Genomic DNA, 113,483 nt, shown 5'->3' with positions numbered 1-113,483 from the left:
AACAAGAACTTGCCGGCACAGTCGTTCACCTTGTCACCGATGACAAAATCACTCCCCAAGGTGGCGCAGGCGCCACCGAGGCGGTTTTGCTGATCCTGATGAATAGGCACCTTGCGCCACTGCCAGGCGCTCACCTGCACATCGGCCAGATCGAAGCAGTGAGCCACCAGACCGGCCACCACCTCGGGGGAGCGGCTGGGGCTGGCCAGCATGCCCGCATAGGAGAGCATCTTGGCCCGGTTGACCGGCAGGCTCTGGCAGACCGCCTCGTTGCCAAGCCCCACTAGGGCGAACATCAGGCGGGAGAAGCCATCCTCGCCGTTGTCCTGAAACCGCACGTGGTAGCGATACTTGCGCCAGATCCGGTGCAGCAGGGTCAGCAGACGGTGGTGGAAGAAGTCCAGAAACAGGCCGAGCTTCTGCTCCCCCTGGGCGTACTCCCACGCCAGCGAATCGAGGTAATAGCCGGGCATCGGCGACTGACTGCCGTGCAGGCCGAGGAAGGCCACCTCCAGCTCGTGGCGGCCATGCTGGTCCCGGCCAATCTGCAGCACGTCGCTGGTGGGGAACCCCAAGGAAGCGGTCGCCTTGAAGCGGATGTTCTCGTCACCCGGCAGGTAGTCGAGCCCCCGCTCCTGATCGGCGCCATCGAGCCGGTTGAGCAGCTCAACCAGCTGGAAGAAGTTGAAACGGGGCGCCTCCCGGGCGGCGCTCACATCAGGGAGTGCTGACCGATCTGGACTGGCCATTGGTAGCGCTCCTTGTTGTCGAGATTGACCACCTCAAGCAGGTGGAAGGCGTTGACGCTGGCATAGAGCGAGAAGAAGTGGGCCAGCACGGTACTGAACAGATAGAGCTCCCCTTCGCTGCCAAAGGCGGACTGGCGGATGGAGAGCACCGACTTGAGCCCCCGCACCGGCATGCCGCGCACCAGCCGATCCACTGGCTTGGTCTCGATCTCCTCGATCCCCGCCAGCCGCTTGCGCGAGGCCTGCTCCGCCTGCTTGTCGTGCAGCGCCGGAAAATCGTAGGTGCGCAGCACCTGCACCAGTGCATCGCGGCGCAGCAGGGAGACATAGTTGAGCGACAGGTTGGAGATCAGCGTCCAGTGCAGACTGCCGTCCAGCGCCGGGCGCAGCGGCCGGGTCGGCCGGATCAGGTTGCGGAAGGTGGCAAACGAGGGCGAGCTGCCGGTCGGTACGCAGACGCTGCCCACCTTGAGGCGGGCGGCGCGGGAGCGGTTGGTGCAGGTGAGCGTCACCGAGATGGATTCGTCCAGTTCGACCGTGGTGGTTTCATCCCCGCGCACGAACGAGAGGCTGTGCTCGAAACCATCCCCGCTCACTGCCTCCTTGACCCGCACCCGATAGTAGAGCGCCAGCCGCTGTTTGGCCCGCTCAATTTGGTGCTGGAAGCTCTCGAATGGCTGATAGATTCGCGGCGTACCGCGGGAGCGGCCGAGGTTACCCTCGACCCAGCCTTCCACCTGGTCCACCGAGAAGATCTCGAAGCTGTCGGCATGGCGATAGCTCGCCTTGAGGGGATACTCCGCCTGACGGCCATTGAGGTTGACCGGCTCGCTGTCGTGCTGGAACAGGTTGATGGCCGGCACGCAGTTGAGCATGAAGGAGTCGGGACGGATCTTGAGCTCCGCCGGCAGCGGTCGGTCGAAGCAGAAGTGCACCTTGAATTCGCTCACCGGCAACGGCTGTTTGGGCCACTCGCCACCAGAGAGTTCGAAGAAGAGGAAGCTTTCCGGGAAGCAGAAGTACTCCTGCAGGATCCGGTAGCCAGAATAGACGTTGTTCGGATAGGGCAAGAGCGCGTCATCGCGCTCGAAGCCGACCGACTTGAGGGCCTTGGCCTCCTGGCGAAAGCGCTTGCCGTCGATCTCCAGCTCGATATGGGAGAGCTGGTTGGAGAGCCAGAAGTAGAGCTCATAGGCGGTGTAGCTGTCGCCACCGAGGAAGAAGCGCAGCTTGTCCAGCTGCAGCTCGCTGAGCGGCAGAGGGGCATGCAGGGCGATATCCAGCGAAATGGTGGAGAGATCGTTGCCGCTCTGGGCTGCAATATGACGGATATCGGCTGGATAGACCCAGGTATCGTGACAGGTCTGGAAATGACAGGTCACCTCGTCCAGGGGCAGACTGTCGAGCTGGCAGCCTTGCCTGACCAGCGCCGGCTGGGCGATGGCCCCCGGAATGACCGAAAACTGCATGATGGTCATGCTGGGCACGGGACGCAGGTAGTTGGGCCAGAGCATGTTGAGCAGACCGTGGGTCAGCTCGGGAAACTCATCCTCAATCTTGGCGCGCAGGTTGCCCGTGAGGAAGGCGAACCCCTCCAGCAGGCGCTCCACGTCCGGATCGGTATTCTGCTCCGACAGAAAGCGGGTGAGCTCGGGATAGGCGTCGGCAAATTCGCGCCCTTGCAGGCGCAAAAATGCCAGTTCATCCCTGAAGTAATGTTCCAGCGACATTGATCAGACCATGCGGTAGTGACGGTGACTGTCCATATGGACGTTGAACGAGGTAACTTGCTCGATATGCTCCAGCCGCACGTGGGCCGTCACCTGAAACGACATCTCAAGCGGACTCGCCTGATAGTCGGGTGAACGAACATCCACATGGATGATCCGTGGTTCATAACGACGGATGCATTGCCGGATCGCCTCCCGGATCCGCCCCTTGATATCCGCACTGCCCTGAGTGGCGTCATTGAGATCAATGACTCCCAGATCGGGTGCACTGCGGCAATTGCCGGGACGGGTGTTGAGGATCTGGTCGAGCTGCCGTTTGACAGAGTCGACCAGTTCATCCACTTCCGAACGAGGGGAAGAGCCAAGCCCCTCCCCCCGGATGCGATCAAACAGGCTGGCCGCATTTCCTCTATCCCAGGAAGAGAGATGCGGCATCGGGCCTTATTCCTTGTCCAGTCGACCTACCAGAGAGAGCTCGAAGCTCGCCCCCATGTACTTGAAGTGCGGGCGCACGGCCATGGCGACCTGGTACCAGCCCGGCTCCCCTTCCACATCCAGCACCTTGATCTGCGCAGCGCGCAGCGGACGACGGCTACGTACGTCTGCCGGCGGGTTCTCCTGATCGGCAACGTACTGCTTGATCCAGCCATTCAGCTCGCGTTCCAGATCCTGACGCTCCTTCCAGGAACCGATCTGCTCGCGCTGCAGCACTTTGATGTAGTGCGCCAGGCGGTTGATGATGAACATGTAGGGCAGCTGGGTACCCAGCTTGTAGTTGGTTTCCGCTTCTTTGCCTTCCTTGGTGTTCGGGAACACCTTGGGTTTTTGTACCGAGTTGGCGGAGAAGAAGGCGGCGTTGTCGCTGTCCTTGCGCATGGTCAGGGTGATGAAACCCTCTTCCGACAGCTCGTATTCGCGACGGTCGGTGATCAGCACCTCGGTCGGGATCTTCGCCTGCAGCTGACCCATGGCCTCGTAGACGTGCACCGGCAGATCGTGGATGGCGCCGCCGCTTTGCGGGCCTATGATGTTCGGGCACCAGCGATACTTGGCGAAACTGTCGGTCAGGGAAGTACCCATCAGGTAGGCGGTGTTGCCCCACAGATAGTGGTCATGATCCGAGCTGATGTCTTCCTGATAGTTGAAACCCTTGATGGGGTTTTCGGTCGGGTCGTAGGGCAGACGCGCCAGGAAGCGCGGTGCAGTCAGGCCCAGATAACGGGCATCTTCCGATTCACGCAGGGAACGCCACTTGGTGTAGGCCGGCCCTTCGAATACCGATTTCAGATCCTTGATGGAAGGCAGATCGGTAAAGCTGTCGACGCCGAAGAAGGCAGGGGCGACAGAGGAGATGAAGGGGGCGTGGGCCATGGCACCGACGGCACTGACATACTGCATCAGCTTGATGTCGGGTGAGCTGTGAGTAAAAGCGTAATCACCGATCACGGCGCCGACGGGCTGGCCACCGAACTGACCGTAGCCAGTCGAGTAGACATGCTTGTAAAGACCTGATTGGGTGATTTCGGGCGAGAACTCAAAATCTTCCAGCAGCTCTTCCTTGGTGGCATGCAGCACCTGGATCTTGATGTTCTCGCGAAAATCGGTGCGATCCACCAAGAGTTTGAGGGAGCGCCAGGAGGACTCCATCTCCTGCAGATCCTTGGCGTGCAGGATGACGTCCATCTGCTTGCTGAGCTTCTTGTCGAGCTCAACAATCATGCTGTCCACCAGCGCCTTGTTGACTGGCTCGCTGGTGGTACCGCTGTCCAGAATGTTGGCGATCAGGGCTGCAACGCCCTGCTTGGCAACGCTGTAACCTTCATCCACCGGGGTAATACGAGCCTGCGCCATGATTTCGTCCAGCAAGGACGAGGAGGCGGCACTCGCCCCCGCTTGAACCTGTTCTTCGACCAAAGACATGTTTATTCCTTTCTCGTTCAGTCAATCCAACCCGGCGATCACTCGGCAGGCTTAATCAAATCCAGCTCCTTGAGCAGCTGCTCACGAGCGTCATCACTGGACAGCAGATCTTGCAAACGATTGCGGAAGGCAGGGATATTGCCCAGTGGCCCCTTCAGGGCAACCAAAGCCTCACGCAGTTCCAGCAGCTTGCGCAGCTCGGGCACTTGCTGTGCCACGCTGTCAGGGGTGAAGTCTTCCAGAGACTGGATCTTGATCGAAACCGGCAGCTCATCTTGGCTGTTTTCTTCCAGACGATTGGGAACGGAAAACTTCAGTTCCAGCGCGGATTCTTTCATAACGGACGAGAAATTATTCTTGTCGATGGAGACGGTCTGACGCTCCTCGATCGGAGTGTCTTCAGTACGGCCCTTCATATTGCCGACCACCATCATGGTCAACGGAAGCTCTATTTCCGCTTGCTGACCACCGGTTGCCGGTACATATTTGATGTTGATACGTTCTTTGGGCGCAACAGTGCCGCCGTCAATTCCTTTTCCCATGCTCTAAATACCAAGTTAAGGGTCAACCAAGACCCTAAAGCTTATAGCCAACGCCCTTACCAACAACTGTCAAAAATGACAGTTGACTGAACCACCGATGGATTCAGTGAGAAGTTCATCAGCTGACGATGCGTCTCCGATATACCAAAGCAAAAGCTCTAATAACCAAAAACGCAGTATGCATCTTGTTATCTATACAATCCGATTTTGCCTCTACTCTTTGTTAGAGGTCATATTGGCCTAAGAGCCATTTGCGCCGCATGGTATATGTGTGTAGCACCGATAGTCAATTGATTATTTATCAAAGAAGAGACCTTAAAATACAAAAACAAAGCAAAAACAGACAGTTACAATCAAATTGAGACAGTTGCATTTGATTATTGAAAATAGGCCTCACTCTCATAAAAATAGATTCCAGAGTCAATAAATTTGAATGTTAGTGATTCATGCATCTCACCATGAGGCAGTGCGACAAAGACGGTCGCGACCAGACAAAAATATGTAACAAAAAATGACAATTCAAGAACAAAAAATCCCTTCACCATGCAAAACAATGAAGGGACTAAAGGACATAATATGCACGATGATGTCGCTAAGGTGAGCCTGCTTATATCAATCACTCTGAGTCATCGACAGTTCAGGTAGATTGTAAGCTCATCGCTGTTGACAAAAAAATTACTAACTGTTCAATTTCTTCCCTTGGGAAAGCGCTACAAACCAATGCTGAGCAAGTTTTTGCCCTGCGCTCTTCTCTTTTTCAGTCATACCTTTTTCAAGCTCATCACGTGCTTCAGAAGCCTCACTATTTCCATCCGTGGCAGCAAGCAGATACCACGCATAAGCATGCAGTCTATTGCGTGGAGCTCCCAACCCCTGCTCTCGCATCATGCCCATGCGGTATTGGGCTGATCGGTGCAGGGCATTGGCGGCCAGTCGATACTGTTTAAGCGCCTGCGGGTAGTCTTCCTTGCCGCCCAATCCCAGCCGTAGCATCTCGCCATAGGCATAATGAGCATCGACGTTGCCCTGTGCTGCTGCCAAAGCAAAATACTGGCGCGCTGTGACGAGATCCCCTTGCTCTTGCTGCCATTGCGCCAATGCCAGCTGAGCTTCGCTGAATCCCCCTTCTGCGGCACGTGTCAACCAATGTTCTCGCGCGGCGCTATCGCGCTGTTGCAGGCTCAATTGATATTCGGCCTCATGGGAACCACTGCCTGCTGCCAGCTCCAACCAATAACGGCCAAGCGCAAGATCCTGGGCAACCAGATCACCGACCAGATAGGCTTGTCCCAACCACAACTGGGCCGATACAGCCCCCGCATTGGCAGCTCGCTGATAGAGGCCGAATGCCTCTTCAGATGGCGCCTTGCGCGCCAGCACCAACAAGGCATCCGGCTGTTGCTGGGCAGCAGCTTTCTCATACCAGCGCAGGGCAAGATCGGGGCGCCTGCTCACCCCTTTCCCTTGTTCATAGCGAGTGCCAAGCTGGAATTGGGCATCACGATTACCTTGTTCGGCGGCTTTCTCCAACCATTTTACGGCATCTGCATCAGCCCCCGCCTGACCTGCATACCACTGCCCCAGAGCCAACTGGGCATTCGCATGATCGCGCTTGGCCGCCTGTTCGAGCCAGTCAAGGCACTCACTGGCCAGCTTGCCCTTGTGCCGTTGCCGGCAGTCCTGACTCAGTTGATAGCTGGCCTCCGAATTGCCCAACTTGGCGGAGCGCTGCCACCACTGCTTGGCCAGTACAGGATTTTTAGGTTCTCCCAACCCCGCCTGATACCAACTTCCCACCTGTAGTGCAGCCTTGCCCCTAATATCGGCATCTGCCGCCAGCGGACCGACTTGATCGGCGGCCTGCTTCATCCAGCGCATCGCCTCGGGATAATCCGGCTTGGTCGCCAGACGCTTGGCTAGCTCATATTGCGCATTGCCCTGGCCTTGCTGGGCGGCTTGCAACAACTGCTGCTCATTCTGAGTTGACATATTTACCGAGCATCCTGAAATTGTCCAGGACAATAACAGAATACCAGTCACTGACATTAATTTTAAAAACATATTCCCTGTCACTACCTTGTAATAAAAATCAACGAATAACAATGAGAAACATTGAATTAAAGGTGTATTTGTTTTTTGAAATTAAAACATATTTACACTGACCTCATGCTATTCACACATGGCAATGCGACACATTTTTTCAAAAACCATTGGTTTTTATTTCATAACTTAATGGAAGTGTATCGCCATTCCCATCATCAGTATCAAAAGGTTTGCAAAAATCAAACCCAGGATCTCTCAGTGCGCTTATCAGCAACTCCACAAGAAACTCTTTATGTGAAATTGATAACCCACTGGTACTAGGATCATGGAAAAACATTTTTTCAATAAGTTACAAACATCACCCCTATTGTTTGGAGCAGACTTATTAAAATACACGCCTAGCGTCTCTTCACGATCATAGATATCTAAATTACCGATGAAGTCAGATACTGAAGGTTTAAATTCAATTTTTGTGTTTTGGCAATACACCTCATATCTTCCTTTGTTCTTATATGAAACCGAACCCTCATCAAAGAAAAAACTCCAGCGTGGAATTTTTCAACATACAAGTGATGAATAAATACTCATATAAAAAGATGACTGGTCTTCACCAACAGAATAACTGTATTCATCTTTAGAAATAAAGATAACGTTCCCATCTTTATTTATCATAACAAAGTCATCAAGAAATCCATTTGATGTTACAGACTGTTTTATAATTCTCTCTAAAACTCCCCCGTCAGAGCTTAGCTGAACCTCAACATCTATATTCACATCTTTAGAGTTAAAGATAAGCAACCATGCGCCTCCCTCCCCTTTAGAAATATGGATGAAGTGGCGAATCAAGGCAGTTATTGCAGCATCAGAATCATGATACTCATTGATGACATTAGCTCGAGAAAAAACCTTCTTATAAAACTCTGAATCAGGGGATTGTTCAATAAAGCGATATTTACAGTTAAGCCCCTCAAAAAACATCGATGTATTTTTCTGCTTCATATAGAGCTTAAGTCTAGAGTTCATTTCTTTACCTTCCCTTTTCTGAAACCAAATTTTATTTCAGGAAAATGCCCTGGGTACTGTTTGTACTTGCCGGGAAGCATGGGAGAACCTTTACTATCATCAGCGCCATGAAAGTGAGGGCCTCGACCAAACTTGTCATCATCATGAAGCACGATATATTTTTTGCTTCCATGAACATCAAACTCATAGACAGTTCGATTCTCATATTCTTTATCATAAACATATTTATGTGTTTTATATTGAGCTGAACGTGGGATGCCTGCTGCTTCTTTTGCAGCACGGAAACTCTCACGCCTTGAAGGCAACGCATCAGGACACTGTCCCGGCACATTACTTAACCCCAGTGGATCCACCCAGCCAGTCGGGTTCGGAGCATACTGATAATTGTTAAGGCCACCGGCCAAGCCTATCGGGTCGGGGGTGATAAATCTACCCGTACCGGGCTGGTAGTAACGGTGGCGGTTGTAGTGAAGCCCCGTCTCGGCGTCAAAATACTGCCCCTGGAAACGCAAAGGTGTTGCCACCTCGGCAACCTCTTCGCGCCAGACATTGCCATAGGCTCGATAGCGCACCTGCCAGGCGGTGGCCCCACTTGTGCGGGTCAGTGTCAATGGTGTGCCAAGATGGTCAAGCTGGTAATGGAATATCTCGGCCTTCTGCCCTTCCCCTTCCAGTTGCGCCAGGGGTTTGAAACTGCCTGGTTCATAGATAAAACTGCGGTACTGCTCGTCAGTACGACGCTGATCATCACCGAGCTGATAACTGCTCTCGGCAATCAGGTTGTTGGCCTGCCACAAGAATTCGGTGACCTGCCCGCCTTTTGCTCCGCTCACCGTTTTGCGAATGCGACGACCAAAGGCATCGTAGTCATAACAGGCGTTGCTGCCATCGGGCAGCTCGGCCCTCACCATCTGATGCTGACAGTCGTAGTGATAGCGGGTCACCAGTTGCTGGCCCTTGCCGCGCCGCTCTACTGCCAATCGGCCAAATTCGTCGTACTCGAAGTGACGATCGCCACTCAACAGCAGACGGTTCCCCTGGGTACGGGCCCCATCGAACTGACCACCCGAGCTTTCACCCAGGAGGTTGCCGGCAGGGTCATGCAGGAAGCGCTCGGTCAGCTCGCCCCGCACTTCCAGCAAGCGGTCCAGCGGATCGTAGCGGTAGTGCACCTCTCCCTGCACGCTGTCATCAATGCGTAGCAGGTTGCCCGTTCTGTCATAACCGTAACGCCGCTCACGGGAGACCTGTTTGCCCCGCTGCAGACGCAATGCCGTCAGGCGCCCCTGCTCGTCATATTCGTACTGCTGGGTAAGCGCCCCTTGCTGCCTGCGCAGCTCAAGCCCACCCACCACTTGGTGGCGCGTGAGCTCGGCACCGTTGAGATCAATTCCGCCAAGCGCTCCGTGCTGATAGTGATAGCCAAGCTGGTTGCCGTCGGGCAGCTGCCAATGTGACAGCCGCCCCATGGCATCGTATTGGAAATGGCTTGAGGCCCACCCCTGATGCTCCGCCAGCAGATGGCCGGCGCTATCGTAGTTAAATGCCAGGGGCCAGGCACCATCATCGACCCGGATGAGCTGACCGTGAGCGTCGTACTCAAAGGCAATTTCGCGGCCATCTGGCAGGGATTTTGTCAACAAGCGCCCCATGGGGTCGCGCTCATAGCGAGTGACCAGTTCGGTCTCCTGCTTGCCGAACTCCACCTTTTCGCTCAGACGTCCGTTGAGGTCATAACGGTAGGCTGTGGTGCGCCCATCAAAACCGGTTTCCCGTGCCACCAGCCCGTTGGGATGGTAGTGGATGCGATGCTGTTCACCATGCTCGTTCTCAATCTCGCTGAGGAAGAGCTTGGCGTTGTCATAGCGGTATTTGAGCTCGCTGCCATCTGGGTTGATGCGCCGACTCACCAGATGCAGACCGGGATGATATTCAAAACGTGTCTCACGTCCCTGCTCGTCCCACTGCGCCGTTACCTTGCCATAGGCGTTGTACTCATAGCGGCGAATGCCGCCTCCGGGCAAATGAACGGTACTCAGACGATCGGCCGCATCCCATTCATAGCGTGTGATTGCGCCACGCGGGTCTTGCCGCACGATCTGGCGGCCCCGCTCGTCATAACGCCAGCGGTTTATCCCGCCATCGGCCCCTTTCTCTTCGATCAACTGTCCTAGGCGGTTCCACACCAGCTCGATGCGGCCCCCGTCTGGGTGAACCACAGCGCAGAGCTTGCCCTGGGGGGTATAGTCATAACGGGTTTCGCTCCCCAGAGGATCCCGCTTGGCAATCAGATCGCCTTGCAGGTTGTGATCGAAACGCCATTCGCGCTCCCCCTGCACTATCTTGCGAACCCGGCCATCCCAATATTGATAGGCAGTTTGAGTTCCATCGGGAGCAACTTCGAGGGCCAACAACCCTTCTTCGTCATAGTGATAGTGGGTCTCGGCCCCCAGCGGATCACGGACCAGTACTTTCTGGCCTTTGGCGTTGTAGGCAGACTCGGTAATCGCACCATCCAGATCCTGCTGGCGAACAAGACGTGCCTGACGGTCGTGCTGGTACACTTCCTGACTGCCATCGGCATTGATGACGGTTACCTCACCCTTGTCATCATCCCAGCTATAGGTGACATCAAAGCCCGCCACATCGCTCCAGTGGCGGATAGCGCGAGCAGCCTTGCCCTCCCCTTCCCACTCCCAGAAGAAGGCGGCACCACCAGCCAGACGGCGCTCCACAATGACCCCATCAGCACGATAGCGATAACGCTCACACTCCCCGGCCCCATTCTCGGCAGCCATCAGGTGACCATGGTCATCGTAGTGGTAGCGTTGCAACGTTGCCTGGGGCTGCCAGGCAATGCCGTCAAAACGCTGCAATTCGAGCGCCATGATGTGGTCGCCCTCGTAGGCGAGGCGAAGGGCCAGCCCCCCTTCGTTTTCCACCCAGGCGGGACGTCCTTGACGGTCCGCACGCACCGTCAGTCGATTGCCATAGGGATCAGAAAAACCGGTCAGCCGCCCGCTGTCGCCATGCCAAGTAAAATGCAGGAATGGTGAACCGGCCTTGGCCACAATGACCTCATCAGTCTCGTCACCGAGGTAGACCGCCGCCTCCGACAGCAGGTTGGTCACCATGGGTCTGGCTACCGATGGCAACGGCAGTTCAGTTGCCAGGGACTCCTCATCCCACCAGGTCAGGGTATCGCCGTGACGTTCAAGCCGGTGCGCAAGGGCATGAGTCCAGCCGATCCCCATGCCGCAGGATTGCGAGACGGCGGACGTGCGATAGAGGCGCCCGAAGACAAAGGACAGCAAACCTGGCAGTTCGCCATCTTGTAGGGCCAGCAGTTCTTCCCCCGTCACCATGGAGACTGGGCAGTTGTTTTTGCAGGTTTTGGCTTCAGGTTGATGGGGACGATTGGCCGGGGTAACTGCCTGTTTGGAGGCATCCGGAGTCTTGTTCACCTGCTTGATCTCGGTGTGTCCCTGGAACCGGCGTTTGGCAGCCGTTCCTTTTTCCACCAACGTTTTGGCATTGCCATCGACCAACTTGAGATCCGCTTTTTTGGCCGGGCTCAACGGCGCCGCCCCCGCGACCAGCACTTTCTTCGCCTTCTGGGCGTGCTGGGCCAGGTTGTGCTTCTTGGAGAGATTGACTAAGGAGGTGACTAGCCGCATTACCCGGTCACTGTTCTTGGCCATGGAAGCAGCCTTGGCACCATAGCGCGCCGCGAGGCCAGCCCCTCCAGTCAGCACCACACCGATGATCACATCAATCAGCACCGACGAAATCACCTGAGCACCAAACTCGGTTTGCTGGTCAGGGGGCAACATCTTGACCCAGCACACCAAGGCATAGGCATAAAGATAAAGCAGCGCTTCATCTTGCAGTACCAGCATGGCAGCTTCCATCTGGGAGGCCCCAGCCTTGGCCATGGCCGCTGCGTCCACTCCGAAGGCGGCCAGCTTTTTGGCGTTGCCTACCGGATCGGCCAGCAGGTTGTAGATGGTTTTAAGATCGTCCCACACCCCGACCAGCGCCTTGCCGATACCGCTTGCTGCCGCCAGAGCATGGCTGCCAAATCCACCGCCAGTTCCGCTGTAACGAGCCCAGGCAGCCTTGTGCTCACTGTTCCACTCCTTGGTAAGCCATGCCTCCAGATCTTTTTGAACAGGCACATAAGAGGTGAACAAGGTATCCAGATCGCTCTTCTTCACATTGGGGTAGAAGGTCACCCGATAGGACTTGCCCGGGGTTAGCTTACCGACCTCGGCAATGCCCTTGCCATCAAGGGTTCCCTCCTTGGCTACCGCTTCGCTGACAAATCGTCCGCGCACCAGTTTCCCCGCTTCCACCTTGTACGGGGTATTGCCGATGGGAATAAAACGGACGGATTCAAACAGATGAACCAGACGCAAGGTGCCGCTTAGCGGGCATTGCGTCACCACGGACTGCACCTTCTTGCTGCTGGACGATGCCGTGATGGTCTTGTCGCCCACCTTGATGGTCTGCTCCATGTCCATGCTGAGCATGTCGCCCAGAAAGAAACTCTCGGCATCCTTGCGATAGGCATTCAGAACGTTGCGATAATCGGCGATCACTTCGTTGAAGACGGCCTGACCGGCATTGCTCATGCTTGAACCTCATTGATCAGCGCCGCTTCCAGCGCCGGAAATAGATCGATATCAGGGGATGAATGACGGGAGACAAAGCGAGCGACCTTGCAGCGCAGGTTCGCCTCGGGGAATGACCAGTAGAGTTGACCGTTTTGATCCGCCAACTGCTGCATCAGGTTATTGACGAGGGGACCGGTATCCTGCCTCGCCAATGTCGCGGCAATGGCGGGGGGCAGCGCCCACCAGGGAAAAGGGCGCGCAGCACGCGGCTCCGTAAGATCCCATGAGAATGCACTCCCAAGACACCACAAGCTCCGCATCTCAGGCAGCAGTGCAGTCATACCATCACCAAGCTGATTGACAATGCTCGACAGGTACTTCCCATCCCAATAACGAAAGAAGACCGCTTCCCCCTGATGCCAAACCTGGGTCAGTCCCTGCAGATGAGCATAAAGGGAATCGATAGACTGATCGCTTGCAACAAGCCACCCCCAGTCATGCGCATCCGTCGTCTCTGCCCAATCAATAAAAGGGCTGTCTTTGTCGAGCGCCACCAGATAGGGCATCACAGACAACCAGTCATGGTAAGGGGTGCCCAGATACAGTCCTCGTGGTGTTTCTCGACCATCCAGCTGGTAATAATGCTGCAAAGGCGCCACGTCACTCGCCGCCCCCAGTAAGGCGTAAAGGGGAGCAGATTGCATCTGCACCCATTCCTTCAGCGTTGTGGTCTCAAATTTCACAACCACTCTCCTTGCATTTTTCGCACTCTTCACAGAAAGGGGCGGCACTCTTCATAGTGGCCAGTTGGGCAGGGCTAAGCGGTACCTTGGGTATAGGGGGTACACTGACTCCCAAGGGCCCTAGTGGCGATTTTCCAGCCCACCCAGTTCCCGAGCCGGCACTGCCACCCGAGTTCATCTTGATGGTGGGGCCGGCCAGGGTGACACCGCCGCCATCGACCTTGATAAAGCAGCCACCGACCTTGACGGTAATCTCAGAACCCGCCTCCAGCACCACCTTGGCACCGGCTTTTACGTGCACTTCCTGCCCCGCCTGAGTGAGCCAGCTCTGACCGAGTTTTTGATGCATGGAGGTATCGACACTCAGCGAGTAGTCGGCTTTTATCTGGTCGCGCTTCTCACCCTCTACAGTCAGGTGGTCGTTGGCCTTGATGCGAGTGACCCGCTCGTTGTCGATATCGGTGTGCTGGTCGTGCTTGATGTGCCAGGCGGCATCATTTTCGATAAGCACGTTCAGGTCTTTCTGACCGTGGATGTAAATCTCTTCCTGCCCCGCCTGGTCTTCAAAGCGCAGCTCGTTGAAGCCCTCACCCTGGTGGGTTTCGGTGCGCAGCACGGTGCGGGTCTTGTTGGCCGGCAACTCGTACGGCGGCCGGTTGGTGGCGTGATAGGTGCGACCGGTCACGATGGGCTGGTCCGGGTCCCCTTCCAGAAACGAGACGATGACCTCGTGGCCGATGCGCGGGATGGCCATCATGCCATACTGACCGCCCGCCCAGCCTTGCGAGACCCGCACCCAGCAGGAGCTCTGGTCGTTGCTCGAACCGTAACGGTCCCACGGGAACTGCAGCTTCACCCGGCCGTGCTCGTCGCAGTAAATCTCCTCACCGTCGGGGCCCACCACCATGGCGATTTGCGGACCATCCACCATCGGCTTGTGAGGTGCCTCCGGGCTGCCGATACGCGCCCGCCAGGTGGTACTCGCTTTCACCACGCCAAATTCGTTGTGGTAGACGGTGGGGCCGCCGCCCCCCTCCTCTTCCAGCGCCTGCGGCTGCAAGCCGGTGTGCTGGATGCGCACGATTTGCCAGTCGGTGTTGAGGCTGCCGTTGGGGTGTTCGGTAAGTGAAAAGCTCTGCCCTGGCAGCAAGGCGGCGCAGTTGGACTTAGCCTGGCCCGCCACCGCATCGTTGCGCAGTGCATCCAGCCGGTGCTGGGCAAACGCCTTGCCGCTACCATCCTGCTTGTAGCGACCCGGATAGTCGAAGTGCTGATAGGTATCGCGCTGGTGTTCGAGCCCACTGCCCTGCTTTTTGTGAGAGAGACCATAAGCGGGGGTCTTGAAGCTGTAGTCTTTGAGCTCCACATCCGAGGGGCGCACTGCCTCCCGGTAGTGGAACTGCCGTACATAGGGGCCTTGCTCGAGGGAACGGTTGCCGAGGTTGAAGAAGAGCTCGGGGCCGGCGGTCAAGGCGGCCGCGTCGTCGGCAAACACGATGCGGTGCTTGCCCGCTTCAAACTCGTGGAAGTAGAACATCCCCTCTTCGGCGGCGAAGCGGTTCACGAAGTCGAGGTCGGTTTCCCGGTACTGAACGCAGTACTCCCGCTTGGCATGCTCATTTTTCAGGGCAAAGGCGTAATCGGTGATGCCGTGCTCTTGCAACAGGATGGAGAGGATTTCATCGGGCTTCTGTGCCTGGAAGATGCGGGAGTTCTGGCGAAGTGACAGACGCCACAGCGCCGGCTGCACCAGCAGCTGATAGCGGGTGCGGCGAAAACCGCTGTCACCCTGCGCGAAGTCACTGACCACCCCGCACACCCGGCGCTGCAGCTCACCGTTGTACCACACCAGCAGCTCGCACGGCTGGTCCAGCACGGCACCAAAGTCGATGTCGGGCTGGGCACTCGCCAGCTCCAGGCGCAGGTTGAACGGCCGGTTCAGCGCTTCATCCAGCGCAAACTCGGCCACCACGAAGGTGCTCTCGGGCAGGGCCCCCACCTTGACGGTAAATTGTAATCCTGTGCTGTCTGCCATCGCTGAGCGCCTCTGAGATGTCGTGTAGCCCCATCAGGCGGGGCACTGCAAGCCGGGTGAGAGATCCGCCATCGCCCCGGTTTTTCTGACACCATGGCTACCGCACGCCCTTGACGGCGTGCGGCAAGACGTAAACCCGGATTTTTTCTTGTACCCGCTCACACCAGGCAAACGGACATAAGAAAAATGAGGGGGAAACTAGCTGACTCGGTTGAAAGCAACGGGCTAAGCGTTAAGAAAACAAGGGGCACCGCAAGCAGTGCCCCTGATGGGCAAGTTACGCCTCGATCGGCGCGCGCCAGTCGTCCGCACCGGAGGTGCCGGCAACGGTGTGCTCCCAATCGATTTTGCGGTAGGCCAGAGAGACCTGGATCAGCTGGGTGAAGTCAGACTTCGCCGGATCCTGGCAGTGTGGCATCTGGCAGTCGATGTCAACGATGGTGGCATCGGTCAGCACGGTAGAGAAGAAGTGCTCCTGCTTGCCCTCGACGGAGGTGCGGTACCACTTCAGGGTCACTTTCGGCAGCATCTCGCCGGAAGCCAGCGAGTTGTACATCAGCGGCACGGCTTTATTCAGCGCAACGGTGAACTTGAACGGCTTGTGGACACGCTGACCAGCAGGCTGACCGGATTGCGGGTCAGTCGGTACGGTCACGACGTGTTGGAACTCTTGTACCAGCATCTCGTCTTCGTGACCTTGCACAAAGATGTTGCCGACGGAGTCAGAGGTGAAGGCACCGGCGGTGATGTTGCCCTGGGTTTTACCTTCGATGCTGATATAACATGGAGTTGGCATGAGTATGCTCCTGATTGGTTGAACGGTAATGACACTCGACCGAATCCGTTAGCAGTGACCATGCCAAACTAATTATTTGTTAAAAAACAAATAATTAAAACGACCCCTCACTTGCACAGCCGCCATATGGCGCAACAAGTTGCGCAGTTGGCACATAAAACCACTCTTCCTTGCACAACCAGCACCAATCACTGAATAAATGGCAATCTATTGCGCAAAGCAGAGCTTATCTCTACCTCTCACCTGTTACCCGGCGATCACTTACTGAAGATAGGCACTTGGCCAATCCAAGCGTGGGCGACCAAAGACTCTCACCATTAGCAGAGAGAAACAGACAGAAGCGTGCCAAGATGTCTTCGAAAAACAGACCTCTTGACGCCAGCGTAATAAGGAAGAAGGGAGGCAACGTGGTGAGCGCGCTGCTCAATGAGATGGACAGCTTGGCAAGCGTCCTTGCATAACGCCCAGGCGGGCTACCCTGCCCACAGGTCGAGCCTGGGTCAGAACCCGGCCGCCGTCAGCGGATAAAGTAAAAGGGCCTATCTTGCGATAGGCCCTTTTACGTTGTTTGGTTATGAGGGAAGGATCATTCGCCACTGCGTGGCTCACCCCTTCGGGGCGGCCTGCGGCCGTTCATCGCAGTAAGCTGCTCTGTTCGAACCCGGCGAGAGTTCTCCCCCCCCCCTCTTCGACATGAGCGGATAATTCTTCCCCAAAGCAAAAAACCGACCATCAGGTCGGTTTTTCAATCTGTACGCTGGGTCGGGATTGACTCGCGCCATCCATGGCGCTCGCCCTGCGGGCGGCCTCTGGCCGTCCAGGCGGACTATCCTGCCCGCCTGTCGAACCAGGGCCCGAACCGCGCCGCCCGTCACCGGATAAAATAAAAGGGCCTGTCACAAGACAGGCCCTTTTATTTTATTTGGCGGTGAGGGAGGGATTCGAACCCTCGATACGTTGCCGTATACACACTTTCCAGGCGTGCTCCTTCAGCCACTCGGACACCTCACCAAATTTTGGTCTGCTGTTTAACGTGCTCAGCCAGCACTGTGTTCGCTGCGCCGTTGCGCTGGAACGGGGCGTAATTTAGGGGAAAGCCCCGCCGGCGTCAACGGCTTTTTGCATCAGGCGAACCGTTCGCACATTTAACGCACAAATCAGTGCACAGACTCCGGTGCAACCTGGATTTCCGGCAGATTCAAGAAGCCCAACCGCTCGCATTCGGAGACCACTTCATGGGTGGTGGCGATGGTGCTTTCAACGAACAGCAGGAACTGCTCGACCGAAAGACCGGCCTTGGTGAAGACGGTGTGGCCCACCACCAGACGCGGCAGGTTGTCATCGATGATGTCGAGGAACACCTTGAGCGACGGGTACTGCATGTTGAGACGACCCAGTTCGGCCACCAGCGGCAGCAAGGCGGAGGGACGCACCTCCAGCTCGGATGAAAACAGCAACCCTTCCTCTTCGACGAAGATCCGGCTCTCCTGAATGCCTTCGACGGACTGCAGAGAGACAATGTGGATACCGTGGCACTGATCACAGACGTAGTGCTCGATACGAGCCTGCTGCAACCAACGCATTATCATTTCGGAGCTGGGGATATTCATCATTTCCACGACACAATTGGGATCAAGGGGCGCAGTCTAAACCAATTTTCCGGCAACCAAAAGCACACTGGCCGGATAAGCACATGCCTCGCTTCTTTTTGGCAAGCAGCCTGCATATACTCAGCCCATTCCAGCGCCACACTCGCCCCACAGGGGGCTAAATGACCATCCAAGAAAAGTACCGCCTGCATCTGAAATCCCTCTCGGATGAACTCTTGATCCTGCAAAAGCCCATCCGCATTCTGGATGCCATCAAGTGGCCCCGTCACCTGCAGGCCGACTTTCTGGCCAGTGGCGGACGCACGCTGCCGGCCGTCGACAAGGTCTTCTATGATGGCCTGCCCCTCGGCTTCGATCCCCGCAACAAGTATCTGGAGCTCAAGGAGCTGCGGGACCGGATCCGCCGCCGGCTCGGCCCCCAGGACGAGCTTGGCCGCATCCTGCAAGAGACGGTGGATCAATACATGGTGGTCATCGAGATGCTGCGCCAACGCGGCCAACCGGATTTTCTGCGCTACAGCCAGCTGCTGTACGGTTCGGCCGGCGATCACCTGCGCGGCGATCGCAAGACCCTCAAGGAGCTGGGCGCGAGGCTGTGCGATATCTTCTCCCTGCCCGGCGCCCGCCACCTGGTTCGCCCCTACCCCAAGGAGTTTGAAGGTGAAGCGGCGGTGGCCAAGTTGCAGGGCAAGCTGTCGAGCTACTTCAGTGACGGCACCGTGCAGGTCAAGCTGAGCGATGGCATCGTCTCGGACGCGGCGGCCGGCGGCGATTACATCAAGCTCAACTCCCACGCCCGTTTCTCCGAGCTGGATCTGCAGGTGCTGGAGGTCCACGAGGGCTGGGTGCACGTGGGCACCACCCTCAATGGGCGCCAGCAACCCTATGCCACCTGGCTCAGTGCCGGCTCGCCGCGCATCACTGCCTGTCAGGAGGGGTTGGCGGTGCTGATAGAGACCCTCACCTTCAGCTCCTTCCCGGACCGGGCCAAGCGCATCTCGGATCGGGTGATGGCCATCGACATGGCGGAGCGCGGCGCCGACTTCATCGAGGTGTTCCAGCACTTCGTCGGCCAGGGCACCAGCGAACACGACGCCTACAAGATCACCCAGCGAGTGTTTCGCGGCGGCATGGTCGAGGGGGGCGCCTGCTTCACCAAGGATCTCTCCTATGTGAAGGGCTATGTGGAGACGGTCAACTTCATCCGCAGCGCCGTGCTGGAGGGGGTGCCCGAGATCCTGCCCATGCTGTTTGTCGGCAAGGTGACCCTGGACGACATCCCGGTGCTCTATCAGCACTATCTGGAGGGGCTGATCAGTGCGCCCCGTTATCTGCCCCCCATGTTTCGCGATCTCACCGGCCTCTACGTCTGGTTTGGCTTCGCCTCCGGCATGTCGCTGGTGGATATCGGCCGGGTGCAGCAGCACTTTCGCCAGCTGTTCCACCGCCTGCCGGTGGCCGATCCCATCATAGCCCCCGTCGACATCGAGATTGACTGAACCACCAGCAACAAAAAAGGCGCCAGATTGGCGCCTTTTTCTATCTACTCATCGCGATGAAGAGGGGGCTATTTGAAGGCCCGTCCTTCCAGATAGTGTTTGCGGCACAGGGAGACATAACGATCATTGCCGCCGATCTCCACCTGCTCACCATCGCGCATCACCTGGCCGGCTTCATTGACCCGGGAGTTCATGTGCGCCTTGTTGCCGCACCAGCAGATGCTTTTCAGCTCCTCGAACTTGTCGGCCAGGCAGAGCAGGTGGTAGGAGCCGGGAAACAGCTCGCCACGAAAATCGGTCTTGAGGCCGTAGGCGATCACCGGAATGTCCTGCTCGTCGACGATGCGGGCCAGCTGATAGACCTGCTCCTTGGTCAGGAACTGGGCTTCATCGACGATGAACACGTCGATGTGCCGCTCGGCATGGCGGGCTTTTACCATCTCGAACAGATCGCAGCTATCGCTGAACACCTCGACTCTCAGCTCCAACCCCACCCGGGCACTGATCACCCCGACCCCGAAACGGTCGTCGATGGCGGGTGTCATGGCCAAGGGATGCATGCCCCGCTCCAGATAATTGAAGTGCGCCTGAATGAGCTGGGTCGATTTGCCTGAATTCATGGTGGCAAACTTGTAGTGCAGTGAAGCCATGGTACTGTTCCGAAACTGAATTTATGGGGCGCATGCTAACCAAAGCCCCCAACAAAACCAAGGGGCCTGGCGGCCCCTTGTTCTTTTTATGCGATGGCCAGGTCCGCTTGGGACCTTGCCTTGCGCAAATGGTAGCTGGAGAAGATGACGAACCAGAGCGCACTGACGCTGAAGCCTGCCAGCACCGAATGCATCAACCCCATCACCAGATAACCGAGGGCGGCGCCGAAGGCGATGGCCAAGGCATAGGGCAGCTGGGTCATCACGTGGTCGATGTGATGGCAGCCGGCACCGGTGGCCGACAGGATACTGGTGCTGGAGATGGGCGAGCTGTGATCACCGAACACGGAACCGGCCAGCACGGCGGCCAGCATCGGCAGCATCAGCGTGATGTCACTGGCTGCCGCCATGTCGCCGGCCAGCGGCAGCATGATGCCGAAGGTGCCCCAGCTGGTGCCGGTGGCAAACGCCATGGCACAGGAGAGGATAAAGACCACGGCAGGCAGCACTTCGATGGGCAGGTTGCCGTTGGCAAGCGATGCCAGGTACTTGCCGGTCTCGACGTCACGCACCACGGCGCCAATGGTCCAGGCAAACAGCAGGATGTTGATGGCCGGCAACATGGCCATCACCCCTTGCGGTGCAGCCTTGATCCAGTTCTTGGCGCCGAGCTTGAGACGCATGGCCAGACCGATGGAGACCACCAGGCTGCACAGGGCGCCATACACCAGGGACGAGCCGACGTTGGTATTCTCGAACGAGCCGAGCACGCTGAACGGCTCGCCATTGGCAGCCAGCACGGCGGCGCCGGAGTCAATCATGAAGTAGACGGTGGCCGCAGTCAGGGTCAGGATCGGCAGCACCATGTCGATCATGCCGCCGTTGCTCTCCTCCGGGCTCTCCATGTCCAGGCCGATGGGGCGGCCCTTGGACTCATCCCACAGCTTGCCTTCCAGCGCCCACTGCTCGTGCTGACGCATTGGGCCGATGTCGAGCTGGAATGCGATCACTACCAGCACCATGATCAGGGTGAACACCGCATAGAGGTTCATCGGGATCATCTCGACAAAGGCGGAGATGGGGCTCTGCCCGGTGATGCCGTGAGCCGCCATGATGCCGCCGACCAGGGCGATGATATACGCCCCCCAGGAGGAGATGGGCATCAGCACGCAGACCGGGGCGGCGGTGGAGTCCAACAAGTAGGCCAGCTTGGCGCGGGAGATCTGGAAGCGGTCGGTCACCGGACGGCAGATGGCCCCCACCGACAGGCTGTGGAAGAAGTCATCGATGAAGAAGGCAAAGACCATCATGCCGGTCAGCGTCTTGGCCCCCTTGCGGGTCTTGGCGCGCTTGGCGGCCCACTCGGCGAAGGCCCGGGTCGCACCGGAAACGCTCATCAGGCTGATGAGGCCGCCCAGCAGCAGCATAAACAGCAACATGTTGATGTTGTCACGGTTGAGTGCCCCGTCGACCCAGAAGATCTTGAGCACGGTGTTCAACATGTAATGCAGGGAATCGAGGGGAGAAAACTGGTTCAGCAGCAGGCTGCCAGTGACTATGCCCACCCCCAGCGACAGCAGGACGCGGCGGGTCAGAATTGCCAAGGCAACGGCCAGCAGGGGTGGAATGATTGACCAACCGGAGTCGGCGTAGTGAATGATGTCCATGATCTCTTTGCACCTAAAGACAGCAGGTGGAGATCTACCGAGAGGATAAAGAAACAAAACCCATGGGGAGGTAATACTCCTCAGCCCCTTCAGGTAGCGCTCCATAGTGGATGACTATGGCAGTCCTGCACCTATTAGATGCAGAACCAGCAGCCCGGTATGATGGCCTGGCCACTTCGGCGCTGACTCCTTTCCTCGTGCATCACAGGCATCACCCTCCGCACAAGTAGTCATAGGCAGCGCGCCTCTACTTAAAGGTATTCGAGGCACATTTTATCGTGCCGGCACGTTATAGCAAGTTTTTTGATTAAATCACCAAACGGCATGGCTTAAAATGGCATAGTGGTAGTCAAATGGTGCAAACATTATGATTTTGTCGCTATTTTCATCTATCGAGAACTCAGTCGAGTATGTACATTGCCAATATTGCTGAATCGGGCCTGAATCCAAAATAGATCACTTAATTTCCACTATGAATTTATTAATTCAGCTGACTTGACTTGATCATAAATGGCCGTATAAATTAGCCAAAATTACTATATCTATTTAATTCACTCTTTTGCTCGCGTGGTGAACACTATGAACGAATTTTTGAAAGTCCTGCTGAATGTCCGTAGCCTGCGTGCCGCTTGCCGTGAGCTGACGCTGGAACAATTGGAAGAAGGTCTGGAAAAGCTCTCCGCTATTGTCAGCGAGCGCCAGCAGGATGAAGCCGCCGAGCGTCAGGCTCGCGAAGAACATCTGCGTAAAATTAACGAATATGCCGAAATGCTGAAAGCCGCCGGCATCGATCCGGCCGAATTGGTTGGCACCGTGGCCGTTGAACCCGCCAAGGCCAGCAAGGGCAAACGTGCTCCCCGCCCGGCCAAATACCGTTATATGGACAACGGCGTGGAAAAAACCTGGACCGGCCAAGGCCGCATGCCTTCCGTGATTGCCAAGGCCGTTGCCGAAGGTAAATCCGTCGAAGAATTTGCCATCTGATAAAGCCACACAGGCGCAATAAAAAACCTCGCATCGCGAGGTTTTTTATTGTCTGTAGCCTGGCTATCAGCCCCGCTCCGCCGCCTTGACCCAGAGCACTTCTGGGGTCGCCGTACAGGCCAGCAGGTAACGGGCAATAGTAAAGAACCAGTCACTCAGCCGGTTCATGTAGGGCAGAATGGCCGGATTGAGCTGCTCGCTGCGGCTCAGGGTCAGCAGCAGTCGCTCGCAGCGCCGGGTGAGGGTTCGCACCACATGGGCTTGTGCCGCCGCACGGGAACCACTGGGCAAAATAAAATTGCGCAGCACAGGTAAATTGGCGCTGTAGGCATCAATTTGTTGCTCCAGCCGCAAGGTCCACTCATTATTCACCTGCCAGATGGCAGCTTCCTGAGCGGCGCTGGAAAATGCCAGCTCCCCGCCCAGATCGAACAATTCCTGTTGCAATAATAACAAGTCAGCCAATAATCCGGTTTCGACCGCAGGCACCTCGGCAATAAGAAGACCTATATGAGAATTTAATTCATCGATATAACCATAGGTTTCTACCCGCATATCGTCTTTGGCCAGTTGCAGCCCATCGGCCAGGCGAGTCATGCCCTTGTCACCCTGCCTCGTATATATCCTCATACCGACATCCTGTTAATAATGGGAACAATCATGGATTCCAGCCCGTTGAGCTTGATTTCATAGGCCAGCGCCAGCGTTTGACCGAGTGAACCGGCGGGAAAACCGGTGCGGGCCAGCCACACCAGATAAGGCTCCGGAATATCGATGATGCGACGCCCCCGATATTTGCCGTAAGGCATCTTGTTGGCCAGGGACAACAATACCCGCTCGTCGGACAACCACTCCATCTCAATCAATATCCAGATATTTATGGGTCTGGATGGAGAGCCGCCAATTGCGGGCAATACAGGTTGCCATCGCCAGTTGAGTGGCCCTGGGTTTCTGGCTGATGGGTTGCAGCGCGATCACCACGTTTTCACGCAAGCTGGCGGTGGCCAGCAACGCATCGAGCTCCTCCACATGGCGCTCGGTGGCCACCGGATGCTTGATCTCGTTGGCTCGCTCGAGGGCAGAGACCAGCACCGGCAGCCCTCCCTTCATATTGATTTTGGGGGATACGGTGACCCAGGTCTGCTCATGGGTCTGGATCTCGCTGGTACCGCTGGTTTCGATCTGCACCTGATAACCCGCCTCAATCAAAGCGGCAGAGAGATCCTGCAGATCATAGAGGCAGGGTTCCCCACCCGTGATCACCACGTGGCGCGCCTGATAACCGAGCTGCTGGAAGCTGGCCAGGATCTGCTCCGTGCTCATCTTGCTCCAGCCATCGGATTCATTGGAACAGTCGAGTACCGCCTGTACCCCCACTTCACGAGCAGGATCGACCACCCAGGTATGACGGGTATCGCACCAGGGGCACCCCACCGGGCAGCCCTGCAGGCGAACGAAGATGGCGGGCAGGCCGGTGAAGACCCCCTCCCCCTGGATGGTCTGGAATATCTCGTTGATTGGGTAATGCATCTTGGTCACGGCTGGTTGCAAAAGTCGCGGATTATACCCCAAGCATGGCCGAGACGCAGGTTCAGCATCCGCTTTTCTCGCCCAGCCCGGTTTTTTGGTACAAGCGTGCCGCCACGCCCGCCTTGTCGGCCAGGTACTGCTGCAGGCCGCGGCTGCGCAGATCGCAGGCAGGACAGGCACCGCAACCGTCGCCGGCAATGCCGTTGTAGCAGGTGAGCGTCTGCTGGCGCACGGTGTCGAGGTGGCCGTAGTGATCCGCCAGTGCCCAGGTCTCGGCCTTGTCGAGCCACATCAGCGGGGTCTCGAAGCGGATGGCGCGATCCAGCCCCAAGGAGACGGCCTGATTGAGCGCCTTGACGAACTCGTCGCGGCAATCGGGATAACCGGAGAAATCGGTCTCACACACCCCGGTGATCACCGCTTCGGCGCCCACCTGATAGGCGTAGATGGCGGCCAGGGTGAGGAACAGGATGTTGCGGCCCGGTACGAAGGTATTGGGCAGGCCGTTGTCCTGCAGCTCGAAGCTCACCGGGATCTCGTCCCGGGTCAGAGCCGAGATGGCCAGCTCGCCCAGCATGGTCACGTCCATCACCTTGTGGGCGGCGATGCCGAGCCCACTGGCCAGACGGCGCGCCGTCTCGATCTCTTCCCGATGGCGCTGACCATAATCGAAGGTGATGGCGTGCACCTCGTCATAACGGAACAAGGCCTGGACCAGGCAGGTGGTGCTGTCTTGACCACCACTGAATACCACGACGGCTTTTTTCACGAATTACTCTCCTCTGGGCAGTTCAACTGCGCCGGCCCTGGGCAAAATCGTGCCACTGCCGGTTCAAATGGGTAAAAAGGGTCATCAGCGGGGCGAAGCGATCGGGCGCCCTCTCCCACTGCGACAACAGATGGTAGCCCGCTTCCAGGGTCGACAGCGCCTCTGGAAACGGCTTCTTGCGAATGGAATATTGCCCCGCGACGGCATCCAACTTTATCCGCGGCAGCTGCTGCAACTCAGGGTTGCTGTGCAGCATCCGGTAGGCCTTGCGCCAGGTTCCATCAAGCAGCAAAAAACAGACCCGGCGAGCCGGCTTGACCGCCTCCCTCTCCCGTATCCTGGCAAGCGAGATGGCCTCCTCATCCGGCCACAGCAGATAACACTGCAGCGCGGGATCGGCCAACAAGGCCGCCAGCTCGGGAACATCGGCCACCTGTTCGCCCACATGCAGGCGGGCCTGCGCCAGCGAGGCGGCCAGCAGGATGGCGGTTCCCTTGGGATGCCCGACTTCGCTCGGATGCTGCAAAATATGGAGAGGGGCGAGATGCGGCATCTGCCGAATATAATCACACAGACAGGCTTTGAGGGCTCTGGTGCAACGTGTACAGTAGCGGCTCTTGTTGTCGTCGGACTGTTTCATGTTGTCAGAAAAATCAGGATTGCTCTGGGTCATCACGCTTTCACTCGCCAGTTTGCTGCTCTTTTTCATCGTGCCGAATCACCAGATCTCCTTCGATCGCACCCTGATAGCCCAGGGTGAAGGGTGGCGCATCATAACAGGCAATCTGGCCCACACCAATCTGTGGCACCTGCTGCTCAATCTGAGCGGGTTGTGGGTACTTTACAGCCTGTTTCGCGAATACCTGACCGGTTGTCGGCTGCCGCTGCTGCTGTTGTTGCTCGGCTCCGCCGTCGGGCTCGGTATCTGGTGGTGGTGTCCGCAGACCCAGTGGTACATGGGATTGTCGGGCGCGCTGCATGGCCTGTTCGTCTGGGGCGCGCTGCAGGATATCCGCTATCGCCGCTACTCCGGCTGGTTGATGCTGGCAGGGGTGGCGATAAAGCTCGGGGTGGACTTCTACAGCGCGGGGGAAAGCCCGGTGTCCGCCCTCATTGGCGCCAGGGTACATATTGAATCACATCTGATTGGCTCGGGCGCCGGCCTGCTACTCGGCCTGCTCCCGATCACCCTGCGCGAACCCGCTCCCAAGGAGTGAGCCGCCTTTGATGCAATACCGGCCCCATCGGGCCGGCATCCTGTCCATTATCGATTTGCCAGCTCTGCATTGATGCCTGCCAGCATGGCGGCAGGATCGGCCGCCTGGGTGATGGGGCGGCCAATCACCAGATAGTCGGCCCCCGCCTCCACCGCCGCCAGCGGTGTCATGACCCGGCGTTGATCCCCGGCTGCCGAGCCAGCGGGACGGATCCCCGGCGTCACCAGCTTGAAGTCGGCGCCGAGCAGCGCCTTCAATTCACGCGCCTCTTCGGCGGAGCAAACCACCCCATCGAGCCCCGCCTCCTTGGTCAATTTGGCCAGCCGGATCACCTGCTCGGCCGGACCGACAGTCAGCCCCAGCGGCGCCATGTCGGCCTGTTCCATGCTGGTCAGCACGGTCACCCCGATAAGCAGCGGCGCCTTGTCGCCATAAGGCAGCAACGCCTCCTTGGCGGCTCGCATCATCCGCACGCCACCGCTGGCGTGCACGTTCACCATCCAGACACCGAGCTCAGCACTGGCGGCTACCGCCTTGGCGACGGTGTTGGGAATGTCGTGAAACTTCAGATCCAGAAAGACATCAAATCCCTTGGCAACCAGCTGACGCACGAACTGGGGGCCAAACAGGGTAAACATCTCTTTGCCTACCTTGAGACGGCACTGGGCCGGGGAGATACGTTCAATGAAGGCGAAGGCATCGGCCTCGTGCTGATAATCCAGCGCAACCAGTACTTTGGGATCTAGCATCTCACTTCCTATCGATGGTTATTCGCCGCCCGGAGCTTGGCCCCGGCTCGACCTGAAAACACCAGGCCGCAGCGGCCTGGCTCATGATCTTGTAGTGGCTCTTACTCCCCGTCCAGGCCGCGGATCGGCTTGATGGACCCCCACTGGCGGCAGGAGGGACACTGCCAGAACAGGGAGTGGGTGGCAAAACCGCACTGCCGGCACTTGTGGGTGGATTTGATCTTGATCTGCTCGCCAACCAGCTGCTGCAAGAGCTCAAGGCTCTCCTTGGCAGGGCCCTCCTCTGCGCTCGCCAGCTGGAAACCCACCAGCTGATAGAAGCCCTTCATGGAGGGATGACGGCGCAATTGACGCAGCACCAGCGCACGGGCCTGACTCAGGCCATCGCGCTCTTCGACCAGCTTGGCCAGTGCCAGGGTCACACTGACGCCGGCATGATCCTCCACCGCCTGCTCCAGCAGGGGAATGAGATCGTGTGCACGACCAAGGCGCTGATAGCACTCATTGAGGGAGGGAATGGCTTCGGAGGCAAAGTCGATATCCTGCTCGAACACCCGCAAGAGATCCTTGCTGGCCTGCTCGTACTCCCCTGCTGCCATGGCCAGTTCCGCCAGACGCAGGCTGGCACGGGCACAGGCGGGGTTGACGCTGAGCGCCCGCTTGAGCTTGGCAAGCCCGGCGGGTTTGTCCCCTTCACGCAAGGCGCTCTCTGCCTGCTCGCAATAAAAATGGGAAATGGGTTCGGCAAGCTTCTTGCCCTGAAACTTCTGCAGCCGTACCGCCACGTCGATGGCCTTGTCCCAATCCCGCAGTTGCTGATGAATGATCAACAGCTGGGCCAGCGCCGTCTCTTCATAGTCGCTGTCATCGCACAGCTCGTTCCACAGCGCTTCGGCCCTGTCCAGCAGGCCGGCAGCAAGAAAGTCGCGCGCCAGCTCCTGCAACGCCAGCTGGCGCTGTTCCCGGGTCAGCTGGCGGGTCACCAGGTTCTGGTGGATCTTGATGGCACGGTCCACCTCGCCACGCTGGCGAAACAGGTTGCCGAGGGAGAGGTGGGTTTCGATGGTTTCGCTGTCCACTTCCAGCAGCTGGATAAAGAGATCCACCGCCTTGTCTGACTCATCGGACAACAAATAATTGAGGCCCGCCACGTACTGGCGGGAAAACTGGTTACTCTGTTTCTGGGTGTCCTGGCGAACACTCCTGCGCCCCATGTACCAGCCGTAGCCGGCAGCAATGGGCAACAGCAGGAAAAGCAGTTCAAGCATCGAGGGACATTATTCCTTGGCAGCCGACCGAGCCAGCTCCAACTCGCGGGATTGACGGCGCATGGTGCGATTGAGGGTGCGATTCTGCATCTTCAGACGCAGGAACAAGAGACCGAATACCAGCCAACCCAGCAGGAAGCCACCACCAAAAAAGAATCCCAGCAACATGGAGAGTGAAAACTCGCCCTGGGCAATCAGATAGTTGAACTGCACCAGCTGGCCATTTTGCGAACCGACGGCCAGAGTTAGAATAAACACCAGCACCAGTGGAATGAGGGCCAAGATACGCTTCATAGGAGCTCCCTGTCAGTATCTAATGAAAGGCTGATTATCCTTAAAATCACCGGCAGACTCTAGAGCGAATGGGAAAAGACTTGGAGAAACCGGACAATTGCCACAAGGCAAACCATAAAAACAAAAAAGGCATACCCAAGTATGCCATTTTCTGCATTATTCAGCGATGTTCACTCGCTCGCGTAACTCTTTGCCAGGTTTGAAATGGGGAACATATTTCCCGGTCAATTCAACCTTGTCCCCGGTTTTGGGGTTGCGGCCCACGCGGGGGGCACGATAGTGCAGTGAAAAACTTCCAAATCCACGGATTTCAATCCGGTCGCCGTTTTGCAAAGTCGATGCCATCTGCTCCAGGATCTCCTTGATGGCAGCTTCGACATCCTTGGCCGGCATATGCATGCGGCTGGCAGCCAATTGTTCGATGAGATCTGATTTGGTCATAACGTTAAATCTCCTTCCCCGATCACATGCAATATTCATTACGCCAATGATAAAAAAGGGCGGCGTGACACGCCGCCCTTTTCTTGCATCAAGGATTATTCACCCTTGGCGGCTTTGAACGCTTCAGCCATGGCATTGCTGAACACAACTTCTTCTTGTTGGTTCAGGCTGTCGATAGCAACACGCTCATCAGCCTCGTCCTTAGCGCGGACAGACAGGCTTACAGTGCGGTTCTTGCGATCAACGCCCATGAACTTGGCTTCAACTTCGTCACCAACAGACAGCACCAGAGTGGCGTCTTCTACGCGGTCACGAGCAGCGTCGGAGGCACGCAGGTAGCCTTCTACGCCGTCAGCCAGTTCGATCACGGCACCCTTGGCATCAACCTCGGTAACCTTACCCTTCACAATAGCACCTTTCTTGTTGTCAGACAGGTACTTATTGAACGGGTCTTCTTCGATCTGCTTGACGCCCAGGGAGATGCGCTCGCGCTCCGGGTCCACTTGCAGAACAACGGCTTCGATCTCGTCGCCCTTCTTGAATTCACGCACGGCTTCTTCGCCCTGGTTGTTCCAGGAGATGTCAGACAGGTGAACCAGGCCGTCGATGCCGCCATCCAGACCGATGAAGATACCGAAGTCGGTGATGGACTTGATCTTGCCGGAAACACGGTCGCCCTTGGCGTGAGTTTCGGCAAACAGCTGCCACGGGTTGGATTTGCACTGCTTCAGACCCAGGGAGATACGACGACGCTCTTCGTCGATGTCCAGAACCATCACGTCAACCACGTCGCCAACGTTAACAACCTTGGACGGGTGGATGTTCTTGTTGGTCCAATCCATCTCGGATACGTGTACCAGGCCTTCCACGCCTTCTTCGATTTCAACGAAGCAGCCGTAGTCGGTCAGGTTGGTCACGCGGCCAGACAGACGGGTGGTCTCCGGGTAACGCTTGGCGATAGCAACCCAGGGATCTTCGCCCAGCTGCTTCAGACCCAGGGATACACGGGTACGCTCGCGGTCGAACTTCAGAACCTTGACTGCGATCTCGTCGCCAACGTTGACGATTTCGGAAGGATGCTTAACGCGCTTCCACGCCATGTCGGTGATGTGCAGCAGGCCGTCAACACCGCCCAGATCTACGAATGCACCGTAGTCGGTCAGGTTCTTGACGATACCCTTAACTTCTTGACCTTCTTGCAGGTTAGCCAGCAGGCTTTCGCGCTCGGAGGTGTTCTCGGTCTCGATCACGGCACGACGGGAAACAACAACGTTGTTGCGCTTCTGGTCCAGCTTGATGACTTTGAACTCGAGTTCTTTGTTTTCCAGGTGAGCGGTGTCACGGATCGGACGCACGTCAACCAGAGAACCCGGCAGGAAGGCACGGATGCCGTTCAGTTCAACGGTGAAACCACCCTTGACCTTGCCGTTGATGATACCGATAACGGTAGCTTGCTCTTCGTAAGCTTTTTCAAGCTGCAGCCAGGCTTCGTGGCGCTTGGCTTTTTCGCGGGACAGCTTGGTTTCGCCGAAACCATCTTCGATAGAGTCCAGAGCCACGTCAACGGAGTCGCCTACGTTGATTTCCAGCTCGCCCATGGCGTTCTTGAATTCTTCAGCCGGGATAGCGGACTCGGATTTCAGACCGGCGTCAACCAGTACGAAACCATTTTCGATAGCAACGACAGTACCCTTGACGATGGAACCTTGACGGGTTTCAACGGCGTTCAGGGACTCTTCAAAGAGTTGAGCAAAAGATTCGATCATTGTTTATGTCACAAATGAAACATCCACTTGCAATCCGGCACAAGCGGGGTTGTTTTAAATTATCTGCGCCATCCATGGTGCAGACGACTGACATCAGTTTGTACTGACATCACCAAGTTGTTGCTCTGCATAGGCAAGTACCGTTACCAGCACTTCGTCTATGGACATGGCGGTTGAATCCACCACGAGAGCATCTTCTGCCGGTTTAAGGGGGGCAACGGCGCGATTTCTGTCACGATCGTCACGTTCCCGAATCTCGGTTAAAAGACGCTCAAAGTTAACATCAAAGCCCTTATCTTGCAACTGCTTATAGCGGCGAGCAGCCCGTTCTTCGGCGCTGGCGTCGAGGAAAATCTTCACCTCGGCTTCCGGGAAAACCACGGTGCCCATGTCACGACCGTCGGCGATGAGGCCAGGGGCTTGGCGGAATGCACGCTGACGACGCAGCAGGGCTTCACGTACCCGCGGGAAGGCGGCGATTTTACTAGCGGCATTGCCCACTTCCTCGGTACGGATGGTACGGGAGACATCCTCCCCTTCCAGCACGACTTTAACCTGTTCGGCATCGACCTGGAACTGCACGTCCAGATTGGCGGCCAGGGGAACCAGCGCGGCTTCAGCATCGAGCTCTACATCGTGATGCAGGGCGGCCAGGGCCAGCACCCGATAGATGGCGCCGGAATCGAGCAGGTGCCAACCCAGTTTTTCAGCCAGCAACTGACACAGGGTGCCCTTGCCTGCACCACTCGGGCCATCAATTGTCATCACGGGGGCCATCTGCGGCATAACGTCTCTCCTGCACACTTGTTGCACACATCCCGGGAGGGATGGGGTAATGGGCGCCGATTATACCCAAATGTGCCGAGCCTGGCAGTCGTCGTGGCACACATTTGCGCAAAACCAGTCGCAACTGTCCTCTTTGTGTACCACCTGGCAAACCATTAAGTTGTGCAAGGTTTTGTTCTTATGGTTGTTCCGCACAAGGCGCGCTAAACTGGCCGCCCTTTTTTAAGCAGCTGTAGTAAGGAGCAACCTATGAGCAGCGTTACCCTCGTGGCCAAATCCAAGTTGCCGACCCCCTGGGGCACTTTCACGCTGGTAGGCTTTCAGGAAACCGGCACCGGCAAGGATCACGCCGCACTGGTGATGGGCGATATCACGGGTGATGAGCCGGTGCTGGGCCGCATTCACTCCGAGTGCCTGACCGGCGATGCCCTGTTCAGTCTGCGTTGCGACTGCGGCTTCCAGCTGCAGGCTGCATTGGAAAACATCGCCAAGGCCGGCCGTGGCGTCTTGCTGTACGTGCGTCAGGAAGGGCGCGGCATCGGCCTGCTCAACAAGATCCGGGCCTATCATCTGCAGGATCAGGGCGCCGACACCGTCGAGGCCAACGTGGCACTCGGCTTTGCCGCCGACATGCGTGACTACACCATCTGCGCCGACATGCTCAAGCAGCTGGAGGTGAAATCCCTCAAGTTGATGACCAACAACCCGCGCAAGATGAAGGCGATGGAATCCTTCGGCATTCCGGTGGCGGAGCGGGTCCCCCTGCAGGAAGGGCGCAATCCCCACAACGAGTTCTACCTCTCGACCAAGGCCGACAAGCTGGATCACATGTTCAAGAAGTGATCCCGCCTCGCCGCTCATCGCCATGAAAAACGCCTCCCATCGGGAGGCGTTTTTTGTTGCTCCAGATCGCCGCAGCGCTAGCGGATGGGCAGCTCGATATCGGCAAACATGGCATCCACGTCATCGCTGGAGCGCAGCGCGATGGCACGCTCCACCACGTCCCGGGTTAGATGCGGGGCAAAGCGGGTCATGAAGTCATACATGTAGGTACGCAGGAAGGAGCCCTTGCGAAAGCCGATCTTGGTGGTGCTGTGGGCAAACAGATGGCTCGCATCCAGCGCCACCAGATCGGTATCGACCTGGGGATCCAGCGCCATGGTCGCCATCACGCCGATCCCCACCCCCAACCGGACATAGGTCTTGATCACGTCCGCATCGGTGGCGGTGAAGACGATGTTGGGCTCAAAACCGGCCCGATTGAAGGCGGTGTCGAGTTCGGAGCGGCCGGTAAAGCCGAACACATAGGTCACCAGCGGGAAGCGGGCGATGTCGGCGATGGAGAGCTTGCCGACCTGGGTCAGCGGGTGGCCCTTGGGCACGATCACGCTGCGGTTCCAGTGGTAGCAGGGCAACATGATGAGATCTTCGTACAGGTGCAGCGCCTCGGTGGCGATGGCAAAATCGGCCTGGCCCTTGACCACGGCTTCGCTGATCTGGGTCGGCGTGCCCTGGTGCATGTGCAGGGAGACTTTGGGAAAGCGCTTGATGAAGCCCTTGATCACGTCAGGCAGCGCATAACGGGCCTGGGTGTGGGTGGTCGCAATGTGGAGCGTGCCCTGCTCGGGGTGAGTGTGCTGACTCGCCACCGACTTGATGCTCTCCACCTTGCCCAGGATCTCGTTGGCAATCTTGATCACGTCCCGTCCAGCCGGGGTGATCTGAGTCAGATGTTTGCCGCTGCGCTCGAAAATCTGGATCCCCAGCTCATCTTCCAGCATGCGCACCTGTTTGCTGATCCCTGGCTGAGAGGTGTAGAGGCTCTCTGCCGTTGCCGACACGTTCAGTCTGTGGTTGGCAACCTCAACGATATAACGCAATTGTTGGAGTTTCATGATGTTAGGCTCTAAAGGCGACTTGAACTAATACTAACAAACTTTTGCCTGATAGCCCTTCCTTCTTGGCCATTTATGGCTGTGCCTGCGCCAGCAAAAAATCCCGCAAGGCGCGGTTGGCCATGGAGAGCGGATCCCCCCGCCGCCACGCCACGCAGAGATCGAGAAAGATCGGGGGGGCAAATGGGATCCCGGTCAGGGCAGGCTCTTCGTCTAGCGCCATCCGCAAGAAGGTAGTCACCGCAAAACCCTGCTTCACCACCGCCTTGAGCAGCGGGATGAGGTTGCTCTCAAAGGCGATGTCAGGCTCGCAGCCCAGCCCCTGGGCCAGCGCTTCCATGTGTTCGCGGTGATAGAAGCCGCGGCGAAACATCGCCAGCTCCTGGCTGAAGAACTCGCTCAGCGACACGCTCCGGGCCTGGCGCAGCGGATGCTCCTCCCCCACCACCATCAACATCTCTTCACGCAGCAGCTGGGCCCCTTCCAGCGCCGGCGGCAAATCACTGGTGATGAGGATAGCGAGATCCAGCGAGCCGTCCACCATGCGGCTCAACAGCTCGCGAGTGCCCGCCTCCTCCACCCGGATCTTGAGGCCGGGGTAGCGATGCTTGAAGGCCATCAGGATCGGCGGAAAGTAATAGGAGCCCATCATGTAGGGGATGCCGATGCGCACCTCTCCGCGCTCCAGCCCCTTGAGCTCGGCCATCTCGGCCTCGGCCTGATGCATCTGGCGCAGCAGGCGCTCGGCATGGCGGCAGAGCACCTCCCCTTCCGGGGTGAGCCGCACGTTGCGATCCTGACGGTCGAACAAGCGCAGCTCGAGCTGCTGCTCCAGCTTGGCGATGGCCATGCTGATGGCGGGCTGCGCCACGTGCAACCCGTTGGCCGCCTTGGTAAAGGAACCGGCATCCCGCACCGCCAGCAGGTAGGTGAGCTGTTTCAGGTCCATATCAATTCAATTTATCAGATGAATAACTTAAATATATTATATTTATGTTCTGGCGCGCACTAACCTGCAACAAAGCTGTCAGGACAATTGCATATGATCGAAGTCGGTAGTCGTGAATGGATCCGCGCCACCCTGGCCCTCAGCCTGGGCTCCTTCTTGGTGTTTCTCAATCTCTATCAAACCCACCCGCTGCTGCCGCTGCTGGCCGAGGTGTTCTCCGTCAGCTCGCTGTCGGCTGGCTGGACCCTGGCCAGCTGCACCGCTGGGCTCGCCGTCTCGCTGCTCGTCTGCGCCCGGTTGGCGGATCGCTTCGGCCGGCGCCGGATCATGCTGTGGAGTCTGGCCGGTGCCATCCTGCTCTCCCTGCTCATCAGCCTGGTCAGTCAGTTTGAACAGCTGCTGCTGCTGCGGATCCTGCAGGGGGTCCTGCTGGCGGGGCTGCCCGCCACTGCCATCGCCTACATGGGGGAAGAGTTCAGCAAGCGGGCCCTGCTCTCCGCCGTCGGGGTCTACATCGCCGCCAACTCGCTGGGGGGTATCGCCGGCCGGGTGGTCGGCGGCCTGCTGGCCGGCTGGTTTGGCGACTGGCAGCACACCTTTCTCGGCATCGGCCTCATCAGCCTGGCATTGCTGCCCCTGGTCATCTGGCTGCTGCCGGCCCAGACCCGTTTCGTGCCCGTCATCGCCAAGCCGGGCCAGTTTCGCCAGGCCATCGCCAGCCACCTCGGCAACCCGCTGCTGGTGGGGGCCTACCTCATCGGCGGCCTCAACTTCATGGTGTTTCTGAACCAATACAGCTACCTCACCTTCCTGCTGGCCAGCCCCCCCTTCTCCTTGCCGACCCAATGGCTCGGCATGCTGTTTCTGACCTATCTGTCGGGGACGGTGGCCTCCTCCCTCAGCGGCCGCTGTACCCATCGCTGGGGTGCACAACGCCTGCTGCTGGTCGGCATAGCCCTGATGGCACTCGGCAGCGCCCTGCTGCTATGCGGTTCACTCGGCGCCATCCTCTCAGGCCTGCTCATCTCGAGTTTCGGCTTTTTCCTTGCCCACGCCTGCGCCAGCGCCTGGGTCGGCCAGCACGTGGAGCACAACCGGGCGCTCGCCTCGTCGCTCTATCTGGTGGGGTACTATCTGGGGGCCAGTCTGGGGGGGCTCTATCTGCACCCCTTCTGGGAGCAGGGGGGACTCGGGGGATTGGTGCTCGGCATCGAGCTGGTACTGGTCATCACGGCAGGGTTGAGCCTCTGGCTCGGCCACTTGAAGGGGCGCCCCGCCCGCCCCCGCATCTGCCATCCCTGACGCTATCTCTGATATAAGACGAGGCCGGGCAAGCGGCCCCGTCTCATCAAGCCTGGTCGTAGTAGCCGGCAGGCACCGGCACCACGGTGCCGCTCACCAGCTCTTCTTCAATCACCTCGGCCAAGGTCCGCAGATGAAATTTGATCTGCCCAGAGGCCAGCATCACCGCCACGTCAGGATTGCGCTCATCATGCAGGTTGCCGGTTTTGAAGGGCACCTCGGGATGGGCCGCCAGCAAGGCGTCCAGCGAAGGCACCACCAGTTCGATATGTTCCAGCCCAGCCTGGTGGCTGCGACCCGGTTTGGGCGCCGCCAGCTCGATGCAGGGCACGATGCCGTGGGCGTGGAGCACCGGTTGATGCAGGCGGTAGGTGGCGATGGGCCGTCCGCCGATCATCCCCTCCACCAACAGGTCACCATGGCTTGCCAGCAGTGCCTTCAGGGCCTGGTACTCAGGCAAGGTGGCGGCCCGGTAGCAGAGGTGGTCGACCTCGATGGCGGCAGGATGGATGGCGAGGGCCTCCAGCTCGGTCAACAGCTGGCAAACAAATGGGGCCATCGGCCCCAGTGTGGTATCGAGTGAGTGCGACATAATCACCATTTTTTCTTGGGTTGGAACAGGACGTCCAGCTCGTCCGCCTCTTTGTCCTTGATGCTCTGCAGCTCTTTCTCGCTGTGCTCTTGCAGGTGGGCATCGAGTCCGGCCAGGCCCTGCCGCATGTCCTCTTCACGGGCCATCAGGTAGGGATCCTTTTCGGTGACGCTGGCCAGGGCCGAAAGTCCCTTGGTGTAGAGCTGACGGCAGGTGCCGAACTGCCCCTGGATCTGGGCATCCATGGCCCGCTTCACCAGGTTGGCGATGTTGATCTTGAGCTGCATCAGCTCGAGGCGGCGATCCTCCTGGGCAAAGCCCTGCGGATCTATCTTGCCCTTGTTGTGTTCAACCCGCAGCACGGCCCGCATCTTCTTGACCAACTGCAGCATCTGGATGGCCTGGCGATCCGACTCCGGGGTCTTGAAATGCCCCTCATCCTGGCTGCTGTAGTTCTCCTGCACGTTCTTGATCTGGGTCTGCACGTCGGCAATGCGCTGCTTGAGCTGGCCGCTCGGCATCACCAGGGCGATGGCGCGATAGGCATCGAGGATCCGGTGCTGCAACAGCAACACTATGTTCTTGGAGAAGGGCACCAGGTTGACGTTGAGCAGCATCTCTTCGGTTTCATCCACCACCGACTTGTGGCGGGCGATGGCGTGACGCTTGTCGGCCTCTGCCTTCTGCTTATATTGCTGCACCACGTTATAGGCGATGACCAGAAACAGGAGTGCGCCAATAGACAGCAATACCAAGGTTAAAATCATAGGAAGTCCAAACTCCTGTCCCAATCCAATTGCGTGATCCTACAACAGCTTACCTAGTTAAGGTAGTCCGCAGCACGGAGCTTGCCCCCGATTTGTTGTGTCCAGGCGGGCAGGAGCACAGGGGAAAGCCAGGATCACGCGGCGCTGGCGATACCGCCATTACCCCTTAGTATCGCCCATCGGGCCCATTACTTGAGGTTGAACCCCCTGGATCGCAGGAAATCCTGCATGAAGGGGCGCGCCTCCTTGCCCAGGATACCCCGTATCTGGCCGCTCCAGCTCTGCTGCTTGTTGTTGCTGCTGCGGGACTGGTAGTAAGCCTCGATCTGCTGGTCGTAGCCGGCAAGGAGACCGCGATCCAGTTCGGTCTGATAGCGGTTTTCATGCACCACCAGGGCCCGAGGCAGGCGGGGTTTCTGTTCGGGCGCCTGGGCAGGGTGGCCGAGGCAGAGGCCAAACAGCGGGATCACCTGATGCGGCAGCCCCACCGCCTCGCTCACGGCGGCCGGATTGTTGCGGATCCCGCCGATATAGACGCCGCCAAGTCCCATGGATTGGGCTGCCAGCAGGGCATTCTGAGCCATCAAGGCGCCGTCGATGGCGCCGATCAGCAGTTGCTCCACAAAGCCGGTCTGGGCATCCGGCACCACGTCGCAGTGGCGATGGTAATCGGCGCAAAAGAGCAGGAACTCGGCGGCCTGGGCCACGTAGGCCTGGTGCCCCGCCAGTTCGGCCAGGCGGCTGCGCAGCGCCTTGTCGGTCACCCGGATGATGCTGTTGGCCTGCAGGAAGCTGGAGCTGGAAGCGGCCTGGGCCGCGCTCAGGATCTGGTCGAGCTGAATGTCGGTGATGGGCTCGGCGGTGAATTGACGAATGGAGCGATGGGCGAGAATAAGGTCGAGAGTCGGGTTCATGTTGCCTCCAGAGACGAAGCCCACACTCTACCCAAAAACAGCGAGGGGCCCAAGGCCCCTCGCATTAACACCGCAGCAGAGTAATCCGCTAGCCTGCCAGCGGATAGCGGCCAGCCTTGCAGCTGACCATGAAACAGCTCTCTTCCACCTGCGCCACCGTCATCGGCTTGCTGAACAGGAACCCCTGAAACACGTGGCAGCCCTGGGTGCGCAGGGCGGCGAGCTCGTGCTCATCCTCCACCCCTTCAGCCATGATGCCAAGACCCAAGCTGGTGGCCATGGCGACGGTAGCGCGGATCACCGGCAGGTTGAGGCCCACCACGAAGGAGCGATCCAGCTTGATGGTGTCGATGGGCAGCCGGTTGAGATAGGCCAGCGACGAGTAGCCGGTACCGAAATCGTCGATGGCAATCTTGATCCCCTGCGCACTCAGAGCGTCGAGGATCTCGATGCACCCCTTCATGTCCAGCATCAATACCGTTTCGGTCAGCTCCAGCGTCAGCAGGCTGGCCGCCACCCCGAACTCCTTGAGCTGCTGGGCCACCAGTTCAGGCAGGGCGGAAGAGAGCTGGAAGCCGGAAAGATTGACCGACACCGGCACGTTTACCCGCCACTCCCGTTGCCAGTGGGCCATCTGGGCCAGCGCCGTCGACAGCACCCAGCTGCCTATCTCGCGGATCAGCCCCATCTCTTCCGCCAGCGGGATGAACTCCACCGGCGAGACGTGGCCCAGCACGGGATTGTGCCAGCGCAGCAGCGCCTCGTACCCAAGCAGCTTGCCCTGTGCCACATCCACCTGAGGCTGATAGCAGAGGCTCAGCTCCCCCCGCCCGATGGCCTTGGCCAGGAACTGCTTCAGGGTCAGCTTGCGATGCAGAGTCTGCTGCATGCTGGGGGTGAAGCGCTGCCAGCGCAGCCGGCCCATCTGCTTGGCCTGGTACATGGCCATGTCGGCGCGGGTGATAAGGTTGTCGCCGTCGTCCGCATCGTCCGGATAGATGGCGATGCCGATGCTGCCGCCGATGGTCACCTCGGGCACGCCGCTCAGCTGCAGCGGCTTGGTCATCTGGGAGAGCATGAGGTCGGCTACCTCCTGCGCCCGATCGCTCGAGTGGCTGAGCGGCACCAGGGCAGTGAATTCGTCGCCACCGAGCCGGGCCAGCTCCACATCGCGCGGACAGATCTGCTTGAGCCGACCGGCAACCCGCTCCAGCAGCCGATCACCGGCCTTGTGGCCGTAGTTGTCGTTGACCAGCTTGAAGTTGTCCAAGTCCATGAACACCAGCGCAAAACGCCCGCCCAGCCCGCAATAGGCCTCCAGCGATTTCATCAAGCCATAGCGGTTGAGCAGGCCGGTCAGCGAGTCGTGCCAGGCCAAGTGACGGTGTTCCAGCTCTTCCAGCTTGCGGTCGGTGATGTCGCGCATGGTGAGCAGGATCTGGGCCCCCTGCTGAATGTGGCGAAACTGGTACTGAAACCAGCGCATCCCCTTGAGGGTGCGGCACTCCCCCTCGGCCACCACTTCATCGAGGCGGGAGAGCTTCTGGTAGAAAGCCTCATCATTGCCGGAGAAGAGCTGGGAGAGGTAGCGGATCTGGTTGCCGAAACACATGTCGAAATGGTGGTTGCCGCTCTCCAGCTGGCCCTGATTGTCAAACAGACAGGCCAGGGTATCGCCGGTGGCGAGCGAGGACTCCTGATAGAGGGTATCGGCGTCGATCACCGCCTCGGTCATCATCATCAGCCGACCCGCCAGCTGGATGCCGGAGAGACGCAGGTAGATCTGCTTTTTCACGCCCTTGGGGGAAAGGGTCCACCACTCGCTGTAGCTGCGCCCCTGCTGGAAATCCCCGAGGTAACGCTGCAGCAGCAGATCGATGGCCTGTGCCATGTCGGCCGAGAAGTCGCGCGATTGCAGTTCGCCCAGCGAGCTTGCTTCCCACACGCTCAAGGCGGCGCGATTGGCCCAATAGATGTGGTGATGCCGGATGTCATAAACCCAGATTGGGGTATGCAGCACATCCATCCCGTTCAATAACCGTTCGTCTAGCGTATTCATCTAATATGGTGATTCATGATGTGTGATCACAGGGAAACCCAGCGACGGAGGACCCTCCCGGGCACCCGGTGCTGGTACAAAATCGGATCCAGCCCATAATGTGAAACAAGCATGCGCAAAGGGCTGACTTCATATGAAAACGCTACATGTGAAACCCATGGTCAGAAAAAACGGACTCACGTTGGTATTGTTGGGCATCATAGTAACCATTACTATGATTTTTATACTTTTTTTATTCGGTGAACAACCACTAATCCCCCTCGTCTCCGGCCTTCTGGCGGGTCTGATGATGATATTTATCGGCTCATTGAAGCTGATTGAACCCCATTTCAGTCTCTCGCTCTGTCACGATTGTCTGCAATATCACCATAAATACGGCGGTTGGATCCTGAAATGGAGAAATATTCAGCGAATAGACCAGCCGCGCATTCATCTGGGCTGGGATCTGGTCCCCCTGCCCTATATCGGTTTGAAAATAAAAGATTACGACGATTTTTTGACATTGATCACACCCAGATTGGCAGTACGCCTGCTGACCGAGCAACGCAGCGTCTTGCTACAGGCACTGCGCAGCGAACAACCGGCCTGCAGCGGCGGGGGTTGTGCCTGTGCCTTTCAGGGCGAGGGATTGCTGGAAGAGAGCCATTTTCGCTCTCCCTCCGGCCAGCGCTATGAGGGGGTGATCGCCATGCTGGCCAACCGCATGACCCGGCTGCGCGAGCTGCTCGGCTACGATCTGCTGGTGCCGGACAACAGCCTTGACCGGGATCCGGTCGAATTTGTCCGGCTGTTGCACCAGTACCAGCGGGAGTCGAATCTAATCCAGATCAATTAAACGCCGGATTGAGCTTGCCAAGGCGGGCGCCTCTTCTTAAGGTCACTGGCTTGTTACACCCAGAACACCGCTTATGAAGTACATCGAAGAGTTCTATCTGTTCGTCAAGGTGGTGCAAGAGGGAGGCTTCTCCCACGCGGCTGCCGCACTGGGCATGCCAACCGGCACTATCAGTCGACGTATTTCTCAGCTGGAAGAGCAGCTCGGCTGCTCCTTGCTACACAGATCCACCCGCAAACTCCGCCTCACCGACGAAGGGCTGCGCTACTACGAGCGCCTCTGTACCCCACTGGCTGCGATCGAGCAGGCCACCGGCGAGATCCAGGGCAAAGAGGCCGACATCAACGGGGTGATCCGTCTGGCGGCTCCCATCGCCCTCTCCAACACCATCCTGGTCGACATGCTGGCGGACTTTGGCCTGCACTACCCAGAAGTGCAGTTCGACATTACCCAGACCAATGACCACCAGCATCTGTTCGACAACGACCGGGATCTGGTGTTCTTCAACGGCGAGTTGCCGCAATCCTTGCCCAACGCACTCTGCCTTGGCCACATCGAATACGGTCTGTTTGCCTCCCCGCTCTATCTGGAGAAGATGGGCACACCGGCGCATCCCGCCCAGCTGGAAGAGCACGCGCTGATCTACTGCTGGCCACACCAGCACTGGCAGTTGACCGACCGGGACGAGCAGACGGTACAGATCAAGCGCACCGCCAAACTGACCGTCAACCAGACCCAGGCTGCCGTCCGGGCGGCCAGGCGCCACCTGGGGATCGTCAATGCCCCGCTCCACTACGTGCATCCCTTCCTGCAGGATGAGCAGTTGGTCCCGGTACTGCCCGACTGGAAAACCGGCAACCGGCCCTTCTATATGTTGCGCTGCCAGCCTCAGTTTGCCCCGCTGCGTGTTAAGATGTTCGCTGAATTTGTTGAAAAATATTCAGCGCGCTACCGGAATCGCCAATGGGACAATCAATTTTCACCGGCGACCAGCCTGTCCCATTGCATCTAACCGTTGGCGGGCCACACTTATAGCAATCCTCGTTGACCAGGCCAGCCTAACACTATGAATGTATTGATATGTGATGACTCAGGATTCGCCCGTAAACAGCTGGCCCGCGCCCTTCCCGCCGACTGGGATGTGACGCTGCATTACGCCGCCAACGGGCAGGAAGGGATAGAACAGGTGCTGATGGGTCATGGGGATCTGATTTTTCTCGACCTGACCATGCCGGAAATGGATGGCTACGGCGTGCTGGAGACCCTGCAGCGGGAGGGGCTGCGCAACAAGGTCTTCGTGGTCTCCGGCGATATCCAGCCGGAAGCCTATCAGCGAGTGATGGGGCTGGGAGCGCTGGATTTCATCAAGAAACCCGCCGCACCGGAAACCCTCAGCGCCCTGCTGAAACAGCACGATCTGTGGCAGGCCAAAGGTGCCGCCACTGCACATGACATCCGGCCCGCCGGCCAGAGTGTCAGTGATGTCGGCAGCCTGGATACCGGCATCAAGATCAGTCCCGAGGTACGCGACGTCTATCAGGAGCTCGCCAACGTCTCCATGGGCCAGGCCGCCGACCTGCTGGCCCGCCTGCTCAACGCCTTCGTGGTGCTGCCCATTCCCAACGTCAACGTGCTGGAAGTGTCCGAGCTGCACATGGCCCTCTCGGCCGCCGCCGACTCGGATACCCTCTCCGCCGTCTGCCAGGGCTTCATCGGCGCCGGTATCGCCGGCGAGGCGCTGATCCTGTTCCACGATTCCAGTTTCAAGGATCTGGCCCGGCTAATGAACCATCAGGGCGTGCTCGATCGCAACGCCGAGCTGGAGCTCTTGATGGATACCGCCAACGTGCTGATCGGCGCCTTTTTGCGCGGCTACGCCAGCCAGCTCGACACCCCCTTCAGTCAGGGCCATCCTGTGGTACTCGGCCAGCACAGGCCCATCAACGAGCTCATCAACACCAACAAGAGCCGCTGGCGCCGCACCCTGGCCATCGAGATCAACTACCGGGTCCAGGATTACGCGGTGCAGTGCGATCTGCTGCTGCTGTTTACCGAAGATTCCATCGCCACCATGAACAACAAAATCATGCACATGCTCTAGGAGTGACCATGGAAATCCGTGAATTTCATTGGCTGATGAACATAGTCCAGAACCTGGATGTGGGGCTGGTGGTGCTCGACAAGGAGTACAAGGTGCAGGTGTGGAACGGCTTCATGGAGAGCCACAGCGGCCGATTGGCCGGCGAGGTACGCGATGGCGTGTTGTTCGAACTCTTCCCCGATGTGGATCGGGCCTGGTTCGAGCGCAAGGCCAACATGGTGTTCAAGCTCAACAACCGCGCCTTCAGCACCTGGGAGCAGAAACCCTATCTGCTGCGTTTTTCCAACTACCGCCCGATCACCGGCTCAGCCCCCCACATGTTCCAGAACCTGACGCTGGTGCCGCTGGCCGATTTTGGCGGTCAGGTGACTCACATCGCGGTAATGATCTACGACGCCACCGACGAGGCCATGCTGATGAGCGGCCAGCGCCAGGCGTGACCCGCTTTTTTCTCAACAATCAAACAGGGCGCCTTGGCGCCCTGTTTGATTGAGTGAACCTTAACGTACGACAAGGTACTCGGTGAAGGCATCGATCACCTCGTCGATGTCGTCATCGGTGATCTGCAGGTGAGTCACCAGCCGCATCTCGCCGTAACCGGAGAAGAGGATCCCTCGTTCCTTCATGAACGCGAGCAGCGCCTCGCCGTCCCCTGTCACCAGCCGCAGAAATACCATGTTGGTCTGCACCAGCGCGAGATCCAGCTCGATGCCGGGCAATGCGGCCAACCCTTCGGCCAGCCGTCTGGCACGGCGGTGATCGTCCGCCAACCGGGCCACATGCTGATCAAGGGCAAACAGACCGGCCTGCGCCAGGATCCCCGCCTGGCGCATGCCACCACCCAGCATCTTGCGCAGCCGTCTGGCGCGGGCGATGAAGACGCGAGAGCCCACCAGCAGCGACCCTACCGGTGCTCCCAGCCCCTTGGAGAGGCAGATGGATATGCTGTCAAAGGGTGCGGCCAGCTCGCCTACCCCATGGCCGCTCGCCACGGCTGCGTTGAACAAACGGGCACCATCCAGATGCAGTTGCAACCCGCGTTCGTCGACGAACTTGCGCATCGTCTGCAGGTAGTGAAGGGGCAGCACCTTGCCGTTATGAGTGTTTTCCAGGCAGACCAGCCGGGTCTGCACAAAATGGGCATCATCAGGGGCGATCGCTGCGGCGACATCGGCCACTGCCAGCGAACCGTCGGCCTGCATGGGCACCGCCTGCAGCGCAACCGAGCCCAGCACGGCACTCCCCTGTGCCTCATAGCGATAGATGTGGGCAGCCTGACCGACGATGGCGCCCTCCCCCCGCTGACAGTGGCTCATCACCGCCAGCAGGTTGGACATGGTGCCCGAGGGGACAAACAGCGCGGCCTCCTTGCCAAGCAGCTCGGCCCCGCGGGCCTCCAGTGCGTTGACGCCGGGATCTTCCCCGTAGACATCATCCCCCACCTCGGCATGCAACATGCTCTGACGCATGGCATCCGTGGGCTGGGTGACCGTATCACTTCGTAAATCGATATAGCGCATGACATCCCTCCTGAAGCAGGAGGATGACGTTAGCCAGCAGGAGCTGGCTTGGCAAGCGGGCCGTTTCCGGAATGTGAAGCCGGTGACGGCTTACCAGGGCAGCGGCTGGCCCTGCAGGTCGAGGAAGCCGCCGGACTGGGCCGGCGACAACTGGTTGATGAGATCAAGCAGACGCGGCGCCACCAGCGCCGGATCCTGCAAGGTCTCGGCCGCCAGTTCATCGAGGAAAGGTTGATTCATGGGGGTGGCCATCAGCCCCGGATGCACGGTGACAACGCCGGCGGCGGGGAAGCGTTCTCGCCACTCGTGGGCCAGCGTTCTTGCCCCCATGTTGAGCGCCGCCTTGCTCATCCGGTAGCTGTAACGGCTGCCCGTCTCGTTGGCGCCAAGACTGCCGGCCAGATCGGAAAGAGAGCAGAGCCAGAGGCGGGCATCCGCCGTCATCCGGCGGCTCAGGCAGGCGGCCAGAGCCAGCTGCGGCCAGGCGTTGGCCAGCAGGCTGTCGCACAGCCATCTGGGGCTGACCTCCTCCACCCGCCGCTCCGGCATGAAGTTGATGTCGTGCAGCAGGCCGATGGTGTTGATCACCACGCTCGGCAACGGCGCCGTGTCATAGAGGGTGAACAGGGCATCGAAGGAGAGCGCATCCACCTCCTGCAACGGAAAATAGCAGACGGGATCCACGCCCTTGGGCAGCTGCCTGCCGGCCAGCACCAGCTCCTCGCCACGGGCGGATAGCTCATGTGCCAGCGCCGTGCCCAATCCGCCGCTGCCCAAGATCAGATAGCCCATCTCTCTCTCCCCGCTGTCCTCATCTGCTTTAGAGGGTATCAGAATAATCCCCGGCCGTTGCCCGGCCATTCCCATCCAGGCTCACGCCTCATGCAGGTGTTTGCCAAATTCGCGCGCCCGCGCCAGATCCAGAAATCCGTCAGCCTGCTTGTGACTGCGCAAGAACTGGTAATAGGCGAGCAGGGTAACCAGCTCGTCTTCTGCGGGCAGACGCTGCTGCGGCAACTGTTCCTGCAACAGGATGCCGGCGGCGCTCAGCGCTTCTCTGTCCACCACCTCCGCCTGCCGATAAAGGTAGCCGCAGCCGGTAGCGAGCCACTCCAGCGAGCAGTTGGCGGCCATGGCAATCTGGTTGGCCTTGCCAAGGCCGGGTTCGGCCCCTTTCAGATATTTACGGATCAGGGCTTCACTCAGCCCCACCTTGCGGGCAAAGGCACTGATGCTGCCCGTCCCGATCAGGCTGTGCAAGCGCTCGGCAAAACCGTCCATTTCCTTCCCCTTCAGAACCAAAGTTCGAATTAACAAAAGCCGCATTATTGCCTTGCCAGCCAGAAGAGACCAAGATGCTGGCAGCATTTTTTCCCTTATCCGCCAAGGAGCCACCATGCCCGTATCCCGCCTCTCCCTGCATCCACAGGGCCCGACCTTCTCTCGCCTCATCATGGGTTACTGGCGTCTGATGGAGTGGCAACTCTCCCCGCACGCCCTGCTGGATCTGATGAAGTACCACCTGGATCTGGGGGTCACCACCATCGATCATGCCGACATCTATGGTGGCTACCAGTGTGAAGAGGCCTTCGGCAACGCCCTGCGCCTTGAACCCTCTCTGCGCAGCCGGATGGAGATCGTCAGCAAGTGTGGCATCGCCCTCACCGCCAAACCGGAACACGCGCTGAATCACTACAACACCGGCAAGGCTCACATCATCGCCAGTGCCGAGGCCTCCTTGCAAAAGCTCGCCACCGACCATCTGGATCTGCTGCTGATCCACCGCCCGGACCCCCTGATGGATGCCGACGAGGTAGCCGATGCCTTCATTACCCTCAAGCAGGCGGGCAAGATCAAGCATGCCGGGGTCTCCAACTTCACTCCTCGCCAGTTCGAGCTGCTGCAGTCGCGCCTACCCTTCCCGCTGGTGACCAATCAGCTGGAGATCTCGCCGCTCAACCAGAGCACCACCCTGGACGGTACCCTGGACCAATGCCAGCAACTGCGCATCAAGCCGATGGCCTGGTCCTGCCTCGGTGGCGGGCGCCTGTTCCAGGCCCCCGAATATGCCCCGTTGCGCGCCGAGCTCGAGCAGATCCGCCAGGAAGTGGGTGCCGAGCAGATCGAACAGGTGGTCTACGCCTGGGTCATGATGCTGCCAAGCCAGCCGCTGCCGCTGATAGGCTCCGGCAAGCGGGAGCGGATCGCCGCCGCCGTGACCGCTGAATCCATCGTCCTCAATCGCCAGCAGTGGTTCCGCATCCGCAAGGCGGCGCTCGGTTACGACGTACCCTGATTCATCCGGCAAACGCCAGAAACAAAAACGGCATGGGGAAACCCATGCCGTTTTGCGTTATCGAGGCAGCTCAGCGATGACGCTGGGGGCGACCACGTGGTGCATCTGTCTTCGGCTTGGCCTGGTTGACTGTGATGGTACGGCCACCGATTTCGGTGCCATGCAAACCGGCGATGGCCTTTTCAGCCTCGCCATTGACAGGCATTTCAATGAAGCCAAACCCCTTGGACTGACCGGTATCGCGATCGATGATGATATCGACCTTGTCTACCTGCCCAAATTGGCTGAACACGGTTGTCAGTTCGTCGGCCGTCATCCGGTACGACAGATTACCTACGTAAATCTTCATGCCATCCACTCTCGATTCAAGGTGCCTTCTCTATCCAATCACCAACACAAAGGTAAGGGCACAACCCCCATGCCGGACCTGCCAGGGCATCATGCCTGGGCACTCCCCCGTATGGTTCACTCAAGTCATTGATCTCTTGGGTGAACAGAACGGGCAAGATCAATTCGAATCACTGGCAGTATCTGAGCTTTGGGGAGGATTGTCGAGAAAATAGTCAGCTCATATGGGGAGCAGGGCATCCAGCAGCCCCTGTAGCGTGCGTCGACCATGCCAGGCGCGCTTAAAGCCAAAGCGATAGATGCCGGGCGCCACGACATGGGTACCTTCCCGACTCAACCCCATCAGCCCGGTGGCGGCCGCCAGCTGCTCATCGTTTAGCGCCAGATCCAGACTGAAGGCCAGCCACTGACCATCGTGGCCCACCTTGCGATCCCGCTCGACCCCGATCAGTACCGATCTTGGCAGGGCCTGTGCCCGATCACTGCTGCCATTGAGCAGGTAAAGGTGCGTCTCGTCCCAGGCCAGCTCCGCCAGCCGCCAGCGCTGCCAGCTGCGAGGCAGTATCATCATCAGCAGCACTATGCCGCCAAACACCAACCCCACCCAGGGCAGCAAGCCCATTTGCGGATAACCCAGACTGACGGCGGCCAGCACGGTGACCAGGCTCGCCAGCAACAGCACAACCATCACCGGATAGAAACGGCGAGCAGGGGGCATCAGCCAGACCAGTCCCTCTTTGTTCACCAGCTCACTGACCTTCATTCTCTTCTCCTCTTGCCTGTGCGTTTACACGCCCTGGATGTGCCAATTTTGTCGCGCATTGTGCGCGAGCCCGACACCGGGATGCAACCGGGCTCGCTCATCGGGTGACGGCCTCACCGGACTCTTGGTATCATTCTCTTCATCTGAGCCCATTCGCATGCTTGTCGGGAGTCTCATGCTTGCCACCACCCTGCTCTTCATGGCCAGTGCCTTTCTTGCCGAACCTCATCCCCACCAGGCCGAAGCGATTGGCGGCTACTCCGCCGGCTGCCTCAAAAATGGAGTAGCGCTGCCGCTGACCGGCCCCGGCTATCAGGTGATCCGCACCAAGCGACTGCGCTACTACGGCCACCCCGAGCTCATCGCCTACCTGACCACCCTGGCCAACCAGACCCGCATGGCCGGCATGCCGGACCTCTATATCGCCGATCTCGCCATGGCCCACGGTGGCCCCTTCACCTCCGGTCACCGCAGCCACCAGACCGGTCTCGACGCCGACATCTGGTTTCGCATGGCCAACCAGCCCATCTCAACATGGGAGCAGGATGCCCCCAAGGAGTGGGCCCTGATCGATGAGCCCAGCTACCGGGTGCTGCCCGGGCGCTTCGGCCCCCAGCAGCTAAACCTGCTGCGCCTGGCGGCCAGCAAGCCCGAGGTCGCCCGCATCTTCATCAACCCGGTGCTCAAGGCCGAGGTATGCAAACGGGCGCCCGATGAACCCTGGGTCGCCAAGCTGCGCCCCTGGGTCGGCCACTTCAGCCACTTTCATGTACGTCTGCGCTGCCCGGCCGGCAGCCCGGATTGCCAGCCTCAGGCGCCGATCCCGCCCGGCAACGGCTGCGGCGCCGAACTGGCCTCTTGGCTCAAAGACAAGCCGCAACTGCCCAAGATTTCGATGGCTTACCATAAACCCAGACTGCCCGCCCGTTGTGGCGGTTGACCACAAGCTGGTATGGTGAGCCGTTATCTGCAAAAAATGTCAATGGAGAACAACAAGATGGCCACTTCACTCTGGCAGAGGGCAACCCAGTCCCTGTTGGTTATGACCCTGCTGCTGGGCCTGACCGGTTGCGGCATGAACAATATTCCGACCCTGGATGAGCAGGTCAAGGCGAGCTGGGGCCAGGTCGAGAACCAGTATCAGCGCCGTGCCGATCTGGTCCCCAATCTGGTGGCCACCGTCAAGGGCTACGCCAGCCACGAGCAAGAGACCCTCAAGGCAGTGACCGATGCCAGAGCCCGGGTGGGCAGCCTGCAGGTCAGCGATCCCGCCCAGCTCAAGGAGTTTGAAGCGGCCCAGAACCAGCTCTCCGGCGCCCTCTCCCGGCTGATGGTGGTGGTCGAGCGCTATCCGGAGCTCAAAGCGGATCAGCAGTTCCTCACCCTGCAGGCCCAGCTGGAAGGCACCGAAAACCGTATCTCGGTGGCCCGGCGCGACTACATAGAAGCGGTACGCCAGTTCAATACCGAGATCCGCACCTTCCCCGGCGTCATCTGGTCCAAGCTGCTCTACTCGGATCTGGAGGCCAAACCCACGTTCAGCGCCAAGCCCGGTGCCGATGAGGCGCCCAAGGTCAGCTTCCAATGAAGCGCGTGATCCGTGCCCTCTTGTCCTGCCTGCTGTTGTGGACGGCGGTGGTGTCCGCCGCCCCCACCTTCCCCGCCTTAAGCGGGAGAGTGGTAGACGAAGCCAACCTGATGTCCCGCAAGCAGGCCCACCAGCTCACCCAGCAGCTGGCGGCATTCGAGAAGCGCAGCGGCATCCAGCTGGTGGTGGTCTCCATCGACACGCTGGCGGGCGACACCATCGAGGAGTACGGCTATCAGCTCGGCCGTCACTGGGGCATCGGCCAGAAGGGCAAGGACAACGGGGTGCTGCTGCTGATCGCCCAGGATGAGCGCAAGGTGCGCATCGAGGTGGGCTACGGGCTGGAAGGTGCCCTGCCCGATGCCATCGCCGCCAACATCATCCAGACCCGGATCCTGCCCGCGTTCAAACGCGGCGACATGGTGGCCGGGGTGGTCGCCGGCAGCCAGGCGATCATGCAGGCGCTGGCGGGTGAGTACAAACCGGTGGACAACGCCAGCAAGGATAAGCTGGGCGGGCCCTGGCTGTTCATCCTGATGGTCATAGTGATGATCGTGCTGCACAACCTGCGTGGCGGTGGTGGCGGCGGCAGGGGTGGCCGACGCCGCGCCGCTTACCTCGCCGGTGGCTTCGGTGCCGGTCGCTCCGGTGGCGGCTTTGGTGGTGGCGGCGGTTTCAGCGGAGGGGGCGGCAGTTTCGGCGGCGGCGGTGCCTCCGGTGGTTGGTAACAGGGATTAAGAGACGACACATGATTTCGAAACAGTTCTTTCACACGCTGCAGGCCAGGGTCAAACAGGCGGAGCAGGCAACCGATGCCGAGCTGGTGACCGTACTGGCCCCCGCCAGCGACGGCTATCGCTACATCCCCACCCTGTGGGCGGCGCTGCTGGCCATGCTCACCCCGCTGCTGGTATTCGAGCTCGGTTTCTGGCTCGGCTGGTACGAGATCCTGCTGGTGCAGTGGTCGGTCTGGCTGGTGCTGAGCATCCTGTTCCACTGGACCCCCATCAAGATGTACCTGATCCCCAAACAGGTTCGCCAGCACAGGGCCGCCCTGATGGCACGCCTGCAGTTCGTCGAACAGGGGTTGCATCGTACCCAGGATAGGCTGGGAGTGCTGATCTTCGTCTCGGTGGCCGAGCACTACGTGGAGATCCTGGTAGATGACGGCATCGCCCAGCACATCGACAACGGCCAGTGGCAGGAGATCATCGATGACTTCACCCGCCGGGTGCGCAACAAGGAGGTGGAGCAGGGTTTCCTCGAGTGCATTGAGCGGACCAGCGCCATTCTGACCGACGCCTTCCCCGCCACCCGCGACCAGAACGAGCTGCCGGACAGCCTGATTATCCTCCCCAAGCCCTGAGCGGGTTTAAAAAACCGGCATTCTGTTCAAGGGATAGGCGTTCGATAAAGATTATGAAAAATAAGGGGAAAAGTGGTTGACCCAGGCAGCCCTTTCCCCTAAATTACGCCCCGTTCCAGCGCAACGGCGCTGTGAGCGAAAATTTGGTGAGGTGTCCGAGTGGCTGAAGGAGCACGCCTGGAAAGTGTGTATACGGCAACGTATCGAGGGTTCGAATCCCTCCCTCACCGCCAAATTTTAAAGAACCGACCTGATGGTCGGTTTTTTGCTTTTGGGGTTTTCAGAAGAGCGACTCCCGTGAGAGAAAGCAACAGCCTCGCCGGGGGCAAGCAACGTTACCTGCGGTGATGGACGGCTGACTGCCGCCCCCAAGTAAAAACCACACGGACTAAAGCATCCCAGCCTCACCATCCAATTTATAAGAGCCGGCTCAATGGCCGGTTTTTTGCCTTCCAACATTTGCAATCTGATCTGTCGAGGCCCCCTTCCCGTCAAAGTCCCGCGACAGACCCTCCCCTTTTCGGTAAAACGCCCTGCGTGGCTCGGCTGCTTGCCACCCGGGAAAGAAATCTGTCCATCGAGGTCAAGGCACTCACTTTATTGCTCATCGATTGGATATCATTTTGAAAAACTGATACTTAAATAGCTACACTAGCCATTATCAATATTCAGGGATGTATAAAAAATGAGCTTAATCGGCCTGGTCCTGGCATTGATCGCCATCCTGGGCGGCAACATGATCGAGGGTGGACATCCCAGCGCCCTGCTCGATCTGCCCGCCTTCCTCATCGTGATCGGAGGTACCATAGGTGCCGCCTTGACCCAGTTCCCCTTCTCCGTTGTCGGCAGCACTCTCAAGCGTTTCAAGTGGCTGCTGGCCCCCCTCAAACTCGACATGCAGCAGCAGGCCGAACTGCTGGAAAACCTGGCCGGCAATGCCAGGCGCAGCGGCATGCTGGCCCTCGAAGGCATGATCGACGAGATCAAGGATCCCTTCCTGCAAAAAGGGGTGCAGATGATGGTCGACGGCTATGAGAAGACCAAGATCCACGAGGTGCTGGAGAACGAGATCGAGTTCGAGCAAGAAGATCTCGAGCAGACCGTCAAATTCTATGAAGCCATGGGCGGCTACTGCCCGACCATGGGGATCGTGGGGGCCGTGTTTGGCCTGATCCACGCCATGGGCCTGCTGGATGCCCCTGACAAGCTGGGTGGCGCCATCGCGGTGGCCTTTATCGCCACCATCTACGGGGTATCGGCCGCCAACCTGATCTTCCTGCCCTTCGGCAACCGCTACAAAGGGTTTGCCCATCAGATCCGCCACTACAAGGAGATGACCCTGACCGGTATCCTCTGCATCGTGGATGGCGAATCCCAGCAACGCCTGCAAGTCACCCTCGAACCCTACCTCGGAGGCCACGGTGGCAAAAAAGAAAAAGGCTGAAGCGCCGGAGAACCACGAACGCTGGCTGGTCTCCTATGCCGACTTCATGACACTGCTGTTCGCCCTGTTCGTGGTGCTCTACTCCTTTGCCATGGCCAAGCAGTCTGAAACCCGGGTGCTGATCCAGGGCTTCATCGAATCGCTTGGCAAAATTGGCCTCATCTCCCCTGCTGCGGGCTCCCCCGTGATGCAGGGCGGTACCGGGATCCTGGAACCCGAGTCCAAGACCACCCCCAGCAGCCCGAAGAAAGAGACGGTATTGGAGAAGGATGCCCCCATGGCCGCCTCGGACCCCTTCAACGAGACCATCGGCGCCTCGGAAAAGCCGAGCGCAACGGAATCATGGCCTCACAAGACCAAGGAGCAGGAGTGGGTGCAGGTCACCAAGAAGAAGCTCGAGCAGCAGCTCAAGGCACAGATTGAATCCAAGGATCTGGAGGTGGAACAACTGGGCAGCCAGCTGGTGATCCGCATCGGTGAAAAGGCGCTATTCCCGGCCGACTCCGCCTTCCTGCAGCCCCAGTTCATTCCGCTGGTCAACAAGATCTCCGGCATTCTGGCTGACATTCCCGGCAAGGTGGTGGTCACCGGCCACACCGACAACTCCCAGGCCCCGGTAGAGCTCTATCGCAGCAACTGGGAACTGTCGGTATTGCGCTCCGCCTCCATCGTGCACACATTGCTGACCAACCCCAAACTCGATGCCACCCGGGTCATCGCTCAGGGGGTCGCGGATGCCCAGCCACGCTATCCCAATGACACAGCCGAGCATCGTCAGGCCAACCGTAGGGTCGAGATCACCCTCTCCCAGGGCAAGGCAGCCGAACAGGCGCTACCCATCCTCAAACCCTGATCGAGCAGACCCCGCCTGGCGGGGTCTCTCCTTTCACGATTAGTTTATTTTTCAAACGATCCCGCCATTTCCGCCACATCTTAAAAGCGATTGAAAATGATTCTCAAATAGGAACATTGACTCCGCTAGCAAAATACGATTTTCCTCCCGCTGATTAATAATTAATCCTTTGAAATGACATGTAAATCAGTACGAAAGTGGCATAATACGTAACATCCTTGTTAAGTCGCGTGATTAATTCGGTTAGGGAAAACTCCTATGTTTGCTGATATTGCTGTCCAGCATTGGGCTTTTGCTGTCTATGTAGTTGGGGCCATCTGCATCTGCCTGACCATGATCGGCCTTGCCGCCCTGCTGGGTGGTCGAGCCTATGGTCGTGCCAAGAACAAACCCTTCGAATCTGGCGTCGATTCGGTGGGCAATGCCCGTCTACGCTTCTCCGCCAAGTTCTATCTGGTTGCCATGTTCTTCGTCATCTTCGACGTCGAGGCACTCTACCTCTTCGCCTGGTCCGTCTCCGTTCGAGAAAGCGGCTGGGTCGGTTTCATCGAAGCCACCATCTTTATTTCCCTGCTGCTGGTAGGACTCGTCTACCTGTGGCGCATTGGCGCCCTCGACTGGGCACCGAAAAAGCGCGTCCTGACCGACAAGAAGCCAGACTGAATTACTGATTATCCCTTTGAGGTTGCACCATGAAGTACACCCTGACCCGGATCGACCCAGATGCGCCCGTTGAGCGCTACCCCCAGGAACAGCGCCAGACCGTCGAGGATCCCCTGGCTCAAGAGGCCTCCCGCGGCATCATGATCGGGCGCCTCGAAGAGGTGCTGCAAGACACTGTCAACTGGGGCCGCAAGAACTCCCTCTGGCCTTACAACTTCGGCATCTCCTGCTGCTACGTAGAGATGTGTACCGCCTTCACCTCCCCCCATGATGTGGCCCGCTTCGGTGCCGAAGTCATTCGTGCCTCACCGCGCCAGGCCGATTTCATGGTGATCGCCGGCACCCCCTTCATCAAGATGGCCCCCGTCATCCAGCGTCTGTATGAACAGCTGCTCGAACCCAAGTGGGTCATCTCCATGGGTGCCTGCGCCAACTCCGGCGGCATGTACGACATCTACTCGGTCGTTCAGGGCGTCGACAAGTTCCTGCCGGTCGACGTTTATATTCCGGGTTGTCCACCCCGTCCCGAGGCATTCCTGCAGGCGCTGATGCTGCTGCAGGACTCCATCGGCAAAGAGCGCCGTCCGCTCTCCTGGGTGGTTGGCGATCAGGGTATCTATCGCCCCCAAATGCCTGCCGAGAAGGACCGCAAGCGTGGCGAGCGGATCAACGTCACCAACCTGCGCACGCCGGATGAGATCTGACCATGAAACTGACTCGAGAATTTCCCAGCAACTACGCCATGGCCCAATGGCAACCGAGTGATCACAAAGACGCTCAGGTGATCGGCGAACTGTTCGCCCATTTCGGTGCCGAACGTTTCACCATCCAGAATACCCGCACCGGCGTGCCGGTGGTCTGGCTCTCCCGCGAGCTGCTGCTGGATGTCATGGGCTTCCTGCGCAAGCTCCCCTCCCCGTTCGTGATGCTGTTCGATCTCAGCGCCACCGACGAGCGGATGCGCAGCCATCGCCACGACCTGCCCGACAGCGACTTCACCGTCTTCTATCACCTCATTTCCATCGATCGCAACGCCGACCTGATGTTGAAGGTGCCGCTCAAGGAGGGTGACCTGACGCTGCCCACCGTCAGCCGCCACTTCCCCAACGCCAACTGGTATGAACGGGAAGTGTGGGATCTGATGGGCATCAATTTCGATGGTCACCCCCACTTGACCCGCATCATGATGCCCAAGAGCTGGCAGGGTCACCCGCTGCGCAAGGATTATCCGGCGCGCGCCACCGAATTCGATCCCTTCATGCTCGATGCGGTCAAACAGGATCAGGAGCAGGACAACCTGCTGTTCAAACCGGAAGAGTGGGGCATGAGCCGCGGCAACGAGAACGAGGACTACATGTTCTTGAACCTCGGCCCCAACCACCCCTCCGCGCACGGCGCCTTCCGCCTGGTGCTGCAGCTCGATGGCGAAGAGATCCGCGACTGCGTGCCCGACATCGGCTATCACCACCGCGGTGCCGAGAAGATGGGCGAGCGCCAGTCCTGGCACAGCTACATCCCCTACACCGACCGGGTCGAGTACCTGGGCGGCGTCATGAACAACCTGCCTTACGTGCTGGCGGTCGAGAAGCTGGCGGGCATCAAGGTGCCACAGCGGGTCGACATGATCCGGGTGATGCTGGCTGAGCTGTTCCGCATCCAGAGTCACCTGCTGTTCATCGGTACCTATATTCAGGACGTGGGTGCCATGACCCCGGTCTTCTTCACCTTCACCGACCGGCAGCGGATTTACACCATCATCGAGGCCATCACCGGCGCCCGCATGCATCCGGCCTGGTTCCGCATCGGCGGCGTGGCCCATGATCTGCCCGTCGGCTGGCAGCGACTGGTGCAAGACAACCTGCTGAGCTGGCTGCCCAAGCGGCTGATGGACTATGAGAAGGCCGCCATGCGCAACAGCATACTGCGTGGCCGCACCATCGGCGTCGCCGCCTACAACACCGAACAGGCGCTGGCCTGGGGCACTACGGGCGGTGGTCTGCGCGCCACCGGCCTCAACTTCGACGTGCGCAAGTGGCGCCCCTACTCCGGCTACGATCAGTTCGAATTCGAGGTGCCGGTCGGCGCCAACGGCGATGCCTACGATCGCGCCCTGGTGCGCATCGAGGAGGTGCGTCAGAGCATGCGCATCATCGAGCAGTGCATGAAGAACATGCCGGAAGGGCCGTTCAAGGCGGATCACCCGCTCACCACGCCGCCGCCCAAAGAGCGCACCCTGCAGGACATCGAGACCCTGATCACCCACTTCCTGCAAGTGTCGTGGGGCCCGGTCATGCCGGCCGCCGAGTCCTTCCAGATGATCGAGGCGACCAAGGGGATCAACAGTTATTACCTGACCAGCGATGGCTCCACCATGAGCTACCGGACCCGGATCCGCACCCCGAGCTTTGCTCACCTGCAACAGATCCCCTCGGTGATCCGTGGCCAGATGGTGTCGGACCTCATCGTCTATCTGGGCAGTATCGATTTCGTAATGTCGGATGTGGACCGTTGAGTAACGGCTGTTACCAAGACCCGTTACACGACAAAAAGGACAAGCCACAAAAGGTTAAGCCATGAGCCAGCAATGTCAGTGCCAACACAATCAGTCCCCGCAGGGACAGAGTTCATGCCAGGGCAAGGGGAACGATTTCGTCCTGAGCCAGGCAGAACGCGATGCCATCGAGCATGAGAAACACCACTACGAAGATCCCCGTGCTGCCAGCATTGAAGCGCTCAAGATAGTGCAGCAGGCCCGCGGCTGGGTACCTGACGGTGCCATCCACGCCATCGCCGCCGAGCTCGGTATCCCCGCCAGCGACGTGGAGGGGGTCGCCACTTTCTACAGCCAGATCTTCCGCCAGCCGGTCGGTCGCCACATCATCCGCGTCTGCGACAGCATGGTGTGCTACATCAACGGCCACGAACAACTGCTGGCCGGCCTGAAAGAGGTGATGGACCTGGCACCCGGCCAGACCTCCGCCGACGGCCGCTTCACCCTGCTGCCGGTCTGCTGCCTAGGCAACTGCGACAAGGGGCCGGCGCTGATGATCGACGATGACACCTACGGTGGGCTCGACGCCGTCAGCCTGCTCAAGACCCTGGAGGCTTACCCATGAGTCTGGCATCCCTTGGTACCGCCAATCGCATCGCCCGTGCGGCCGAGACCCATCCCCTCACCTGGCGGCTGCGCGACGACGGCCAGCCGGTCTGGCTGGATGAATACCAGAGCAAGCAGGGTTACGATGCGGCCCGCAAGGCACTGGGCCAGATGAGCCCGGACGAGATCGTCGGCACCGTCAAGGATGCCGGCCTCAAGGGTCGCGGCGGCGCCGGTTTCTCCACCGGCGTGAAGTGGGGCCTGATGCCCAAAGACGAGAGCATGAACATCCGTTACCTGCTCTGCAACGCCGACGAGATGGAGCCGAACACCTACAAGGATCGGCTGTTGATGGAGCAGCTGCCCCACCTGCTGATCGAGGGGATGATCATCTCTGCCAAGGCCCTCAAGGCCTACCGTGGCTACATCTTCTTGCGCGGCGAGTACGTCGATGCCGCCACCAACCTGCGCCGCGCGGTGGAGGAGGCCAAGGCTGCCGGTCTGCTCGGCAAGAACATTCTGGGCTCGGGCTTTGACTTCGAGCTGTTCGTCCACACCGGCGCGGGTCGTTACATCTGCGGCGAAGAGACGGCGCTCATCAACTCCCTGGAGGGTCGCCGCGCCAACCCGCGCGCCAAGCCCCCCTTCCCCGCCGTTTCCGGCGTCTGGGGCAAGCCCACCTGCGTCAACAACGTCGAGACCCTGTGCAACGTGCCCGCCATCATCGGCAACGGTGTGGCCTGGTATCAGGGGCTGGCGCTGCCGGGTTCGGAAGATCACGGCACCAAGCTGATGGGCTTCTCCGGCAAGGTCAACAACCCCGGCTTGTGGGAGCTACCGTTTGGCATCACCGCCCGCGAGCTGTTCGAGAACTATGCCGGCGGCATGAAGCCCGGCTATCGCCTGAAAGCCTGGCAACCGGGCGGAGCCGGTACCGGCTTCCTGCTGCCCGAGCACCTGGATGCCCAGATGTACGCTGGCGGCATCGGCAAGGTCGGCACCCGGATGGGCACGGGCCTTGCCATGGCGGTGGATGACAGCATCAACATGGTCTCCCTGCTGCGCAATATGGAAGAGTTCTTCGCCCGCGAGTCCTGCGGCTGGTGCACTCCCTGCCGCGACGGCCTGCCCTGGAGCGTCAAGCTGCTGCGCGCGCTGGAGCGAGGTGAAGGTCAGCCAGGGGATCTCGCCACCCTGGAGCAGCTGGTCAGCTTCCTCGGCCCAGGCAAGACCTTCTGCGCCCATGCCCCTGGCGCAATCGAGCCGCTGGGCAGTGCGATGAAGTATTTCCGGTCCGAATTCGAGGCCGGCGTCAAGGCGCCGCAGGATAATCGCAAGCAGCTCAAGGGTATCCAGCCCAACCTGCTGGGCGAGCGCTGGTAAGGCGCGCAGCGGGCCCGCTGAACCGGCGCGAGCCAAAGAATTTATCTCATTGAAGTCAGGGAAGTTGTATGGCCACCATTCATGTAGACGGTAAAGAGTACGAGGTAGACGGGGCAGATAACCTGCTGCAAGCCTGTCTGTCCCTTGGTCTGGACGTCCCCTATTTTTGCTGGCACCCGGCGCTCGGTAGCGTCGGCGCCTGCCGCCAGTGTGCGGTGAAACAGTATCAGAATGCCGACGACAAGCGCGGCCGCCTGGTCATGTCCTGCATGACCCCCTCCACCGATGGCACCTATATCTCCATCGAGGACGAAGAGGCGAAGGAGTTCCGCAAGACGGTGGTGGAGTGGCAGATGACCAACCACCCCCACGACTGCCCGGTGTGCGAGGAGGGTGGCTCCTGCCACCTGCAGGACATGACGGTGATGACCGGCCACAACAGCCGTCGCTACCGTTTCACCAAACGCACCCACCAGAATCAGGATCTGGGTCCCTTCATCAACCACGAGATGAACCGCTGCATCGCCTGCTATCGCTGCGTCCGTTACTACAAGGACTACGCCGGCGGCGAGGATCTCGGGGTCTACGGCGCCCACGACAACGTCTATTTCGGCCGGGTCGAGGACGGCACCCTGGAGAGCGAGTTCTCCGGCAACCTGGTGGAGGTCTGCCCCACCGGCGTATTCACCGACAAGACCCACTCCGAGCGCTACAACCGCAAGTGGGACATGCAGTTCGCCCCCAGCATCTGCCAAGGGTGCTCGGTCGGCTGCAACATCAGCCCGGGTGAGCGTTATGGCGAGCTGCGCCGCATCGAAAACCGTTATCACGGTGCCCTGAACCACTACTTCCTGTGCGACCGCGGCCGCTTCGGCTACGGTCACGTCAATCTGACCGACCGCCCGCGCCAGCCCCTGCTGCAGGATGGCAGTGACAAGCTGGCCATCACGGTGGACGGTGCCCTCAACCGGGCCGCCGATGCCCTGCGCACCGCCGCCGGCGTCATCGGCATCGGCTCACCCCGCGCCTCGCTGGAGAGCAACTACGCCCTGCGCGAACTGGTGGGTGCCGCCAACTTCTACAGCGGCGTAGAGCAAAGCGAATGGGAATGCCTGCAGAAGATGCTGCAGATCCTGCAGCACTGCGGCGTACGCACCCCCAGCCTGCGTGACATGGAAGAGGCCGACGCCGTGCTGGTGCTCGGCGAGGATGTCACCCAGACCGCCGCCCGCATCGCCCTGGCCCTGCGTCAGGCAGTCAAGGGCAAGGGCCGCGAAATCGCCCGCAAGCTGAAGGTGGATCTGTGGCAGGTCGCCGCGGTGCAGACCCTGGCCCAGAACGAGCGCTACCCGCTGCTGATCACCAGCCTGGACAGCACCCGACTGGACGACGTGGCGAGCGGCACCCTGCACGCCCCCCACGCGGATCAGGCGCGCCTGGGCTTCGCCATCGCCCATCTGCTCGATGGCAGCGCCCCTGCCCTGACCGATCTCGCCCCCGAGCAGCAGGCCCTGGCCGCCAACTGGGCCGCGCTGCTCGGCAACGCCAAGAAGCCGCTCATCATCGCCGGCACCGGTGCCCGCAGCCAGGCGCTGCTCGAGGCGGCCAGCAACATCGCCCGCGCCCTCAAGGGCCGTGGCCAGGCCGTGGAGCTCGCTCTGGTCGCTCAGGAAACCAACAGCCTAGGGCTGGCCATGCTGGCCGGCAATGCTGCCCCGCTGGAAGCCGCCCTCGAGCGTATCGAAAGCGAAGAGAAGCTCGCACTGGTGATGCTCGAGAACGATCTCTACCGCCGCGCACCGCGCAGCCGCGTCGATGCCGCCATCGACCGTCTGCAGCACCTGCTGGTGGTCGACCATCAGGACACCGGCACCGCCCAGAAGGCGAACCTGGTGCTGCCTGCCGCCAGCTTCGCCGAGGCCGACGGTACCCTGATCAACATGGAAGGCCGCGCCCAGCGCTTCTTCCAGGTGTATGCCCCCGCCTTCTACGATGCCGACATCCAGGTGCGCGAGAGCTGGCGCTGGCTGGCCGCCCTGCAAGGCGTGCTGGATCGCAAACCGCTGCGCTGGAACACCTTCGACGAGGTGAGCAGTGCCTGCGCCGCCAGCTCCCCGCTGTTGACCAGCATGCGCGAAGCCGCACCCAACGCGGGTCTGCGCATCCGTGGCATGAAGCTAGCCCGCGAGCCGCACCGCTACAGCGGCCGTACCTCCATGCTGGCGGATCGGAACGTGAGCGAGCCCAGAGTCGCCCAGGATCCCGACTCGCCCTTCAACTTCTCCATGGAAGGCTACGCCGGTGCCCGCCAGCCGCTGCAACAGGTGCCGTTCGCCTGGGCGCCGGGCTGGAACTCCCCATCCGCCTGGAACAAGTTCCAGGATGAAGTGGGTGGCAACCTGCGCGCCGGCGATCCCGGTCGCCGTCTGCTGGAAGCGGGTGAGGACAGCCTCGGCTGGTTCGACACCGTCCCCGCCCCGTTCAGTGCCAAAGAGGCGCTGCAGGTGGTGAGCTATGACCAGCTGTTTGGCGGCGAAGAGCTGTCTGCCAGAAGCCCGGTCATCCAGGCCCGCATGAGCGAGCCCGTGCTGGTGCTGAACCCGGCCGACGCCAACCGTCTCGCCCTCAGTGCCGGCAGCCAGGTCGCCTTCTCCTGGGGTGGCCACCACTGGCGGCTGACCCTGCGTCTGAGCGAGCATCTGACCGCGGGTCTGGTGGGCCTGCCGCTTGGTGTCAACGGTCTGCCGACCGCCCTGCACCAGCAATATCTCGCTAACCTGCAGGAGGCCATCGCATGAGTGACTCTCTGATCGATCTGTTGCTGGAAATCGGCAAGGCATTGATCGTGCTGGTGGGGATCGTGGGGGCCGGCGCCTTCATGAGCTTCATCGAGCGCCGTCTGCTGGCGCTGTGGCAGGATCGTTACGGCCCCAACCGGGTAGGCCCCTTCGGCCTGCTGCAGCTGGCGGCCGACATGATCAAGATGTTCTTCAAAGAGGACTGGATCCCGCCGTTCGCCGATCGCCGGATCTTCGTGCTGGCCCCCATCATCGCCTTTACCGCCTTCATTCTGGCGTTTGCAGTGGTGCCCATCACCCCCACCTGGGGCGTGGCGGACCTCAACGTGGGGCTGCTCTACATCCTGGCCATCGCGGGGCTGGCGGTCTACGCCGTGCTGTTCGCCGGCTGGTCGAGCAACAACAAGTACTCATTGCTCGGCAGCCTGCGCGCCTCGGCTCAGACCCTCTCCTACGAGGTGTTTCTCGGCCTCTCCTTGATGGGCATCGTCATCCAGACCGGCAGCTTCAACCTGCGGGATATCGTAGAAGCCCAGGCAGGACTGTGGAACGTGATCCCCCAGATCCTGGGCTTCATCACCTTCCTGTTTGCCGGCGTCGCCGTCACCCACCGCCATCCGTTTGACCAGCCGGAAGCCGAGCAGGAGCTCGCCGACGGCTATCACATCGAGTATGCGGGCATGAAATGGGGTCTGTTCTTCGTGGGCGAGTACATCGGCATCGTGCTGATCTCTTCGCTCATCGTGACCCTGTTCTTCGGTGGCTGGCACGGCCCCTGGCTGCCGCCCTTCATCTGGTTTGCCCTGAAGACCGCCTGTTTCATGGTGTTCTTCATCCTGCTGCGGGCCTCCCTGCCCCGCCCGCGCTTTGACCAGGTGATGTCGTTTGGCTGGAAAGTCTGCCTGCCGCTGACCCTGCTCAACATGCTGGTCACCGGTGCCGTGGTGCTGATGAATGCGCAGTGAGGCCGCAATGGACAGAAAAATTGTGATGCCGTTTGGCTGGAACGTCTGCTTGCCCGCCGCCCTGCATCCCGCTCGGGATGCAGCCGGTACGGGCTGTGGTGCTGATGAATGTGCAGTGAGGCACGACTATGAAAATTATTAACATCATCAAGGGTGTCGGCACCCAATTGCGCAGCCTGGGGATGGTGTTCTCCCATGCCTGGAGCCCCCGCGAGACCCTCAACTATCCGGAACAAGCAGTCTATGCGGCACCCCGCTATCGCGGCCGCATCGTGCTGACTCGCGATCCGGACGGCGACGAGCGCTGCGTGGCCTGCAACCTGTGTGCGGTGGCCTGCCCGGTCGGCTGCATCTCGCTGCAGAAATCCGAGCGGGAAGATGGTCGCTGGTACCCTGAGTTCTTTCGCATCAACTTCTCTCGCTGCATCTTCTGCGGCCTGTGCGAAGAGGCCTGCCCCACCACCGCCATCCAGCTGACGCCGGATTTCGAGATGGGCGAGTACCGCCGCCAGGATCTGGTGTACGAGAAGGAAGATCTGCTGATAAGCGGCCCCGGCAAGTATCCGGATTACAACTTCTACCGCATGAGCGGGATGGCCATCGACGGCAAGCCGAAAGGGGATGCCGAAAACGAAGCCAAGCCCATCGATGTCAAGAGCCTGCTGCCCTGAGGAGTCAATCATGGAACTGGCATTCTATGCCGCGGCCCTGGTCGCCATTTACAGCACGCTGCGGGTGATCAGCACCAGCAATCCGATGCACGCGCTGCTCAATCTCATTATCTCCCTCATCGCCGTGGCCATGATCTTCTTCTGCCTGGGCGCCTCCTTCGCGGGTGCCCTGCAAGTGATCGTCTATGCGGGCGCCATCATGGTGCTGTTCGTGTTCGTGGTGATGATGCTGAACCTGGGCTCGGCCCAGGATCAGGAAAAGAACTGGCTCACCCCCACCACCTGGGTGGGCCCCGGCCTGCTTTCGCTCATTCTGCTGGGTTTTCTGGCCTACGGCATTCTCGGGGTCACCGGCGGTGAACTTGGTCTGACCGACGTCAGTGCCAAAGCGGTCGGCATCGCCCTGTTCGGTCCTTACGTGCTGGCGGTGGAGCTTGCCTCCATCCTGCTGCTGGCGGGTCTGGTCACCGCCTATCACCTGGGCCGTGAAGACAAGAGCGGGGAAGTGCTCTCCGTGCCAAAAGCCTCGGCACATCCGTCTCAAGAAGGAGGTCAATCATGAACGGAATCCCGATGGAACACGGCCTGCTGCTGGCTGCCGTGCTGTTCTGTATCGGCCTGTGCGGCCTGCTGATACGTCGCAACTTGCTGTTTATCCTCATGAGTATCGAGATCATGATGAACGCGTCGGCACTGGCATTCGTGGTGGCTGGCAGCCGCTGGGCCCAGGCTGATGGCCAGATCATGTACATACTGGTGATTTCTCTGGCGGCAGCGGAGGCCAGTATCGGCCTCGCCCTGTTACTGCTGCTCTATCGTCGTTACCACACCCTCAACGTGGACACTGTGAGCGAGATGCGCGGATGAGCCTCCTATACCTGACTTTTCTGTTTCCGCTGCTGGGATGGCTGGTGCTGGCCTTCTCCATCGGTCGTTTCGGCGAGCGCACTGCTGCGCTCATCGGCGTCGGCAGCATAGGGCTGTCGGCCCTCACTACCCTGTGGGTCGGCATCGATTTCCTCAACACCATGCCAACTGGCGGCGTCTATACCCAGACCCTGTGGCAGTGGATAACGGTGGGTAACTTCACCCCCACCTTCCGCCTGGCGCTGGACGGTCTGTCGCTGACCATGCTCGGCGTGGTCACCGGGGTGGGTTTCTTCATCCACCTGTTCGCCTCCTGGTACATGCGCGGGGAAGAGGGCTATTCACGCTTCTTCACCTACACCAACCTGTTCATCGCCAGCATGGTGTTTCTGGTGCTGGCCGATGACCTGCTGTTCGTCTACCTCGGCTGGGAAGGGGTGGGGCTGTGCAGCTACCTGCTGATCGGCTTCTACTACCGCAATCCGGCCAACGGCGCCGCCGCTCTCAAGGCGTTCGTGGTGACCCGGGTCGGCGACGTGTTCCTCGCTATCGGTCTGTTCGTCCTCTACCGGGAGCTGGGTACCCTCAACATTCACGAGTTGCTGGTCCGCGCACCGCTGATGTTTGCCGAGGGTTCCCCTGCCCTGTCGTTTGCCTGTCTGATGCTGCTTGGCGGCGCCGTCGGCAAATCGGCCCAGCTGCCGCTGCAAACCTGGCTGGCGGATGCGATGGCGGGCCCGACCCCGGTCTCGGCGCTGATCCACGCGGCCACCATGGTGACTGCCGGTGTCTATCTCATCGCCCGTACCCACGGTCTGTTCCTGCTGGCCCCCGAGATCCTGCATCTGGTGGCGCTGGTCGGTGCCATCACGCTAGTGCTGGCAGGCTTTGCCGCCCTGGTGCAAACCGACATCAAGCGGATCCTGGCTTACTCCACCATGAGCCAGATCGGCTACATGTTCCTGGCCCTCGGTGTTGGCGCCTGGGAAGGGGCCATCTTCCACCTGATGACCCATGCCTTCTTCAAGGCGCTGCTGTTCCTCTCCGCCGGTGCCGTGATCGTCGCGACCCACCACGAGCAGAACATCTTCAAGATGGGGGGCCTGCGCAAGAGCCTGCCGCTGGTCTATGCCTGCTTCCTGGTCGGGGGCTCGGCCCTGGCCGCGCTGCCGCTGGTGACCGCCGGTTTCTACAGTAAAGACGCCATCCTGTGGCAGGTGCAGGCCAGTGGCCAGAGCGCCCTGCTGTGGGCCGGTCTGGGTGGTGCCTTCCTCACCTCCCTCTACACCTTCCGCCTGATCTTCATCGCCTTCCACGGCAAGGAGCAGACCCAGGCTCACGCCGGTCACGGTCTGGCCCACCAGCTGCCGCTGCTGGTCCTGCTGGTGCTCTCCACCGGTATCGGCGCCTTGATCGTGCCGCCGCTGGCGGGGGTGCTGCCGGCAGGTCCGGGGGACCATATCGAAGAGGGGCGCCATGGGCTGGAGATCACCTCCGCCATCATCGCCATCGCCGGCATTGCCCTGGCTGCCTTCCTGTTCCTGGGCGAGCGCCGCCTGGCCAGCAGCGTGGCCAACAGCGCGCCGGGCAAGTTGCTCAGCACTCTCTGGTTCAATGCCTGGGGCTTTGACTGGCTTTACGATCAGCTGTGGGTCAAGCCGTATCTGCTGGCGACCCGACTGCTCGGCAAGGATCCGCTGGACTGGATGATGAACCTGCCGGCCTGGCTGGCACAGAGTGGCCACCAGCTGTTGGCCTGGACCGTTTCCGGCAAGTTGCGCTGGTATGCAGCCTCCATGGGGATGGGCGCCGCCCTGATCCTGGCCCTGCTGCTGCTCGGCTGATCCCGTGATGCAGCCCCTGAACTCGCAGCAAGCCCACGGGCCTGCACAGTGACTAGAACATAGACGAGAGCTGATATCGTGACCTTACTCTGGATCTTGTTAATACCTTTCATCGGCGGTCTGCTCTGTTGGCAGACCGAGCGATTCGGCGAGTACTTCGTACGCTGGGTCGCCCTGCTGTCGATGAGCGCCTGCCTGCTGCTCTCCTGCGCCATCTGGTGGAGCGGTGACTTCACCCTGGCAGCCCAGGGCGGCGTGCCCGTCTGGGCCGCCGAACTGCAATTGCCCTGGATCCCCCGCTTCGGCATCTCATTGCACCTGGCGGTGGATGGCTTGTCGCTGTTGATGGTGATCCTCACCTGCTTCATCGGCGTGCTGGCCATCCTCTGTTCCTGGAAGGAAATCGTGCAGCGCATCGGCTTCTTCCACCTCAACCTGTTGTGGATCCTGGGTGGCGTGCTCGGCGTCTTCATGGCGCTGGACCTGTTCCTCTTCTTCTTCTTCTGGGAGATGATGCTGGTACCGATGTACTTCCTGATTGCGCTGTGGGGCCACTCGGTCACCGACGGCAAATCCCGGATCAACGCCGCCACCAAGTTCTTCATCTACACCCAGGTCAGCGGCCTCATCATGCTGGTCGCCATCCTGGGCCTGGTGCTGACTCACCATGCCGCCACCGGCGTGTTCACCTTTGACTATCAGGACTTGCTGAACACCCCGATGAGCAAGGGCGTGCAGTGGCTGCTGATGCTGGGCTTCTTCATCGCCTTCGCGGTCAAGATGCCGCTAGTACCGCTGCACGGCTGGCTGCCGGATGCCCACAGCCAGGCACCGACCGCGGGTTCCGTGGACTTGGCGGGGATCCTGCTGAAGACCGCCGCCTACGGCCTGCTGCGCTTCGCCCTGCCGCTGTTCCCCGAGGCGTCCGCCGAATTTGCCCCCTACGCCATGGTGCTGGGTCTCATCGGCATCGTCTACGGCGCCATCGTGGCGTTTGCCCAGACCGACATCAAACGGCTGGTGGCCTACACCAGCATCTCCCACATGGGCTTCGTGATGATCGCCATCTACTCCGGCAGCGAACTGGCCCTGCAGGGCGCCGTGGTACAGATGATCGCCCACGGCCTCTCCGCCGCCGGCCTCTTCATCCTGTGCGGTCAGCTCTACGAGCGGCTGCACACCCGGGACCTGCGTCTGATGGGTGGGCTGTGGGGTCGTCTGCGCTACCTGCCCGGCGTGATGCTGTTCTTCTCGGTCGCCTCTCTGGGGATGCCAGGCACCGGCAACTTCGTCGGCGAGTTCCTGATCCTCATCGGCAGCTTCCAGGTTGCCCCCGTGCTCACCATCATCGCCACCTTCGGCCTGGTGCTGGCTTCGGTCTACTCCCTCATCATGCTGCAGCGCGCCTGCTTCGGTACCCCCAAGGACGAGAGCGTCCTCAAGGGGCTCGACAGCCGCGAACTGGTGATGATGATGACCATTGCCGGCCTGCTGGTGTTGCTCGGTGTCTATCCCCAGCCTGTGCTCGACACCGCGGGCAACAGCCTGCTGAGCGTGCTGCACTGGTACGCCCTGCCCTTCGCAGGAGCATTGCAATGAGAGTGACCGCTGTTAAACCGCTGGCCCTGTTGCCTTCCTTGTCCATTACAGGAGCACTGCAATGACCTTCACCGCTTCGCAACTGCTGGCCCTGCTGCCCCTGTTGCTGACAACCGGGGCCATGGTGGCCCTGATGCTGGCCATCGCCTGGAAACGGTGCGATGACACCGCCTTCGTGGTCACCATCGCCGGTCTCAACCTGGCGCTCTTCTCCCTACCCATCGTGATGGCACAAGGAGATCAAGGGGTCACCCCGCTGCTGCAGATCGATGGCTACGCCGTCTTCTACATGGGCCTGGTGCTCATCGGTGCCCTGGCAACCTGTACCTTCGGCCGCTCCTGGCTCAAGGGTTATCCGGACAACCGGGAAGAGTTCTACCTGCTGCTGCTGATCGCCACCGCCGGTGGCCTGGTGCTGGCCGGCTCACGTCACCTCGCCTCCCTGTTCATCGGGATCGAGATGCTGACCCTGCCTATGTTCGGTCTGGTGGGCTACGCCTATCGCGAGCGCCACTCGCTGGAGGCCAGCATCAAGTACATGGTGCTCTCCGCCGCCGCCACCGCCTTCCTGCTGTTCGGCATGGCGCTGCTCTATGCCCAGGCCGGCAGCCTGAGCTTCAGCGATCTGGGGCTGACCCTGGCCACCACCCCGGCTCACCACCCGTTGCTGATGGGCGGTCTGGGTCTGATGCTGGTCGGCTTTGCCTTCAAGCTCTCCCTAGCACCGTTCCACCTCTGGACCCCGGACGTGTACGAAGGGGCGCCGGCCCCGGTGGCCACCTTCCTCGCCACCGTCAGCAAGATCGCGGTGTTCTGCGTGCTGCTGCGCTTCTACCTGGCGGTGCCCGCCGCCGCGGATCCCATGATCCACTGGCTGCTGGCCGCCATGGCGGTGGTTTCCATCGTCATCGGCAACCTGCTGGCTCTGCTGCAGACCAACATCAAGCGGATGATGGGTTACTCCTCCATCTCCCACTTCGGCTACCTGCTGGCGGTGATCGTGGCGAGCCGTCTCGGCCAGATGCCGGTGGAAGCGGCCGGCGTCTATCTGCTGATGTATCTGTTCACCAGCCTGGGGGCCTTCGGCGTCATCAGCATGATGTCCAGCCCCTATCGCGGCAAGGATGCGGACTCCCTGCACAGCTACCGCGGCCTGTTCTGGCGTCGTCCCTACCTGACCGCCGTGCTGACCGTGATGATGCTCTCGCTGGCCGGTATCCCCATGACGCTCGGCTTCATCGGCAAGTTCTACCTGATCGGGGTGACCGTTGATGCGAAGCTGTGGTGGCTCTCCGGCGCCATCGTGCTCGGCAGTGCGCTGGGTCTCTACTACTACCTGCGGGTCATGGTCACCCTCTACCTGCGCGAGCCCGGCATGCAGCTGCGCGACGCCAAGGGGGACTGGGCCATCACCTCCGGTGGTCTGGTGGTACTGCTCTCCGCCGCGCTGGTGGTGGCACTGGGTCTCTATCCCCAGCCGGTCATCAGCCTGGTGCAGGGCTTCCAGAACGTGGTGCTGCACTGATTTCACGCCACCAAAAAAACCGGCCCAAGTGGTCGGTTTTTTTATCTCCACAGCGCAGGATGTCTGTTCAGCTGTTTCAAATTTATCTGCCTTTATAACGGCTTATGGCCGCTTGCCGGACACGACCGGGTATCCACCGCGCCCCCCTTGCTGATATATTGATGATTGGCAGGAAAGGAGTTCCGAGCGATGATGCAGCCCGCGTTTCATTCATTCGATGCGCAGCTACTGGCCGAGGCACTGCGCCCCTATCGCGGCCAGCGGCTCGACGTCTTGCTGGCCGAGCAGGATGCAGCGCACGTAGCCGACCTACAGCAGCAGTGCCGGAACCTCGAGATCCAACTCAGCGGCGCCCTCTTTCCACGCCTCCTCAGCCGTCACGGCTTTCATGAGCGCGGTGCTTGGCTGCTGCCGCGCCCGGCCTCCCACGCCCCGCAGCTCATCCCGCTCGATCCCGTCGCCAGCGCCGATGAGCAGGCCCGTCGGCTCTGCGACGCGCTCGCCCCCCAGCTTGCCCAGTGGCCACCAGCCGAAGGCATACCGACCCTCTTTCTGACCTTCGATGCCATGATCCCCAATATCGCCTCCCTCCTCGAGGGGATCTATCTGCATCTCGCGGACAGGGTCCACTATGCCGGCGTCAATGCCGGCAGTGGCCAGTTTCGCCCCATGCCCTGCCTGTTCGACAACCACAGACTGCTGGAACAGGCGGTCTGCTGCACCCTGCTGCCCCATCGCAGCTACCCTCTGCTCGAGCACGGCTATCAGCTCACCGCCCAGCCCATGCTGGCCACCAGCAGCGAGGGCAACAAGATCTCCTTCATCGACTGGCAGCCCGCCTTCAGCCGCTACCAGTCCCTGGTCCAGCAACAGTTCCAGCAGCGCCTGACTCCGGAGCAGTTCTACCAGTACGGCGTCCACCTGCCGCTTGGGCTGCTGCGAGCCAACGGCGACGTCATCGTGCGCATCCCGGTCGCCGTCACCGACGAGGGGGCGCTGCTCTGCGTCGGGGAAGTGCCGGATCACAGCATCCTCACCCTGCTCAAGGCGCCGCACAGCCCGACCGCCCACGCCATCGAGCTGGCCGAAAAACTGAGCCGGCACGGGGCGCCGGAGCGCCTCGAGATCTACTACTGTGCCGGCCGCCAGCAGCACTTCGGCGAACAGAGCACCCTAGAGCTGGAGACCCTCTTCAGCCACAGCGGCGCCCACGAGCTGGTTGGCGCCCTCTCCCTTGGCGAGATCGGCAGCCTGCGGCCGGGGGACTATCCGCTGTTTCACAACGGCGCCATTCTCTGCAACGGGGAGGGAGCACGATGAACAACGACCACGCCATGGCCATCGTCTGCGATCTCGCCCTCTGCATCGGCCGCGAGGTCACGCTGGATGCCCTGCTGACCAAGGTGCTGCAGCGTTTTCTGTTTCACTGCGCCTGCCCGGTCGGGCTGGTGCTGCAGCAGTTGCCGCAGGGGGAGTACAAGATAATCAAGGCGATCGGCGACGAGCAGCTGCTTCGCCATCAGGGAGAGCCGCTCCCACTGCCCCACTGGCTCAGCGACGGCGAGCAGTGCATCCTGCGGGCAGCGCTGCCGCTGCCAGGTTCGCGCCCCTACCCGTTTGCCTATCGGCTGCGGATCGAGGGGGGCTATCTGATGCTGCTGCTTTCCCCCAATGCGGAGCAGCAGGGGGAGCAGCTCTGCCACCTGTTCAGCCCCATCCTCGGCAACCTGGCCCGCGCCATCCAGCTGTGCCGGGACAGCGAGCAGCTGGCCCTGCGCCAGCAGGCGGAGCTGGTCGACATGCAGCGCTTCAACGAATCCCTGCTCAAGGCGATCCCCATCCCGGTGTTCTACAAGGATGTCGAGGGGCGCTTCATCAGCTGCAATCCGACCTTCACCCAGATCACCGGCATCAGCAAGGCCGAGCTGCAGGGCAAGCGGGTGGACGAGATCCTCCCCCCCGAGATGGCCGACGAATACACCCAGCGCGATCTGGAGGTGCTGCGCAGCAGGCAGCCGCAGTATTTCGAGCACACCCTGTTCGATCGCAGCGGCCACCGCTATCAGGTGCTCAACTTCAAGGATCTCTTCTACGACCATCAGGGTGAGGTGGCCGGCATCATCGGTGCCCTGGTCGACATTACCCACATCAAGGAGAGCGAGCAGCAGCAACGCACCCTGCTGTTCCAGACCATAGCGGCGCTCTCCTCCGCCATCGCCCACAAGGATCCCGGCACCGCGGGCCACGAGCGGCGCGTGCACGATCTCGCGCTGGCCATCGGCCAGCATCTGCAACTTTCCCAAGAACGTCTCGATGGGCTGGGCCTCGCCGCCATGGTGCACAACATCGGCCTGTTGCAGATCCCGGCTGAGATCCTCACCCGCCCCCGTGCACTGAGGGAGGTGGAGTTCGAGCTCATCAAGCAGCACCCGCAGGCGGGCTGTGAAATCCTGCAGCAGATAGACTTCCCCTGGCCCATCACCGCCATCGTGCAGCAGCACCATGAGAATCTGGACGGCAGCGGCTATCCGCAGGGGCTGCAGGGGGATGCCATCTCGCTGGAAGCGCGCATCATCCGGGTGGCCGACTCCTTGGCTGCAATGACCGCCCACCGCCCGTTCCGGCGAGCCATGTCCCTTACCGATGCCTTTGCCGAACTGACCCGCTATGCCGGCGTCCATTACGACGAGCAGGTGGTCAGCGCCTGCTTCGCCGTGTGGCAGGCGGGTTATCGCTTTGCCCCCCTTTGACCGAGGCAGGATGAAATGAGTTCAAGACCCGCACCGCCCTTTCCCCCGCTGCCCACGGCCGCCCTGCTTGGCCAGATGATGGATCAGCTGCCCTATCGGGTGCTGCTCAAAGACACCCGCTCCGTCTTCATCGCCTGCAACCGGCTGCTGGCAGACGATCTCGCCCTCACCCCGGCCGATCTGGTCGGCAAGTGCGATGCCGACTTCTTCCCGGCCGAACTGGCCAAGCGCTACCGGGATGACGATCTGAAGGTCATGGCCAGCGGCACCACCCAGCGCCATGAAGAGCCCTATCTGAAGGGGGGCGAGGCCCGCTGGCTCAGCACCACCAAGTTTCCTCTGCACGACGAGCTGGGCCAGGTGGTCGGGGTCGGCGTCTTCTTCGACGACATCACCGAGAAGAAACAGCAACAGGAGCGGTTGCAGCAGTACACCTGGACCCTGGAGGCCATCGGCCGCGCCCACCACGCCATGCTCAAGCAGGATGATGAGCAGACCCTGCTGCAGGAGATCTGCGATGCCATCACCTTCGACGGCCGCTTCCCCCTCGTCACCGTGCTGCAGGAAAACAGTGACCAGCACACCCTGCAGGTGCTGGCGCAGGCGGGCAACGCGGTCTGGTTTGCCAGCGACGACTGGCTGACCCGAGATCCCGCCCTGCATCAGGCCATCGGCACCGGGGCGCCGTGCAACGAAGCCCTGGCCAGCGCGCTGGTGCACCACTCGGCCACCCTGCGCGCCCGTCTGCTGCTGCCGCTGCAGTGGCATGCCGGCGGGCATGGCGGCTTGCTCATTCACAGTGAACAGGCCCGCCCGTTCACCGACGAAGAGGTGCACCTCTTCAGCCAGCTGGCGGACTACCTTGCCTACGGCCTGCAGGCCCGCGCAACCCAGCAGGCCTATCTCACCGCCCAGCGCGACAAGGTGCTGCACGCCCGCCAGCTGGAGCTGGCGCTGGAAGATGCCCTCGGTGCCATTGCCGCCGTGCTGGAGCAGCGCGATCCCTACACCGCCGGCCACCAGAAGCATGTCGCCACCCTGGCGCTGGCCATCGGCCGCGAGCTGAAGCTGGACGACAAGCGGCTGCGGGGGCTCTATCTGGGGGCCATGGTGCACGACATCGGCAAGATCCAGGTGCCACTCGACATCCTCACCAAACCGGGCCGGCTGACCCCGCAGGAGTTCAACCTGGTCAAGGAGCACCCGGGCGCCGGCTATCAGGTGCTCAAGGACATCGCCCTGCCCTGGCCCGTCGCCCAGATGATCCACCAGCACCACGAGTTCATCGACGGCTCCGGCTACCCGGCGGGGCTCAAGGGCGAGCAGATCCTGCTGGAGGCCCGCATCCTCACGGTGGCCGACATCGTGGAGTCCATGTCTTCCGATCGTCCCTACCGCGCCGCCCTCGGCATTCCCCAGGCCAGGGCCCACATCATCGAACTGCGCGGCAGCAAGCTGGATGCAGCGGTGGTAGATGCCTGCCTGCGCATCCTCGATCGCGGGGATTTCACCCCCCATGAGCTGGGCCACGGCCAGTTCTAGCGGGCAAGGAGCCATAAAAAAACCGGCCACAGGGGCCGGTTTTTTGTTTGCGATACGCGCTTAGCCCAGACGTACCCGGGCGTTGCGGAACATCCGCATCCAGGCGCCATCCTCGCCCCAGTTGTCCGGGTGCCAGGAGTTGGCCACGGTGCGGAACACCCGCTCCGGGTGCGGCATCATGATGGTGGCGCGCCCGTCGGTAGTGGTCACAGCGGTGATACCCGCCGGTGCACCGTTCGGGTTGGCCGGGTACTGCTCGGTCACCTGACCGCGGTTGTCGACGAAACGCAGCCCCACCAGCCCGCTCTGTTGCAGCGCGGCCAGGTGAGCGGCATCGCGCACCTCCACTCGCCCTTCCCCGTGGGAGACGGCAATCGGCATCACCGAGCCCGCCATGCCGGTGAAGAAGGCCGACGGGGAGTCCTGCACTTCCACCAAGCTAAAGCGGGCCTCGAAACGCTCGGAGCGGTTGCGCACGAAGCGCGGCCACAGATCGGCCCCCGGGATCAGCTCGCGCAGGTTGGACATCATCTGGCAACCGTTGCACACACCCAGGGAGAGGGTATCGCCGCGCTCGAAGAAGCGCTGGAACTGCTCGCGGGCACCGTCGTTGAACAGAATGGACTTGGCCCAGCCTTCGCCCGCCCCCAGCACGTCGCCGTAGGAGAAGCCGCCACAGGCTACCAGGCTCTGGAACTGATCCAGCTTGATACGGCCTTCGAGGATGTCGCTCATGTGCACATCCACCGCCGCAAAGCCGGCACGGTCAAATGCCGCCGCCATCTCCACGTGGGAGTTGACCCCCTGCTCGCGCAGCACCGCCAGACGGGGGGAGACCCCGCGGGCAATGTAGGGTGCAGCCACATCCTCGGCCGGGTTGTAGCTGAGCTTGGCCTGCAGGCCCGGATCGGCTGCGTCCTGACGGGCGGCATGCTCCTGATCCGCGCACGCCGGGTTGTCGCGCAGGCGCTGCATCTGCCAGCTGGTCTCGCCCCAGATGGTACGCAAAGCCGTACGGCTGGCGCGGTAGACCTCCTGACCGGCCCGCTGCAGGGTGATGAGATCCCCCTCACGCACCGTGCCGAGCACGTGGGAGCAAGCCGCCAGGCCGTGACCGGCCAGCAGGGTCATCACTGCTTCTTTATCTTCACGGCGCACCTGGATGACGGCGCCCAGCTCTTCGTTGAACAGGGCCGGCAGCAGCTCGCCACCGATGCGATCCAGCTGCAGGTCGAGGCCGCAGTGACCGGCGAAGGCCATCTCCACCAGGGTGACGAACAGGCCGCCATCGGAGCGGTCGTGGTAGGCGATGAGTTTGCGATCGCTCACCAGCGCCTGGATGGCGTTGAAGAAGCCCTTGAGCTGGACCGGGTTGTCCAGATCCGGTGCCTTGTCACCCAGCTGGCGATAGACCTGGGCCAGGGCGGAGGCGCCGAGACGCTGCTTGCCGTTGCCAAGGTCGATGAGGATAAGGTCGGTCTCACCGAGATCGGTACGCAGCTGCGGCGTGACGGTGTTGCGCACATCCTCCACCCGGGCAAACGCCGAGATGAGCAGGGAGAGCGGCGAGGTGACGCTGTGCTCCTTGCCATCCTGCTGCCAGCGAGTCTTCATGGACATGGAGTCCTTGCCCACCGGGATGGTGATGCCAAGGGCCGGGCAGAGCTCCTCGCCCACCGCTTTGACCGCCTCGTAGAGGCCGGCATCTTCGCCCGGGTGACCGGCGGCGGCCATCCAGTTGGCGGAGAGCTTGACCCGCTTGAGCGAGCCGATGTGGGCCGGCGCCAGGTTGGTGAGCGCTTCCGCCACTGCCATGCGAGCGGAGGCGGCGTGGGAGAGCAGCGCCACCGGGGTGCGCTCGCCCATGGACATGGCTTCGCCGTGGTAGCTGTCGTAGGTGGCGGCGGTGACGGCGCAGTCAGCCACCGGGATCTGCCAGGGGCCGACCATCTGGTCGCGGTTGACCAAGCCGGTCACGCTGCGATCGCCGATGGTGATGAGGAAGGACTTCTCCGCCACGGTAGGCAGACGCAGCACCCGCTCGGCAGCCTCGCCCAACGTGATGCCATCGAGCGCCAGCGGCTTGCCCTGCGCCGGCAGGCTTGCAACCTCGCGGTGCATCTTGGGGGTCTTGCCCAGCAGCACATCAAGCGGCAAGTCGATGGGGTGGTTGTCAAAGTGCTCATCCGAGAGAGTGAGATGCTTCTCTTCGGTGGCGGTGCCGATGACGGCATAGGGCGCGCGCTCGCGCTCACACAGCGCCTTGAACAGCGGCAGCTTCTCCTTGGCCACCGCCAGTACGTAGCGCTCCTGGGATTCGTTGCACCAGATCTCGAGCGGGCTCATGCCCGGCTCGTCGTTCGGAATGGCACGCAAGGAGAAGTGACCGCCGCGATCGCCGTCGCTCACCAGCTCCGGCATGGCGTTGGAGAGGCCACCGGCCCCCACATCGTGGATGAAGACGATGGGGTTGTCGTCCCCCAGCTGCCAGCAGCGGTCGATCACCTCTTGGCAACGACGCTCCATCTCGGGGTTGTCACGCTGCACCGAGGCAAAGTCGAGATCTTCTGCCGACTGGCCGGAGGCCATGCTTGATGCGGCACCACCGCCCAGACCGATGTTCATGGCCGGGCCACCCAGCACGATGAGGGCAGCCCCCACCGGGATCTCCCCTTTCTGGACGTGCTCGCTGCGGATGTTGCCGATACCGCCCGCCAGCATGATGGGCTTGTGGTAGCCGCGCACCTCGACGCCGTTGTGGCTCGGCACCTGCTCTTCGAAGGTACGGAAGTAGCCGAGAATGGCCGGACGGCCGAACTCGTTGTTGAAGGCGGCGCCGCCGAGCGGCCCCTCCTGCATGATGTCAAACGCGCTGACGATGCGGCTCGGTTTGCCGAAATCCTGCTCCCAGGGCTGCTCGAAGCCGGGGATGCGCAGGTTGGAGACCGAGAAGCCCACCAGACCCGCCTTGGGCTTGGCACCGCGACCGGTGGCACCCTCATCGCGAATTTCGCCGCCGGAGCCGGTGGCGGCGCCCGGGAACGGGGAGATGGCGGTCGGGTGGTTGTGGGTCTCCACCTTCATCAGGATGTCGACGCGCTCCTGATGATAGTGATACTCGCCACTGGCCGGGCTTGGGAAGAAGCGGCCACCCTGGCTCCCTTCCATCACCGCAGCGTTGTCTTTATAGGCAGACAGGACATGATCCGGCGTCTGCTCGAAGGTGTTCTTGATCATCTTGAACAACGACTTGGGCTGCTGCTCACCGTCGATGGTCCAGTCGGCGTTGAAGATCTTGTGGCGGCAGTGCTCGGAGTTCGCCTGAGCAAACATGTAGAGCTCGATGTCGTTGGGGTTGCGACCCAGACGCTGGAAGTTCTCCACCAGGTAGTCTATCTCGTCGTCGGCCAATGCCAGACCGAGCGCCACGTTGGCCTCGGCCAGCGCGGCGCGACCACCGCCCAGCACATCCACTTGGGTGAAGGGGCGCGGCTCGTGATGGGCAAACAGGGCGGCGGCCTCGTTCATCTCGCCAAATACCGTCTCCATCATGCGGTCGTGCAACACGGCGGCCACGTCGGCGCGCTGGGCGGCGCTCAGCTCACCCTTGGCCTGCACGTAATAGGCAATGCCGCGTTCGAGCCGCTTGACCTGATTCAGGCCGCAGTTGTGGGCGATGTCGGTTGCTTTGGAAGACCAGGGGGAGATAGTGCCGGGGCGGGGGGTAACGAGAAACAGCTGACCGCTGGGGGTGTGTTCGGGGATGGTCGGGCCGTAGCGCAGGAGCTGGCCCAAGGTCGCTCGCTCCGGGGGCGACAGCGGGCTCGAAAGCTCGGCAAAGTGCACGTATTCGGCATAGACATCCTCTATCTCTACTCCTCTCTCCTGTTTCATCTGCGCGAAGCGTTGCAGCAGTTTTTGGACACGAAACTCAGACAGTGCGGGGGCACCACGCAAGATATCCATATGACCTTTCTCACCAAGTGTTGAAGTGGGGGGGAATTGAGACGCGCGTATTATAGGGATCAGGCCCATGCCGGACAAACGTTTTTCTTGTTTTGCCCAGTGTGACTCGGTGCACACTCTCTGGTATAAAGGTGCCTCTTTTTTGACAAATGCCGATTTTTTCAACAAGGGTACTCACCTACTTGCGCTGCATTTTTCGACTGTTTATCGGGCTGACGTTGCTGCTGACCCTGGTCGGTTGCGACTTCTACACCCCCTCCAGCCAGCTGGAGCAGATCCGCCAGCGAGGCGAGATCCGGGTTGGCACCATCTACGGCCCCACCTCTTATTACCAGCGTGACGACACCGCCCAGGGGTTCGATTACGAGCTGGCGCAGAGTTATGCCGACTGGCTGGGGGTCAAGCTGACCATAGTGCCGGTCTACTCCACCGCCGAGCTGGTGGAACTGCTGAGAAAGGGCAAGCTGGATCTGGCTGCCGCCGCCATCGTGGTCACCCCGGAGCGGCGCCAGCTGTTTCGCTTCGGCCCCGGCTTCTACCAGGTCTCCCCCAAGCTGGTCTATCGCAACGGCTCTCCCAAGCCCAAGGACATCGGCGATCTCAAGGGCAACATAGTGGTGCCGGCCGGTTCCACCGGCGAAGATCTGCTCAAGGAGCTCGCCAAGCAGTACCCCAACCTGAAGTGGAGCACCAATCGGGATGCCGACGTGGAGGAGCTGCTCAAGCAGGTGGCCGACGGCAAGATTGATTACACGGTGGTGCAGGATACCGTGCTGGCCCGCACCCAGCGCTACTACCCCGAGCTCACCGAAGGGATGACCCTGGCCAAGAACCAGACTGTGGCCTGGGCCATGACCAAGCTGCCGGATGACAGTCTCTACGCCAGCATCATCGACTTCTTCGGCCAGCGCTTCATGGACGGCGCCATCGCCAAGCTCGACGAGAAGTACTTCGGACACGTGCAGAATTTCGACTTCGTCGACACCCGCACCTTCCTGCAGCGGGCCAAGAGCCTGCTGCCCAAGTATCAGGATCTGTTCAAGACCCACGCCAACGTGGTGGACTGGCGCCTGCTGGCCGCCATCAGCTATCAGGAATCCCACTGGGATCCGGAGGCGCGCTCCTACACAGGGGTGCGCGGCATGATGATGCTGACCGAGCCCACCGCCAAGGCGATGGGGGTCAACAACCGGCTGCACCCGGAGGAGAGCATCAAGGGCGGCGCCCGTTATCTGGAGCAGATGATGGAGAAGGTGCCCGCCTCCGTGCCCGATGACGAGAAGGTGTGGTTTGCCCTCACCGCCTACAACATCGGTTACGGCCACATGATGGATGCCCGCCGCCTGACCAAGGAGCTTGGCAAGAATCCCGATGCCTGGAGCGACGTGAAAGAGGTGCTGCCGCTGCTGCAGCAGTCGCGCTGGCATCGCAAGGTACGCTACGGCTATGCCCGTGGCGGCGAGGCGCGCAACTACGTCAACAACGTGCGCCAGTACTACCAGAGCCTGCTCTGGCTCGACAACGAGCAGCAGAAAGCCCACCGCCGCGAAGAGCTGGACGATGACGACAGCAGCGAGCCGCCCAGTACCGAGCGCCCCACCGTCATCGCCGAAGTGGTCAAGCAGATCACCCTGCGCTGACCCCTTGTTGACAGGTTTGTTTTTCGGGTGGTTTCTCTGTTACCATCCGACCATACCGGAGCCTATCCGAAACTGTTTTTATCGCGCTATTTCATTCACTTGCACTCGGGATGACAGCACTTTCAGATAGGCTCCCATCATCACCCAAGGCCGGGATGGCCACCCAATGGGAGGAGACCAAGATGCGAGCTCGCAGAAGAACGACACTGGTCAGAAAAGCAAAGTGCGGCTGGAGCCCCAGACGCAAACTCAAGCTCAATGACATCAAACGCAAGATATGGCGCCGAAACCGCTCCTTCACCTTGCTGATAGCAGAACACACAGCATAAACCCGGCAATCGCCGGGTTTTTTATCGCCTCAATTCCCCGCCAGCGGGCTCACCTCAAACACCACTGCCCGCTTCGATACCAGGCTGTTGCAGTGATTGCAGAAGTAATCCACTGCGCCGCAGGCCTTGAGCCGCTCCAGCTCCTGCCGGCAGGTCGGGCAGAGGGCCCGGATCTGGAAACGGGCCTGGCACTGGCTGCAGGTGGTCTCGCGGCTGCGACTGTCCAGCTCGCCCTGACAGGCAGGGCAGTGAAGGTGGCTCATGGTTGGCTCCTTGCAAAGTGAATGTGCAGTGGGTCAGCCCACTGCACATTCCCCTCCCCTTGGCCTCAGAAAAAACGGCTGCCGGTGAGGGCAGCCGCTGGGCCTTATTTCTTGGCTTTGGCCTTGAGCAGGCGCTTGCGTTGCCGCTCCTGGCTCAGGGTCAGGGTATTTTTCTTGCCCTCGAACGGGTTGGCAGACTCCTGGAACTCGACCCGGACCGGCGTCCCCATGATCTTCAGCGACTTGCGGAAGTAGTTGATGAGGTAGCGCTTGTAGGAATCCGGCAAGTCGTTGAGCTGGTTGCCGTGGATCACGATGCGCGGCGGGTTGTAGCCACCGGCGTGGGCATATTTGAGCTTGACCCGGCGACCGTTCACCATCGGCGGCTGGTGGTCTTCCTGCGCCATCTGCATGATGCGGGTCAGCATGGCGGTGCTGGTACGGCGGGTAGCGGACTGGTAGGCCTCCTGAATGGATTCGAACAGGTGGCCAACCCCGCTGCCGTGCAGGGCGGAGATGAAGTGCACGCGGGCGAAGTCGATGAAGCCCAGACGACGATCGAGCTCGTTCTTGACGTCCTCTTTCACCTTCTGATCCAGACCATCCCACTTGTTCACCACCAGTACCACGGAGCGGCCGGTGTTGAGCACGAAACCGAGGATGCTCAAGTCCTGATCGGTGATGGTCTCCTGGGCGTCGATCACCAGCAGGCAGACGTTGGCATCTTCAATCGCCTTGAGGGTCTTGATGACGGAGAACTTCTCCACCGTCTCGTGCACCTTGCCGCGACGACGCACGCCGGCGGTGTCGATGATGACGTACTTCTGCTCGTCACGCTCCATCGGAATGTAGACGGAGTCGCGGGTGGTACCCGGCATGTCATAGACGATGACCCGATCTTCACCCAGCATGCGGTTGGTCAGGGTGGATTTGCCGACGTTGGGGCGACCGACGATGGCAAACTTGATGGGCAGGTCGGCGAACGGCGTCTCCTTGGTGTCTTCCTTGGTGTCCAGTTCCCCGGCAGCCACCATGCGCAGCAGGGCTTCTTCGTCGAAGTCCTCTTCTTCCTCATCCTGCGCGGTTTCTTGTGTGGCGGCGTCGACCAGGGTCTCCAGATGGGGGGCCAGCGCCAGCTCCAGCAGGCTCAGTACGCCACGACCGTGGGCGGCCGCCATCTGGTAGACCTCGCCCAGGGCCAGACCGTAGAACTCGGACACGGCGGAGTCACCGTCGATGCCGTCGGTCTTGTTGGCCACCAGAAACACCTTCTTGTGGGTCTTGCGCAGGTGCTCGGCGATGGCCTGATCCGCCGCGGTCAAACCGGCACGGGCATCCACCATGAACAGCACCACGTCGGCTTCTTCGATGGCCAGCAGGGACTGTTCGGCCATCTTCAGCTCGATCCCTTCTTCGGTGCCATCGATACCGCCGGTATCCACCACGATAAATTCCAGCTCGCCCAACTTCGCCTGGCCGTACTTGCGGTCCCGGGTCAGACCGGGGAAGTCAGCCACCAGGGCATCCCGGGTACGGGTCAGGCGGTTAAACAGGGTGGATTTCCCCACGTTGGGGCGGCCCACCAGGGCTACTACAGGAGTCATAAAAGCCTCATTCTCAAGACGACAAAGGCTCCGGGTCCGAAGACCAGGAGCCGGATATTCAGATTGACGGGCGATCAGGGACGCTTGATAGCGTACAACTTGCCGCCACGGCTCTGCACATACAGGGTGTCACCGTCCACCAGAGGGGCGGCGTACAGACCACTGCTGTCGAGCTGCTGCATGGCCTTGATGGTACCGTCGGTACGATCCAGCCAATACAGGTAACCTTCCACATCGCCGACCACCACATAGTCACCCAGGATGACGGGGGCGGTCACGGTGCGGTTTTCCAGCTGGGTATTGGACCACAGCTCGAGACCATTGCGACGGTCGACCGCAAACAGGTGGCTGCGGCTATCGGTCAGCACGATGGCATTGCCGGTCACCGCCATGTCGCGGTAGCCGGAATACTTGCGCTTCCATACCTCGTCACCGGTCATCAGCTTGCGCGCCATCAGCTGGCCATTATAGGCGATGGCATAGAGCTCATCGCCGGCGATCAGCGGGGTGGCGTCCACGTCGACCATCCGATCCAGCTCGGTAGCACCGCGCGGGTCGGCAACCTTGGACTGGCGCACCGGCTGACCGTTGCTGAGCAGGGCGATGCCCACCTTGCCATCGGCGCGGCCATACAGCACGGCACCGTTGGTGATGATGGGGGCGCCGGCGCTGCGCAGGGTCAACGGCGGCTGTTCTTCCGCAAGCGTCCACTGCAGCTTGCCTTCATCGGTATCGAGCGCCACCAGACGGCCCGAGGTGGTCAGCACCACCACCCGGCCATCTTCGACGGCAGGGCTCGCCACCACTTCACCGGGGACCGAAGTCTGCCACAGCACTTCGCCATTCTCCTGGTTCAGGGCGTAGACCACCCCGTTCTCGGAACCCAGGAACAGCTTGCCGTAACGGGATACCAGGCCACCGGAGAGGCGGGCGCTGCGCTTGTCGGCGTTGATCGGCAGGTCAGCCAGATCCACGCTCCACAGCTCCTTGCCACTTTCGCGGTCAAAGGCGGTCACATCGCCATCGCGAGCGGCGGCATAGATGCGCTCCTCTTCCACCACCGGCTTGAGCTGGGAGTAGAAGTCGCCGATGCCGTCACCCACCGAGGAGGACCAGCTGGTATCGGCCGTGAAGGCGGACTCGACCTTGGGCAGCGGCGCCATCGGGTTGAGGTCCTCTTCCGAACTGAACAGGGAGCACCCCTGCAGGGCGAAGGAGACCGCAGCCCCCAACACCACCATCTTGAACAGATTACGCATCCGGAGCCTCACCCGTGGTCACCGCTGGCAACGCCAGATCGTCCATTTTCAGCTTGAGCTCGGCGCTGCCCTGCAGACCGCCGGCATCGGCCGCCGCCTGATAGGCATCGCGCGCCTCTTCGGCCTTGCCCTGCTTGAGCAGCACGTCGCCGCGCACTTCCGCAACCTGGGCCTTGAAGGCATCGTTGTTGATCTTGCCAAGCTGGGCCAGGGCCTCGTCAGCCTTGCCCTGATCGTTCAGAACCCGGGCCAGACGCAGGGCGGCGATGGGACGGATGCTCTCGTCACCGCTGGTGGCCACCTGGGTCAGCTGCTCGACGGCCAGATCCAGCTTGCCGGCCTTGACGGCGGCGGCGGCCAGCTGCAGGGCAGCCAGTTCGGCATAGGAGTCACCCTTGTGGGCGCTGATGAAGCTTTGCGCCTGCTCGAAGCCGGCGGCATCGCCCTTGGCCAGCTGGGCGGCCATCTCGTTGTAAGCCTGGGAGGCGGTCTCCTGGCTGGTCTGCTGATGCTCGTTGTAGTAGCGCCAGCCAAAGAGTCCAACCAGACCGATAACAGTTCCTGCGATCACCGAGGTTCCGTTCTCTTTCCACCAGCTCTTGATGACCTCAACCTGTTGTTCTTCGGTGGTATAAACTTCCACAGCTTACTCTCCTTTGGCTGCCAGCAGGGCAATGGCGGCGTCGACCGTGACGGTCTGTTGCTCGGCCTGGCCACGCAGATATTTGATGGTGATCTCCCCGTTTTGCACCTCGGTCTCGCCAAGGATCAGGGCAATGGCCGCGCCGCTCTTGTCGGCACGCTTGAGTTGTTTCTTGAAGTTGCCGCCGCCGCAGTGGCTCATCAGGCGCAAGTCAGGCAGGGCATCGCGCAACCGCTCGGCCAGCTGGAAACCGGCCTGTTCAGTGCCCTCACCCACCATGGCCAGGTAGACATCCACCGCCGGGCGGATATCGCCGTTGAGTTCGAGGGTCTCGAGCATCAGCACCAGTCGCTCCATGCCCATGGCGAAACCCACAGCCGGCGTCGGCTGACCACCGAGCTGCTCCACCAGACCGTCGTAGCGACCACCGGCACAGACGGTGCCCTGAGCACCCAGGCTGTTGGTGACCCACTCGAACACGGTGAGGTTGTAGTAGTCGAGGCCGCGTACCAGCCGCTCGTTCACTTCGTACTGGATGCCGGCGGATTCGAGCAGGCGCTTGAGCCCCTCGAAGTGGGCCAGGCTCTCTTCGCCCAGGTGATCGAACAGACGCGGGGCGCCCACCAGAATGGCTTGAACCTTCTCGTCCTTGGAGTCGAGCACCCGCAGCGGGTTGCTGTACATGCGGCGCTGGCTCTCTTCGTCCAGCTGATCCTTGTACTGCTCCAAGTAGGCCACCAGCGCATCGCGGTAGGCGGCACGTTCGCTGCTCTGGCCGAGGGTGTTGAGCTGCAGGGTCACGTGCTCGTTGATGCCGAACAGACGCCACAGGCGGTGGGTCAGCATGATGAGCTCGGCATCGATGTCCGGCCCGTTGATGCCGAACAGCTCGACCCCGAACTGGTGGAACTGGCGATAGCGGCCCTTCTGGGGACGCTCGTGACGGAACATGGGGCCCATGTACCACATCCGGCGTTCCTGGTTGTAAAGCAGACCGTGCTCGATGCCGGCCCGCACGCAGCTGGCGGTGCCTTCCGGGCGCAGGCTCAGGCTATCGCCGTTGCGGTCTTCAAAGGTGTACATCTCTTTTTCGACCACGTCGGTCACTTCACCGATGGCGCGCTTGAACAGATGGGTCTGCTCGACAATCGGCATGCGCACTTCGCTGTAGCCATAGCTGGCCACGACCTGGCGCAGGATCTGTTCTACTTTCTGCCATACCGGGCTCTGCTCCGGCAGGCAATCATTCATACCGCGAATAGCTTGGATCTGTTTTGCCACGTTGATACTCGAGAAAAAGAGGTAAAATTTGGCCGCATTATAGGGATTTTCGACCCCGAGGTAAAATCAGGGTATTCCAATGCGGGATGTAAAATCAGCAACCTAAAGACAGGGCCACCCTGAGTGGCCCTTGGTTGCTCAACCCTCGTCCACCTGGATCTGGTTGGCCGGATCCAGCATGGCGGCCCGGGCGCGAATGCGGCGCTCCAGGGTCGGGATGAGATCCTTGTTGTCGAGCCGGTCCACCCGCTGACCACCCTCGTAGAAGGCGCTCTTGTTGGCCGCCCCCGCCAGACCCAGATCCGAGACCAGCGCCTCGCCCGGACCGTTCACCACGCAACCGATGATGGAGACATCCATCGGGGTGATGATGTCTTCCAGCCGCTCTTCCAGGGCGTTGACCGTGCCGATGACGTCGAACTCCTGGCGGGAGCAGGAGGGACAGGCGATGAAGTTGATGCCGCGGGAACGGATGCGCAGGGATTTCAGAATGTCGAAACCCACCTTGATCTCTTCCACCGGATCGGCCGCCAGCGAGATGCGCAGGGTGTCGCCGATGCCTTCGCTCAGCAGCATGCCAAGACCGATGGCGGACTTCACCGCGCCGGCGCGAAAACCGCCCGCTTCGGTGATGCCAAGGTGCAGCGGCTGTTCAATCTGCTTGGCCAGCAGGCGATAGGCGCCGACTGCCAGGAAGACATCGGACGCCTTGACGCTCACCTTGAAGTTGTCGAAGTTCAGGCGATCCAGATAGTCCACGTGGCGCATGGCTGACTCGAGCAGCGCCTCCGGGGTCGGTTCGCCGTATTTCTCCTGAATGTCTTTCTCCAGCGAACCGCCGTTGACGCCGATGCGGATCGGGATGTTGTAGTGACGAGCGCAGTCGACCACGGCGCGAACCCGCTCCTCGTTGCCGATGTTGCCCGGGTTGATGCGCAGGCAATCGGCACCGTATTCGGCCACTTTCAGGGCGATGCGGTAGTCGAAGTGGATATCGGCGACGATGGGAATGCGGGTCTGCTGCTTGATGAGCTTGAAGGCTTCCGCCGCTTCCATGGTGGGCACCGAGACCCGCACGATGTCGGCGCCAACCCGCTCGATCCGCTGGATCTGCTCGACGGTGGCGGCCACGTCCGTGGTCTTGGTGTTGGTCATGGTCTGCACCGTGATGGGGGCATCGCCCCCAACCGGTACATTACCGACCATGATCTGCCTGGATTTACGACGAATGATGGGAGATTCGTGAGCGGACATGGCGGACAGATTACTCCTGCGGCAGTGAGAGGCGAGCAGTCCGGCCGTTGTTGTAACGGCTCATGTCGATGGACTTGCCCTGATATTCGATATTGACGGCCATGGGCGCACCAATGATGAATTTGAGCGGCTCGGGTCCTTCCAGTACCAGTTCGTCATTGGCCTTCTTGAGGCCGCTGAACAGGGTCTTGCCCTTGGCATCCTTGACATCCAGCCAGCAGTCGGCGGTGAAGCTCATCTTCAGCTGGGGCACCTTGGCCGGCTCGCTTGCGGCGATGTCGGCAGCCGGTTGCGTGGCCGTGGCGGCAGAGGTCGCAACAGCCGTGGTCGCCACGGCGCTGCTGGCATCCACCGGCAGGGTGGTCGCGGCGGCGCTCACTACGGGATCAGCCGAGGTGGCGGCCGCAGCGGAAGTTGCCGGAGCAACCACAGGGTCAGCCACATCCACCGCCGGCGGCACGGTGGCGCTCGGGGTGTTGCTGGTTGCGCCCATTTCAGTCGCGGCCAAAGCCTCATCACCGGCGGAGCGACGCGCCGTGCTCTGCCACCACCAGGCGACGGAGAGCGCGATCAGCACCAGGATCACCAGCCAGGTGACAACCTTGAGGCGGCTGTCGTTGGCCTGCTGACGGGAGCGACGGGAGAAGCTCTGCATGTCGATGTTGTCGGGGGGCGTCAGCCCCAGCTTGTCATAAGCCGCGAGGATGGTCTCTTCCGGGATACCGACCAGCTTGGCATAAGTACGCAGATAGCCGCGAATGAAGGTATGGGACGTATGCTTGTCATACGTATCCGATTCGATCGCGGCAATCAGGGTCAGACGAAGGTGAATGCGAGACGCAACCTGTTCTCGTGTCCAGCCGAGCTGTTCACGGGCGTTGCGCAGCAGCTGGCCTGGGCCAACTGCCTGGGAGTCGTCTTGAAAATCGTGTGGCTGTTCAGTAGTCATTGGCTAAGTAACGCTTGGCTTGTTGCGAAGTGGGATATTGCCTTACCAGCTCAGTCCCGAATTGGTGAAGTAGTGCCGGTTTGTCCATGGCCTGCGCCAGCCGCAATCTCAACCAGAGACTGTTCTCGTTCTCGTCTGACACATCGGCAAAACGGGCGAGATAGGCCTGCACATCAGGCAGCTTGCCATCTTTCATGGAAAGCTCCGCCATGTCCAGCAATAACCTTGGATTGCGGGGATTATACCCCAAGGCCAAGCGATAATACTCGCTTGCTTTATCATTTCTGCGATTTTGCGCGGCGCAAAGTGCCGCGTTTTCATAGGTATCGGCAATCTTGATGTAGTTGGGCTGGCTGACAGCCTGCAGGAAGGCCTTTTCCGCCTCGTCGAAGCGACCACGATTGCAAAGGAAGGCGCCATAGTTGTTCATCGCGTCAGCATTGGACGGATCCATGGCAAGGGCTTTCTTGTAGCTCTCTTCGGCCGCCTTGAAATCTTCCACCTGCTGGTAGAAGTAGGCAAAACCGACGTAAACCTGAGGGTTGGCAGGGTCATACTGCAGCGCGCGGTCAAGGTTGAACTTGGCCTGCTCGGCGTTGCCCTGTTGCAGATATTGAATACCCAAATCCAGACGGGTCTGGGCTGCCGCCTTGAGATCGGGACCCACTTCACGCTGGGTGGAATTCTGGCCAGCGTAAGTGGTCTCGGTAACACAGCCTGGCAGCGCGCAGAGCGCCGCCACTACGATCAATGTACGTGTATCCATTCCCTGACTATACAATGGCTTAGCAAGTTAAACCATTTTGACGGAAATCCCATCCTGTTGCATCCGATTTTTCATGGTGCGCTTGGTGCGATCGATCACCTCCCCCACCAGCTGGCCGCAGGCCGCATCGATGTCGTCGCCACGGGTCTTGCGGACAATAACGGTGAAGCCGTACTCCATCAATACCTTGGAAAAACGGTCGATACGGCTGTTGCTCGGCTTGCCGTAGGGGTTGCCCGGGAAAGGGTTGAACGGGATCAGGTTGATCTTGCTCGGGGTATCCTTGAGCACCTTGGCCAGCTCGTGGGCGTGCTGCATGTCGTCATTGATATGATCGAGCAGCACATATTCCACGGTCACCCGGCCGCCGTTGGCGTTGGACTTGCCGAGGTAGCGACGGACACCGGCGAGGAACTCCTCGATGTTGTACTTGTCGTTGATCGGCATGATCTCGGAGCGCAGCTTGTCGTTGGGTGCGTGCAGGGAGATGGCCAGGGCCACGTCAATCTGGTCGCCCAGCATGTCCAGCGCCGGCACCACGCCGGAGGTGGAGATGGTCACCCGGCGCTTGGAGATGCCGTAGCCGAAGTCGTCCATCATCAGCCGCATGGCCGGCACCACGTTGGCGAGGTTGAGCAGCGGCTCGCCCATGCCCATCATCACCACGTTGGTGATGGGACGCTTGCCGCCGACGATCTTGGCGGCGCGCCATACCTGGCCGATGATCTCGGAGACTTTCAGGTTGCGGTTGAAGCCTTGCTGGGCAGTAGAGCAGAACTTGCACTCCAGGGCGCAGCCTACCTGGGAGGAGACGCACAGGGTCGCCCGATCCTCTTCCGGAATGTAGACGGTCTCCACCTCCTGGCCGCCAACCTGCAGCGCCCACTTGATGGTGCCGTCGGAGGAGCGCTGTTCGCGGCTCACTTCCGGCGCCCGGATCTCGGCGATCGCCTTGAGGCGCTCGCGCAGCACCTTGTTGACGTTGTTCATCTGATCGAAATCATCACAACCAAAGTGATAGATCCACTTCATCACCTGATCTGCCCGAAACGGCTTCTCGCCCAGTTCGACGAAGAAGGCACGCATGGCATCTCGATCAAGATCCAGCAGGTTGGTTTTTGTTTCGCTCATCAAGGGCCTCAGCTCACACACTTCATAAATTATCGGCTGACCTACGTCAGGGGGCGGCATTGTACAAATTATGGGTCCGGCTTTCCACCTGGAGAATAAGTGGATATTGACCGAATGACCAAAAAACAAAAGGGAGCCGAGGCTCCCTTGGGGTTCTTTCGACAGAAATCAGCCGCGCGGGCAGATCTCGGCGTCGGAGAAGAAGTAGGCGATTTCACGGGCAGCGGAGGCCGGTGCATCGGAGCCGTGCACGGCGTTGCGGTCGATGCTCTCGGCGAAGCAGGCGCGCAGAGTGCCGGCCAGGGCCTCTTTCGGGTTGGTGGCGCCCATGATTTCACGGTGGCGACGGATGGCCTCTTCGCCTTCCAGCACCTGGATCATGACGGGGCCGGAGGTCATGAAGCTGACCAGGCCGTCATAGAAAGGCTTGCCCTGGTGCTCGGCATAGAAACCGGCGGCTTGCTCGCTGCTCATGTGCAGCATCTTGGCGGCGATGACTTTCAGGCCAGCGCTCTCGAAACGGTTGTAGATGGCACCGATCAGGTTCTTGCTGACGGCATCCGGCTTGATGATGGAGAAGGTACGTTCGATGGCCATTGAGATCTTTCCTTAACTACAGAGATTTATTGTTAGAATCCATGTTCGGCGGCGATTATACGTAAACAAAAAGCGAAATAACACACAGAAAAGCAACTTTTTATTAAACAAATTCTTCCATAAAACAACATCACCACTCATCTTGGCCCAGGCCGGCAGGAAAAAATGTGCGCTTGTGCACGATAGTCATGTTAACCCCCTGAAACCCAGGCTATTGCTCACCCTCCCCCTGTCGAAAGGGCACCCGCAGGTGCCCTTGTCATTGCCGGTCAGCGGACCTCCGCCAGCAGGGTGTGAGCAATGGTGCGCATCCCCAGGGTATTGGCACCCGGTGCCCACAGGTTGTCGCCGTTCTCGCTGAAACAGGCGGCGAGATCGACGTGCAGCCAGCCCTGCCCCTCATTGGCGACGAAGCGGGAGAGGAAGCCCGCCGCGTTGGAGGCACCACCCGGACCGCCGCCCGGCACGGGCCGGCTGTTGGCGGTGTCGGCATAGTGGGACGGGCACTGCTGGCGATGCCAGGGTTCCAGCGGCAGCGGCCAGGCGGGTTCCTGTTCGGCATCCGCATAGCCCATGGCGCGGCTCACCAGCCCCTTGTCCAGTCCGAACAGGGCGTTGTAACGCCCCCCAGCGCCATCACCGCCGCCCCGGTGAGGGTCGCGGCGTCGATGACCAGCGGCGCACCGGAATCCCCGGCCAGCTGCAGGCCGTCGGCCAGCACCAGCCGCCCCTCGGCGTCGGTGTTGACGATCTCCACCGTGGTGCCGTTCTTGTAGGTGAGGATGTCGCCCAGCTTGTAGGCATGACCGGAGACCAGGTTCTCGGCGCAGCAGAGGATGAGCTTCACCCGCTTGTCGAGGCCGCGCAGAATGGCCAGCGCCAGGGCGCCAGTCACGATGGCGGCACCGCCCATGTCGTGCTTCATGGTCAGCATGCCCTGGGAGGTCTTCATGGAGTAGCCGCCAGAGTCGAAGGTGATGCCCTTGCCCACCAGCGCCGCCGCCACCGGGGCTTTGGGATCCCTGCTCGGGTTGAAGTCCAGCTCCAGCAGCACGGGCTCGCGCTCGCTGCCACGGCCGACCTGATAGAGACCGACCCAGCCCGCCTGCTGCAAGGCTTCCCCCTTGAGGATGCGATGACTGATCCGGTCCGGCGCCAGCTCGGTGATGAAGGCGGCAGCTTCAACCGCCAGCTCCAGCGGCCCCAGCTGTTCCGGCGTGGCATTGGTCATCTCCCGCACCCAGCGCCCGCACAGCCAGCGCGCCTCCAGCTCCTCCCGATCCTCCTCGGACGAAGTGGCCCACTGCAGCTCGACCTCCACCTTGGGGGTCTGCAGCCCTTGGGCAAAGGCCCACTGCTGCTCGCACTCCCAGTGACCGGCCAGCACCACCTGCTGGATCCCCTGACTGCACAGACGTCGTGCCGCCTGCTGGATATCCAGCAAGGGGCTGGCGGTTACCAGATGGATCACCATGCCGTCGGCGCGGTGGGAGAGCAGCGCCCCCTCGCCCCACTCGGGAGCGGCAAATTCTCGGCTCAACCAGATGTTCATGCACTCACCTCCTGCGGCCAGCGGGTGACAGATAATACGCAGGCCGTGGCGCTTTTTGCCGATTGTCCAAAGCCTTCACCAAATGCTTGATTCAGCCAGACTCTCATTCACTCACCTCCTGCAACCAGCGAGCGATGGTACGCAGGCCGTGGCCCTTGGCACCGGTCGCCCACAGATCGTTGCCCGATTTTTGATAGGAGGCGGCCAGGTCCAGGTGCACCCAGCCCTTGCCTTCGTCACGCACGAAGCGCGACAGGAAGGCCGCCGCCGTGGTCGCACCGGCAGTGCCTTCGGCGGACGCCACATTGCCTAGCTCGGCAAACGCGGAGGTGAGCTGGCCCGCGTGCCAAGGCTCCAGCGGCAGCGCCCAGGCCTGCTCGTTTTCGGCTTTGGCGGCTGCCAGCGCACGGGCCTGCTCGGCCTCATCGAGGGCAAACACGGCGTTGTAGTCGCGACCCAGCGCAGTCTTGGCGGCGCCGGTCAGGGTAGCGGCATCGAGGATATAGGCAGCCCCGCTTTCGCTCGCGGCCAGCAGGCCGTCAGCCAGCACCAGGCGGCCTTCCGCGTCGGTGTTCTGGATCTCGACCGAGATGCCGTTGCGATAGGTGAGGATGTCGCCGAGCTTGAAGGCATGGCCGGAGACCAGGTTCTCGGCGCAGCAAAGGATGAGTTTCACCCGCTTGTTCAGGCCGCGGCTGATGGCCAGCGCCAGCGCGCCGGTCACCATGGCGGCGCCGCCCATGTCGGACTTCATCGGCAGCATGTTGTCGGAGGACTTCATGGAGTAGCCGCCAGAATCGAAGGTAATGCCCTTGCCCACCAGCGCTGCCAGCACGGGGGCATTGGCATCCCCGGTCGGGTTGTAGTCGAGCTCCAGCAGCACCGGCTCGCGCTCGCTGCCGCGGCCCACCGACCAGATCCCGATGTGACCGGCCTCCTGCAGCGCCTCCCCGGCGGTAATGCGGGCGGTCACCTTATCACCGGCGAGACTGCGGATGAGCAGCAGGGCGGATTCCGCCAGGCTCATGGGGTAGATCTCCTGCGGGCAGCCGTTGGTCACCTCGCGCACCCAGCGGGTCGCTTTGAGCAAGGCCGCCAGCTCGGCAGCCTCCTGGTCGCTCTGCTCACCGAAATCGAGCTCGCGAACCCCCTTGGCGGCATAGAAGCCCTGGGCAAAGGCGTAGCGACGCTCCCCATTCCAGCCCTCACCCACCAGCTTGACGCGCTTGATGCCGCTTGACTCGAGGCGTCTGGCAGCGCGCTGGATGGCGCGCAGCGCCTCCTTCTCCTGGCCGTTGCCCAGATGGAGATGGGCTTCGTCGCCGTTGAAACTGAGCAGGGCACCCTCGCCCCAGTGGGCGGCGGCAACCTGGGAAGACAACCGTACGTTCATCATGTCAGCCATGTTCTCTTGCTTCCTTTTTATTGGCACTTTCATCAACGAATAGGGAAATCACGGGCACAAAAAAGGCCGCTCCCTCAAGGGTCACGGCCTTCACCATATCATTACTGCACCACGAGATGCTGCACGCGCAATTCATTCATGTGTAATTAAGGGGTCATCAGTGGCGCTCAGACGCCAGATTCAGGGTGTACTTGGGCAGTTCCACCACCAGATCCTCGTCCGCCAGTCTGGCCTGGCAGCTGAGACGGGATTCCGGCTCCAGTCCCCACGCCTTGTCCAGCATGTCGTCTTCCAGCTCGTCGCTCGGCTCGAGGGAGTCGAAGCCTTCCCGCACCACGCAGTGGCAGGTGGTGCAGGCGCAGGACTTCTCGCAGGCGTGCTCGATCTCGATGCCGTTGCGCAGCGCGATGTCCAGAATGGTTTCACCGGTCGCGCCTTCGAGGGCCGCGCCGTCCGGACAGAGCTCGGGATGGGGCAGAATAATCAGTTTTGGCATATCACACCTTGTTGACGTTTTGTCCGGTCAGCACCTTGCGGATGGAGGCATCCATCCGGCGGGCTGCAAATTCGCCACTGGCAGCGTCCGCCGCCTCGATGGCCTCTTTGATCTGGTTGGTGGTGCCCGTGCTGCGCATGGTCTGCAGATGGGCGATGGCGGCATCCAGCTCGGCCCGCTCGGCGGGGCTCAGCAGCGCCTCGCCATCGGCGGCCAGGGCGACGTTGAGACTCTCGACCACCCGGTCGGCCTCGACCTGCTGCTCCGCCAGCATGCGGGCGTCCATGTCCTGCTGGGCATTGGCGATGGAGGCGCTCAGCATGTTGAGGATGTCATCCTCACCCAGTCCATAGGAGGGCTTGACCTGGATCTCGGCCTGCACGCCGGAGGATTTCTCCATGGCGCTGACCGACAGCAGACCGTCCGCATCCACCTGGAAGGTGACGCGGATGTGGGCCGCCCCCGCCGCCATGGGCGGTATACCAGTCAGGGTGAAGCGGGCCAAGGATCGGCAATCGGCCACCAGCTCGCGCTCGCCCTGCACCACGTGGATCGCCATCGCAGTCTGGCCATCCTTGAAGGTGGTGAACTCTTGGGCGCGGGCCACCGGAATGGTGGTATTGCGCGGGATCACCTTCTCGGCGAGGCCGCCCATGGTCTCAAGACCCAGGGAGAGCGGAATGACGTCCAGCAGCAGCATCTCGGCGTCAGGCTTGTTGCCCACCAGGATGTCGGCCTGGATGGCGGCACCGATGGCCACCACCTTGTCGGGATCGATGCTGGTCAAGGGGGGACGCTGGAAGAACTCGCCCACCAGCTCGCGCACCAGCGGCACCCGGGTCGAACCGCCGACCATCACCACTTCCAGCACCTCCTCCTGCTCGAGTCCCGCATCGCGCAGGGCGCGGCGACAGGCCAGCAGGGTGCGCTTGACCAGCGGCTGGATCAGCTGGTCAAACTGGTTGCGGGTGACAGAGCCCTGCCAGCCGGCAAAGGTGCAGGGAACGGCGTCGGCGTCGGTCAGACCGTGTTTGACGGCGGCGGCCACATCCAGCAGCTCGCGCTGCAGACGGGCATCCAGCTCGCCAGCCAAACCGGCTTGCTCTTTCAACCAGTCTGCCAGCAGGTGATCGAAATCATCGCCGCCGAGGGCCGAATCGCCGCCGGTGGCCATCACTTCAAACACCCCGCGATGCAGGCGCAGGATGGAGATATCGAAGGTGCCGCCGCCCAGGTCGTAGACGGCGATCACCCCTTCCTGACCGGAGTCGAGGCCATAGGCGATCGCAGCGGCGGTCGGTTCGTTGAGCAGGCGCAGCACGTGCAGACCGGCCAGCCGGGCCGCATCCTTGGTGCCCTGGCGCTGGGCGTCATCGAAATAGGCGGGCACTGTGATGACCACGCCGTCGAGATCGCCACCCAGGGCGGCAGCGCCCCGCTCGGCCAGTTTCTTGAGGATCTCGGCCGAGACCTGAACCGGGTTGACCAGCCCCTGACGGGTCTGCAGCTGCGGCATGCCGTTGTCGGCCGCCACGAATTGATAGGGTTGCTGGCGGGTATCGATGTCGGCCAGCGCCTTGCCCATCATCCGCTTGGCGGAAACGATGGTGTTGTGCGGGTCGAGGGCAGCCTCGCGCTTGGCATCGACGCCGACCCGGATGGTGTCAGCCTGGTAATGCACGACGGAGGGCAGCAGATCACGCCCCTGCTCGTCGCAGAGGGTATCGGCCTGACCGCTGCGCACGGCGGCGACCAGCGAGTTGGTGGTGCCAAGATCGATGCCAACGGCACGTTTGTGCTGATGAGGTGCGGCGCTCTGGCCGGGCTCGGCGATTTGCAGTAATGCCATGGGTAATCAAACTTCCAGCGTTAAAGGATCAAGACTCGAACAGCGAGTCTTCGAATCGTTCCAGCTCCTCGAGGAGCTTGTCGACAAACTTGAGTTTGCGAACACAATCAGCCGCTCGCGGATCCTCGCCGGTGGCGAGGGCCTGGGTCAGCTGCTGCATCAACAACTGGTGATCATGCCTGATCTCCTGGCGAAAATCCTTGATGGCACGCTCAGGGTCAGTCTCCCCTTTCAGGTCGGCCAGCCGCTCGCGCCACTCCAGTTGCAGCATCAGAAACGCGGTATCTTGCAACGTCTGTTGCTCGCCACGAAGTTCGGTGCCACGCAGGGAGAGCAGGTACTCGGCTCGGCGCAGGGGCGCCTTGAGGGTAGTGAAGGCATCGTTGATCTGGGCGGCACGTTGCACCGCAGCCAGCTGCTCCCGCTCGGGGGCGGTGGCAAAACGATCGGGATGAAACTGGGTTTGCAACTGGCGGTAGGTCTCTGCCAGCTGACGGGTATCGAGCTCGAAGCCTTCAACCAGCCCAAACAGCTCGAAATAATTCATGCAGACCTCTTAGACACTGATGCTGCCCCCATGCTGCTCGCGCTCAGGTGGGCGAAGCGGCATGGTTGAACCGGCCGTGGCCGACCAGTTCAACGGACAAGCGATCATGTGTTGCACACATCTCAGACACTGAAGCTTTCGCCGCAACCACACTCGCCCTTGGCGTTGGGGTTGTTGAACTGGAAGCCCTCGTTGAGGCCCTCCTTGACGAAATCCAGTTCGGTGCCATCCAGGTGGATCAGACTCTTGGCATCGACGATGATCTTGACCCCGTCCTGCTCGAATACCTGATCTTCATCTGCCAGCTCATCGACGAACTCGAGCACATAGGCAAGACCCGAGCAGCCGGTGGTCTTGACGCCGAGGCGCAGGCCGATGCCCTTGCCCCGGTTGGTCAGAAACGAGGAAACCCGTGCCGCTGCGGCATCTGTCATGGTAATGGCCATACTGCGCTCCTGACCTTAGAGACCTTTCTTCTGCTTGTAATCGGCGATGGCGGCCTTGATGGCATCCTCGGCCAGAATGGAGCAGTGGATCTTCACCGGTGGCAGCGCCAGCTCTTCGGCGATGTCGGTGTTCTTGATACCGGCCGCTTCATCCAGGGTCTTGCCCTTGACCCACTCGGTCACCAGGGAGCTGGAGGCGATGGCGGAACCACAACCGTAGGTCTTGAACTTGGCATCTTCGATGATGCCGTCGTCGCTGATCTTCAGCTGCAGTTTCATCACGTCACCACAGGCCGGTGCACCGACCATGCCGGTAGCGATGCTGGGATCGTTCTTGTCGAAGCCACCTACGTTACGGGGGTTCTCGTAGTGGTCGATTACTTTTTCACTGTAAGCCATATCTAACTCCTGCTAATTCCGTTGAACACCGATCCCGCGGATCAGTGATGAGCCCATTCGACCGTGTTCAGATCGACGCCGTCCTTGTACATCTCCCACAGGGGAGACATCTCGCGCAGACGACCGATGGAGTCACGGATAAGCTTGATTGCGTAATCAATCTCTTCCTCGGTGGTGAAGCGACCCATGCTGAAACGGATGGAGCTGTGCGCCAGCTCGTCGTTCAGGCCCAGTGCGCGCAGCACGTAGGAGGGCTCCAGGCTGGCCGAGGTACAGGCAGAACCGGAAGAGACCGCCAGATCCTTCAGCGCCATGATGAGGGATTCCCCTTCTACATAGGCGAAGCTGACGTTGAGGTTGCCCGGCACCCGCTGTTCCAGGTCACCGTTGATGTAGACCTCTTCGATATCCTTGATGCCGTCCCACAGACGCTGACGCAGGGCCATGATGCGCTGACCTTCGCTCACCATCTCTTCTTTGGCGATGCGGAAGGCTTCGCCCATGCCGACGATCTGGTGAGTCGGCAGGGTGCCGGAACGCATGCCGCGCTCGTGGCCACCACCGTGCATCTGGGCTTCCAGGCGCACACGCGGCTTGCGACGCACGTAGAGGGCACCAATACCTTTCGGGCCGTATACCTTGTGGGCGGACATGGAGAGCAGGTCAACCTTGAGCGCCTCCACGTCGACCGGGATCTTGCCCACGCTCTGTACTGCATCCACGTGCAGCAGGATCTTGCGGGAGCGGCACAGCTCGCCGATGGCGGCGATATTCTGCACCACGCCAATCTCGTTGTTGACGTGCATGATGCTGACCAGGATGGTGTCATCACGCAGGGCGCCTTCGATCTGTTCCAGGGTGAACAGGCCATTGGGCATCGGCTCGAGGTAGGTTACCTCATAGCCTTCGCGCTCCAGCTGGCGACAGGTATCCAGTACCGCCTTGTGTTCGGTCTTGGAGGTAACGATGTGCTTGCCCTTGCCGGCGTAGAAATGGGCGACGCCCTTGATGGCGAGGTTGTTGGATTCAGTCGCACCGGAGGTGAAGACGATCTCGCGCGGGTCGGCACCGATCAGCTCTGCCACTTGATTACGGGCCAGATCGACCGCCTCTTCGGCTTGCCAGCCAAAGCGGTGGGAACGGGAAGCTGGATTGCCGAACAGGCCATCCATGGTGAGACACTGCATCATTTTTTCTGCGACACGCGGGTCCACCGGACAGGTTGCCGAATAATCAAGGTAAATAGGCAGTTTCATGTTTTTCTCCGTTACAGCCAGGGTCATACATCGACCAGCTGTGGAAAGCACGTTTGTTTATAGTTGGACTTTCAAGCTCACATCGCCGCGTTCTGCCCGGTCTACCAGGGACAACACGGTTTTCATTTGTTCATCTTGCTTGCCGGCAATGCGGCGCACATCGGCCTGATCAACCAGCTCGGCCAGGGTGATGTCCCCCAGGAAGCTGGAGATCCGCTCGCTCAGGTCACGCCACAGGGAGTGAGTGAGGCACTGGGTGCCGCCGTGGCAGCCGCCTTTGCCGAGGCACTTGGTGGCATCCACCGATTCGTCGACCGCGGTGATCACCTGACCGACCGAGATGGCATTCGGCGCCAGACCGAGGCGATAACCGCCGCCCGGGCCACGCACGCTGCTCACCAGACCATGCTTGCGCAGGCGGGCAAACAGCTGCTCCAGATAGGACAAGGAGATGCCCTGGCGCTCCGAAATATCAGCCAGGGGCACGGGCCCCTGCTCTGCATGCAACGCCACGTCGAGCATGGCAGTCACAGCGTAACGTCCTTTTGAGGTCAGTCTCATATGCCTTACCGTTTTGCGAACCAATCAATATGGGCATATGGTCACATACCCGACTAAATCAGTCAAGTATATGGTTGAGTAATCCAGTCGGGTTTAATCCTGCGGTCTCGGTTTTTGTACCGAGGTCAGAATGCCGCGCAGGATATTGAGTTCCACCGCCTCCGGACGAGCCCGGTTGAACAGGCGGCGCAGCTTGCTCATGACCTGTCCCGGGTGATCATCGGCGATGAAGCCGGTCTTGAGCAGCGTCTGCTCCAGGTGCTGATAGAAACCTTCCAGCTGCTCGGCGCTGGGATAATCCACCGCCATGTCGGTCTCGCCGACCTGTTCCTGCTGCAGCCAGTGCATTCGCACCTCATAGCAAAGGGTCTGCACCGCCATGGCCAGGTTGAGGGAGCTGTACTCCGGGTTAGCCGGAATGGCCACGTGGTAGTGGCACTTTTGCAGCTCGTCGTTGGTCAGGCCGGTGCGTTCACGGCCAAATACCAGCGCCACCGGATGCTGCATCCCCTCGGTTACCAGCTTTTCGCCCGCTTCGCGAGGATCCAGCATGGGCCAGCTCAGGGTACGGGAGCGGGCACTGGTACCGATGACCAGACCACAATCCGCAATGGCTTCATCCAGGGTCGACACGATACGGGCATTGGCCAGCAGATCGCTGGCACCGGCGGCCAGCGCATAGGCGTTGTCATCGGGCTGTGCTTGCGGATCAACCAGCACCATCTGGCTCAAGCCCATGGTCTTCATGGCGCGCGCCGCAGAGCCCATGTTGCCGGTGTGAGAAGTGTTTACCAACACGATACGAATCTGATCCAACATGCCCAGTCAATCTTCAGTCAAAAATGGCGCGCAATTGTAACATAGCCAATCGCTATTTTGGCACCGTAAATGGCGCGCCAATTCACAACAATGACGCCGTTTTGCAGAACAAAGCGGTATGAGACGGGGGCGCTGACTGGCTAGACTTGAAGGATGGGAAGGTGAAAAGTGGAGGCGACATGTGCCCACGCTGGCTTTATGAGAGGTTGCCGGTCTGCTATCTGCTGGTGGCGGTCGGCATCATCCTGCTCAGCCACTCCCCGCTGCTCTGGCTGGCGGGTACCTTGCTGTTTGTCGCCGGCGCCACCGTCTGGATGATGCGATCCAGCTATCGGCGTACCGATCTGGTCATCTTCCCGACCAAACGCTGGTTTCAGCCGGAGTGGCTCTACGAGGCCCAGCCGTTCATCTGGCTGGCGCTGGGTCTGCTGCTCTCGCGCCTTCCCAACGCCGGCGCCCTGCTGGCACTGCTGCCCTGTCTGTGGGCCTGTCGCTGCCTGTGGGCTCGCAATCACTACCGCCACCATGCCGATGGACTGGTCTCACAGCTGAGGCGCAACCCCACCCGCCGGCGCAGAGTGCGCCTCTTGCGCTGAGCCCGCCTTCGCCCGCTCGATGAAGGTGGCAAGATCCAGCAAGGGATAACGCACCAGGCTTGGCAAACCGTCCAGATCCAGGCTGTCCATCAGGTTTTTCACCTCCAGCCCCAGCTCGGTGTTCCCTTCAATCTTCAGCTTGCGCTGGAAGAAGAGAGAGTCGGGATCTTCCTTGCGCCCGGCAATCAGAATGAGGTCGTTGGTAGTGCCGCTGAAACAGACATCGGCCTGCTCGCAATGACGAGCCACCACCAGCTTGCCATCCTGCTCGCTGATGAACCAGCAGAGCTCCAGATCAGAGACTTCGACCTTGAGCCACTTGCCTGCCAGAAATTCAAAGTCGCCATCTGCGATGGCCTCTTTGAACACGCTGGCCAGCAGGCGCTCCATCAGGTTCTGCTGCAAGGAAAATGGCACCAATTTGAGAGGATGGCGCAGAATGCGGGGAGCCTGTTCGACCAGGCGACGTTGCAGTTGTTGAAACACGATAAACTCCCAGTTTTTTGCGCATTCAAGCACAGGGCCGCAGCCATGATCCTGTTGGAAATCAAACTTGTGCCCACTTACCTCAAGAAGGGTAAAGCCACACAAAGCTGCCTCAGGTCAAAAAGTGGAAGGACGCCGGTGAATACAATCGGGCCACTTTTGCATTTTTTGCCCTCTCGGAGCGTACCCGATGGAATTACTCTGTCCGGCAGGCAGTTTGCCGGCACTGAAAACAGCCGTGGATAACGGGGCCGATGCGGTCTATATCGGCTTCAAGGATGACACCAACGCCCGCCATTTCGCCGGGCTCAACTTCACCGACAGCAAACTGGAGAAAGCGGTCGACTATGTGCACCAGCATGGCCGCAAACTCCACATCGCCATCAACACCTTCGCCCACCCGGGCTCCGATGCCCGCTGGCAGCAGGCGGTGGACAAGGGCGCCGCGCTGGGGGCCGATGCCCTGATCATCGCCGACCTCGCCGTGCTCGACTATGCCAGCCGCCGCTACCCGGATCTGGAGCTGCACGTCTCGGTGCAGGCCAGTGCTACCAACGCCGCCGCCATCCGCTTCTACCAGCAGCACTTCAACGTCGGTCGGGTGGTGTTGCCCCGCGTCCTCTCCATGCATCAGGTGAGGCAGCTGGCCCGCGAGACCGACGTCGGTCTAGAGGTGTTCGCCTTTGGCAGCCTCTGCATCATGGCGGAGGGACGCTGCTACCTCTCCTCCTACATGACCGGCGAGAGCCCCAATACCGTCGGCGCCTGCTCACCGGCCAAGTTCGTGCGCTGGGAGGAGACCCCGGGCGGCCTCGAGTCTCGCCTCAACGAGGTGCTGATCGACCGTTACGGCCCCGGGGAAAACGCCGGCTACCCGACCCTGTGCAAGGGCCGCTTCGAGGTGGATGGTCAGACCTACCACGCACTGGAAGAGCCCACCAGCCTCAACACACTTGGCCTGTTGCCCGAGCTATTCCAGACCGGTATCCAGTCGGTCAAGATCGAAGGTCGCCAACGCAGCCCCGCCTATGTGGAGCAGGTCACCCGAGTCTGGCGCGCCGCCATCGACGCCTATCAGGCCAACCCGGAAGCCTATCAGGTCAAGGCCGAGTGGGATGCCCAGCTCGCCCGCGTCTCCGAGGGGAGCCAGACCACCCTCGGTGCCTATCATCGCCAGTGGCAATAAGGAGCCCTGTTCATGAAATTCTCTCTCGGCCCCCTGCTCTTCTACTGGCCCAAGGCCGACACCCAGGGCTTCTATCAGGCGGCCGCCGCCAGCCAGGCCGACATCGTCTATCTGGGGGAAACCGTCTGCAGCAAGCGCCGCGAACTGAAAGTGGATGACTGGATTGCCCTCGCCCGTCAGGTGGCCGGCTCGGGCAAGCAGGCGGTACTCTCCACGCTGGCGCTCATCTCCGCCCCCTCCGAGCTCAAGGAGGTCAAGCGGCTGGTCGACAACGGCGAGCTGATGATCGAGGCCAACGATCTGGGGGCGGTCCAGCTCGCCAGCGAAGCCGGGCTGCCGTTCGTCTGCGGCCCCGCCATCAACGCCTACAACGCCGACGTGCTGCGCATGCTGCTCAAACAGGGGATGCAGCGCTGGGTGATGCCGGTGGAGCTGTCACGGGACTGGCTGGTGCAGCTCAATCAGGATCTGGGCACTGCCCGCCAGCAGTTCGAGGTGGAGGTGTTCGCCTACGGCCACCTGCCGCTCGCCTACTCGGCGCGCTGCTTCACCGCCCGCTCCCTCGACCGCCCCAAGGACAACTGCGAACTGGCCTGCATCGACTACCCCACCGGTCGGCTCGCCAGCAGTCGCGAGGGGCAGAAGGTGTTCAACCTCAACGGCATCCAGACCCAGTCCGGTTACTGCTACAACCTGGGCAATGATCTGGCCGGGATGGAAGGTCTGGTGGATGTGGTGCGCCTCTCCCCCGAGGGGCTGGACACCCTGACGATGCTGGACCGCTTCAAGGCCAACCAGCAGGGCCAGGCTCCCCTGCCCCTGCAGCAGGAGCGCGACTGCAACGGTTACTGGCGTCAGATCCCCGGCATGATGCTGGCTCAGTGAGCCGGCGGTGTACCGTCTGACGGGGGTGACTCACCCCCTCGCATCTGACACCCGGACAGCAAAAAGGCCTCGCAATGAGGCCTTTTCTACATCATTCAAACCGGCAACAGGGCAAGCTCAGGATGCCTGCTTGCTGCTCTTGCCCTGGGCACTCTGGGCACCGGGCGGCAGGGGTTTGCGCGCCATCAGCTCCAGTTCGAGCAGGGCATATCTGTGCTCGATGAAGTCATACACGTTGTTGGCGAGCGCCAGCTTGAAGTAGCTGATGGCTTCCTTGCGGTTGCCCTTGGCCAGTTCAAACTTGCCGAGGTAGAAGTAGGTTTCGCACAGGCGCTCGGCGAGCTCCCGGTTGTCCTTCACCCCTTTCACCACATTGCCCATCAACTGGGTGGCATTGAGTTCGCCGGTATAGAGGCGCACCAGATCCCAGTTCCAGGCATCGTCATCGTACTTGTTGAGCCGCTCGCGCATCCGGCTCATGGCGGCCGGTGCATTGAGCTTCTGTTCGGCCAGATAGAGCCAGATCACCCGGTAGGGATCTTCCGGCTGCGCCTCGTAGAAGCGCTTCATATCGGCCGCGGCCAGCTCGGGACGATTGCCATAATAGAGCGCAATGCCACGGTTCAGGTAGGCATAGTCATAATCGGGAGCCAGCTCGAGGGCGGAATCAAATGCCTCGTAGGCCTCGTCATAATTCTGCTGCTGCACCAAGTAGACGCCGATGAAATTGTAGGCTTCGGCAAAATCCGGCTTCTCCCGCAAGGCGCGGTTGAAATCCAGCCGCGCCAAGGAGCGCAAGCCTACCCGGTCAAACACGACAGCACGCTCATAAAACAGTTCAGCCCGTTGCTCCGTGGTCAATTCCATCTCACTGAGCATCTGCCCGAGTCGCGCCAACGCCAACTCGCTCTGGTAAGAGACCTGCAGGGGGGTCGCCAATACCAGTGAAGCGGGTTGCGGCTTGGGAACTTGAGGCGCTTCAACCTGACTGCTACTGCTGCAACCCCACATGGGGAGCAGCAACAGGATACCAAGGAGGTATCCAATCCCTTTCCTGACGTTCAATGAACACTCCGACGCTTACGCTTGACCCGGCATATGGTAAAGGTCAGCCGACACTTTGTCATGTGGCTGAGCCTCTCTCCCTCAAATAAATCAGGATTCGACAGGGTATCCGGCATCACACCAGCCCCGAAAGCCACCATCGACGCTGACCACCCGACCGTAGCCCATCTTCTGCAGGTTCTCCGCCACCAGAATGGAGCGAAATCCCCCACCACAATAGAGGTAGAGCTCGGTGTCGGGATCCGGGTAACGGGTCTCGATGTCCCGCTCGATCACACCACGGCCGAGGTAGGTCGCCCCCGGCAGATGGCCCCTGGTCCACTCACTCTCTTCCCGCACGTCGACCAGGTGAAAGGTGCGCCCCTCATCCTGCCAGCCTTTGATCTGGTGCACGTCGGTCTCCCGCACATGGGGACGAATGGCCTCTACCAGTGCCAGAAAACGGGGATTGTGTTGCATGGCTTGCTCCTTGCCTGTTGGCCAACAGCCGTGGGTGAAACCGTCATAATGACTCACCCGGACGATAAGAGAAAGGGCGCCTCGCGGCGCCCTTGTCATTTACGGCAGGATCTCTTGCTGATCCGCGCCCTCTTTTTCCACCTGGGTCGGCAGCATGTGCTCCCGCTTGACCCCGAAGAACATGGCGAACGAGCTCGCCACATAGATGGAGGAGTAGGTACCGAAGGCGACACCGATCACCATGGCCACCGAGAAACCGTGGATCAGCGGACCGCCCTTGAGCAGCAGTGCCAGCACCACCACGAAGGTCAACCCCGAGGTGATGATGGTCCGGCTCAGGGTCTCGGTCATGGAGAGATCCAGAATGTACTCGGTATCCCCCTTGCGCACCTTGCGAAAGTTCTCCCGCAACCGGTCGAACACCACGATGGTGTCGTTCAGGGAGTAACCCACCAGGGTCATCAATGCCGCCAGCACGGTCAGGTCAAACTCGTACTGGAAGTAGGCAAAGACGCCGAGGGTGATCACCACGTCGTGCACCAGGGAGAGAATGCCCCCCATGGCCAGACGCCACTCGAAGCGCACCGCCACGTAGATCAGGATACAGATGATGGAGGCCAGCATGGCCAGCGCACCGTCGGTCGCCAGCTCGTCGCCCACGGAGGGACCGACGAACTCGACGCGCTTGAGCACGGCCGCAGGATCGATCAGCTTGGCCGCCGCCAGCACCTCGTTACCCTGCTGCTCCACCTTGACCCCCTCTTTCGGGGTCAGGCGGAACAGGACGTCACGGCTGGAGCCGAAGTGTTGCAGGGTCGCCCCTTCAATCTTCTGCTCGTCCAGCACCTGATGCACCTTGTCCAGGCTCACCGACTGCTGGAAGCCCACCTCGATGGTGGTACCACCGGTGAAGTCCAGACCCCAGTTCAGGCCCCGATCGAACAGGAAGAACAGGGAGATCACCATCAGCAGGGTAGAGAAGACCACACCCGGCCTAGCATAGCGCATGAAGGGAATGGGCTTTTCAAAATGTAGAATCTGAAACATGTCTCTTCCTTAGATCGGCAGCTTGTCGAGGCGCCGTCCACCCCAGGCCAGGTTGATGATGGCGCGGGAGACCGTGATGGCGGTAAACATGGAAGCACTCAGACCAATCCCCAGCGTCAGGGCGAAGCCCTTGATGGCGCCGGTACCGATACCGAACAGGATCACACAGGTGATGAGCGAGGTGACGTTGGAGTCGGCGATGGTCGAGAATGCCCGATCAAAGCCCAGATGGATGGCCTGCTGCACCCCACGACCGTTGCGGATCTCTTCACGAATACGCTCGTAGATCAGCACGTTGGCATCCACCGCCATGCCCAGCGTCAAGACGATACCGGCAATGCCCGGCAGGGTCATGGTGGCCCCCGGGATCATCGACATGATACCGACGATCAGCACCAGGTTCATGGTGAGGGCGATGTTGGCCACCCAGCCGAACGCACGGTAGTAGATCCCCATGAACAGCACGATCACCAACATGGCCCAGCCGATGGCTTCCATACCGCTGTCGATGTTCTGCTGACCCAGGCTCGGGCCAATGGTGCGCTCTTCCACGATCTGGATCGGGGCGATCAGCGCACCGGCACGCAGCAGCAGCGCCAGGTTGTGGGCTTCGTTGGCGTTGTCGATGCCGGTGATGCGGAACTGGCTGCCAAGGCGCGACTGGATGGTGGCGACGTTGATCACCTCCTCCTGCTTGCGGAACTTGCGCTTGCCGTCCGGACCCGGCTGACCGACTGGCTTGTATTCGATGAACACGGTCGCCATGCCCTTACCAACGTTGTCCTTGGTAAAGTTGGCCATCTTGTTGCCACCCTGGCCATCAAGCTTGATGTTGACCTGGGGACGGCTGTATTCGTCGAAACCGGACTGGGCACCCACGATGTGGTCACCGGTCAGGATGATGCGCTTTTGCAGCACCACCGGACGCCCGTTGCGATCGTTATAGACCTTGGAGCTCGGCGGCACCCGACCATCGGCCGCGGCCTGGATGTCGGCAGTCTCATCGACCATGTGGAATTCCAGGGTCGCGGTCGCGCCCAGGATCTCCTTGGCACGGGCGGTGTCCTGAATACCGGGCAGTTCCACCACGATGCGCTCGGCACCCTGCTGTTGTACCAGCGGCTCGGCCACGCCCAGCTCGTTCACCCGGTTGCGGATGATGGTGATGTTCTGCTCGAGGGCGTACTTCTTCACTTCCTTGATCTTGGCTTCACTCAGACCGGCCAGCAGGACGAACTCGTCCCCCTTCTGCTCGGTGGTGAAGGTGAGATCCGGGTTCTGACGACGCAGGTGAGAGATGGCCTTGGCCTGATCGGCCTCGTCACGGAACAGCACCTGTACCTGATCACCGGCCCGGCGCACGCCGGAATAACGGATCTTCTGGGTACGCAGCTCGGAGCGGAAATCCTGCACCATCTGCTCTTGCTGCTTGGTCAGCGCCTCGGCCATGTCCACTTCCATCAGGAAGTGCACACCGCCGCGCAGGTCCAGACCCAGCTTGAGCGGGTTGGCGCCGATGGCTTCGAGCCAGGCAGGCGTGGAAGGGGCCAGGTTGAGAGCGGTAATGAAGTTGTCGCCCAGCTTGTTGGCGACGATGTCGCGCGCCTTGAGCTGCTCTTCGGTATTTTTGAAACGAACCAGGATGAAGCCGTGCTCGAACGCCGCATGCTTGACCGGGATCTGAGCCGCATCGAGCGTCTCTTTCACCAGGTCAAGGGTGTCCAGCTTGACTTCGGCCCCCCGGCTGGCAGAGATCTGCAAGGCCGGGTCTTCGCCGTAAAGATTGGGGGCTGCATATAGAAAACCGATGGCGATCACCACGACCACCATCAGGTATTTCCACAGCGGATAGCGATTTAACACGCTGTGCTCCTCGGGAGATTAGAGGGACTGGATAGAACCCTTGGGCAGAACGGCAGAAACGAAGTCACGTTTGATGGTGACCTGGGTCTGATCGTTCAGGGCCAGCACGAGGTATTCGCTGTCGGCGGATACTTTGGCGATCTTGCCGACCAGGCCACCGGAAGTGAGTACTTCGTCACCCTTGGAGAGGGAGCTCATCAGGTTGCGGTGATCTTTGGCGCGCTTGGCCTGGGGGCGATAGATCATGAAGTAGAAGATGAGGCCGAATACGGCCAGCATGATGATCATTTCCATGCCACCACCCTGTGCACCCGGAACTGCGCCTTCTGCATACGCCTTGGAGATAATGCTCATTTAACAACCTCTTATTGATGTAGATTTGAAAACTAGCTTATATATCGTTGTTATTTCACGTCATTTTCAGCTAACGGAGGCACGGGCTTCCCTTGCCGACGGTAAAACTCAGTTACAAAGTCGTCTAATTTACCCTGCTCGATCGCGTCCCGCAAACCCTGCATCACACGCTGGTAATAACGCAGGTTGTGAATGGTGTTCAGACGGGCACCGAGGATCTCGTTGCACTTGTCCAGATGGTACAAATAACTGCGGGTGTAGTTCTTGCAGGTGTAGCAATCGCAGTCGGCATCCAGGGTGCTGGTGTCCTCGCGATACTTGGCGTTGCGGATCTTGACCACCCCGTCGGTGGTGAACAGGTGGCCGTTGCGGGCGTTGCGGGTCGGCATCACGCAGTCGAACATGTCGATACCGCGGCGCACCCCTTCCACCAGATCTTCCGGCTTGCCCACGCCCATCAGGTAGCGCGGCTTGTCGGCCGGAATTTTCGGGCAGACGTGCTCGAGGATGCGATGCATGTCCTCTTTCGGCTCACCCACCGCCAGACCACCGACCGCGTAACCGTCGAAGCCGATCTCCAAGAGACCTTCCAGCGACACATCCCGCAGATCTTCGTACACGGAACCCTGGATGATGCCGAACAGGGCGTTCTTGTTGCCGAGCGCATCGAACTTGTCACGCGAACGCTTGCCCCAGCGCAGGGACATCTCCATGGACTTGCGCGCCTCTTCGTAAGTGGCCGGGTACGGCGTGCACTCATCGAAGATCATCACGATGTCGGAGCCCAGATCGTACTGGATCTCCATGGATTTCTCGGGGTCGAGGAAAATCTTCTCGCCGTTGATGGGGTGACGGAAGTGCACCCCCGCCTCGGTGATCTTGCGAATGTGCCCCAGGCTGAACACCTGGAAACCACCGGAGTCGGTCAGGATCGGGCCCTGCCAGTTCATGAAGTCATGCAGATCGCCGTGGGCGCGCATCACTTCCTGCCCCGGCCGCAGCCAGAGGTGGAAGGTGTTGCCGAGCAGGATCTGAGCGCCAGTCTCACGCACCTCTTCCGGGGTCATCCCCTTGACGGTGCCGTAGGTGCCGACCGGCATGAAGGCCGGGGTCTGCACGGTGCCGCGCTCGAATACCAGCTGGCCGCGACGGGCACGGCCGTCAGTGGTTTTCAGTTCAAATTTCATTGCTACCTCGTTGCGTCAGAGAAACAGTCTGACAGTAGGGGGCCCGAGGGCCCGGTATAAAGGGCGTGGCTTATGCCTGCGCCCGGCGACGGGTGACGAACATGGCGTCCCCGTAGCTGAAGAAACGGTACTGCTCGGCCACAGCCGCCTGGTAGGCCGCCATCACGTTGTCGTAGCCGGCAAAGGCGCTGACCAGCATGATCAGGGTCGACTCCGGCAGATGGAAGTTGGTGACCATGGCATCGACCACCTGGAACTGGTAACCAGGGAAGATGAAGATGTCGGTGTCGCTGAAGAACGGCGCCAGCGGCTTGCCCTGAGCCAGGGTCACCTTGGCCGCGCTCTCGAGCGATCGCACCGAGGTGGTTCCCACCGCAATCACCCGGCCACCACGGGTGCGCGTCGCCGCGATGGCGTCCACCACCTCCTGCGGCACCTCGGCATACTCCGAGTGCATGTGGTGATCTTCAATCTTGTCCACCCGCACCGGCTGGAAGGTGCCCGCCCCGACGTGCAGGGTGACAAACGCCGTTTCCACCCCCTTGGCACGGATCTTCTCGAGCAGCGGCTCATCGAAGTGCAACCCAGCAGTCGGCGCCGCCACGGCACCCGGCTTCTGGTTGTAGACGGTCTGGTAGCGCTCCTTGTCGGCATCCTCGTCGGGACGATCGATATAAGGGGGCAGCGGCATGTGGCCGATGGCTTCCAGGATCTCCAGCACAGGGCGGGGGTCGAGGAAGTGGATCTCGAACAGGGCATCGTGACGGGCGCGCATCTCGGCTTCAACTTTCTCGCCGTTGGCCCCGCCATCCAGAATGAGCCGGGTACCGGGCTTGGGGGATTTGGAAGAGCGCACATGAGCCAGCACGCTGTGCTCGTCCAGCATCCGCTCCACCAGCACCTCCAGCTTGCCGCCGCTGGCCTTCTGGCCAAACATGCGCGCCGGAATGACACGGGTGTTGTTGAATACCAGCAGATCGCCGGGGTTAAGCTGGTCCAGCACATCCACAAATTGACCGTGGCGCAGTGCGCCAGTTTGACCATCGAGCTGCAACAGACGACTGGCGGTACGTTCCGTCATGGGATAGCGGGCAATCAGCTCGTCTGGCAGATCAAAATGAAAATCGGATACTTGCATCTTTCACCTCGGGGGGAATCGGCGGCTAGTCTAGTTATCCCCTTCTTCCAAGGCAACCCAAAAGACCAAAAACCCAAGGGAGACAAGGGATAGCGAGCAATTATGTGAAGCAGGGCCAGTTAAAAAACCTTTAAGGTTTTGTATTGACCCTGATCATGTTTTGCCGAGAGGGGCTGGGCTAGGGTGAAAGCAGATACACAAGGAGGCCCACCATGATGACCCTATCCGAGATCATGACTGAACACCCCTTCACCCTGGGTCCGGAAAACAGCGTCAAACAGGCGATGGATCTGATGCAGCAGGAGCGGATCCGCCACATCCCCATCGTTGACGAACAGCATCATCTGCTGGGCCTGGTTACCCTCTCCGACATCCTGGCCACCCGCGAATCCAAACTGCTGCTGATCGATCCGGAGCGGGAGGCGGAGTTCACCGACAGCGTGCAGCTCGACGAAATCATGACCCGCCAGGTGGCGAGCGTAGATCCCCACGCCGGCATCAAGGAGGCGGCGCTCTACCTGCAACGACACAGATACGGCTGCCTGCCGGTACTCAAAGGACGCAAGTTGATCGGCATCGTCACCGAGTCGGACTTCATTGCCGTCGCCATCAACCTGCTGGAACTGATGGAGGAGCAGGAGCCGCCTGGCGACTTTTGATCTGAATTTTATGTAAAAAAATTACAATAAAAGCGTTTTCAGCGTACTTGATCGGCAATAAAGCTGAAACTCTTTCATTTTGATTGAAAAATTACACCACAACCTTGCTTTGTGATCTGCATCACACTATCATGACCGTCATGCAATAGTTGCCGAGCGGAAGACGAGGGATTGTGCACCCGTCCTCTTCCTCTCATATGTCTGCAAGTTTGCACACCCCGTAGTTAGTCTTTGCTGTAAAGCTTTTGTTTATATAGCCATTCCTTGTTTGATGACCCGGCCTTGTCCTTGCGACGACGCCGGGATTTTTTTATCCGCGCAATTCCCCTCCCCTAACCCCGTGCGTGCCGGCGCCTGTGCGTCGCAAGGCGGCAACCCCCCACCTCTCTGCGGTTGGCAGACTGCCACTTGCCTCTTGAAAAGCCGAAGCCGCGCACAGATGTTGAATCTCGACAAGGAGTTATCCCGGCATGCCGGCGATATTCATGTTAGGTACAGCAGCCATGGTTTATCTAATAAGTAGATTTAAGTGATTCAAAATTGCGGCTTTGATCGATTAGGAAAAGTCCCTATGATGAATCCATCGAAAGTTAAACGCCTCGTCCGGCACGACTCTTCAAACCCAGACAGGCATATGTACATCACCAAGGAGCAAATACATGTCTACCTACATCAACACTGAAATCAAGCCGTTCAACGCCACCGCCTACCACAATGGCAAATTCGTTCAGGTGTCTGACGCTGACCTGAAAGGCAAGTGGTCCGTGGTGTTCTTCTACCCGGCTGACTTCACTTTCGTTTGCCCGACCGAGCTGGGCGACCTGGCCGACAACTACGCCGAATTCCAGAAGCTGGGCGTCGAGATCTACTCCGTCTCCACCGACACCCACTTCACCCACAAGGCCTGGCACGACACTTCTGACACCATCCAGAAGATCCAGTACCCGATGATCGGCGACCCGACCGGCACCATCACCCGCAACTTCGGCGTGATGATCGAAGAAGCCGGTCTGGCTGACCGCGGTACCTTCGTCATCGACCCGCAAGGCATCATCCAGATCGTTGAAATCAACGCCGGCGGTATCGGCCGTGACGCACTGGAACTGCTGCGCAAGGTCAAGGCTGCCCAGTACGTTGCCGCTCACCCGGGTGAAGTGTGCCCGGCCAAGTGGAAAGAAGGCGACGCCACCCTGGCCCCGTCCCTGGATCTGGTAGGCAAAATCTAAGCCTCCCCGCTCTGAAGACCGGCCCACTCAAGGGCCGGTCTGCTTTCTGGCCTGACAAAACGCCGACCCGCAATCAAAAGAAGGAATTCGAAGATGTTGGATACCAACCTCAAACAACAACTCAACGGTTACTTGCAGTACATCGTCAATCCCATCGAGATCAGCGTGTCCGGCAATGACAGTGACAAATCCGCCGAACTGCTGGCCTTGGCCGGCGAGATCGCCGAGATGTCACCCAAGATTACCCAGACCTCTGGCACCAATGCCCGCAAGCCTTCCATGAGCGTCGCACCGAAGGGCCAGGCCCCGCGCGTTCATTTTGCCGGCATCCCCATGGGTCATGAATTTACCTCCCTGGTGCTTGCCCTGCTGCAAAGCGGCGGTCACCCCTCCAAGGCCGATGCGGCCGTGCAGGAGCAGATCCGCAACCTCAAGGGCGAGTTCCACTTCGAGACTTACATTTCGCTCTCCTGCCACAACTGCCCGGACGTGGTGCAGGCGCTGAACCTGATGGCGACCCTGAACCCCGGCATCACCCACACCATGATCGACGGTGCCCTGTTCCAGGACGAGGTCAACGAGCGTCAGATCATGGCGGTACCGAACGTCTACCTGAACGGTCAGCCGTTCAGCCAGGGCCGCATTTCGCTGGAAGAGATCGTCGCCAAGCTCGACACCGGTGCCGCCGAACGCAAGGCGCAAGAGCTGAGCGAAAAAGCCCCTTATGACGTACTGGTCGTCGGTGGTGGTCCGGCTGGCGCAGCCGCCGCCATCTATGCCGCTCGCAAAGGCATTCGCACCGCCATCGTCGCCGAGCGTTTCGGTGGCCAGGTGATGGACACCGTCGGCATCGAGAACTTCATCTCCGTGCCCTACACCGAAGGCCCCAAGCTGGCCGCGAGCCTGGAGCAGCACGTCAAGCAGTATGGCGTGGAAGTGATCACCGAGCAGCGCGCCGCCGCCATCAGCAAGGATGGCTACGTCAACGTGGATCTCGCCTCTGGCGCCACCTTGAAGAGCCGCGCCGTGATCCTGGCGACCGGTGCCCGCTGGCGCGACCTGAACGTGCCGGGCGAGCTCGAGTACCGCACCAAGGGCGTGGCCTACTGCCCGCACTGTGACGGCCCCTTCTTCAAGGGCAAGCGGGTTGCGGTGATCGGGGGCGGCAACTCCGGCATCGAGGCAGCCATCGACTTGGCTGGCATTGTCGAGCACGTCACCGTGGTGGAGTTCGCCGACACCCTGCGTGCCGACGAGGTGCTGCAGAAGAAAGCCCGCTCCATGGGCAACATCGACATCATCATGAGCGCCCGCACCACCGAAGTGATCGGTGATGGCAGCAAGGTGGTGGGCATGGATTACGAAGATCGCACCACCGGCGAGATCAAGCATCTGGCGGTGGCCGGCATCTTCGTCCAGATCGGTCTGGTGCCGAACACCGAGTTCCTCAAGGGGAGCGACGTGGCCCTAACCCGCTTTGGCGAGATCGAGATCGACACCAAGGGCGCTACCTCCCTGCCCGGCGTCTACGCCGCAGGGGACGCCACCACGGTGCCGTTCAAGCAGATCATCATCTCCATGGGCGCCGGGGCGACCGCCGCACTGGGAGCGTTTGATTACCTCATTCGCAATCCGGCGCCGGAAGCGACCAAAGCTGACGCCGTCACCGCCTGATAGCCACCAGATGGACAAAAAGCCGACTCACAGAGTCGGCTTTTTTTGTTGCTACGCACCCGCGACTCAGCCGGCCTTCGTCTGCTGGCCCTCATCCGATCCGGGGGTGGCATAGCTGGCGGGTACCACCTCCCCAGCCAGATCCGTTCTCGGCTCCAGCTCCGCCGTCATGGGGGTATTGGGCGGCACCGGGATGAACACCTGATGATCGGCCAGCGGAATGGGGGCCCGCTGCCGCTTGCGCCAGCCGAGATACCCCGCCAGCAGCAGGCCACAGAGGGCGAAGTAGACGAACAGCCCCTCTGGCCCGAACTGCGCCATGACAAAAGGCGCCAGCAGTGGCCCGGTCATGGCCCCCAGGCTGTAGGCGAGCAGCAACCCCTGATTGGCGCCCAGCACCTGATCTGGGCGCAGCTCGTCGCAGGCGTGGCTCAGGCTCAAGGGATAGATGGAGAACGCCATGCCGCCCAGCAGGAACACCAGGCCCCCCATCAGCGGCTCGCGCCAGCCGGCGGGCAGCAGCACCATCAACAGGGCCAGCAGCGCCAGCACGGCGCCAAGCAGCAGGATCACCAGCCGCCGGTCGTAGCGATCGGAGAGACGACCGATGGGGTACTGCAGGCACATGCCCCCCAGGATCACCAACGCCATCATGTCCGCTACCTTGGAGAGCGACGAACCACTGTCGGTAAAATAGAGAGGCAGCAGGCCGTAGATGGCCCCGAGAATGAGGCCGGAGGTAAAGCTGCTGCCCATCCCCGCGGGGGTGAGGCGCACCAGCTCCAGCACGCCGACCGGCTGGGGCGCCACCATGGCCGGGGTCGCTACCCGGGAAACCGCCAGCGGGATCACCGACAGGGTCGCCGCCATGGCGCACAGGGCGAACGGGGTCAGCACCATGGGATCCACCCACTTGAGCAGCAGTTGCCCCATGGCCAGGGAGCCGTAGAGCAGGATCATGTAGAGGGACATCAGCCGGCCCCGGTTGGCCGGCGTGCTGGAGACCAGCATCCAGGACTCCAGCACCACGAACAGACCGCCGGTGGCAAAGCCCCCCACCAGCCGCAGCGCCGCCCAGCTCAGCGGCTCCACCACCATCCCGTGCAGCAGAAACAGAAAGCAGAGCAGGGAGGCGTAGGCCGCATAAGCCCGGATGTGACCCACCCGGATGATGAGGCGGGCGTTGACGAAGGCCCCCAGCACCAGCCCGCCGAAGTAGGCGGCCGATACCAGGCCGATGGCCTGGGCCGATACCTGCTCGGCAGACAGGCGCACCGTCAGCAGGGTGTTGAACATGCCATGGCCCAGAATGAAGATCACCAGACTGGTCAGGGGTGAGAGGAACCTTGCGAGTGTCATGGGGTCTCCCTGATTGGCTCAATCGTGAGCAAAACAACCATGGTACCGTCTGCTTCCCGCCCACTTCAACCCGAGCGCCCCGCCAGGGCGCGGACCGCAGGCTATGCTTGCTGGGTAGCCCATGATGGAGCGTCCCATCATGGCCATCACAGTGGAGACAGCCGACATGAAACCAGCCCTGCTTTTGGCCAGCCTGCTCTTTACCGGCAGCGCCCTCGCCTTTCACTGCCCCGCCGACATGAAGAAGATCGATGATGCCCTCGCCGCCAAACCCGCCCTCAGCGCCGACAAGCTGGCCGAGGTGAAGAAGCTGCGCGCCGAGGGGGAAGTCCTGCACAAGGCGGGCAAGCATCAGGAGTCCGTCGATACTCTGGCCAAGGCGATGGCCATGCTGGGGTTGAACAAGAGTTAGCGCAGGCACCACAGCCCACCGCTGCGAACAGGATCAATCATGCCCTTGCGGGCCCTCGCCACCGGTGGCAAGGGCCCGCTGTTTATCTGGGCCCCTCCCTTGCAACCCCGACTGCTACACCCGGCCGCTGTAGAGCAGGGTGTCGTAGTTGA

107 protein-coding genes, 2 tRNA genes, 1 other RNA gene, 1 pseudogene and 1 riboswitch (2 of these 112 running past the window's edge) are annotated in these 113,483 nt (G+C 60.6%); of the genes and pseudogenes, 41 read left to right on the top strand and 70 right to left on the bottom strand.

Going from position 1 to position 113,483, the window contains the following annotated elements; genetic code table 11:
* The 15 genes from tssG to E5E96_RS16560 form a co-directional block, all read right to left on the bottom strand.
* A protein-coding gene (gene tssG / locus E5E96_RS16625; RefSeq protein WP_171282631.1) for a type VI secretion system baseplate subunit TssG crosses the window boundary here: on the bottom strand, positions 1–749 show its 5' portion. The gene continues 250 nt to the left of window position 1, outside the view; only the first 749 of its 999 coding nucleotides appear in the window; it begins with the start codon at positions 747–749; its stop codon lies beyond the left edge, outside the window.
* Complete coding sequence (gene tssF / locus E5E96_RS16620) at positions 713–2,479, bottom strand: type VI secretion system baseplate subunit TssF (protein WP_011705715.1); 1,767 nt, start codon at positions 2,477–2,479, stop codon at positions 713–715. Before tssF ends, tssG begins: the two co-directional genes overlap by 37 nt.
* Before the next feature lie 3 nt (positions 2,480–2,482).
* Positions 2,483–2,914: a type VI secretion system baseplate subunit TssE gene (gene tssE, locus E5E96_RS16615; protein WP_005299981.1), complete on the bottom strand. Its 432-nt coding sequence runs from the start codon at positions 2,912–2,914 to the stop codon at positions 2,483–2,485.
* 6 nt (positions 2,915–2,920) lie between these two features.
* Positions 2,921–4,399, bottom strand: coding sequence for a type VI secretion system contractile sheath large subunit (tssC, locus tag E5E96_RS16610; protein WP_171282630.1), 1,479 nt, complete (start codon positions 4,397–4,399; stop codon positions 2,921–2,923).
* 38 nt (positions 4,400–4,437) lie between these two features.
* The gene (gene tssB, locus E5E96_RS16605) at positions 4,438–4,941 is read right to left on the bottom strand and encodes a type VI secretion system contractile sheath small subunit (RefSeq protein ID WP_005299975.1); all 504 of its coding nucleotides are present in this window, start codon (positions 4,939–4,941) and stop codon (positions 4,438–4,440) included.
* A 678-nt stretch (positions 4,942–5,619) separates the two neighbouring features.
* Positions 5,620–7,002: a tetratricopeptide repeat protein gene (locus E5E96_RS16600; RefSeq protein ID WP_171283244.1), complete on the bottom strand. Its 1,383-nt coding sequence runs from the start codon at positions 7,000–7,002 to the stop codon at positions 5,620–5,622.
* A gap of 139 nt (positions 7,003–7,141) precedes the next feature.
* Positions 7,142–7,264 (bottom strand): hypothetical protein, encoded by a 123-nt coding sequence (locus tag E5E96_RS22765; protein ID WP_301271271.1) that lies wholly within the window; start codon positions 7,262–7,264, stop codon positions 7,142–7,144.
* A 278-nt stretch (positions 7,265–7,542) separates the two neighbouring features.
* Positions 7,543–8,007, bottom strand: a complete 465-nt coding sequence (locus E5E96_RS16595) for a hypothetical protein (RefSeq protein ID WP_171282629.1) — start codon at positions 8,005–8,007, stop codon at positions 7,543–7,545.
* Positions 8,004–12,641 (bottom strand): RHS repeat-associated core domain-containing protein, encoded by a 4,638-nt coding sequence (locus E5E96_RS16590; RefSeq protein WP_171282628.1) that lies wholly within the window; start codon positions 12,639–12,641, stop codon positions 8,004–8,006. The genes E5E96_RS16595 and E5E96_RS16590 overlap by 4 nt, the downstream gene beginning before the upstream one ends.
* Positions 12,638–13,366, bottom strand: a complete 729-nt coding sequence (locus tag E5E96_RS16585; RefSeq protein ID WP_171282627.1) for a DUF4123 domain-containing protein — start codon at positions 13,364–13,366, stop codon at positions 12,638–12,640. The genes E5E96_RS16590 and E5E96_RS16585 overlap by 4 nt, the downstream gene beginning before the upstream one ends.
* A complete protein-coding gene (gene tssI / locus E5E96_RS16580) occupies positions 13,356–15,401 on the bottom strand; it encodes a type VI secretion system tip protein TssI/VgrG (RefSeq protein WP_171282626.1) in 2,046 nt (681 codons plus the stop codon). The genes E5E96_RS16585 and tssI overlap by 11 nt, the downstream gene beginning before the upstream one ends.
* Before the next feature lie 277 nt (positions 15,402–15,678).
* Entirely contained in the window at positions 15,679–16,197 is a 519-nt protein-coding gene (gene hcp1, locus E5E96_RS16575) for a type VI secretion system effector Hcp1 (protein WP_010634822.1), read from the bottom strand.
* 569 nt (positions 16,198–16,766) lie between these two features.
* Positions 16,767–16,895: non-coding RNA, RtT sRNA (locus E5E96_RS16570), on the bottom strand.
* A gap of 225 nt (positions 16,896–17,120) precedes the next feature.
* Positions 17,121–17,208, bottom strand: a tRNA-Ser gene (locus tag E5E96_RS16565).
* Positions 17,209–17,354: 146 nt separating this feature from the next.
* Complete coding sequence (locus tag E5E96_RS16560; RefSeq protein ID WP_029301206.1) at positions 17,355–17,810, bottom strand: YbjN domain-containing protein; 456 nt, start codon at positions 17,808–17,810, stop codon at positions 17,355–17,357.
* Positions 17,811–17,968: 158 nt separating this feature from the next.
* Here E5E96_RS16560 and E5E96_RS16555 point away from each other — a divergent pair, with 158 nt between their 5' ends.
* Positions 17,969–19,306 (top strand): flavohemoglobin expression-modulating QEGLA motif protein, encoded by a 1,338-nt coding sequence (locus E5E96_RS16555; RefSeq protein WP_171282625.1) that lies wholly within the window; start codon positions 17,969–17,971, stop codon positions 19,304–19,306.
* Positions 19,307–19,374: 68 nt separating this feature from the next.
* Here E5E96_RS16555 and E5E96_RS16550 read toward each other — a convergent pair whose 3' ends face one another.
* Positions 19,375–19,956: a thymidine kinase gene (locus E5E96_RS16550; RefSeq protein WP_011705703.1), complete on the bottom strand. Its 582-nt coding sequence runs from the start codon at positions 19,954–19,956 to the stop codon at positions 19,375–19,377.
* An 86-nt stretch (positions 19,957–20,042) separates the two neighbouring features.
* Positions 20,043–21,623: a Na+/H+ antiporter NhaC family protein gene (locus tag E5E96_RS16545; protein ID WP_011705702.1), complete on the bottom strand. Its 1,581-nt coding sequence runs from the start codon at positions 21,621–21,623 to the stop codon at positions 20,043–20,045.
* Positions 21,624–21,709: 86 nt separating this feature from the next.
* A riboswitch (Lysine riboswitch) is annotated at positions 21,710–21,881 on the bottom strand.
* A gap of 321 nt (positions 21,882–22,202) precedes the next feature.
* On the opposite strand from E5E96_RS16545, the gene E5E96_RS16540 reads away from it, so the two are divergent.
* Entirely contained in the window at positions 22,203–22,607 is a 405-nt protein-coding gene (locus E5E96_RS16540) for an H-NS family nucleoid-associated regulatory protein (RefSeq protein ID WP_011705701.1), read from the top strand.
* Between the two features lie 66 nt (positions 22,608–22,673).
* Here E5E96_RS16540 and E5E96_RS16535 read toward each other — a convergent pair whose 3' ends face one another.
* The 5 genes from E5E96_RS16535 to E5E96_RS16515 all read right to left on the bottom strand — a co-directional run bounded on the left by E5E96_RS16535 (position 22,674) and on the right by E5E96_RS16515 (position 25,615).
* On the bottom strand, positions 22,674–23,237 hold the full coding sequence (locus E5E96_RS16535; RefSeq protein ID WP_171282624.1) for a cob(I)yrinic acid a,c-diamide adenosyltransferase: 564 nt from the start codon (positions 23,235–23,237) through the stop codon (positions 22,674–22,676).
* Positions 23,234–23,464, bottom strand: a complete 231-nt coding sequence (locus tag E5E96_RS16530) for a DUF3820 family protein (RefSeq protein ID WP_005299948.1) — start codon at positions 23,462–23,464, stop codon at positions 23,234–23,236. The genes E5E96_RS16535 and E5E96_RS16530 overlap by 4 nt, the downstream gene beginning before the upstream one ends.
* A 1-nt stretch (position 23,465) precedes the next feature.
* The gene (gene queE / locus E5E96_RS16525; protein WP_029301211.1) at positions 23,466–24,137 is read right to left on the bottom strand and encodes a 7-carboxy-7-deazaguanine synthase QueE; all 672 of its coding nucleotides are present in this window, start codon (positions 24,135–24,137) and stop codon (positions 23,466–23,468) included.
* A gap of 61 nt (positions 24,138–24,198) precedes the next feature.
* Complete coding sequence (gene queC / locus E5E96_RS16520; RefSeq protein ID WP_171282623.1) at positions 24,199–24,906, bottom strand: 7-cyano-7-deazaguanine synthase QueC; 708 nt, start codon at positions 24,904–24,906, stop codon at positions 24,199–24,201.
* Between the two features lie 22 nt (positions 24,907–24,928).
* The gene (locus E5E96_RS16515; protein ID WP_171282622.1) at positions 24,929–25,615 is read right to left on the bottom strand and encodes a tRNA-uridine aminocarboxypropyltransferase; all 687 of its coding nucleotides are present in this window, start codon (positions 25,613–25,615) and stop codon (positions 24,929–24,931) included.
* On the opposite strand from E5E96_RS16515, the gene rrtA reads away from it, so the two are divergent.
* Positions 25,545–26,123, top strand: coding sequence for a rhombosortase (gene rrtA / locus E5E96_RS16510; RefSeq protein ID WP_253264651.1), 579 nt, complete (start codon positions 25,545–25,547; stop codon positions 26,121–26,123). The two genes, E5E96_RS16515 and rrtA, sit on opposite strands and share 71 nt — an antisense overlap.
* A gap of 47 nt (positions 26,124–26,170) precedes the next feature.
* On the opposite strand, the gene pyrF is transcribed toward rrtA, so the two are convergent.
* The 6 genes from pyrF to cmk all read right to left on the bottom strand — a co-directional run bounded on the left by pyrF (position 26,171) and on the right by cmk (position 31,427).
* A complete protein-coding gene (gene pyrF / locus E5E96_RS16505) occupies positions 26,171–26,872 on the bottom strand; it encodes an orotidine-5'-phosphate decarboxylase (protein WP_139389103.1) in 702 nt (233 codons plus the stop codon).
* Between the two features lie 101 nt (positions 26,873–26,973).
* Positions 26,974–28,140 (bottom strand): lipopolysaccharide assembly protein LapB, encoded by a 1,167-nt coding sequence (lapB, locus tag E5E96_RS16500; protein ID WP_016350438.1) that lies wholly within the window; start codon positions 28,138–28,140, stop codon positions 26,974–26,976.
* Positions 28,141–28,149: 9 nt separating this feature from the next.
* Positions 28,150–28,434 carry a LapA family protein gene (locus E5E96_RS16495; protein WP_011705692.1) on the bottom strand — a complete coding sequence of 95 codons (285 nt, stop codon included), beginning with the start codon at positions 28,432–28,434 and terminating at the stop codon, positions 28,150–28,152.
* 156 nt (positions 28,435–28,590) lie between these two features.
* Positions 28,591–28,875, bottom strand: a complete 285-nt coding sequence (ihfB, locus tag E5E96_RS16490) for an integration host factor subunit beta (RefSeq protein ID WP_011705691.1) — start codon at positions 28,873–28,875, stop codon at positions 28,591–28,593.
* 95 nt (positions 28,876–28,970) lie between these two features.
* A complete protein-coding gene (rpsA, locus tag E5E96_RS16485; protein WP_011705690.1) occupies positions 28,971–30,641 on the bottom strand; it encodes a 30S ribosomal protein S1 in 1,671 nt (556 codons plus the stop codon).
* Between the two features lie 93 nt (positions 30,642–30,734).
* Positions 30,735–31,427 (bottom strand): (d)CMP kinase, encoded by a 693-nt coding sequence (cmk, locus tag E5E96_RS16480; RefSeq protein WP_011705689.1) that lies wholly within the window; start codon positions 31,425–31,427, stop codon positions 30,735–30,737.
* A 249-nt stretch (positions 31,428–31,676) separates the two neighbouring features.
* Here cmk and ribA point away from each other — a divergent pair, with 249 nt between their 5' ends.
* Positions 31,677–32,270, top strand: a complete 594-nt coding sequence (gene ribA, locus E5E96_RS16475; RefSeq protein WP_171282620.1) for a GTP cyclohydrolase II — start codon at positions 31,677–31,679, stop codon at positions 32,268–32,270.
* A gap of 77 nt (positions 32,271–32,347) precedes the next feature.
* On the opposite strand, the gene cysB is transcribed toward ribA, so the two are convergent.
* Both cysB and E5E96_RS16465 read right to left on the bottom strand, forming a co-directional pair.
* Positions 32,348–33,322 carry an HTH-type transcriptional regulator CysB gene (gene cysB, locus E5E96_RS16470; RefSeq protein WP_010634254.1) on the bottom strand — a complete coding sequence of 325 codons (975 nt, stop codon included), beginning with the start codon at positions 33,320–33,322 and terminating at the stop codon, positions 32,348–32,350.
* A 73-nt stretch (positions 33,323–33,395) separates the two neighbouring features.
* Complete coding sequence (locus E5E96_RS16465) at positions 33,396–34,271, bottom strand: LysR family transcriptional regulator (protein WP_010634255.1); 876 nt, start codon at positions 34,269–34,271, stop codon at positions 33,396–33,398.
* Between the two features lie 93 nt (positions 34,272–34,364).
* On the opposite strand from E5E96_RS16465, the gene E5E96_RS16460 reads away from it, so the two are divergent.
* Positions 34,365–35,573 (top strand): MFS transporter, encoded by a 1,209-nt coding sequence (locus tag E5E96_RS16460; protein WP_171282619.1) that lies wholly within the window; start codon positions 34,365–34,367, stop codon positions 35,571–35,573.
* A 46-nt stretch (positions 35,574–35,619) separates the two neighbouring features.
* Here E5E96_RS16460 and E5E96_RS16455 read toward each other — a convergent pair whose 3' ends face one another.
* The 4 genes from E5E96_RS16455 to E5E96_RS16440 all read right to left on the bottom strand — a co-directional run bounded on the left by E5E96_RS16455 (position 35,620) and on the right by E5E96_RS16440 (position 39,872).
* Positions 35,620–36,174: a VOC family protein gene (locus tag E5E96_RS16455; RefSeq protein WP_171282618.1), complete on the bottom strand. Its 555-nt coding sequence runs from the start codon at positions 36,172–36,174 to the stop codon at positions 35,620–35,622.
* Positions 36,168–36,932 carry a DNA repair ATPase gene (locus E5E96_RS16450; RefSeq protein WP_017410188.1) on the bottom strand — a complete coding sequence of 255 codons (765 nt, stop codon included), beginning with the start codon at positions 36,930–36,932 and terminating at the stop codon, positions 36,168–36,170. Before E5E96_RS16450 ends, E5E96_RS16455 begins: the two co-directional genes overlap by 7 nt.
* A gap of 188 nt (positions 36,933–37,120) precedes the next feature.
* Entirely contained in the window at positions 37,121–37,846 is a 726-nt protein-coding gene (nfsA, locus tag E5E96_RS16445) for an oxygen-insensitive NADPH nitroreductase (protein WP_171282617.1), read from the bottom strand.
* A gap of 88 nt (positions 37,847–37,934) precedes the next feature.
* A complete protein-coding gene (locus E5E96_RS16440; RefSeq protein WP_044799806.1) occupies positions 37,935–39,872 on the bottom strand; it encodes a bifunctional diguanylate cyclase/phosphodiesterase in 1,938 nt (645 codons plus the stop codon).
* Positions 39,873–40,038: 166 nt separating this feature from the next.
* Between E5E96_RS16440 and E5E96_RS16435 the strand changes: the two genes are divergently transcribed.
* The 4 genes from E5E96_RS16435 (at position 40,039) to E5E96_RS16420 (ending at position 43,281) form a co-directional block, all read left to right on the top strand.
* Positions 40,039–40,740 carry a DUF2982 domain-containing protein gene (locus E5E96_RS16435; RefSeq protein WP_139389108.1) on the top strand — a complete coding sequence of 234 codons (702 nt, stop codon included), beginning with the start codon at positions 40,039–40,041 and terminating at the stop codon, positions 40,738–40,740.
* 73 nt (positions 40,741–40,813) lie between these two features.
* Positions 40,814–41,752: a LysR family transcriptional regulator gene (locus E5E96_RS16430; RefSeq protein ID WP_011705681.1), complete on the top strand. Its 939-nt coding sequence runs from the start codon at positions 40,814–40,816 to the stop codon at positions 41,750–41,752.
* Positions 41,753–41,806: 54 nt separating this feature from the next.
* Entirely contained in the window at positions 41,807–42,841 is a 1,035-nt protein-coding gene (locus E5E96_RS16425) for a response regulator (RefSeq protein ID WP_171282616.1), read from the top strand.
* A gap of 8 nt (positions 42,842–42,849) precedes the next feature.
* A complete protein-coding gene (locus E5E96_RS16420; protein WP_005346525.1) occupies positions 42,850–43,281 on the top strand; it encodes a PAS domain-containing protein in 432 nt (143 codons plus the stop codon).
* Positions 43,282–43,341: 60 nt separating this feature from the next.
* On the opposite strand, the gene ltaE is transcribed toward E5E96_RS16420, so the two are convergent.
* From ltaE to E5E96_RS16405, 3 genes are all read right to left on the bottom strand, one after another.
* Positions 43,342–44,361 (bottom strand): low-specificity L-threonine aldolase, encoded by a 1,020-nt coding sequence (ltaE, locus tag E5E96_RS16415; RefSeq protein WP_171282615.1) that lies wholly within the window; start codon positions 44,359–44,361, stop codon positions 43,342–43,344.
* 90 nt (positions 44,362–44,451) lie between these two features.
* Entirely contained in the window at positions 44,452–45,153 is a 702-nt protein-coding gene (locus E5E96_RS16410; protein WP_171282614.1) for a short-chain dehydrogenase, read from the bottom strand.
* Positions 45,154–45,234: 81 nt separating this feature from the next.
* Positions 45,235–45,642 (bottom strand): helix-turn-helix transcriptional regulator, encoded by a 408-nt coding sequence (locus E5E96_RS16405; protein WP_171282613.1) that lies wholly within the window; start codon positions 45,640–45,642, stop codon positions 45,235–45,237.
* Between the two features lie 115 nt (positions 45,643–45,757).
* Between E5E96_RS16405 and E5E96_RS16400 the strand changes: the two genes are divergently transcribed.
* A complete protein-coding gene (locus E5E96_RS16400; protein ID WP_166464416.1) occupies positions 45,758–46,657 on the top strand; it encodes an aldo/keto reductase family oxidoreductase in 900 nt (299 codons plus the stop codon).
* Positions 46,658–46,727: 70 nt separating this feature from the next.
* On the opposite strand, the gene E5E96_RS16395 is transcribed toward E5E96_RS16400, so the two are convergent.
* Together E5E96_RS16395 and E5E96_RS16390 are read right to left on the bottom strand one after the other, a co-directional pair.
* Positions 46,728–47,006 carry an RNA-binding protein gene (locus tag E5E96_RS16395; protein ID WP_026080382.1) on the bottom strand — a complete coding sequence of 93 codons (279 nt, stop codon included), beginning with the start codon at positions 47,004–47,006 and terminating at the stop codon, positions 46,728–46,730.
* Positions 47,007–47,225: 219 nt separating this feature from the next.
* A complete protein-coding gene (locus E5E96_RS16390; protein WP_171282612.1) occupies positions 47,226–47,768 on the bottom strand; it encodes a hypothetical protein in 543 nt (180 codons plus the stop codon).
* Between the two features lie 175 nt (positions 47,769–47,943).
* Here E5E96_RS16390 and mepA point away from each other — a divergent pair, with 175 nt between their 5' ends.
* The 23 genes from mepA to E5E96_RS16275 all read left to right on the top strand — a co-directional run bounded on the left by mepA (position 47,944) and on the right by E5E96_RS16275 (position 72,723).
* A complete protein-coding gene (gene mepA / locus E5E96_RS16385) occupies positions 47,944–48,708 on the top strand; it encodes a penicillin-insensitive murein endopeptidase (protein ID WP_171282611.1) in 765 nt (254 codons plus the stop codon).
* A 42-nt stretch (positions 48,709–48,750) separates the two neighbouring features.
* Positions 48,751–49,356 (top strand): LemA family protein, encoded by a 606-nt coding sequence (locus E5E96_RS16380; RefSeq protein WP_016350422.1) that lies wholly within the window; start codon positions 48,751–48,753, stop codon positions 49,354–49,356.
* Entirely contained in the window at positions 49,353–50,084 is a 732-nt protein-coding gene (locus tag E5E96_RS16375) for a YgcG family protein (RefSeq protein ID WP_118881432.1), read from the top strand. Before E5E96_RS16380 ends, E5E96_RS16375 begins: the two co-directional genes overlap by 4 nt.
* Positions 50,085–50,104: 20 nt before the next feature.
* Positions 50,105–50,722, top strand: a complete 618-nt coding sequence (locus E5E96_RS16370; RefSeq protein ID WP_011705669.1) for a TPM domain-containing protein — start codon at positions 50,105–50,107, stop codon at positions 50,720–50,722.
* Positions 50,723–50,867: 145 nt separating this feature from the next.
* A tRNA-Ser gene (locus tag E5E96_RS16365) sits at positions 50,868–50,955 on the top strand.
* Positions 50,956–51,407: 452 nt separating this feature from the next.
* A complete protein-coding gene (locus E5E96_RS16360) occupies positions 51,408–52,166 on the top strand; it encodes a flagellar motor protein (RefSeq protein ID WP_011705668.1) in 759 nt (252 codons plus the stop codon).
* Entirely contained in the window at positions 52,144–53,019 is an 876-nt protein-coding gene (locus E5E96_RS16355) for a flagellar motor protein MotB (RefSeq protein ID WP_130632587.1), read from the top strand. Before E5E96_RS16360 ends, E5E96_RS16355 begins: the two co-directional genes overlap by 23 nt.
* A 258-nt stretch (positions 53,020–53,277) precedes the next feature.
* Positions 53,278–53,682 carry an NADH-quinone oxidoreductase subunit A gene (locus E5E96_RS16350; protein ID WP_016350419.1) on the top strand — a complete coding sequence of 135 codons (405 nt, stop codon included), beginning with the start codon at positions 53,278–53,280 and terminating at the stop codon, positions 53,680–53,682.
* 29 nt (positions 53,683–53,711) lie between these two features.
* A complete protein-coding gene (locus E5E96_RS16345; RefSeq protein WP_005299840.1) occupies positions 53,712–54,386 on the top strand; it encodes an NADH-quinone oxidoreductase subunit B family protein in 675 nt (224 codons plus the stop codon).
* Positions 54,387–54,388: 2 nt separating this feature from the next.
* Entirely contained in the window at positions 54,389–56,194 is a 1,806-nt protein-coding gene (nuoC, locus tag E5E96_RS16340; RefSeq protein WP_041218270.1) for an NADH-quinone oxidoreductase subunit C/D, read from the top strand.
* Positions 56,195–56,255: 61 nt separating this feature from the next.
* Positions 56,256–56,798, top strand: a complete 543-nt coding sequence (gene nuoE, locus E5E96_RS16335; protein WP_029303307.1) for an NADH-quinone oxidoreductase subunit NuoE — start codon at positions 56,256–56,258, stop codon at positions 56,796–56,798.
* Entirely contained in the window at positions 56,795–58,162 is a 1,368-nt protein-coding gene (nuoF, locus tag E5E96_RS16330; RefSeq protein ID WP_042064349.1) for an NADH-quinone oxidoreductase subunit NuoF, read from the top strand. The genes nuoE and nuoF overlap by 4 nt, the downstream gene beginning before the upstream one ends.
* A gap of 68 nt (positions 58,163–58,230) precedes the next feature.
* The gene (nuoG, locus tag E5E96_RS16325) at positions 58,231–60,960 is read left to right on the top strand and encodes an NADH-quinone oxidoreductase subunit NuoG (protein WP_171282610.1); all 2,730 of its coding nucleotides are present in this window, start codon (positions 58,231–58,233) and stop codon (positions 60,958–60,960) included.
* Positions 60,957–61,925, top strand: a complete 969-nt coding sequence (nuoH, locus tag E5E96_RS16320) for an NADH-quinone oxidoreductase subunit NuoH (RefSeq protein ID WP_011705661.1) — start codon at positions 60,957–60,959, stop codon at positions 61,923–61,925. Before nuoG ends, nuoH begins: the two co-directional genes overlap by 4 nt.
* 128 nt (positions 61,926–62,053) lie before the next feature.
* A complete protein-coding gene (nuoI, locus tag E5E96_RS16315) occupies positions 62,054–62,596 on the top strand; it encodes an NADH-quinone oxidoreductase subunit NuoI (RefSeq protein ID WP_011705660.1) in 543 nt (180 codons plus the stop codon).
* A 10-nt stretch (positions 62,597–62,606) separates the two neighbouring features.
* Entirely contained in the window at positions 62,607–63,158 is a 552-nt protein-coding gene (nuoJ, locus tag E5E96_RS16310) for an NADH-quinone oxidoreductase subunit J (protein WP_042064347.1), read from the top strand.
* The gene (nuoK, locus tag E5E96_RS16305) at positions 63,155–63,463 is read left to right on the top strand and encodes an NADH-quinone oxidoreductase subunit NuoK (protein ID WP_005299823.1); all 309 of its coding nucleotides are present in this window, start codon (positions 63,155–63,157) and stop codon (positions 63,461–63,463) included. Before nuoJ ends, nuoK begins: the two co-directional genes overlap by 4 nt.
* Entirely contained in the window at positions 63,460–65,307 is a 1,848-nt protein-coding gene (nuoL, locus tag E5E96_RS16300) for an NADH-quinone oxidoreductase subunit L (RefSeq protein ID WP_146061879.1), read from the top strand. Before nuoK ends, nuoL begins: the two co-directional genes overlap by 4 nt.
* 78 nt (positions 65,308–65,385) lie before the next feature.
* Positions 65,386–66,906: an NADH-quinone oxidoreductase subunit M gene (nuoM, locus tag E5E96_RS16295; protein WP_016350413.1), complete on the top strand. Its 1,521-nt coding sequence runs from the start codon at positions 65,386–65,388 to the stop codon at positions 66,904–66,906.
* Between the two features lie 61 nt (positions 66,907–66,967).
* Positions 66,968–68,431 (top strand): NADH-quinone oxidoreductase subunit NuoN, encoded by a 1,464-nt coding sequence (gene nuoN / locus E5E96_RS16290; RefSeq protein ID WP_017410206.1) that lies wholly within the window; start codon positions 66,968–66,970, stop codon positions 68,429–68,431.
* Between the two features lie 189 nt (positions 68,432–68,620).
* Entirely contained in the window at positions 68,621–69,751 is a 1,131-nt protein-coding gene (locus tag E5E96_RS16285) for an FIST signal transduction protein (RefSeq protein ID WP_171282609.1), read from the top strand.
* Entirely contained in the window at positions 69,748–71,181 is a 1,434-nt protein-coding gene (locus tag E5E96_RS16280; RefSeq protein ID WP_171282608.1) for an HD domain-containing phosphohydrolase, read from the top strand. Before E5E96_RS16285 ends, E5E96_RS16280 begins: the two co-directional genes overlap by 4 nt.
* Before the next feature lie 15 nt (positions 71,182–71,196).
* A complete protein-coding gene (locus E5E96_RS16275; RefSeq protein WP_171282607.1) occupies positions 71,197–72,723 on the top strand; it encodes an HD domain-containing phosphohydrolase in 1,527 nt (508 codons plus the stop codon).
* A gap of 60 nt (positions 72,724–72,783) precedes the next feature.
* On the opposite strand, the gene purL is transcribed toward E5E96_RS16275, so the two are convergent.
* On the bottom strand, positions 72,784–76,689 hold the full coding sequence (gene purL / locus E5E96_RS16270; RefSeq protein WP_171282606.1) for a phosphoribosylformylglycinamidine synthase: 3,906 nt from the start codon (positions 76,687–76,689) through the stop codon (positions 72,784–72,786).
* Between the two features lie 149 nt (positions 76,690–76,838).
* Here purL and mltF point away from each other — a divergent pair, with 149 nt between their 5' ends.
* Complete coding sequence (mltF, locus tag E5E96_RS16265) at positions 76,839–78,329, top strand: membrane-bound lytic murein transglycosylase MltF (RefSeq protein ID WP_118881439.1); 1,491 nt, start codon at positions 76,839–76,841, stop codon at positions 78,327–78,329.
* 358 nt (positions 78,330–78,687) lie between these two features.
* Here mltF and E5E96_RS16260 read toward each other — a convergent pair whose 3' ends face one another.
* From E5E96_RS16260 to trmJ, 20 genes and pseudogenes are all read right to left on the bottom strand, one after another.
* The gene (locus tag E5E96_RS16260) at positions 78,688–78,921 is read right to left on the bottom strand and encodes a zinc ribbon domain-containing protein (RefSeq protein WP_011705650.1); all 234 of its coding nucleotides are present in this window, start codon (positions 78,919–78,921) and stop codon (positions 78,688–78,690) included.
* A 104-nt stretch (positions 78,922–79,025) separates the two neighbouring features.
* Positions 79,026–80,525, bottom strand: a complete 1,500-nt coding sequence (gene der, locus E5E96_RS16255; RefSeq protein WP_011705649.1) for a ribosome biogenesis GTPase Der — start codon at positions 80,523–80,525, stop codon at positions 79,026–79,028.
* Between the two features lie 74 nt (positions 80,526–80,599).
* Positions 80,600–81,784: an outer membrane protein assembly factor BamB gene (gene bamB / locus E5E96_RS16250; RefSeq protein WP_024944077.1), complete on the bottom strand. Its 1,185-nt coding sequence runs from the start codon at positions 81,782–81,784 to the stop codon at positions 80,600–80,602.
* Positions 81,777–82,427, bottom strand: coding sequence for a tetratricopeptide repeat protein (locus E5E96_RS16245; protein WP_011705647.1), 651 nt, complete (start codon positions 82,425–82,427; stop codon positions 81,777–81,779). The genes bamB and E5E96_RS16245 overlap by 8 nt, the downstream gene beginning before the upstream one ends.
* A gap of 3 nt (positions 82,428–82,430) precedes the next feature.
* Complete coding sequence (gene hisS, locus E5E96_RS16240; RefSeq protein ID WP_171282605.1) at positions 82,431–83,708, bottom strand: histidine--tRNA ligase; 1,278 nt, start codon at positions 83,706–83,708, stop codon at positions 82,431–82,433.
* 138 nt (positions 83,709–83,846) lie between these two features.
* Positions 83,847–84,962 carry a flavodoxin-dependent (E)-4-hydroxy-3-methylbut-2-enyl-diphosphate synthase gene (gene ispG, locus E5E96_RS16235; protein ID WP_016350405.1) on the bottom strand — a complete coding sequence of 372 codons (1,116 nt, stop codon included), beginning with the start codon at positions 84,960–84,962 and terminating at the stop codon, positions 83,847–83,849.
* 10 nt (positions 84,963–84,972) lie between these two features.
* The gene (rodZ, locus tag E5E96_RS16230; protein WP_171282604.1) at positions 84,973–85,911 is read right to left on the bottom strand and encodes a cytoskeleton protein RodZ; all 939 of its coding nucleotides are present in this window, start codon (positions 85,909–85,911) and stop codon (positions 84,973–84,975) included.
* On the bottom strand, positions 85,901–86,692 hold the full coding sequence (gene tapF, locus E5E96_RS16225; RefSeq protein WP_011705643.1) for a PilW family type IVa pilus biogenesis/stability lipoprotein TapF: 792 nt from the start codon (positions 86,690–86,692) through the stop codon (positions 85,901–85,903). Before tapF ends, rodZ begins: the two co-directional genes overlap by 11 nt.
* A gap of 12 nt (positions 86,693–86,704) precedes the next feature.
* The gene (locus tag E5E96_RS16220; protein ID WP_011705642.1) at positions 86,705–87,808 is read right to left on the bottom strand and encodes a bifunctional tRNA (adenosine(37)-C2)-methyltransferase TrmG/ribosomal RNA large subunit methyltransferase RlmN; all 1,104 of its coding nucleotides are present in this window, start codon (positions 87,806–87,808) and stop codon (positions 86,705–86,707) included.
* Between the two features lie 168 nt (positions 87,809–87,976).
* Positions 87,977–88,405: a nucleoside-diphosphate kinase gene (ndk, locus tag E5E96_RS16215; RefSeq protein WP_011705641.1), complete on the bottom strand. Its 429-nt coding sequence runs from the start codon at positions 88,403–88,405 to the stop codon at positions 87,977–87,979.
* 269 nt (positions 88,406–88,674) lie between these two features.
* Positions 88,675–89,957 (bottom strand): annotated as a pseudogene (gene pepB / locus E5E96_RS16210) (aminopeptidase PepB).
* 103 nt (positions 89,958–90,060) lie between these two features.
* The gene (pepB, locus tag E5E96_RS16205) at positions 90,061–91,362 is read right to left on the bottom strand and encodes an aminopeptidase PepB (protein ID WP_171282603.1); all 1,302 of its coding nucleotides are present in this window, start codon (positions 91,360–91,362) and stop codon (positions 90,061–90,063) included.
* A 157-nt stretch (positions 91,363–91,519) separates the two neighbouring features.
* Positions 91,520–91,858, bottom strand: coding sequence for an ISC system 2Fe-2S type ferredoxin (fdx, locus tag E5E96_RS16200; RefSeq protein WP_005299781.1), 339 nt, complete (start codon positions 91,856–91,858; stop codon positions 91,520–91,522).
* 1 nt (position 91,859) lies between these two features.
* On the bottom strand, positions 91,860–93,707 hold the full coding sequence (gene hscA, locus E5E96_RS16195) for a Fe-S protein assembly chaperone HscA (RefSeq protein ID WP_171282602.1): 1,848 nt from the start codon (positions 93,705–93,707) through the stop codon (positions 91,860–91,862).
* Positions 93,708–93,735: 28 nt separating this feature from the next.
* Positions 93,736–94,254: a co-chaperone HscB gene (gene hscB / locus E5E96_RS16190; protein ID WP_171282601.1), complete on the bottom strand. Its 519-nt coding sequence runs from the start codon at positions 94,252–94,254 to the stop codon at positions 93,736–93,738.
* Between the two features lie 122 nt (positions 94,255–94,376).
* Positions 94,377–94,700, bottom strand: a complete 324-nt coding sequence (iscA, locus tag E5E96_RS16185; protein WP_011705636.1) for an iron-sulfur cluster assembly protein IscA — start codon at positions 94,698–94,700, stop codon at positions 94,377–94,379.
* 15 nt (positions 94,701–94,715) lie between these two features.
* A complete protein-coding gene (gene iscU, locus E5E96_RS16180) occupies positions 94,716–95,099 on the bottom strand; it encodes a Fe-S cluster assembly scaffold IscU (RefSeq protein ID WP_005299770.1) in 384 nt (127 codons plus the stop codon).
* Positions 95,100–95,140: 41 nt separating this feature from the next.
* Positions 95,141–96,355 (bottom strand): IscS subfamily cysteine desulfurase, encoded by a 1,215-nt coding sequence (locus E5E96_RS16175; protein ID WP_005299763.1) that lies wholly within the window; start codon positions 96,353–96,355, stop codon positions 95,141–95,143.
* Positions 96,356–96,412: 57 nt separating this feature from the next.
* Positions 96,413–96,916, bottom strand: coding sequence for a Fe-S cluster assembly transcriptional regulator IscR (gene iscR / locus E5E96_RS16170; RefSeq protein WP_011705634.1), 504 nt, complete (start codon positions 96,914–96,916; stop codon positions 96,413–96,415).
* Positions 96,917–97,009: 93 nt separating this feature from the next.
* A complete protein-coding gene (gene trmJ / locus E5E96_RS16165) occupies positions 97,010–97,735 on the bottom strand; it encodes a tRNA (cytosine(32)/uridine(32)-2'-O)-methyltransferase TrmJ (RefSeq protein WP_011705633.1) in 726 nt (241 codons plus the stop codon).
* A gap of 179 nt (positions 97,736–97,914) precedes the next feature.
* On the opposite strand from trmJ, the gene E5E96_RS16160 reads away from it, so the two are divergent.
* Entirely contained in the window at positions 97,915–98,331 is a 417-nt protein-coding gene (locus tag E5E96_RS16160; RefSeq protein ID WP_011705632.1) for a hypothetical protein, read from the top strand.
* Here the strand turns inward: E5E96_RS16160 and E5E96_RS16155 are convergent.
* Positions 98,278–98,817 (bottom strand): SCP2 domain-containing protein, encoded by a 540-nt coding sequence (locus E5E96_RS16155; protein ID WP_011705631.1) that lies wholly within the window; start codon positions 98,815–98,817, stop codon positions 98,278–98,280. The genes E5E96_RS16160 and E5E96_RS16155 overlap by 54 nt on opposite strands.
* A 190-nt stretch (positions 98,818–99,007) precedes the next feature.
* On the opposite strand from E5E96_RS16155, the gene E5E96_RS16150 reads away from it, so the two are divergent.
* Together E5E96_RS16150 and E5E96_RS16145 are read left to right on the top strand one after the other, a co-directional pair.
* Positions 99,008–100,003 (top strand): peptidase U32 family protein, encoded by a 996-nt coding sequence (locus E5E96_RS16150; RefSeq protein ID WP_011705630.1) that lies wholly within the window; start codon positions 99,008–99,010, stop codon positions 100,001–100,003.
* Positions 100,004–100,015: 12 nt separating this feature from the next.
* Entirely contained in the window at positions 100,016–100,888 is an 873-nt protein-coding gene (locus E5E96_RS16145) for a U32 family peptidase (protein WP_171282600.1), read from the top strand.
* Between the two features lie 117 nt (positions 100,889–101,005).
* Here E5E96_RS16145 and nlpI read toward each other — a convergent pair whose 3' ends face one another.
* The 7 genes from nlpI to queA form a co-directional block, all read right to left on the bottom strand.
* Positions 101,006–101,911, bottom strand: coding sequence for a lipoprotein NlpI (nlpI, locus tag E5E96_RS16140; protein ID WP_017410224.1), 906 nt, complete (start codon positions 101,909–101,911; stop codon positions 101,006–101,008).
* 132 nt (positions 101,912–102,043) lie between these two features.
* Complete coding sequence (locus E5E96_RS16135; protein ID WP_171282599.1) at positions 102,044–102,412, bottom strand: rhodanese-like domain-containing protein; 369 nt, start codon at positions 102,410–102,412, stop codon at positions 102,044–102,046.
* A 99-nt stretch (positions 102,413–102,511) separates the two neighbouring features.
* Positions 102,512–103,459, bottom strand: coding sequence for a protein translocase subunit SecF (secF, locus tag E5E96_RS16130; RefSeq protein ID WP_016350392.1), 948 nt, complete (start codon positions 103,457–103,459; stop codon positions 102,512–102,514).
* A gap of 9 nt (positions 103,460–103,468) precedes the next feature.
* Entirely contained in the window at positions 103,469–105,322 is a 1,854-nt protein-coding gene (gene secD / locus E5E96_RS16125; RefSeq protein ID WP_011705625.1) for a protein translocase subunit SecD, read from the bottom strand.
* Between the two features lie 18 nt (positions 105,323–105,340).
* Complete coding sequence (yajC, locus tag E5E96_RS16120; RefSeq protein WP_011705624.1) at positions 105,341–105,676, bottom strand: preprotein translocase subunit YajC; 336 nt, start codon at positions 105,674–105,676, stop codon at positions 105,341–105,343.
* A gap of 50 nt (positions 105,677–105,726) precedes the next feature.
* On the bottom strand, positions 105,727–106,863 hold the full coding sequence (tgt, locus tag E5E96_RS16115; RefSeq protein ID WP_016350389.1) for a tRNA guanosine(34) transglycosylase Tgt: 1,137 nt from the start codon (positions 106,861–106,863) through the stop codon (positions 105,727–105,729).
* A gap of 70 nt (positions 106,864–106,933) precedes the next feature.
* Entirely contained in the window at positions 106,934–108,001 is a 1,068-nt protein-coding gene (gene queA / locus E5E96_RS16110; RefSeq protein WP_171282598.1) for a tRNA preQ1(34) S-adenosylmethionine ribosyltransferase-isomerase QueA, read from the bottom strand.
* Between the two features lie 212 nt (positions 108,002–108,213).
* On the opposite strand from queA, the gene E5E96_RS16105 reads away from it, so the two are divergent.
* The 3 genes from E5E96_RS16105 to ahpF all read left to right on the top strand — a co-directional run bounded on the left by E5E96_RS16105 (position 108,214) and on the right by ahpF (position 111,560).
* Positions 108,214–108,660, top strand: coding sequence for a CBS domain-containing protein (locus E5E96_RS16105; protein ID WP_171282597.1), 447 nt, complete (start codon positions 108,214–108,216; stop codon positions 108,658–108,660).
* A gap of 659 nt (positions 108,661–109,319) precedes the next feature.
* Positions 109,320–109,886, top strand: coding sequence for an alkyl hydroperoxide reductase subunit C (gene ahpC / locus E5E96_RS16100; RefSeq protein WP_011705621.1), 567 nt, complete (start codon positions 109,320–109,322; stop codon positions 109,884–109,886).
* A gap of 93 nt (positions 109,887–109,979) precedes the next feature.
* Positions 109,980–111,560 carry an alkyl hydroperoxide reductase subunit F gene (gene ahpF / locus E5E96_RS16095; protein WP_171282596.1) on the top strand — a complete coding sequence of 527 codons (1,581 nt, stop codon included), beginning with the start codon at positions 109,980–109,982 and terminating at the stop codon, positions 111,558–111,560.
* Between the two features lie 66 nt (positions 111,561–111,626).
* Here the strand turns inward: ahpF and E5E96_RS16090 are convergent, their stop codons facing one another.
* Positions 111,627–112,919 carry an MFS transporter gene (locus tag E5E96_RS16090; protein WP_171282595.1) on the bottom strand — a complete coding sequence of 431 codons (1,293 nt, stop codon included), beginning with the start codon at positions 112,917–112,919 and terminating at the stop codon, positions 111,627–111,629.
* 166 nt (positions 112,920–113,085) lie between these two features.
* Between E5E96_RS16090 and E5E96_RS16085 the strand changes: the two genes are divergently transcribed.
* Complete coding sequence (locus tag E5E96_RS16085; RefSeq protein WP_029301252.1) at positions 113,086–113,331, top strand: hypothetical protein; 246 nt, start codon at positions 113,086–113,088, stop codon at positions 113,329–113,331.
* Positions 113,332–113,445: 114 nt separating this feature from the next.
* On the opposite strand, the gene E5E96_RS16080 is transcribed toward E5E96_RS16085, so the two are convergent.
* Positions 113,446–113,483: the end of a class I SAM-dependent methyltransferase gene (locus tag E5E96_RS16080; RefSeq protein ID WP_171282594.1), read on the bottom strand. Its footprint extends 712 nt past the window's final position; only the last 38 of its 750 coding nucleotides appear in the window; its start codon lies off the right edge, out of view; the stop codon is at positions 113,446–113,448.

The organism is Aeromonas sp. 1805, from assembly GCF_013085525.1.
In the GTDB taxonomy this organism is placed as follows: domain Bacteria; phylum Pseudomonadota; class Gammaproteobacteria; order Enterobacterales; family Aeromonadaceae; genus Aeromonas; species Aeromonas hydrophila.
Note: the sequence above shows the minus strand (reverse complement) of the source record. Positions and strands in the feature narration are given on the sequence as shown.

Bases quoted from the DNA above. Each gene is read 5' to 3' on its own strand.
- tssF (WP_011705715.1), bottom strand. From the start codon at position 2,479: ATGTCGCTGGAACATTACTTCAGGGATGAACTGGCATTTTTGCGCCTG.
- tssE (WP_005299981.1), bottom strand. From the start codon at position 2,914: ATGCCGCATCTCTCTTCCTGGGATAGAGGAAATGCGGCCAGCCTGTTT.
- tssC (WP_171282630.1), bottom strand. From the start codon at position 4,399: ATGTCTTTGGTCGAAGAACAGGTTCAAGCGGGGGCGAGTGCCGCCTCC.
- tssB (WP_005299975.1), bottom strand. From the start codon at position 4,941: ATGGGAAAAGGAATTGACGGCGGCACTGTTGCGCCCAAAGAACGTATC.
- E5E96_RS16600 (WP_171283244.1), bottom strand. From the start codon at position 7,002: ATGTTTTTAAAATTAATGTCAGTGACTGGTATTCTGTTATTGTCCTGG.
- E5E96_RS16595 (WP_171282629.1), bottom strand. From the start codon at position 8,007: ATGAACTCTAGACTTAAGCTCTATATGAAGCAGAAAAATACATCGATG.
- E5E96_RS16590 (WP_171282628.1), bottom strand. From the start codon at position 12,641: ATGAGCAATGCCGGTCAGGCCGTCTTCAACGAAGTGATCGCCGATTAT.
- tssI (WP_171282626.1), bottom strand. From the start codon at position 15,401: ATGGCAGACAGCACAGGATTACAATTTACCGTCAAGGTGGGGGCCCTG.
- hcp1 (WP_010634822.1), bottom strand. From the start codon at position 16,197: ATGCCAACTCCATGTTATATCAGCATCGAAGGTAAAACCCAGGGCAAC.
- E5E96_RS16560 (WP_029301206.1), bottom strand. From the start codon at position 17,810: ATGATGAATATCCCCAGCTCCGAAATGATAATGCGTTGGTTGCAGCAG.
- E5E96_RS16555 (WP_171282625.1), top strand. From the start codon at position 17,969: ATGACCATCCAAGAAAAGTACCGCCTGCATCTGAAATCCCTCTCGGAT.
- E5E96_RS16550 (WP_011705703.1), bottom strand. From the start codon at position 19,956: ATGGCTTCACTGCACTACAAGTTTGCCACCATGAATTCAGGCAAATCG.
- E5E96_RS16545 (WP_011705702.1), bottom strand. From the start codon at position 21,623: ATGGACATCATTCACTACGCCGACTCCGGTTGGTCAATCATTCCACCC.
- E5E96_RS16540 (WP_011705701.1), top strand. From the start codon at position 22,203: ATGAACGAATTTTTGAAAGTCCTGCTGAATGTCCGTAGCCTGCGTGCC.
- E5E96_RS16535 (WP_171282624.1), bottom strand. From the start codon at position 23,237: ATGAGGATATATACGAGGCAGGGTGACAAGGGCATGACTCGCCTGGCC.
- E5E96_RS16530 (WP_005299948.1), bottom strand. From the start codon at position 23,464: ATGGAGTGGTTGTCCGACGAGCGGGTATTGTTGTCCCTGGCCAACAAG.
- queE (WP_029301211.1), bottom strand. From the start codon at position 24,137: ATGCATTACCCAATCAACGAGATATTCCAGACCATCCAGGGGGAGGGG.
- rrtA (WP_253264651.1), top strand. From the start codon at position 25,545: ATGTTGTCAGAAAAATCAGGATTGCTCTGGGTCATCACGCTTTCACTC.
- E5E96_RS16515 (WP_171282622.1), bottom strand. From the start codon at position 25,615: ATGAAAAAGAGCAGCAAACTGGCGAGTGAAAGCGTGATGACCCAGAGC.
- pyrF (WP_139389103.1), bottom strand. From the start codon at position 26,872: ATGCTAGATCCCAAAGTACTGGTTGCGCTGGATTATCAGCACGAGGCC.
- lapB (WP_016350438.1), bottom strand. From the start codon at position 28,140: ATGCTTGAACTGCTTTTCCTGCTGTTGCCCATTGCTGCCGGCTACGGC.
- E5E96_RS16495 (WP_011705692.1), bottom strand. From the start codon at position 28,434: ATGAAGCGTATCTTGGCCCTCATTCCACTGGTGCTGGTGTTTATTCTA.
- ihfB (WP_011705691.1), bottom strand. From the start codon at position 28,875: ATGACCAAATCAGATCTCATCGAACAATTGGCTGCCAGCCGCATGCAT.
- rpsA (WP_011705690.1), bottom strand. From the start codon at position 30,641: ATGATCGAATCTTTTGCTCAACTCTTTGAAGAGTCCCTGAACGCCGTT.
- cmk (WP_011705689.1), bottom strand. From the start codon at position 31,427: ATGCCGCAGATGGCCCCCGTGATGACAATTGATGGCCCGAGTGGTGCA.
- ribA (WP_171282620.1), top strand. From the start codon at position 31,677: ATGAGCAGCGTTACCCTCGTGGCCAAATCCAAGTTGCCGACCCCCTGG.
- cysB (WP_010634254.1), bottom strand. From the start codon at position 33,322: ATGAAACTCCAACAATTGCGTTATATCGTTGAGGTTGCCAACCACAGA.
- E5E96_RS16465 (WP_010634255.1), bottom strand. From the start codon at position 34,271: ATGGACCTGAAACAGCTCACCTACCTGCTGGCGGTGCGGGATGCCGGT.
- E5E96_RS16460 (WP_171282619.1), top strand. From the start codon at position 34,365: ATGATCGAAGTCGGTAGTCGTGAATGGATCCGCGCCACCCTGGCCCTC.
- E5E96_RS16455 (WP_171282618.1), bottom strand. From the start codon at position 36,174: ATGGTGATTATGTCGCACTCACTCGATACCACACTGGGGCCGATGGCC.
- E5E96_RS16450 (WP_017410188.1), bottom strand. From the start codon at position 36,932: ATGATTTTAACCTTGGTATTGCTGTCTATTGGCGCACTCCTGTTTCTG.
- nfsA (WP_171282617.1), bottom strand. From the start codon at position 37,846: ATGAACCCGACTCTCGACCTTATTCTCGCCCATCGCTCCATTCGTCAA.
- E5E96_RS16440 (WP_044799806.1), bottom strand. From the start codon at position 39,872: ATGGATGTGCTGCATACCCCAATCTGGGTTTATGACATCCGGCATCAC.
- E5E96_RS16435 (WP_139389108.1), top strand. From the start codon at position 40,039: ATGAAAACGCTACATGTGAAACCCATGGTCAGAAAAAACGGACTCACG.
- E5E96_RS16430 (WP_011705681.1), top strand. From the start codon at position 40,814: ATGAAGTACATCGAAGAGTTCTATCTGTTCGTCAAGGTGGTGCAAGAG.
- E5E96_RS16425 (WP_171282616.1), top strand. From the start codon at position 41,807: ATGAATGTATTGATATGTGATGACTCAGGATTCGCCCGTAAACAGCTG.
- E5E96_RS16420 (WP_005346525.1), top strand. From the start codon at position 42,850: ATGGAAATCCGTGAATTTCATTGGCTGATGAACATAGTCCAGAACCTG.
- ltaE (WP_171282615.1), bottom strand. From the start codon at position 44,361: ATGCGCTATATCGATTTACGAAGTGATACGGTCACCCAGCCCACGGAT.
- E5E96_RS16410 (WP_171282614.1), bottom strand. From the start codon at position 45,153: ATGGGCTATCTGATCTTGGGCAGCGGCGGATTGGGCACGGCGCTGGCA.
- E5E96_RS16405 (WP_171282613.1), bottom strand. From the start codon at position 45,642: ATGGACGGTTTTGCCGAGCGCTTGCACAGCCTGATCGGGACGGGCAGC.
- E5E96_RS16400 (WP_166464416.1), top strand. From the start codon at position 45,758: ATGCCCGTATCCCGCCTCTCCCTGCATCCACAGGGCCCGACCTTCTCT.
- E5E96_RS16395 (WP_026080382.1), bottom strand. From the start codon at position 47,006: ATGAAGATTTACGTAGGTAATCTGTCGTACCGGATGACGGCCGACGAA.
- E5E96_RS16390 (WP_171282612.1), bottom strand. From the start codon at position 47,768: ATGAAGGTCAGTGAGCTGGTGAACAAAGAGGGACTGGTCTGGCTGATG.
- mepA (WP_171282611.1), top strand. From the start codon at position 47,944: ATGCTTGCCACCACCCTGCTCTTCATGGCCAGTGCCTTTCTTGCCGAA.
- E5E96_RS16380 (WP_016350422.1), top strand. From the start codon at position 48,751: ATGGAGAACAACAAGATGGCCACTTCACTCTGGCAGAGGGCAACCCAG.
- E5E96_RS16375 (WP_118881432.1), top strand. From the start codon at position 49,353: ATGAAGCGCGTGATCCGTGCCCTCTTGTCCTGCCTGCTGTTGTGGACG.
- E5E96_RS16370 (WP_011705669.1), top strand. From the start codon at position 50,105: ATGATTTCGAAACAGTTCTTTCACACGCTGCAGGCCAGGGTCAAACAG.
- E5E96_RS16360 (WP_011705668.1), top strand. From the start codon at position 51,408: ATGAGCTTAATCGGCCTGGTCCTGGCATTGATCGCCATCCTGGGCGGC.
- E5E96_RS16350 (WP_016350419.1), top strand. From the start codon at position 53,278: ATGTTTGCTGATATTGCTGTCCAGCATTGGGCTTTTGCTGTCTATGTA.
- E5E96_RS16345 (WP_005299840.1), top strand. From the start codon at position 53,712: ATGAAGTACACCCTGACCCGGATCGACCCAGATGCGCCCGTTGAGCGC.
- nuoC (WP_041218270.1), top strand. From the start codon at position 54,389: ATGAAACTGACTCGAGAATTTCCCAGCAACTACGCCATGGCCCAATGG.
- nuoE (WP_029303307.1), top strand. From the start codon at position 56,256: ATGAGCCAGCAATGTCAGTGCCAACACAATCAGTCCCCGCAGGGACAG.
- nuoF (WP_042064349.1), top strand. From the start codon at position 56,795: ATGAGTCTGGCATCCCTTGGTACCGCCAATCGCATCGCCCGTGCGGCC.
- nuoG (WP_171282610.1), top strand. From the start codon at position 58,231: ATGGCCACCATTCATGTAGACGGTAAAGAGTACGAGGTAGACGGGGCA.
- nuoH (WP_011705661.1), top strand. From the start codon at position 60,957: ATGAGTGACTCTCTGATCGATCTGTTGCTGGAAATCGGCAAGGCATTG.
- nuoI (WP_011705660.1), top strand. From the start codon at position 62,054: ATGAAAATTATTAACATCATCAAGGGTGTCGGCACCCAATTGCGCAGC.
- nuoJ (WP_042064347.1), top strand. From the start codon at position 62,607: ATGGAACTGGCATTCTATGCCGCGGCCCTGGTCGCCATTTACAGCACG.
- nuoK (WP_005299823.1), top strand. From the start codon at position 63,155: ATGAACGGAATCCCGATGGAACACGGCCTGCTGCTGGCTGCCGTGCTG.
- nuoL (WP_146061879.1), top strand. From the start codon at position 63,460: ATGAGCCTCCTATACCTGACTTTTCTGTTTCCGCTGCTGGGATGGCTG.
- nuoN (WP_017410206.1), top strand. From the start codon at position 66,968: ATGACCTTCACCGCTTCGCAACTGCTGGCCCTGCTGCCCCTGTTGCTG.
- E5E96_RS16285 (WP_171282609.1), top strand. From the start codon at position 68,621: ATGATGCAGCCCGCGTTTCATTCATTCGATGCGCAGCTACTGGCCGAG.
- E5E96_RS16280 (WP_171282608.1), top strand. From the start codon at position 69,748: ATGAACAACGACCACGCCATGGCCATCGTCTGCGATCTCGCCCTCTGC.
- E5E96_RS16275 (WP_171282607.1), top strand. From the start codon at position 71,197: ATGAGTTCAAGACCCGCACCGCCCTTTCCCCCGCTGCCCACGGCCGCC.
- purL (WP_171282606.1), bottom strand. From the start codon at position 76,689: ATGGATATCTTGCGTGGTGCCCCCGCACTGTCTGAGTTTCGTGTCCAA.
- mltF (WP_118881439.1), top strand. From the start codon at position 76,839: ATGCCGATTTTTTCAACAAGGGTACTCACCTACTTGCGCTGCATTTTT.
- E5E96_RS16260 (WP_011705650.1), bottom strand. From the start codon at position 78,921: ATGAGCCACCTTCACTGCCCTGCCTGTCAGGGCGAGCTGGACAGTCGC.
- der (WP_011705649.1), bottom strand. From the start codon at position 80,525: ATGACTCCTGTAGTAGCCCTGGTGGGCCGCCCCAACGTGGGGAAATCC.
- bamB (WP_024944077.1), bottom strand. From the start codon at position 81,784: ATGCGTAATCTGTTCAAGATGGTGGTGTTGGGGGCTGCGGTCTCCTTC.
- ispG (WP_016350405.1), bottom strand. From the start codon at position 84,962: ATGTCCGCTCACGAATCTCCCATCATTCGTCGTAAATCCAGGCAGATC.
- rodZ (WP_171282604.1), bottom strand. From the start codon at position 85,911: ATGACTACTGAACAGCCACACGATTTTCAAGACGACTCCCAGGCAGTT.
- E5E96_RS16220 (WP_011705642.1), bottom strand. From the start codon at position 87,808: ATGAGCGAAACAAAAACCAACCTGCTGGATCTTGATCGAGATGCCATG.
- ndk (WP_011705641.1), bottom strand. From the start codon at position 88,405: ATGGCCATCGAACGTACCTTCTCCATCATCAAGCCGGATGCCGTCAGC.
- pepB (WP_171282603.1), bottom strand. From the start codon at position 91,362: ATGGCTGACATGATGAACGTACGGTTGTCTTCCCAGGTTGCCGCCGCC.
- fdx (WP_005299781.1), bottom strand. From the start codon at position 91,858: ATGCCAAAACTGATTATTCTGCCCCATCCCGAGCTCTGTCCGGACGGC.
- hscA (WP_171282602.1), bottom strand. From the start codon at position 93,707: ATGGCATTACTGCAAATCGCCGAGCCCGGCCAGAGCGCCGCACCTCAT.
- hscB (WP_171282601.1), bottom strand. From the start codon at position 94,254: ATGAATTATTTCGAGCTGTTTGGGCTGGTTGAAGGCTTCGAGCTCGAT.
- iscA (WP_011705636.1), bottom strand. From the start codon at position 94,700: ATGGCCATTACCATGACAGATGCCGCAGCGGCACGGGTTTCCTCGTTT.
- iscU (WP_005299770.1), bottom strand. From the start codon at position 95,099: ATGGCTTACAGTGAAAAAGTAATCGACCACTACGAGAACCCCCGTAAC.
- E5E96_RS16175 (WP_005299763.1), bottom strand. From the start codon at position 96,355: ATGAAACTGCCTATTTACCTTGATTATTCGGCAACCTGTCCGGTGGAC.
- iscR (WP_011705634.1), bottom strand. From the start codon at position 96,916: ATGAGACTGACCTCAAAAGGACGTTACGCTGTGACTGCCATGCTCGAC.
- trmJ (WP_011705633.1), bottom strand. From the start codon at position 97,735: ATGTTGGATCAGATTCGTATCGTGTTGGTAAACACTTCTCACACCGGC.
- E5E96_RS16160 (WP_011705632.1), top strand. From the start codon at position 97,915: ATGTGCCCACGCTGGCTTTATGAGAGGTTGCCGGTCTGCTATCTGCTG.
- E5E96_RS16150 (WP_011705630.1), top strand. From the start codon at position 99,008: ATGGAATTACTCTGTCCGGCAGGCAGTTTGCCGGCACTGAAAACAGCC.
- E5E96_RS16145 (WP_171282600.1), top strand. From the start codon at position 100,016: ATGAAATTCTCTCTCGGCCCCCTGCTCTTCTACTGGCCCAAGGCCGAC.
- E5E96_RS16135 (WP_171282599.1), bottom strand. From the start codon at position 102,412: ATGCAACACAATCCCCGTTTTCTGGCACTGGTAGAGGCCATTCGTCCC.
- secF (WP_016350392.1), bottom strand. From the start codon at position 103,459: ATGTTTCAGATTCTACATTTTGAAAAGCCCATTCCCTTCATGCGCTAT.
- yajC (WP_011705624.1), bottom strand. From the start codon at position 105,676: ATGAGCATTATCTCCAAGGCGTATGCAGAAGGCGCAGTTCCGGGTGCA.
- tgt (WP_016350389.1), bottom strand. From the start codon at position 106,863: ATGAAATTTGAACTGAAAACCACTGACGGCCGTGCCCGTCGCGGCCAG.
- queA (WP_171282598.1), bottom strand. From the start codon at position 108,001: ATGCAAGTATCCGATTTTCATTTTGATCTGCCAGACGAGCTGATTGCC.
- E5E96_RS16105 (WP_171282597.1), top strand. From the start codon at position 108,214: ATGATGACCCTATCCGAGATCATGACTGAACACCCCTTCACCCTGGGT.
- ahpC (WP_011705621.1), top strand. From the start codon at position 109,320: ATGTCTACCTACATCAACACTGAAATCAAGCCGTTCAACGCCACCGCC.
- ahpF (WP_171282596.1), top strand. From the start codon at position 109,980: ATGTTGGATACCAACCTCAAACAACAACTCAACGGTTACTTGCAGTAC.
- E5E96_RS16090 (WP_171282595.1), bottom strand. From the start codon at position 112,919: ATGACACTCGCAAGGTTCCTCTCACCCCTGACCAGTCTGGTGATCTTC.
- E5E96_RS16085 (WP_029301252.1), top strand. From the start codon at position 113,086: ATGAAACCAGCCCTGCTTTTGGCCAGCCTGCTCTTTACCGGCAGCGCC.